At 67.5% G+C, this 115,343-nt stretch carries 96 protein-coding genes and 1 pseudogene (2 of these 97 running past the window's edge); 37 read left to right on the top strand and 60 right to left on the bottom strand.

Annotated elements, in window-relative coordinates:
- The 4 genes from LA521A_RS09305 to LA521A_RS09290 all read right to left on the bottom strand — a co-directional run.
- Positions 1-2,784, bottom strand: the 5' portion of a protein-coding gene (locus LA521A_RS09305; RefSeq protein WP_281778634.1) for a YadA-like family protein. Its footprint begins 378 nt before the window's first position; the window shows 2,784 of its 3,162 coding nt (coding positions 1-2,784); it begins with the start codon at positions 2,782-2,784; its stop codon lies off the left edge, out of view.
- A gap of 167 nt (positions 2,785-2,951) precedes the next feature.
- On the bottom strand, positions 2,952-3,980 hold the full coding sequence (locus tag LA521A_RS18940; protein WP_343226689.1) for an OmpA family protein: 1,029 nt from the start codon (positions 3,978-3,980) through the stop codon (positions 2,952-2,954).
- A gap of 11 nt (positions 3,981-3,991) precedes the next feature.
- Positions 3,992-16,567 (bottom strand): SdrD B-like domain-containing protein, encoded by a 12,576-nt coding sequence (locus tag LA521A_RS09295; RefSeq protein WP_281778633.1) that lies wholly within the window; start codon positions 16,565-16,567, stop codon positions 3,992-3,994.
- 618 nt (positions 16,568-17,185) lie between these two features.
- Positions 17,186-18,775 carry an arylsulfatase gene (locus tag LA521A_RS09290; protein WP_281778632.1) on the bottom strand — a complete coding sequence of 530 codons (1,590 nt, stop codon included), beginning with the start codon at positions 18,773-18,775 and terminating at the stop codon, positions 17,186-17,188.
- A gap of 245 nt (positions 18,776-19,020) precedes the next feature.
- Here LA521A_RS09290 and LA521A_RS09285 point away from each other — a divergent pair, with 245 nt between their 5' ends.
- From LA521A_RS09285 to LA521A_RS09260, 6 genes are all read left to right on the top strand, one after another.
- The gene (locus LA521A_RS09285; protein WP_281778631.1) at positions 19,021-19,461 is read left to right on the top strand and encodes a YidH family protein; all 441 of its coding nucleotides are present in this window, start codon (positions 19,021-19,023) and stop codon (positions 19,459-19,461) included.
- Between the two features lie 33 nt (positions 19,462-19,494).
- Positions 19,495-19,878, top strand: a complete 384-nt coding sequence (locus LA521A_RS09280; RefSeq protein WP_281778630.1) for a DUF1622 domain-containing protein — start codon at positions 19,495-19,497, stop codon at positions 19,876-19,878.
- Between the two features lie 230 nt (positions 19,879-20,108).
- On the top strand, positions 20,109-20,891 hold the full coding sequence (locus LA521A_RS09275; protein WP_281778629.1) for a bestrophin-like domain: 783 nt from the start codon (positions 20,109-20,111) through the stop codon (positions 20,889-20,891).
- Between the two features lie 28 nt (positions 20,892-20,919).
- Positions 20,920-21,573 carry a YidH family protein gene (locus tag LA521A_RS09270; protein ID WP_281778628.1) on the top strand — a complete coding sequence of 218 codons (654 nt, stop codon included), beginning with the start codon at positions 20,920-20,922 and terminating at the stop codon, positions 21,571-21,573.
- A gap of 29 nt (positions 21,574-21,602) precedes the next feature.
- Positions 21,603-22,598, top strand: coding sequence for a formylglycine-generating enzyme family protein (locus LA521A_RS09265; RefSeq protein WP_281778627.1), 996 nt, complete (start codon positions 21,603-21,605; stop codon positions 22,596-22,598).
- Between the two features lie 89 nt (positions 22,599-22,687).
- The gene (locus LA521A_RS09260) at positions 22,688-23,122 is read left to right on the top strand and encodes a hypothetical protein (protein WP_281778626.1); all 435 of its coding nucleotides are present in this window, start codon (positions 22,688-22,690) and stop codon (positions 23,120-23,122) included.
- A gap of 21 nt (positions 23,123-23,143) precedes the next feature.
- Here the strand turns inward: LA521A_RS09260 and LA521A_RS09255 are convergent, their stop codons facing one another.
- The 6 genes from LA521A_RS09255 to LA521A_RS09230 all read right to left on the bottom strand — a co-directional run bounded on the left by LA521A_RS09255 (position 23,144) and on the right by LA521A_RS09230 (position 32,384).
- Positions 23,144-23,413 (bottom strand): hypothetical protein, encoded by a 270-nt coding sequence (locus tag LA521A_RS09255; protein WP_281778625.1) that lies wholly within the window; start codon positions 23,411-23,413, stop codon positions 23,144-23,146.
- Between the two features lie 2,521 nt (positions 23,414-25,934).
- A complete protein-coding gene (locus LA521A_RS09250; RefSeq protein WP_281778624.1) occupies positions 25,935-26,858 on the bottom strand; it encodes a TniB family NTP-binding protein in 924 nt (307 codons plus the stop codon).
- 8 nt (positions 26,859-26,866) lie between these two features.
- A complete protein-coding gene (locus LA521A_RS09245) occupies positions 26,867-28,642 on the bottom strand; it encodes a TnsB C-terminal domain-containing protein (protein ID WP_281778623.1) in 1,776 nt (591 codons plus the stop codon).
- A 559-nt stretch (positions 28,643-29,201) separates the two neighbouring features.
- Entirely contained in the window at positions 29,202-30,080 is an 879-nt protein-coding gene (locus tag LA521A_RS09240) for a DUF2971 domain-containing protein (protein WP_281781995.1), read from the bottom strand.
- 798 nt (positions 30,081-30,878) lie between these two features.
- Positions 30,879-31,661: a hypothetical protein gene (locus LA521A_RS09235; protein WP_281781994.1), complete on the bottom strand. Its 783-nt coding sequence runs from the start codon at positions 31,659-31,661 to the stop codon at positions 30,879-30,881.
- A 165-nt stretch (positions 31,662-31,826) separates the two neighbouring features.
- Positions 31,827-32,384 carry a TetR/AcrR family transcriptional regulator gene (locus LA521A_RS09230; protein ID WP_281781993.1) on the bottom strand — a complete coding sequence of 186 codons (558 nt, stop codon included), beginning with the start codon at positions 32,382-32,384 and terminating at the stop codon, positions 31,827-31,829.
- Positions 32,385-32,550: 166 nt separating this feature from the next.
- On the opposite strand from LA521A_RS09230, the gene LA521A_RS09225 reads away from it, so the two are divergent.
- Positions 32,551-33,513 carry an alpha/beta fold hydrolase gene (locus LA521A_RS09225; RefSeq protein WP_281781992.1) on the top strand — a complete coding sequence of 321 codons (963 nt, stop codon included), beginning with the start codon at positions 32,551-32,553 and terminating at the stop codon, positions 33,511-33,513.
- A gap of 50 nt (positions 33,514-33,563) precedes the next feature.
- Positions 33,564-34,031, top strand: coding sequence for a nuclear transport factor 2 family protein (locus tag LA521A_RS09220; protein WP_281781991.1), 468 nt, complete (start codon positions 33,564-33,566; stop codon positions 34,029-34,031).
- Between the two features lie 129 nt (positions 34,032-34,160).
- Here the strand turns inward: LA521A_RS09220 and LA521A_RS09215 are convergent, their stop codons facing one another.
- Entirely contained in the window at positions 34,161-35,714 is a 1,554-nt protein-coding gene (locus LA521A_RS09215; protein WP_281781990.1) for a PAS domain-containing protein, read from the bottom strand.
- Between the two features lie 354 nt (positions 35,715-36,068).
- Here LA521A_RS09215 and LA521A_RS09210 point away from each other — a divergent pair, with 354 nt between their 5' ends.
- A complete protein-coding gene (locus LA521A_RS09210; protein ID WP_281781989.1) occupies positions 36,069-36,827 on the top strand; it encodes a TspO-related membrane protein in 759 nt (252 codons plus the stop codon).
- 26 nt (positions 36,828-36,853) lie between these two features.
- Here the strand turns inward: LA521A_RS09210 and LA521A_RS09205 are convergent, their stop codons facing one another.
- On the bottom strand, positions 36,854-38,431 hold the full coding sequence (locus LA521A_RS09205) for a sensor histidine kinase (protein WP_281781988.1): 1,578 nt from the start codon (positions 38,429-38,431) through the stop codon (positions 36,854-36,856).
- Between the two features lie 89 nt (positions 38,432-38,520).
- On the opposite strand from LA521A_RS09205, the gene LA521A_RS09200 reads away from it, so the two are divergent.
- On the top strand, positions 38,521-39,186 hold the full coding sequence (locus LA521A_RS09200; RefSeq protein WP_281782065.1) for a response regulator: 666 nt from the start codon (positions 38,521-38,523) through the stop codon (positions 39,184-39,186).
- Here LA521A_RS09200 and LA521A_RS09195 read toward each other — a convergent pair.
- Positions 39,183-39,965: a hypothetical protein gene (locus LA521A_RS09195; protein WP_281781987.1), complete on the bottom strand. Its 783-nt coding sequence runs from the start codon at positions 39,963-39,965 to the stop codon at positions 39,183-39,185. The genes LA521A_RS09200 and LA521A_RS09195 overlap by 4 nt on opposite strands.
- 240 nt (positions 39,966-40,205) lie before the next feature.
- Here LA521A_RS09195 and LA521A_RS09190 point away from each other — a divergent pair, with 240 nt between their 5' ends.
- From LA521A_RS09190 to LA521A_RS09145, 10 genes are all read left to right on the top strand, one after another.
- Complete coding sequence (locus LA521A_RS09190; RefSeq protein WP_281781986.1) at positions 40,206-41,156, top strand: acyl-CoA desaturase; 951 nt, start codon at positions 40,206-40,208, stop codon at positions 41,154-41,156.
- 1 nt (position 41,157) lies between these two features.
- The gene (locus LA521A_RS09185; protein ID WP_281781985.1) at positions 41,158-42,468 is read left to right on the top strand and encodes an NAD(P)/FAD-dependent oxidoreductase; all 1,311 of its coding nucleotides are present in this window, start codon (positions 41,158-41,160) and stop codon (positions 42,466-42,468) included.
- Positions 42,465-43,271: a DUF1365 domain-containing protein gene (locus LA521A_RS09180; protein WP_281781984.1), complete on the top strand. Its 807-nt coding sequence runs from the start codon at positions 42,465-42,467 to the stop codon at positions 43,269-43,271. The genes LA521A_RS09185 and LA521A_RS09180 overlap by 4 nt, the downstream gene beginning before the upstream one ends.
- Positions 43,268-44,539 (top strand): SAM-dependent methyltransferase, encoded by a 1,272-nt coding sequence (locus LA521A_RS09175; RefSeq protein ID WP_281781983.1) that lies wholly within the window; start codon positions 43,268-43,270, stop codon positions 44,537-44,539. Before LA521A_RS09180 ends, LA521A_RS09175 begins: the two co-directional genes overlap by 4 nt.
- Positions 44,539-45,072 (top strand): DUF2878 domain-containing protein, encoded by a 534-nt coding sequence (locus tag LA521A_RS09170; protein ID WP_281781982.1) that lies wholly within the window; start codon positions 44,539-44,541, stop codon positions 45,070-45,072. The genes LA521A_RS09175 and LA521A_RS09170 overlap by 1 nt, the downstream gene beginning before the upstream one ends.
- Positions 45,069-45,851 carry a DUF1295 domain-containing protein gene (locus tag LA521A_RS09165; protein WP_281781981.1) on the top strand — a complete coding sequence of 261 codons (783 nt, stop codon included), beginning with the start codon at positions 45,069-45,071 and terminating at the stop codon, positions 45,849-45,851. Before LA521A_RS09170 ends, LA521A_RS09165 begins: the two co-directional genes overlap by 4 nt.
- A gap of 8 nt (positions 45,852-45,859) precedes the next feature.
- Positions 45,860-46,918, top strand: a complete 1,059-nt coding sequence (locus tag LA521A_RS09160; RefSeq protein WP_281782064.1) for an SAM-dependent methyltransferase — start codon at positions 45,860-45,862, stop codon at positions 46,916-46,918.
- Between the two features lies 1 nt (position 46,919).
- On the top strand, positions 46,920-47,474 hold the full coding sequence (locus LA521A_RS09155) for a lipocalin family protein (RefSeq protein ID WP_425494581.1): 555 nt from the start codon (positions 46,920-46,922) through the stop codon (positions 47,472-47,474).
- Positions 47,475-47,500: 26 nt separating this feature from the next.
- Positions 47,501-48,325, top strand: coding sequence for a hypothetical protein (locus LA521A_RS09150; protein ID WP_281781980.1), 825 nt, complete (start codon positions 47,501-47,503; stop codon positions 48,323-48,325).
- A 384-nt stretch (positions 48,326-48,709) separates the two neighbouring features.
- Entirely contained in the window at positions 48,710-51,613 is a 2,904-nt protein-coding gene (locus LA521A_RS09145; RefSeq protein WP_281781979.1) for a sensor histidine kinase, read from the top strand.
- Positions 51,614-51,655: 42 nt separating this feature from the next.
- On the opposite strand, the gene LA521A_RS09140 is transcribed toward LA521A_RS09145, so the two are convergent.
- Positions 51,656-52,087 carry a DoxX family protein gene (locus LA521A_RS09140; RefSeq protein WP_281781978.1) on the bottom strand — a complete coding sequence of 144 codons (432 nt, stop codon included), beginning with the start codon at positions 52,085-52,087 and terminating at the stop codon, positions 51,656-51,658.
- Between the two features lie 26 nt (positions 52,088-52,113).
- Positions 52,114-52,644: a hypothetical protein gene (locus tag LA521A_RS09135; RefSeq protein WP_281781977.1), complete on the bottom strand. Its 531-nt coding sequence runs from the start codon at positions 52,642-52,644 to the stop codon at positions 52,114-52,116.
- Between the two features lie 218 nt (positions 52,645-52,862).
- Between LA521A_RS09135 and LA521A_RS09130 the strand changes: the two genes are divergently transcribed.
- Complete coding sequence (locus LA521A_RS09130) at positions 52,863-53,489, top strand: response regulator (RefSeq protein ID WP_281782062.1); 627 nt, start codon at positions 52,863-52,865, stop codon at positions 53,487-53,489.
- 6 nt (positions 53,490-53,495) lie between these two features.
- Here the strand turns inward: LA521A_RS09130 and LA521A_RS09125 are convergent, their stop codons facing one another.
- The 3 genes from LA521A_RS09125 to LA521A_RS09115 all read right to left on the bottom strand — a co-directional run bounded on the left by LA521A_RS09125 (position 53,496) and on the right by LA521A_RS09115 (position 56,456).
- A complete protein-coding gene (locus tag LA521A_RS09125; protein WP_281782061.1) occupies positions 53,496-55,355 on the bottom strand; it encodes an amidohydrolase in 1,860 nt (619 codons plus the stop codon).
- A gap of 98 nt (positions 55,356-55,453) precedes the next feature.
- On the bottom strand, positions 55,454-55,732 hold the full coding sequence (locus LA521A_RS09120) for a XapX domain-containing protein (protein WP_281781976.1): 279 nt from the start codon (positions 55,730-55,732) through the stop codon (positions 55,454-55,456).
- A gap of 67 nt (positions 55,733-55,799) precedes the next feature.
- The gene (locus LA521A_RS09115; protein WP_281781975.1) at positions 55,800-56,456 is read right to left on the bottom strand and encodes a hydrolase; all 657 of its coding nucleotides are present in this window, start codon (positions 56,454-56,456) and stop codon (positions 55,800-55,802) included.
- A 301-nt stretch (positions 56,457-56,757) separates the two neighbouring features.
- Here LA521A_RS09115 and LA521A_RS09110 point away from each other — a divergent pair, with 301 nt between their 5' ends.
- The 4 genes from LA521A_RS09110 to LA521A_RS09095 all read left to right on the top strand — a co-directional run bounded on the left by LA521A_RS09110 (position 56,758) and on the right by LA521A_RS09095 (position 60,401).
- Positions 56,758-57,762 carry an alpha/beta fold hydrolase gene (locus LA521A_RS09110; RefSeq protein ID WP_425494592.1) on the top strand — a complete coding sequence of 335 codons (1,005 nt, stop codon included), beginning with the start codon at positions 56,758-56,760 and terminating at the stop codon, positions 57,760-57,762.
- 50 nt (positions 57,763-57,812) lie between these two features.
- Positions 57,813-58,310 carry a hypothetical protein gene (locus LA521A_RS09105; protein WP_281781974.1) on the top strand — a complete coding sequence of 166 codons (498 nt, stop codon included), beginning with the start codon at positions 57,813-57,815 and terminating at the stop codon, positions 58,308-58,310.
- 66 nt (positions 58,311-58,376) lie between these two features.
- Positions 58,377-59,456, top strand: a complete 1,080-nt coding sequence (locus LA521A_RS09100; RefSeq protein ID WP_281781973.1) for an NHL repeat-containing protein — start codon at positions 58,377-58,379, stop codon at positions 59,454-59,456.
- Positions 59,457-59,492: 36 nt separating this feature from the next.
- Positions 59,493-60,401 (top strand): alpha/beta fold hydrolase, encoded by a 909-nt coding sequence (locus LA521A_RS09095; RefSeq protein WP_281781972.1) that lies wholly within the window; start codon positions 59,493-59,495, stop codon positions 60,399-60,401.
- 469 nt (positions 60,402-60,870) lie between these two features.
- Here LA521A_RS09095 and LA521A_RS09090 read toward each other — a convergent pair whose 3' ends face one another.
- From LA521A_RS09090 to LA521A_RS09075, 4 genes are read right to left on the bottom strand one after another with little or no spacing between them, the layout of a single operon-like run.
- The gene (locus LA521A_RS09090; RefSeq protein ID WP_281781971.1) at positions 60,871-61,647 is read right to left on the bottom strand and encodes an alpha/beta fold hydrolase; all 777 of its coding nucleotides are present in this window, start codon (positions 61,645-61,647) and stop codon (positions 60,871-60,873) included.
- A 52-nt stretch (positions 61,648-61,699) separates the two neighbouring features.
- Positions 61,700-62,530 carry an oxidoreductase gene (locus tag LA521A_RS09085; protein WP_281781970.1) on the bottom strand — a complete coding sequence of 277 codons (831 nt, stop codon included), beginning with the start codon at positions 62,528-62,530 and terminating at the stop codon, positions 61,700-61,702.
- A gap of 16 nt (positions 62,531-62,546) precedes the next feature.
- Positions 62,547-63,053, bottom strand: a complete 507-nt coding sequence (locus LA521A_RS09080) for a cytochrome P460 family protein (RefSeq protein WP_281781969.1) — start codon at positions 63,051-63,053, stop codon at positions 62,547-62,549.
- 18 nt (positions 63,054-63,071) lie between these two features.
- Positions 63,072-64,124 carry an alpha/beta hydrolase gene (locus LA521A_RS09075; RefSeq protein ID WP_281781968.1) on the bottom strand — a complete coding sequence of 351 codons (1,053 nt, stop codon included), beginning with the start codon at positions 64,122-64,124 and terminating at the stop codon, positions 63,072-63,074.
- 309 nt (positions 64,125-64,433) lie between these two features.
- Between LA521A_RS09075 and LA521A_RS09070 the strand changes: the two genes are divergently transcribed.
- The gene (locus tag LA521A_RS09070; protein WP_281781967.1) at positions 64,434-65,621 is read left to right on the top strand and encodes a low temperature requirement protein A; all 1,188 of its coding nucleotides are present in this window, start codon (positions 64,434-64,436) and stop codon (positions 65,619-65,621) included.
- 126 nt (positions 65,622-65,747) lie between these two features.
- On the opposite strand, the gene LA521A_RS09065 is transcribed toward LA521A_RS09070, so the two are convergent.
- The 3 genes from LA521A_RS09065 to LA521A_RS09055 all read right to left on the bottom strand — a co-directional run bounded on the left by LA521A_RS09065 (position 65,748) and on the right by LA521A_RS09055 (position 67,388).
- Positions 65,748-66,404, bottom strand: coding sequence for a DUF5625 family protein (locus LA521A_RS09065; protein WP_281781966.1), 657 nt, complete (start codon positions 66,402-66,404; stop codon positions 65,748-65,750).
- Between the two features lie 76 nt (positions 66,405-66,480).
- On the bottom strand, positions 66,481-66,900 hold the full coding sequence (locus tag LA521A_RS09060; RefSeq protein WP_281781965.1) for a hypothetical protein: 420 nt from the start codon (positions 66,898-66,900) through the stop codon (positions 66,481-66,483).
- 143 nt (positions 66,901-67,043) lie between these two features.
- Positions 67,044-67,388: a ribonuclease E inhibitor RraB gene (locus LA521A_RS09055; RefSeq protein WP_281781964.1), complete on the bottom strand. Its 345-nt coding sequence runs from the start codon at positions 67,386-67,388 to the stop codon at positions 67,044-67,046.
- A gap of 684 nt (positions 67,389-68,072) precedes the next feature.
- Here LA521A_RS09055 and LA521A_RS09050 point away from each other — a divergent pair.
- Positions 68,073-68,843: pseudogene (locus tag LA521A_RS09050) on the top strand (zinc-binding dehydrogenase); the annotation flags it as partial.
- A gap of 1,100 nt (positions 68,844-69,943) precedes the next feature.
- On the opposite strand, the gene LA521A_RS09045 reads toward LA521A_RS09050, so the two are convergent.
- Positions 69,944-70,273: a hypothetical protein gene (locus tag LA521A_RS09045; RefSeq protein ID WP_281781963.1), complete on the bottom strand. Its 330-nt coding sequence runs from the start codon at positions 70,271-70,273 to the stop codon at positions 69,944-69,946.
- A gap of 184 nt (positions 70,274-70,457) precedes the next feature.
- Here LA521A_RS09045 and LA521A_RS09040 point away from each other — a divergent pair, with 184 nt between their 5' ends.
- The gene (locus LA521A_RS09040; protein WP_281781962.1) at positions 70,458-70,922 is read left to right on the top strand and encodes a hypothetical protein; all 465 of its coding nucleotides are present in this window, start codon (positions 70,458-70,460) and stop codon (positions 70,920-70,922) included.
- 99 nt (positions 70,923-71,021) lie between these two features.
- Here the strand turns inward: LA521A_RS09040 and LA521A_RS09035 are convergent, their stop codons facing one another.
- From LA521A_RS09035 to LA521A_RS09025, 3 genes are all read right to left on the bottom strand, one after another.
- Positions 71,022-72,335: a PQQ-dependent sugar dehydrogenase gene (locus LA521A_RS09035; RefSeq protein WP_281781961.1), complete on the bottom strand. Its 1,314-nt coding sequence runs from the start codon at positions 72,333-72,335 to the stop codon at positions 71,022-71,024.
- On the bottom strand, positions 72,332-72,757 hold the full coding sequence (locus LA521A_RS09030) for a DUF2231 domain-containing protein (RefSeq protein WP_281781960.1): 426 nt from the start codon (positions 72,755-72,757) through the stop codon (positions 72,332-72,334). The genes LA521A_RS09035 and LA521A_RS09030 overlap by 4 nt, the downstream gene beginning before the upstream one ends.
- Before the next feature lie 113 nt (positions 72,758-72,870).
- Positions 72,871-76,281: an autotransporter outer membrane beta-barrel domain-containing protein gene (locus LA521A_RS09025; RefSeq protein WP_281781959.1), complete on the bottom strand. Its 3,411-nt coding sequence runs from the start codon at positions 76,279-76,281 to the stop codon at positions 72,871-72,873.
- Positions 76,282-76,692: 411 nt separating this feature from the next.
- On the opposite strand from LA521A_RS09025, the gene LA521A_RS09020 reads away from it, so the two are divergent.
- Entirely contained in the window at positions 76,693-77,349 is a 657-nt protein-coding gene (locus tag LA521A_RS09020) for an SEL1-like repeat protein (RefSeq protein ID WP_281781958.1), read from the top strand.
- Positions 77,350-77,406: 57 nt separating this feature from the next.
- Here LA521A_RS09020 and bla read toward each other — a convergent pair whose 3' ends face one another.
- Together bla and yczE are read right to left on the bottom strand one after the other, a co-directional pair.
- A complete protein-coding gene (bla, locus tag LA521A_RS09015) occupies positions 77,407-78,183 on the bottom strand; it encodes a subclass B1 metallo-beta-lactamase (protein ID WP_281781957.1) in 777 nt (258 codons plus the stop codon).
- 73 nt (positions 78,184-78,256) lie between these two features.
- On the bottom strand, positions 78,257-78,925 hold the full coding sequence (gene yczE, locus LA521A_RS09010; RefSeq protein ID WP_281781956.1) for a membrane protein YczE: 669 nt from the start codon (positions 78,923-78,925) through the stop codon (positions 78,257-78,259).
- A 61-nt stretch (positions 78,926-78,986) separates the two neighbouring features.
- Here yczE and yczR point away from each other — a divergent pair, with 61 nt between their 5' ends.
- From yczR to LA521A_RS08995, 3 genes are all read left to right on the top strand, one after another.
- Entirely contained in the window at positions 78,987-80,438 is a 1,452-nt protein-coding gene (gene yczR, locus LA521A_RS09005) for a MocR-like transcription factor YczR (RefSeq protein WP_281781955.1), read from the top strand.
- Positions 80,439-80,526: 88 nt separating this feature from the next.
- A complete protein-coding gene (locus LA521A_RS09000; protein WP_281781954.1) occupies positions 80,527-82,008 on the top strand; it encodes a DUF1254 domain-containing protein in 1,482 nt (493 codons plus the stop codon).
- 94 nt (positions 82,009-82,102) lie between these two features.
- On the top strand, positions 82,103-82,477 hold the full coding sequence (locus LA521A_RS08995; protein ID WP_281781953.1) for a VOC family protein: 375 nt from the start codon (positions 82,103-82,105) through the stop codon (positions 82,475-82,477).
- A gap of 33 nt (positions 82,478-82,510) precedes the next feature.
- Here LA521A_RS08995 and LA521A_RS08990 read toward each other — a convergent pair whose 3' ends face one another.
- The 21 genes from LA521A_RS08990 to nirK form a co-directional block, all read right to left on the bottom strand.
- Positions 82,511-84,382, bottom strand: coding sequence for a hybrid sensor histidine kinase/response regulator (locus tag LA521A_RS08990; RefSeq protein WP_281781952.1), 1,872 nt, complete (start codon positions 84,380-84,382; stop codon positions 82,511-82,513).
- Positions 84,382-85,239, bottom strand: a complete 858-nt coding sequence (locus tag LA521A_RS08985) for a sensor histidine kinase (protein WP_281781951.1) — start codon at positions 85,237-85,239, stop codon at positions 84,382-84,384. Before LA521A_RS08985 ends, LA521A_RS08990 begins: the two co-directional genes overlap by 1 nt.
- A 3-nt stretch (positions 85,240-85,242) precedes the next feature.
- Entirely contained in the window at positions 85,243-86,235 is a 993-nt protein-coding gene (locus LA521A_RS08980) for an ATP-binding protein (RefSeq protein ID WP_281781950.1), read from the bottom strand.
- Positions 86,226-86,624 (bottom strand): ATP-binding protein, encoded by a 399-nt coding sequence (locus tag LA521A_RS08975; protein WP_281781949.1) that lies wholly within the window; start codon positions 86,622-86,624, stop codon positions 86,226-86,228. The genes LA521A_RS08980 and LA521A_RS08975 overlap by 10 nt, the downstream gene beginning before the upstream one ends.
- 3 nt (positions 86,625-86,627) lie before the next feature.
- Positions 86,628-86,990: an STAS domain-containing protein gene (locus LA521A_RS08970; protein WP_281781948.1), complete on the bottom strand. Its 363-nt coding sequence runs from the start codon at positions 86,988-86,990 to the stop codon at positions 86,628-86,630.
- 1 nt (position 86,991) lies between these two features.
- Positions 86,992-87,846, bottom strand: a complete 855-nt coding sequence (locus LA521A_RS08965) for an STAS domain-containing protein (RefSeq protein WP_281781947.1) — start codon at positions 87,844-87,846, stop codon at positions 86,992-86,994.
- A 92-nt stretch (positions 87,847-87,938) separates the two neighbouring features.
- Positions 87,939-88,277: a DUF3325 domain-containing protein gene (locus tag LA521A_RS08960; protein ID WP_281781946.1), complete on the bottom strand. Its 339-nt coding sequence runs from the start codon at positions 88,275-88,277 to the stop codon at positions 87,939-87,941.
- On the bottom strand, positions 88,270-89,934 hold the full coding sequence (locus tag LA521A_RS08955) for a PepSY-associated TM helix domain-containing protein (protein ID WP_281781945.1): 1,665 nt from the start codon (positions 89,932-89,934) through the stop codon (positions 88,270-88,272). The genes LA521A_RS08960 and LA521A_RS08955 overlap by 8 nt, the downstream gene beginning before the upstream one ends.
- 12 nt (positions 89,935-89,946) lie before the next feature.
- Positions 89,947-90,261 carry an iron uptake protein gene (locus LA521A_RS08950; RefSeq protein ID WP_281781944.1) on the bottom strand — a complete coding sequence of 105 codons (315 nt, stop codon included), beginning with the start codon at positions 90,259-90,261 and terminating at the stop codon, positions 89,947-89,949.
- A gap of 43 nt (positions 90,262-90,304) precedes the next feature.
- Complete coding sequence (locus tag LA521A_RS08945; RefSeq protein WP_281781943.1) at positions 90,305-92,467, bottom strand: TonB-dependent siderophore receptor; 2,163 nt, start codon at positions 92,465-92,467, stop codon at positions 90,305-90,307.
- Between the two features lie 280 nt (positions 92,468-92,747).
- A complete protein-coding gene (locus tag LA521A_RS08940) occupies positions 92,748-94,151 on the bottom strand; it encodes a glycosyltransferase family 2 protein (RefSeq protein WP_281781942.1) in 1,404 nt (467 codons plus the stop codon).
- Positions 94,148-95,236, bottom strand: a complete 1,089-nt coding sequence (locus tag LA521A_RS08935) for a HEAT repeat domain-containing protein (RefSeq protein WP_281781941.1) — start codon at positions 95,234-95,236, stop codon at positions 94,148-94,150. The genes LA521A_RS08940 and LA521A_RS08935 overlap by 4 nt, the downstream gene beginning before the upstream one ends.
- A gap of 13 nt (positions 95,237-95,249) precedes the next feature.
- Positions 95,250-96,422 carry a YaiO family outer membrane beta-barrel protein gene (locus LA521A_RS08930; RefSeq protein WP_281781940.1) on the bottom strand — a complete coding sequence of 391 codons (1,173 nt, stop codon included), beginning with the start codon at positions 96,420-96,422 and terminating at the stop codon, positions 95,250-95,252.
- On the bottom strand, positions 96,419-96,802 hold the full coding sequence (locus LA521A_RS08925) for a response regulator transcription factor (RefSeq protein WP_281781939.1): 384 nt from the start codon (positions 96,800-96,802) through the stop codon (positions 96,419-96,421). Before LA521A_RS08925 ends, LA521A_RS08930 begins: the two co-directional genes overlap by 4 nt.
- Complete coding sequence (locus tag LA521A_RS08920; protein ID WP_281781938.1) at positions 96,799-99,606, bottom strand: CHASE3 domain-containing protein; 2,808 nt, start codon at positions 99,604-99,606, stop codon at positions 96,799-96,801. The genes LA521A_RS08925 and LA521A_RS08920 overlap by 4 nt, the downstream gene beginning before the upstream one ends.
- Before the next feature lie 126 nt (positions 99,607-99,732).
- A complete protein-coding gene (locus tag LA521A_RS08915) occupies positions 99,733-100,215 on the bottom strand; it encodes a pyridoxamine 5'-phosphate oxidase family protein (protein WP_281781937.1) in 483 nt (160 codons plus the stop codon).
- Positions 100,216-100,301: 86 nt separating this feature from the next.
- Positions 100,302-100,535, bottom strand: a complete 234-nt coding sequence (locus LA521A_RS08910; protein WP_115842263.1) for a hypothetical protein — start codon at positions 100,533-100,535, stop codon at positions 100,302-100,304.
- Positions 100,536-100,597: 62 nt separating this feature from the next.
- Positions 100,598-101,056 (bottom strand): azurin, encoded by a 459-nt coding sequence (gene azu / locus LA521A_RS08905; protein ID WP_281781936.1) that lies wholly within the window; start codon positions 101,054-101,056, stop codon positions 100,598-100,600.
- Between the two features lie 43 nt (positions 101,057-101,099).
- Complete coding sequence (locus LA521A_RS08900; RefSeq protein ID WP_281781935.1) at positions 101,100-101,699, bottom strand: SCO family protein; 600 nt, start codon at positions 101,697-101,699, stop codon at positions 101,100-101,102.
- Positions 101,696-102,484, bottom strand: a complete 789-nt coding sequence (locus tag LA521A_RS08895; RefSeq protein ID WP_281781934.1) for a formylglycine-generating enzyme family protein — start codon at positions 102,482-102,484, stop codon at positions 101,696-101,698. Before LA521A_RS08895 ends, LA521A_RS08900 begins: the two co-directional genes overlap by 4 nt.
- 37 nt (positions 102,485-102,521) lie before the next feature.
- Positions 102,522-103,586, bottom strand: a complete 1,065-nt coding sequence (gene nirK, locus LA521A_RS08890) for a copper-containing nitrite reductase (protein WP_281781933.1) — start codon at positions 103,584-103,586, stop codon at positions 102,522-102,524.
- Positions 103,587-103,813: 227 nt separating this feature from the next.
- Between nirK and LA521A_RS08885 the strand changes: the two genes are divergently transcribed.
- The 5 genes from LA521A_RS08885 (at position 103,814) to LA521A_RS08865 (ending at position 109,710) form a co-directional block, all read left to right on the top strand.
- Positions 103,814-105,898, top strand: a complete 2,085-nt coding sequence (locus LA521A_RS08885) for a TonB-dependent copper receptor (RefSeq protein WP_281781932.1) — start codon at positions 103,814-103,816, stop codon at positions 105,896-105,898.
- A 92-nt stretch (positions 105,899-105,990) separates the two neighbouring features.
- Positions 105,991-106,254, top strand: a complete 264-nt coding sequence (locus LA521A_RS08880) for a hypothetical protein (protein WP_115842257.1) — start codon at positions 105,991-105,993, stop codon at positions 106,252-106,254.
- Between the two features lie 16 nt (positions 106,255-106,270).
- Complete coding sequence (locus tag LA521A_RS08875) at positions 106,271-107,782, top strand: UbiD family decarboxylase (protein ID WP_281781931.1); 1,512 nt, start codon at positions 106,271-106,273, stop codon at positions 107,780-107,782.
- A 35-nt stretch (positions 107,783-107,817) separates the two neighbouring features.
- Complete coding sequence (ubiU, locus tag LA521A_RS08870; protein WP_281781930.1) at positions 107,818-108,816, top strand: ubiquinone anaerobic biosynthesis protein UbiU; 999 nt, start codon at positions 107,818-107,820, stop codon at positions 108,814-108,816.
- Positions 108,817-108,828: 12 nt separating this feature from the next.
- Positions 108,829-109,710: a U32 family peptidase gene (locus LA521A_RS08865; protein ID WP_281781929.1), complete on the top strand. Its 882-nt coding sequence runs from the start codon at positions 108,829-108,831 to the stop codon at positions 109,708-109,710.
- 6 nt (positions 109,711-109,716) lie between these two features.
- On the opposite strand, the gene LA521A_RS08860 is transcribed toward LA521A_RS08865, so the two are convergent.
- The 8 genes from LA521A_RS08860 to LA521A_RS08825 form a co-directional block, all read right to left on the bottom strand.
- Positions 109,717-111,150: an L-aspartate oxidase gene (locus LA521A_RS08860; protein ID WP_281781928.1), complete on the bottom strand. Its 1,434-nt coding sequence runs from the start codon at positions 111,148-111,150 to the stop codon at positions 109,717-109,719.
- On the bottom strand, positions 111,147-112,169 hold the full coding sequence (nadA, locus tag LA521A_RS08855) for a quinolinate synthase NadA (RefSeq protein ID WP_484504268.1): 1,023 nt from the start codon (positions 112,167-112,169) through the stop codon (positions 111,147-111,149). The genes LA521A_RS08860 and nadA overlap by 4 nt, the downstream gene beginning before the upstream one ends.
- Positions 112,166-112,987, bottom strand: a complete 822-nt coding sequence (gene ubiT / locus LA521A_RS08850; protein WP_281781927.1) for a ubiquinone anaerobic biosynthesis accessory factor UbiT — start codon at positions 112,985-112,987, stop codon at positions 112,166-112,168. The genes nadA and ubiT overlap by 4 nt, the downstream gene beginning before the upstream one ends.
- Before the next feature lie 67 nt (positions 112,988-113,054).
- Positions 113,055-114,314: a hypothetical protein gene (locus tag LA521A_RS08845; RefSeq protein WP_281781926.1), complete on the bottom strand. Its 1,260-nt coding sequence runs from the start codon at positions 114,312-114,314 to the stop codon at positions 113,055-113,057.
- Positions 114,311-114,568, bottom strand: coding sequence for a DUF2249 domain-containing protein (locus LA521A_RS08840; RefSeq protein ID WP_281781925.1), 258 nt, complete (start codon positions 114,566-114,568; stop codon positions 114,311-114,313). Before LA521A_RS08840 ends, LA521A_RS08845 begins: the two co-directional genes overlap by 4 nt.
- Before the next feature lie 3 nt (positions 114,569-114,571).
- A complete protein-coding gene (locus LA521A_RS08835) occupies positions 114,572-114,703 on the bottom strand; it encodes a hypothetical protein (protein ID WP_281781924.1) in 132 nt (43 codons plus the stop codon).
- A gap of 9 nt (positions 114,704-114,712) precedes the next feature.
- Complete coding sequence (locus tag LA521A_RS08830; RefSeq protein ID WP_281781923.1) at positions 114,713-115,108, bottom strand: SirB2 family protein; 396 nt, start codon at positions 115,106-115,108, stop codon at positions 114,713-114,715.
- A 10-nt stretch (positions 115,109-115,118) separates the two neighbouring features.
- Positions 115,119-115,343 carry the 3' end of an NnrS family protein gene (locus tag LA521A_RS08825; protein ID WP_281781922.1) on the bottom strand. It continues 1,005 nt past the right edge of the window, so only the last 225 of its 1,230 coding nucleotides appear in the window; its start codon lies off the right edge, out of view; the stop codon is at positions 115,119-115,121.

Raw genomic sequence — 115,343 nt, 5'->3', positions numbered from 1 at the left:
TGCGACCGCCGCCGCGTCGCCGTCCTGCACCTGCTGCACGTTGGCGGCGTCGGTGGAGGCGGTGCCGGCGGCGACATTGGTCACGCGGCGTTGCTGCGAAGCATTGCCCACCGACACGGTGTTGGCCTGGTCGGCGACGGCGCCCTGCCCCAGCGCGACCGAACCGCTGGCGCTGGCGTGGCTGTCGGCACCGACCGCGACGGCGTTGTCGGCCGCGGGATCGACGATGGCGTTGTTGCCCAGCGCGGTGCCGTTGGCGGCGCCGACATTGGCGCCGTGGCCGATGGCGGTGTCGTTGGCGTCGGTGGCGTTGGAGCCGGTACCGATGGCAAGCCCGTTGCCGGTACCCGTCGGCGCGCCGCCGGCGGACGGCGCCGGGTTGGCAGCGGTGGTTTCCAGCGTGGAGACGCGCGCGTTGAGGCCATTGAAGGCCGCATCGATGGCACTGAACGTCGAGCCGACGTTGCCGTAGCTGCCGCCCATGAAGGAGAAGCTCGGCGCGGAGATGCCCTGCGTGCTCACGGCCGCACCACCGCCCAGTGCGGTCGCGACCGTATCCAGCTGCGCGCCGATGGTGCCGCCGACGTTGGTGACGACAGCATCGAGCTGGCCCTTGTTCACCGCGTCGGTGCTTTCCACGCCGTCGGCGACGTTGACGATCCTGCGCTCGGCGCCGGCGCTGCCGACGGAGACGACGTTATCGCGGTCGGCGCTGGAGTTCATGCCGATGGCGACGCTGTTGAGGCCGTACACATTCGCGCCGCTGCCCAGGGCGAGCGCGCCGGCGGTATCGGCCACTGCGTAGCTGCCGAGGGCGACGGCGTCGTCGCCGCCGGCGTACGCGTTGTTGCCGCTGGCGATGCTGCCAGCGCCGATGGCGAAGGCGTTCGTGCCCGTTGCGATGGATGAGTCGCCCGCTGCGTACGCGTAGTTCCCGACTGCCGTCGCGGACGCGCCTGTAGCCTGGCTGTTCTCGCCGAGCGCGGCGCTGCTGTCGCTCAGCGCCTGTGCGCCGTTGCCGACGGCCGTGGCGCCAACGCCAGTGGCGAGGCTGGCATTACCCATCGACAACGCGGCATCCTCGCTCGCGTAGGCGCCAGTACCGAAGGCGATGGCGTTGCTGGTCTGGCCGCTCAAGCCTGGCGCGGTGCTGGCGTCCTTGCCGAATGCGATGTTGGCCGTGCCCGTGTAGCCGTCAGCCAGGGCGTTCTCGCCGATGGCAATGCTCTTGTGGAACGTCGCGACGGCATTCGTGCCCAGCGCGATGCTGTCCAAGCCGTACGCGACCGATTCGGAGCCGATTGCGACGGCTTCGGCGTTGTAGGCCACGCTTTGATTGCCGACGGCAACGCTGGCACGGCCCTGCGCGCTGGCGTTGAAGCCGACTGCGGTCGCGGCGCCGATGACCGTGGGGTCAATGGAATCGAATTGCGACGTGGGCTGGACCGAGTTGTATTCAGTGTCGCGATCGCCGGCGCGTGCCGCAGCGCCGAGGGCGGTGCTGTAGTTGCCCCACGCGTAGGCGCCGCCGCCGTAAGACGAGGCGCCCAGGCTGACGGCGTAAGCCTTGCCGTACGGGTTGAAAATAGCGCCAGGGCCGGTGACCGCCGGCGCGCCGAAGGCGGCCTGCCAGTCGAGCCAGCCACCGACGGCGGTCGCGCCCTGGCCGACTGCGGTCGCCGCGTAGCCGATCGCGGCGCCGCTGCGGCCGTTGACGTATGCGGAGTAGCCCACGGCCGTGCCCATGCCTCGGCCGACGATGGCGTTGGAGCCGATGACGGTGGAGTTCATGTCCTGCCAGATGACATCGTAGGGCGAGTAATAGATGTCACCCAAGGTCTGTGCACCGGCGCCGATGACGACGTTGTTGTTGCCCATCGACCGGGCGTTGTTGCCGATGGCGACCGAGTTGACCGCGGATTCCGCCGTGCTCAGGGTGAACAGGCCGTACGAAGGGCTCTGCCATTTGGTGACCTTGTTGCCGTCGACAGTCGCGCCGTTGCCCAGGGCGATCGAACCGGTGCCGTTGACCGCCGCGTTGTTGCCGATGGCGACCGAATTGGTCGTGGGCGCCTCGACGGTGGTGATGGCGCGCGTCGTGATGGTGTCGCCTGTGCTCTTGTCTTCGCTGAATATGACGGTGCCGTTGACCGAACGGGTCTTGGCGTTGGTGCCCATCGCGATCGAGTTGCTGCCGTTCGCGCTGGCGTTGGCGCCGACGGCGACGCTGTTGACGCTGCTGCCCGCAGGCGTGGTCGGCGTGGTCGGCCCGATCGTGCTCGCCCAGCCGCCGGTGCCGTTCTTGTTGACGTCCGTCGTTACCTGGTTCGATCCCGCATGCACCGCGCCGGCCTGGTTGCCGATGGCGACGCTGCCCGCGGTCTTGGTGACCGCGCGGACGCCAATGGCGGTGCTGTTGTCGCCCACGGCCTGCGCGGCGGCGCCCATGGCGGTGGAGTTCAGGCCGTTGGCCCAGGTGATCTCGTCCGGGTCGACGTTGCCGTCGCCGTTCAGGTCAATCCACGAGCCGACGGCGGTGGCGTTCTTGGCGTTCGCGGTGGTTTCGTCGCCGATGGCGGTCGAGCCGTCGCCCGCCGCCTTCGCGTCCGGGCCGCATGCCAGGGCTTCGCTGCCGGGCGCCGAACTGTCGATGGTCAGCGGCGTGCCGGTCGCGTTGTCGACCAGTTGGCAGTTCGTGCCGGCGTAGGCCGGAAGGGCGAGCGCGGACAGCAGAGCGGCGGTAAGAACGTGCCGCTGGAAGCGGCGCTGGTTCGCAGGTTGCATGGACGGACGGCTCCGGTTGGGTAAGCCGTCAACCTCGCCGAGCAATTCCCGTGCCGGGTGACATGCGCAGGACAGCGCCTGTCATCGGAGTGACAAATGTGACATCGCCGTGACAAGTCATTGATTCTGCGGTAGCCCCTGACTTGCGCGCCTGTTCAGCCCTACACTCACCCGCCGGGCGAGGCCGGCCCAAGCCCGGCCGGGGGCACTTGGATGCGCTGCACGTCGAACTTCACTTCCACGCGCCGGTTCGGCAGCAGGCACTCCTTGAGCCTGGCACCGGTGTAGCCATCGCAGGCCTGGACCTGCTCGGTATCGCCGCGCCACTCATACGTGATGACCTCCGCCGGGATGCCTTGCGCAATGATGTACTGCCGCACCGCCATCGCCCGACGTTCCGACAGGCGCTGGTTGTAGTCGCTGCCCGGTCGCGCGGTCAGGCGGTCCGCGTGGCCGACCAGCTGGACGCCGACGACCTTCAGCTTCTCCTCGCCCACGCGCCGGAAGGCGTCGTCCAGTGCCGTGCGCGACTCGGCCCGCACCCGGCCCATCGTGTCCTGGTCGAAGTCGAACAGCAGGTTGGCGGTCAGCGTCATGTTCTGCGGCACCGGCGTGCAGTTGCGGGCCAGCGCCTCGGCTTCGTTGGTCAGGTCCTCGGCCATCTGGATGTAAGGCTTGGCGTGGCGCCACTGCTGCTGGTTGAACTCGTTGCCGGCGTGGACCAGTTCGACCTCGCCGCAGGCCACGGCCTGCTGGGCGCACTCGAACCCCGGCGTGCCGTGGATCGCGCCCAGCCGCTTCCACAAATCCTCGCGCAGGCGGCGGGCATCGTTGACCAGCGGCGTGTCGTCGGACGGCGTGGCGCCCTGCTCCATCGCGCTCACCAATTGCGCCGACTGGTCCAGCGCGTCCTGCGGGAAGTCGCTGCGGTCGTTGCGGCTGTATTCGTGGAACGACACGTCGAGCCAGCACTGCGCCTTGGCGAGGTGGTAATCGCGCACCGGGCGGCCTGCGTCGTTGAGCGCCTGGATGCGGTCCTGCGTCGCCTGGTAGGTGGAGTGGTCGGCGTAGATCGCCTCGTCGGTGATGCGCTGCTTCTGTGGCGTGAGTTGTGAAGGCGCGCCCTGCTGCGCGAAGCCAGGCGTGGCGCAGGCCAGCAGGAGTCCGAGGGTCAGTCGCGTGCGGTGGGGTGTCATGTCCGGTGTCCTCACTTCTGCGCCGGCCTGCGGTAACGGTCGTCGTCGCGCAGGAACAGGTTTTCGTCGAACTTGAAGCGCAGTCGGATGAAGGCGCCTTCGTCCGTGTATTCGTAGCCGGTCAGGTCGGGGTCGCCCTCGAAGCCGACGAAGTTGTAGCCCACCGACAGCCACAGGTTCTGCCGCAGCAGGCGCCCGATCTCCACGCCGTACGCGTACTGGTTGGCGTCGTAGTCGCCCTGGAAGGTGGACGCGAGCACGCCGACGTCCCAGTTCTCGGTGATGTCGTACACCACGCGGCCGGACACCAGCACGCCACGGAAGCGGTCGTCCACGCGTCCGCCGTCGTTGTAGACGAAGCGGTCTTCCTGCCACTTCGCCGCGACGCGACCGGTCAGCCACCACGGCCGCGACGGATGCCAGTCGGCGTGCGCGGAGACGATGTGCGCGCGCGTGCGGATATCGGACCCGATGTTCTGCTCCGGCAGGCCCGCGATGCCGATGCCGCTGTTGTCTTCTTCCAGCTTGTACTCGTAGCGCGCCAGCGCGTTGACGCGGTTGCGGTCGGTGTCGCGATACGCGACGCCCAGCTGGAAGCGGTCCTGCAGCACGTCGCCACGCGCCTGGTAATCCGTCGCCAGCAGGTAGTTGCGCGCCAGCAGCGTCCAGTCGCGGCTGAGCTTGCGCGCCCACAGCAGCTGGAACAGCGTGGTGTTGAACTCCTCGTCGGTGACGGTGCCGTCCACGTCGCCGGAGACGCGGTACTCCACCCGCATCGCGCCGCGCCACAGCGGGTTGGCGCTGTAGTCCAGGCCGAAGGCGAGCGCGGTGGTGTCGCCGGTGTCGCCGTCGTAGATCTTCACGTGTTCGGCGGCGGTGCTCAGGCGCAGGCCCTCCTTGATGTCCCAGTCGTTGCGGATACCCGACGCCATCTGCACATCGCGCCCGCTGATCGCATCGCGCAGCCGGTATTCGCTGAACACCTGCGTGTCCTTCAGATACGTGCTGTCGATGCCGAACACGATCGCGTCGGCTTCGCGATCGGCCGTCGTGATGCCGAACGCGCTGGTCAGGCCGGTCTGCCTCTCGTAGCGGCCGTACAGGCGATTGCGTTCCATCAGCCGGTAATCGACGCCGAGCGCGACCCGGTTGCGGTCCTCGCCGTTGAAGTCCTGCTCGTACTCGCCGCCGACGACGAACTTGTCGTTGATCTTGTAGCCGGCACCGACGTGCACCGTGTCCGATTCCAGTTCCGTGCCGACCGGCAGGTCCGACGTCGGCACCGTGCCGTCGCTGCGTATCACCGGCAGGCCGGTCAACGGATCCAGCGGCTGCTGCCCGTACCCGAGCGCGCCACCCGCGCTGCCCGTGGCGAAGCCGCCGCTGAGGCCGCCCGTGCTGCCGAACGGCGGCGAGATCGACCACGGCGAATACGCGCCGATGGTTTCGCGGATCGCGCGCACGCCGAAGTCCAGTGTGAGCCGCTTGCTCGCACCGATGCGCACGCCCGCGCCGCCGGCGTTGCGGTCGCCGCCGTCGGGGTTGCGGTCTTCGCTGCGCAACGCTTCGACGTAGAGTTCGAAGCGCTCGTTGATCGTCCACGTCAGTTCGAGGTCGTACTCCCCTCGCCCGCCGTACAACGGCGAGGACGGGTTGTTGAACGCCGGGTCGCTGCGGCCGGCGAACAACGTTGCGTCGAAGTTCTTGCCGTCGTGGCCGAATTCCAGCCGATACGCATCGCCTTCCACCTCGCCGCTGAGGTTCTGCAGGCCCGGCGTCGCGTACTGGTTGATCGAGTTGGTGTTGACCTCGCTCTCCGTGCGCGCCGCTTCCACCACCAGCCAAGTGTTCTTGCCGAAACGGAAGCCCAGGTTCGCGCTGCCCATGCGGAACGGCGCGAACGGATTCTCGTCGTTCACATACGAAGCGCCGGCTTCGATCGACCTACTCAGCCGGAACTGCGCATCGATGCCGTAGACCCAGAACTTCTCCGTGCCCTGGTCGAGTTCGTAGGTGATGCGCAGCGAGATCGGGTTGAGTTCGCTGTCGAACGCCGGCAGGAACTGGTTGAGCAGGATGCGTCCGGAGAACGGCTCGAAGCTGTAGTCGACCAGCCGCCCCAGCGGCCGCACCGAGACGATGCGGCTGGGCTGGTTGCGGTCGCGCGTGATGACTTCGACGCGTTCGCTGCCTTCCAGCACTGCGTTGTTGCTCAGGCCATACGGGCCGCTGCCCTGGCTTGGGAATTCGTCGATCACCTGCCGCAGCGAGTCTTCCATCGCGAACACGTTGCCGCGCACGCGCTTGCCTTCGAAATGCCAGCCAAAGCCGGTGGCGGTGCGGTTGTAGTTGCCCAGGCTGCGCATGACGATCCTGCCGCTGGTTGCCACGCCGGTCTGCGAGGCCAGCGAATCGCCGGTCTGGAAATCTCCGTACAGCAGATAGCTGCGGTTCTTGTCGACGCGCACGTACAGGCGTTCGGCCGAACGTGCGTCGAAGCCGCGCAGCGAGGAATCGCCGTAGACGGGATAGAACTCTGCCGGCTGGATGTCGCGCAGCAGGCGGCCACGCACTTCCTTGTCGGAGTCGTAGGCGGCGGTGAGCAGGTACTCGCCCTTGATCGTGCCCTTGACGAAGAACGCCGCGCGCGCGGCGCCGTTGGCCTTGCCGTTGTTGAACTCGCGCTCCCAGCGGCGGATGTCGCGATCAAAGCCGTCGTCGCGACGCACCGGATCGAGCGAGCCGCCATTGCGGAAATTCACCACGCCTTCGATCAGGCCGGTGGCGAGCATCTCGCGCATTTCCGGCAGGAAGCTGACGGTGTTCTCCGCCGACACGCCGCCGGCGGTGATGCGCAGCAGCACGTCCTGCGGCACGTCGGGTGCCAGCAGGTCGAACTCGGCGCGGCCGTCCTTCACCGGCAGCTGGATGCCCGGCGTAACGCGGTCGGCGTCGAGCTTGCCGGGGCCGAGTTCGTCGGTGCGGCCACCCGGCAACTGCACGCGGCCACCGCTGTATTCGATGGTGGCGAAGCGGTCGCCGGCGAGCGGGCGCTCGTCTTGCCCGAGCAACTGCACGACCACATGCACCGGCGACTGGCCGTCGGCCGGGACGCCGTCGCGGTCCACATCCACGCGTACGACGTCCACGTCGGTGTTGACGCTGTAATCGACGTTGCCCGATTGCACGTCGAGGGCGTGCGGTGGTTCGTCGGTCGTCGATGGCGTCTGCGGATACAGCGCCGTTGGAGCGCCGAGCGCCGGTTCGAAGCGGTGGTCGGGCACGGCCGGCGCAGTCGTGTCGGCTGGCGCCGGTGCGATGTCGCTCGACGGCGCGGCGTCGGTCGTCGCCGGCGCCGTCGTCGCCCCAGTCGCCGCCGGAACCACGTTGTCGATGCCGCCACCGACGCCCACGCCCGGCGGACGCTGCGTGCCGCGTGGCGCGACGATGGTCGGATCCTGGCGCGCGGACATCGTCGCGCCCGACGGCGCACCCAGCGGCTGCGTCTGGAAGCTCAGCGGCGCGCCCTGCACTTCCGTCTGCGGTGCCGAGGTTTCGCCCTGCGTGCGGCGCGCCTTCACCTGCTCGAGCACTTCGTTCGAACCGCTGCCTTCGATGAAGTCGGCGCGATGCAGCTCGCCGTTCTTCAGGTCGATGAAGAGGCTGGTGGCATCGCCGAGGTTGCGGTTGCTGCTGGTCGTCAGGCGCGAGCCGAGCGGCAAGGTGCTCGCGTCGACTTTCAGCGTGTGGCTCTTCGGCGGCAGGCCGCAGTAGCTGTACTTGCCTTCGGAGTCGGACACCATCCAGGTGCCGTCCTCGAAGTAGAAGCGCACGCCCGGGATGCCCAGTTCCTCGTGGTCCTGGATGTGGTTGTTGTTGCCGTCCACGAAGATCTTGCCGAGCACGCAGCCTTCGTCGGTGAACACGCCGCCGGTGACGCGTACGCGGTACTGCGCGCGGTTGGACGGCACGGTGCCCGGCAACGGCTGTAGCGTGCCCGGATCGACGCAACCGCCCTCGATCGAGCAACCGAATGCCTGCGCGCGGTTGATGCCATCGCCCTGCATCGAGCCGATGCCGATGCGCACGCGATAGCTCAACTGGATCTGCTGGCCCGGGCGGATCGGGCCGACGTCGAACACCAGCCGCGGACCCGGCTTTCCGAGGGGATCGGCGATGCCGCGGCCGTCTGCGCGCGCCGTGCCGTCGATGTAGGTGAAACCCGGCGGCAGGTTGTCGATGACGTTCACGTCGTCGAGCGCTTCGCCCGCGGTCTGGTGGATGGTGATGGTGTAGAGCAGCGTGTCGCCGAGTTCGACGACCTGCCGGTCGCCGGTCTTGGTGATGACCAGGCCGGGCGCCACCGCCGGATCGAGCGGGATGTGGTTGTGCACGATGCTGGCCGTCGCCGAACCGGACGACAGCGCCAGGTAGTACGCCGTCCCCGCACCGACCGGCGCGGTCGGTGCCGCCGGCTGCGGCTGCACGTCGAACGTCGTGCCGACGGCGCCCGGCGGATTCAACGTGCCCGGTTGCGTGGGAATTACGGTCGAGGGGAAGGCGAAGCCACCCGGCGGCGTCACGCGCAATGTGTAGTCGCAACGCGGTGGCGCGGTCGGTGCGAACAGGAACTGATAGAAGCCATTGGCGCCCACCGTCATCGAGATCGCATTGCCCTCGATGCTGTAACCGCCGGCGCCGCCATTGAGGATCGACGTCGCCGGATCGAAGCTGGCGCACGTTCCGCTCGGCGCGAGCGTCACCACCGAACCCGGCACCGGATCGCGCGTGACCACGTCGTACACCACGCCACCCGGATCGACCGGCAGGCTCTGCTGCGGCAGTTCCGCGCCGGACTGCAGCACGACTTCCAGCTGCGTGATGCTCTGGTCCGTCACGCGGCACGTGCTGGCGGTGCCGCCGGCGATGGCGGCGTCCGCGTCGCACGGCGCCGGCGGGCCCGCGGCGGTTTCGCCGGTGACGGGGAAGCCCCACAACACGCCGGACGTCGGATGGCGGAAACGCAGGTAATGCCGCACGCCGGGGATGAGGTCCGGAATGCGGTACGTGCCGTCGGCGGCGGTGAGGACCTCGGCGACGAGGTTGCCGGTGGCCGCATCGACGAACTCGACGTGCCATCCGTCGAGGCGCACATCGCCGCCATCCAGGTGCGTGTCGTCGCTGCCGGCGTCGAACCAGACGGTGCCCGAGACGGCCGACGCGAGCTGGATGGGCGTAGCGACACGGCAGGCGTTGTGCGTGATCGCCGGATCGCACACCGGCAAGCCGGTGACATCGCCTTCGAACGCCGCGCGTTCGGCCGGCGACGGCACGTGTGCTTCGTCCTCGCCCCCGCCCTGCACCAGCACGGCGTTGTTCACCGGCGAATTGGCGAGGGCCGACGCATCCACGCGCGCCTGCACGAGGATCGCGTCGGCGCGCGTCTCGTCGCGCGCGATGGGCACGCTGCTGGTGCAACTCAGGCGCGATTCGCCGACGGCGCCGGTGCAGGCCCAGCCGTTGCCGGTCGGTGTCGCGGCCAGCGTCAGGCCCGGCGGCAGGCGGTCTTCGACCACGTAATCGCCCGCCGTGGTCTTCGGACCGGTGTTGCGCACGCGGATGCTGTACTTGGCGATGTTGTTGACGGTGAACTGCGCCGGCGCCGCGCTCTTGCTGACCTTCAGGTCGGGCGAATCGGCGATCTCGCCGAAGTTGGCGCCGATGGCGGCCGCGCCCGGCGTCAGCGTGATCTCGCTGATGGCCGACGGCAGCGTGCCGCGCGGCGTGGCCACGCCGTCGGGCACGCCATTGACGGTGCCCGGGGTGGTCACGCCGTCGGTCGTCAGCGGCGGCTGGTCGGGTTCGGTCACCGTATAGGTGCCCGGCCGCAGCGTGTCGAAGCGGTAATCGCCATTGGCGTCGGTAGCGGTGGTGCCGTTGACCACCAGTCGCATCGCAAGCGCGTTGAACAGCGCCGACATCGGCGCGTTGACCGCCTGGCCGAGGTCGTCGTTGCCATTGAGCACGACGATGACGTTCGGGATCCCCGCTTCGCCATCGTCGTAGGCGCCGTTGAGGTTCTCGTCGATGTAGACCTTGCCGGCGATGGACGCGCCCGGCGCCTCGCCGAAGTTGTAGTCGGTGGCGTTCTCGTTGAGTGTCATCACGATGCCGCTGATCTGCGACGGCACCGTGTTCGGCGCGGTCGCCGTTCCGCCGGAACTGCCGGGCACCGTGATGCCGTTCACCGTGCCGGCCGGCTGGTTGGGCTCGGTCACCGTGTAGGTGCCGGCCGGCAGCCCGGTGAACTCGTAACGGCCGTCGGCGTCGGTGGTATCGGTGAGGTTGAACGGCACGCCGGTCAGCGTCTGGCCGGACAGCTCGACCGTCACGTCGGCGATGCCGGTTTCGCCGGTGTCGATCACGCCATCGTTGTCGACATCCAGCCACACGCGGCCGGCGAGCGAACCGGTCGGGAACTCACCGAACAGGTTGTCGATGTGCGCCTGGCCCGACGGCAGCACGATGCCGCTGATGCGCGAGGGCACGGTGCCGGTCGCGGTGGGCGAGCCGCTGCGCACGCCCAGGATGTTGCCGGGGTCGGTGATGCCGTCGGACGTGGCGGGCGGTTGGTCGGGTTCGGTGAGCGCATACACGCCCGGCCGCAGGTTCTCGAACTGGAATCCGCCCAGCGGCCCGGTGGTGAGCGGCAGGCTTACGTTCTGTGCGAGGTCGTCGATGCCCGAGAGCACGACCGCGACGTTGGCGATGCCCACTTCCACACCGTCCTGCACGCCATTGCGGTTGCCGTCGATGTAGACGCGGCCGGTGATCGTGCCCGGCGGAATCTCGCCGAACAGATAGCCATCGACTTGCTGGCTCACGCCCAGCGCGATGCCCGACACGCGTGAGGGCACGGTAGCCGGATCGGTGGCCGTACCGCCGCCGGTGCCAGCAACGGTCGCACCGCTCAACGTGCCGGTCGGTTGCGCCGGTTCGACGACGGCATACGTGCCCGGCGGCAGGCTGGTGAACGCCCACGTGCCGTCCGGATTGGTGGTGACCGAACGCGCCACCGCGCCACCGCCGCTGACGACGCCGGCCAGGTCGATCTGCACGCCGCCGATGCCGTTCTCGCCGGTGTCGATCGCGCCGTTGTTGTTGTTGTCCAGCCAGACGCGGCCGGCGATTTCGCCGTCGGCGATCTCGCCGAACAGGTTCGTGATGGACGCGTTGCCCGCCCCCAGCGCGATGTTCGAGATCGCCGACGGTGTCGTCGTCACCGGCGTCGCCGTACCGGAGGGCGCGCCGTTGATCGTGCCCGGCGTCGTGATGCCGTTCGTGGTGCCTGGTGGCTGCGTGGGTTCGGTCAGCGTGTAGGTGCCGGGGCGCTGGTCGGCGAAGGCGAACGCGCCGTTCGCGTCCGTGGTGGCGTCGGTGTTCACGGCCGCGCCGGTGTCGGTGGTGCCGGTGAGCGTGACGGTCACGCTGGCGATGCCCACTTCGCCACCGTTGATGAGGCCGTCGTTGTTGAAGTCGTAGAACACGCTGCCGGCGATGGACGCGGGCTGGATCTCGCCGAAGTTGTAGCCGGTGCCGGGAACGCCCGCGGTGGTGACGATGCCACTGATCGAAGACGGCGTGGTCGCGCGATCCGTCGCCGTGCCGCCCACCGTGCCCACCACCGTGGTGCCGTTGAACGTGCCGGTGGGCTGCACGGTTTCGGTCACGGTGTAGGTGCCCGGCACCAGGCCGGTGAAGACATAGTTGCCGTCGGCGTCCGTGTTGACGTCCTGCAGCACCGGGATGCCGTTGTTGTTGATGCCCGTCAGCCGCATCGCGATGCCGGCGATGCCGGTTTCGCCGGAGTCGATGACGCCGTTGTCGTTGGTGTCGAGCCAGACGCGGCCGCTGATCGCCACGTCGGTCGGGTTCTCGCCGAAGTTGAAGTCAGTGCCCTGCCCGTTGCCGACCGCCAGGTCGATGTCGGAAATGCGGTCGGTGGTGAGCGGATCGCCAGCCACGCCGGTGCCGCGCGTGCATCCGCTCGTGCACGGCGCGCCGCTGACCAGGCCCGGGTTCACCGCCAGCGGCGCGTTGTTGAACGTCCCGGCCGGCAACGGCTCACGCAGCGTGTAGACCACGTTCGGATCAAGGTTGACGAAGGTGTACGCGCCGTTGGCATCGGTGGTCGCGGTCTGGAGCACGGCGCTGGTGATCGCATTCAGCAGCTCGACCGTCGCGCCGACGATGGGCGGGTCGGTGCCGACCGTGCGCGTGTTGTCGGAGTTCGCATCCGAATAGACGAAGCCGGACAGGCTGGCGTTGATGAGTTCAGGGAAGTTGTAGCGAATGCCGGCATCCTGCCGACCCACCGGGATCGTCGCGAAGCTGGAGTTGCCGTTGGCACCGCCGCGCGCGTACGTGCCGCCGAGCGAGGGCGCGTTGCCTCCCGTCGCGGGTGGATCGACCGGGCCGTTCACGTAACCGGTCGGTTGCGTCTGCGTGATCGCGTACCCACTGGCATCCGACGGCGACAGTTCACCGAACGTGAAGTTGCCGCTGCCGTCGGTGGTCGTGGTGAGGCTGATGGCGTTGCCGTAGACGTCGGTGCCCGCCAGCGCGAGCGTCACGCCGGGAACCCGCGGTTCGGCCGAAGCGTCCTGCGGCACGCCGCCGTTCGCGCCGGCGCGGTCGCGATCCTCGAACACGGTGCCGGTGATCGTCGAGGCGATCACGCCCAGCGGCACCGTCGCCGTGTCGTTGCCGTTGGTGTTGTCGACCTGCTGCGTGGACACGGTCGCGGTGTTGCTGCTCGTGCCGCCGGCGGGCACCGTGTCCCAGCGCGCCGGGACGATGATGCGCACGCGACCGCCATTGCCCGGCGCGAAGGTGACATCGCCGAGGTCGCACGTCACGGTGCTGCCGGCGAGCGAGCACGTGCCGGTGCCATTGGGCACATCGCCCACGCCGACCGACGGGCCGACCTTCTGCCAGGTGATGGTGCCGGTGACGATCACCCCTGCCGGCAGCGTATCGACGATGCGCGTGCCGGGCCCGTTCAGCGGATTCGTGCCACTGCGATCCAGGCTCAGGCTGGAGCCCGGGCCGTTGTTGACCGCTTCGATCACGTAGAAGAACGGCTCGCGTACGGTCACCGGATCGACCGTGGGCGGCAGCGCGACGGTCGGATTCGCGTCCGGCGCCTGGGTGACGGTCGTCTTCGACACCGCCATGTCCACGCGCGTGCGGATGCTGGTGTTCTCGTCTTCGCTGTTGTTGCCCGGCTGCGTGTCGGTTTCGTTTCCGGATGCCGTGGCCGAATCGTTCAACGTGTCGCCGGTCGCGCTGGGCGGCGTGAGGTACTCGAAGCTCAGGTAGATCGCGCTCTGGGCGTTCACGTTGATGACGCCGAGCTGGTCGCTGCCGGGGAAACCGGCGCCGGGCATGATGCACTCCAGCGTCATCGTCGCCGGGCCGGTAACGGGGTTGGAACCGGCGGTGATCGCGCAGCGGTTGGGATCGAACGGCCCGCCCGCCGTGGCCGACGCGCCGGCGTAACGCACCGTGGCGCCCGCCTGCGGGGAGATGGTGTCGGTGATGCGCACGCCCGTGGCCGCCGACGGCCCGCCATTGTTGATCACCGTGATCTGGTAGGAGACGAAGTTCTGGCTGGTGTCGTTGGGGTCGTAGCCCATCGGGTCGACGCCGCCGGTGAAGCCGACGTCGACCTTGTTGGTGATCAGGTCCACCTCGCCGGTGGCGAAGGTGAGCGCCGCGGTCTTCTGGTCGTCGGCATTCGTCGGATCGGTGTTGAACTGGTAGTTGCCGAACCCGTCCGCGCCGTTGCTCGGGTCGGGCGTGCCGTCGCCGTTGAAGTCGAAGAAGAAATCGCCGGTGTCGGGGAACGCGCGCGCCGGGTTGCTGGTGAGGTTGAAGATCGGCGTGAGCGTGATGGTCAGGCTGTTGCTCTGCCCGCTCGCCATGTCCAGCGGCGTGCAGGTGATGGTGAGCAGCCCTGCCCCCGCGCCTTCGGTGTGGTAGCGCGTGCCGCCCGGCGCGGCCACGGCGGTGACGTTCGCGCCCGGCACCGCCGTGCACGTGGTCGTTCCGCCGCCGTCGCGCACGGCCGTGTTCAGGACGAAGCCGGAGTCGTTCGGCGGCAGCGCGATGACATCGCGGAACACCACCGCGCTGGCCGTCGACGGACCCTGGTTGTGGTAGTCGATGCGATGCGTGCTGGGCACGCCCACCTGCCCCTGCGCGCCGGTGGTGATGGTCTTGGCGGTGGTCTGCACGTTGGCCACGCGCGGGATCCGCACGTAGTCGCCCGCGGAGTTGTTGCTGTCGTCGATCTCGCCGATCGCGCCGGGCACGGCCGGATCGACGCCGACCCCCGCGGTGTTGCACCAGGAACCGGCCGGCATCGCCGCCCCACCGCAAGTGCCCGCCGGACGCACGGCGCTGTCGAGCATCGGCCCGTTCACGGTGATGGGAATGGTCACGCTGGCGCCGCCCGCCAGCACCGTCGCATCGGAGCGGCACACTAGGCTGCCGTTGGCGTCGATGGTGCACGTCCAGCCCGCGGGTGCGACCGCACTGGCCGTGGTGACGCCGGGGATGAAGCCGGGGATCGGATCGTTCACCACCACGCCCGGCGTTCCATCCGGACCGGCGTTGGTGATGGTCAGCGTGTAGGTGAAGCTGGTGTAGGTCACCGGCAGCGTGTTGTCGGCCTCGCCCGCGCCGTTGGTCTGCTTGGTGATCGACAGATCCGCCGACTGCACCGTCGAGCCGCTTCCGTCGCCGGAGCAGTCGTTGCCCGGATTGCCGTCGACATTGACGCCGCCGCCGGTGATCGGCTCCAGCGTCCCGCCCGAACCGCCGGTGCACGCGGTGTTGGTCAACGTGCCGGGTTCGCGTGCGCGCGTGGTGATCGTGAGCGGCGGCGCGCTTTGTCCGGGCGCGAGCGGCAGCGCCGAGGCATCGAGCGTGCAGGTCACCGTCTGCGGCGTGCCCGGTCCGATGTAGACCGGCGGCGCGACCGTGCACGTCCACGGCGGCGTCGGCGATGCGCCGAGGAACTGCTCGCCCGGCGCGAGCACGTCGGTGACCTGCACCTGGCCCGTCGCCGAATCCGGGCCCTGGTTCGTGACGGTAATCGTGGACGTCATCTGGCTGTCGAGATCCGGCTCGGTGCCGTCCCACACGTTGACCAGCGGCGGTTGCTTGTCCTTCGTCAGTGCCAAGTCCGCGCCCGGTGTCAGCACGGTGAACGTCGCGCTGCCGCTGTCGTTGCTCGGCTCGGGATCGGGCGTGTCCGAATCGATGGTCGCGGTGTTGGTGACATCGCCGCTGCTGCCCGGGCCCGTTGTGGGCACCGTGGCGTCGATGGTGAAGGTCGTGCTGCTGCCGGCCGGCAGCGCGCCGGCGGTGTAGTCGCATCGCCGGTTCTGGTTTAGTGGACCGGTCACGCAGGTCCATCCGGCGGGTTGCGATCCGCCCGTGATGGTGAACCCGGGCGGCATGTTGTCCACCCAGAACACGCCCGTCGCGTCGTTCGGCCCGCGGTTTTCCACGACGATGGTGAAGGTCACCGTTTCACCCGCGACGGCGGGCGCTGGCGTGACCGACTTACCGATGGCCAGGTCCGCACCTGCGGTGATGCCGACGTCCACGCTGTCGCTATTGTTGCTGGTGTCCGGATCGGGCGTGGTGGGCGTGACGACCGCCGAGTTCACCAGATTGCCGCTGCTCGCCGTCGCCTCCGCCTGGAACGTGTAGGTCGCCGTCTGGCCCGCGGGCAAGGTGCCGGCGAAGGTGCCGTTGGGTCCGCTGAACGTCCAGCCGGTGCCGCTCGCGCTGCCGTCGATGTAGACCAGCCCCGCCGGCAAGGAGTCCTGTACGGAGAAGTTGGTCGAGGGGCTGGGCCCGTTGTTGGTCACCGCGATGGTGAAGGTGACGATGCCACCGGCGACGACGGGATTGGGTGTGGCGGACTTGTCGAGCGACAGGTCGGCCGAATCGATCAGCGTCGTGCTTTGCGACGCGGTGTTGTTGGTGGGGTTCGTGTCGGCCGCGAAGAACGGGTCGGTCGGCGGCAACTGATCCAGCGGCACCGTCGGATCGGGCAAAGGCGCCTGTCCCACGGCGGCATCGATTTCGACCAACCCCGGTTGCAAGCCGCCCGTATCGACCTGGATCTGAAACGTCACCGGTTGCCCGCCGATGAGGATGCCGTCGAGCGCGCCCATGTCGCATTCGATGCGCGTGGGCACCGTGGCATTGGCGGTGCAGAACGGCGGCAGCGACACCGCCGTCGTTCCCGGCGGTAGATCGAACAGGACGAAGGTTCCGGCCGCTGTATCGGCCGAAGCATTCTCGACCGTCACGCTGTAGGTGACGACGCCTCCTGCAGGCGTCGGATCCGAGCCCGTATCCGACAGGTCCGTAATGCCCAGGTCCACCGCGAGCACCGGTGCGCTGATCGCGCTGAGCAATGCCAGCAGGCTGCCACGCAGCCACGCGCGCCAGCGCGGGCCGATGCGATGAGCGTGCCTTGGTATACCCAGCGAGGCAAAGAGCACCCGGTCCTCCCGATACCCCTTACGGAACGGTCGCTGCGGCTACGCATGGAACCCGATGCGAACCGTCCAGGATGCGCGTCACCTAGTGACGTCGAATTCTTGGGAATGAAGCTGCTGGAGCTAACGTGGCCCGACAGAGTCGGGCCGTCTTCGCAGACGCCAATGACTCGCGAAGCAGGGTCGAAAGCAGCAAGGCACGATGCGTCTGGTTCTCTCGCGCTCGAAGATGGCCGACGCGCGTGGACGAACGACTTGATGGGTGTCTGTCGTGGAACGCGGATCGAGCGTTGAGGTCGACCACGCATCAGCGGGTACACAGGTCGACATCCCCATGACGATCCTCGTTGTGTCGACCTCAGCCGTGAGATGGATCCGGTGCGCACATGCGCGGCACCTGAACGGACTCCGAACAAGAGGTTAGTTTCAAAATCGTGAGTGAATCGTGAGGAATTCAGCCGCTGAATGCGCGGTACGCGCGGTTGCAGGCATCGACTAGCGTGTTCAGCGAGATGATTTGTCGGAATGACGCTTCCGGCCCTGATCCTCAGCCCCCGTCACGCATCGCCTGGCGCGCTGGCGAAGCGGGCGCCGCTGTAACGCGGCGCTCGCTTGCGGGGGTCAGTTGCTGCTTCCAGCCGGGGATTCCATCTTCCGCTGCGCTTCTTCCAGCGCCTTCTTCATGCTGAGCGTGTCGGCGCCCTGCGACGGCGGGAAGTCCATCAGGCTCTTCAGGTGCGCGGCGATGATGGGGCCCGCCGCGGTCGGCGCCCACAGTTTGCTCGCGAAGAACTTGCGGCCGATGTAGCCCCATTCGTGCGACTGCGGATCCATTTTCTCCATTGGATCCATCAGCAGGTTCATCACGTATGGCACGCTTGGGTAATACTTCGAATCCCACCAGCTGCCTTCGCGCTTCACGCCGATGTGCATCTTCCATCCATCCACGCGGATGGCCATCAGGTCGGTTTCGTCGTAGTAGAAGATCTCGCGACGGGCGCCCTTCTCGCTCTTGCCGGTCCACAGGTCGAGCTGGTTGTAGCCGTCCAGGTGCACCTTGTACTTGGTGCCGTTCATCTCGTGGCCCTTGAGCAGCTTGTCCTTGATGTCGGGCAGTCCTGCAGCCGCGGCCAGGGTGACGAACACGTCCTCGTGATTCTGGATCTGGTTGGAGACGCTTCCGGCCTTGATCTTCGCCGGCCACTTCACCAGGTGCGGCACGCGCACGCCGCCTTCCCAGGTCGTGCCCTTCTCGCCACGGAAGGGTGCGTAGCCGCCGTCGGGCCACAGCATCAGTTCGTTGCCGTTGTCGGTGCTGTAGACGACGATCGTGTTCTCCTCGATGCCGAGTTCGCGCAGCTTGTCGAGCAGTGCGCCGACGTGCTCGTCGTGTTCGAGCATCTTCGCGCGGACCACGTCCTCTTCGGCGCGGCCTTCGTCCACGGCCATCTGGATGTACTTCTGCGTGCAGTGCGAATGGATGTGGATGGCGGTGGTGTTGAACCAGCAGAAGAACGGCTTGTCGCCCTTGCCCGCACGATCGAGCCAGTCCAGCGTCTTGTCGAGCACTTCCTTGTCGAAGGTCAACATGCGCTTGCGCGTCAGCGGGCCGGTGTCCTCGATCTTCTGCTTGCCGACCCGGCCGAACTTCTCGTCCGTGGTCGCATCGTCCTTGTCCGAGGTCCACGCATGGAGCACGCCGCGCGGCCCGAACTTCTTCTTGTATTCGGGATTCTTCTGGCCGGGATAGTCGAGTTCTTCCGGCTCCTCCTCGGCATTGAGGTGGTAGAGGTTGCCGAACCATTCGTCGAAGCCGTGCATCGTCGGCAGGAACTCATTGCGATCGCCCAAATGGTTCTTGCCGAACTGCGCGGTCGCGTAACCGGCCGATTTCAGAACTTCGGCCAGCGTCGGATCGCTCGCCTGGATGCCGCGCGTGGAGCCTGGAATGCCGATGGTCGTCATGCCGGTGCGGATCGGCAGCTGTCCCATGATGAAAGCCGCGCGTCCGGCAGTGCAGCTGGGTTGGCCGTAGTGGTCAGTGAACAGCATGCCGTCGCGCGCGATGCTGTCGATGTTCGGTGTTCGCCCCATCATCCCGTGGGTATAGGCACCGACGTTCCATGTGCCGATGTCGTCGCCCCAGATCACCAGGATGTTCGGGCGGGATGAGTCGCCTTTGCCTTCTGACTTCTTCGCTGCAGCTGCCATTTCGGGCCTCCAGGCCACGGGGATAGCCAAATAGCGTCGAATTCGCCACGGCCGCGGCGAAGAGGCGTTGATGATCCATGCAGAAACGTCAAGTACGGGTGAAGCGCTGCTCGTGAAGAGAGCGTGACCTACAGATACGCGCCGACAGATTAAAAACCGCTCAGGCGCGCCGGCTCGGCGTCTAGATAGGAAGGCAGCTAAAACGGTGACCGGGAGAGCTTGGAATGTCGAGTCAGGATTCAGTCGTGCCCACACCAACGAGTACGTCTACCGAACTAGCATCGCGTCGCACCGGCATGGCGTTTCAGCGAACGCGCCTTGCTGCCGACCGCACCTTGATGGCGGTAATCCGAACCTCGCTTTCGCTAATCAGCTTCGGCTTCACAATTCACAAAGCGTTCGAGCGCCTGAAGGATATGCAGGTCATCGAGCATGCGGCATCGGCGCGGAACTTTGGTTTGTCGCTCGTTGTGATCGGGTTGCTGGTACTGATGATGGGTATCGTCTACCACATCTGGTTCATGCTGGCACTTCGCAAGCAACGCGGTGGACTGCGTACCTCCGGCCTCATCCATGGTGAAAGCCCTTTTCCGCCCTCCATGACGCTCGTCGCAGCGTTTCTGATTCTGGCGCTCGGTTTGCTAACGTCGATTAGCATGATCTACCACATTGGCCCATATACCTGAGCACTCCCACAACGCACTCCGGGGGAAAAGCACATGGAAGGCACACGCGAGGTCTTGCACTCAATAGCCGAATGGGCCGTGCTCCTGGTGGACGTCATGGCCGTTGCTGTCGCGGTGTTCGGCTCGATCGCGACATTCATCGCTGGAGCGAGATGGCTGCTATCGCCTACGTATGCCGCACGCGTCCCCATTCGCGCGATCTGGGTGTGGTACGCACGGTGGCTTGTGGCCGCGCTGACGTTCCTGCTCGCGGCCGATATCATCGAAACCACCATTGCGCCCAGCTACGAAGACCTCATTCGCCTAGGCGTCATCGCCCTCATCCGCACGTTCCTGAACTATTTCCTCGACAAGGACCTGCAGGAGTATCGCGGCAGCCTGGAAGACGCCACGACTGGACGACGCCATGAAGCCTGAGCGGGTTGTCCGCATTCTGACCTCATCGAAGCTGGCGGCCGTCTCGGTATTCTGCAGGTGCTCGAGAATGGGCACGCAGTTGTTGTCCGCCTTTGTTACGCATATGCCGTGCTTTTCAACGTGCGCGGGAGCAGCGTCTGCATGAGAGGCCGGCCGCGACAACACACCAGCCGGTTAGACGGCAAGTATATCGAGTTGGCCGACCTGCCTTAGGACACGGGAGAGCGCAAATGGGATTCGGTGCTGAACTTGAGAACTTGTCGTTATGGGTTCTGGCGCTCCTGCTCTTCGCCGGAATGCTCGTCGCGCGCGAGCTCGGTAAGTTTCTACGTGATCGGCGCAAGCTGCCGGATGCTGACACTGAGAACGACAGCGATGCGTTCGCGATGACGTCCGTCCTTGGCCTGCTGGCGTTGCTGATCGGGTTCACGTTCTCGATCGCATTATCCCGATATGAATCCCGGCGGGAGCTGGTCGTCAAGGAAGCCAATGCGATTGGTACGACGTGGCTCAGGATGCAGCTGCTCGACGCGCCGGAACGTGCCCGCATGGAGGATCTGCTACGCCGTTACGTGAATACCCGCGTCGCCTTCGGCGAGGCGTCCTCGCCGGCCGAGGAAATAGAGCAGTATCGCCGCTCGGAAGCCATGCAGAATGATCTATGGGCTGGCCTGATAGCCGCAATCGCACCCTTCCGTGACACTCCTCGCGCATCATTGCTAGTCACCACGACAAATGAATCCATCGACCTGGCCGCCGAGCGCTTCGCTACGCGACAGGCACACATACCGCCAAGGATTCTCCGGATGCTGGTTCTGTTCGCACTATTGGCTGCAGGCATGGTGGGCTACGAACGCGGCCACCAGCGTCGGGCAACAACGCTACTGTTCATCCTGCTAACACTGGCTGCAACGCTTGTGGTGGATTTGGACCGCCCCTCGACGGGCATGGTCAACGTACCCCAAGACCCGATGCTCGAGCTGCGCGCTTCGATGCAGCCGCAGGCCCACTAGCGCTTCCTAGACAGAGATGGAGTCCCGTATGCGCAACAGTCAGAGCAGCCAAGAGATCAAGCGACCGCAGCGCCTCCGGGAACAGCCGGTACCACCTCTCCCCGTGGTGGACAAGACTGATGCCGATGGCGCGTCAGTCGAGTACTCGCACTACAGGACTGGCCTGTCTCACCATCGCACGGAGCTTTCCGAGCACCGAACCTCCCTGTCTGAGTACCGAACCGATCTGTCGATGCGCCGCACGGACCTGTCAGAGGGCCGGACAGAAATGTCGATGCGACGAACGGGCATGTCTTATCAGCGCACACGCCTCAGTGCTGACCGTACGATGATGTCTATTATTCGTACGGCGTTATCGCTCATTGGGTTCGGTTTTACCATCTTCCAGTTCTTCGGCCATCTGCAGTCGTCTAATCTCATCGAGTCGACAAGCCATGCGCCTAGGAACTTCGGCACGGCGCTCGTTGCCATCGGCATCGTCCTGCTGACTTTGGGTATCGCCTATCACGTGCGCTTCATGCTAGGCCTACGCCATGGACGCTCTGAAATGAAGGCAAGCGCTCTGGTCCATGGCGAGAGCGCATTTCCGGTTTCCTTGCCCCTCGTGACGGCAGTGCTGCTGTTGCTGCTCGGACTACTCGCGATCGCAAGCATGGTTTTCGGCCTGGCCACACTTGGCTGAAGTGCTAATAACGCCCCATCAGGCCACCTATGAATGACATCGCCCGCCACGTTAAGCAAGGCAACATTATCATTTCAGATCGCGGAGACATGGTGTGGATCCCAGGCGGCGTGTTTCGCATGGGATCAAACCACCACTATCCCGAAGAAGCGCCGGCTCACAATGTCAGGGTGGACGGCTTCTGGATGGATCGCCACACGGTGACCAATGATGAGTTTGCGCGCTTCGTGGCCGACACCGGCTACGTGACTAGCGCAGAGCGCCCGGCAGATGCCGCGGATTATCCCGGCGCCGACCCGAGCATGCTCGCCCCCGCGTCCGTGGTCTTTGTGGCCCCGAATGGCCCCGTCGATCTTCGCGATCCCCTCCGGTGGTGGCAGTACCTCGCGGGTGCCAATTGGCGCCATCCCAGAGGACCAGAAAGCACACTCGAAGGCCTCGGCGATCATCCTGTCGTTCACGTTGCCTTCGAGGACGCGGCGGCGTACGCCCAGTGGGCAAAGAAGGATCTTCCCACCGAGGCTGAGTGGGAGTTCGCCGCACGTGGCGGACTCGATTGCGCAGAGTACGTTTGGGGAGACGAACTAACCCCCGGTGGGGAGTATCTCGCAAACACTTGGCAGGGCGACTTTCCCCATCAGAATCTTGTAAGCGACGGCCACCGCTGGACCGCGCCGGTCAGATCGTATCCGCCCAATGGCTATGGCCTTTACGAAATGGCCGGTAACGTTTGGGAATGGACAACAGATTGGTACGTTTCGCATAGCGAGATCCACCATTCCTGCTGCACTCGCGACAATCCGCGCGGCGCTAGCTTGCAGGAGAGCCACGATCCCCGAGATGCGTTGAGAATTCCTCGGCGCGTCATGAAGGGCGGCTCCCACCTTTGCGCTCCCAACTATTGTCGCCGGTACCGTCCCGCAGCACGTATGGCGCAACCAGTCGATACCTCAACCTGTCACCTCGGCTTTCGTTGCATTGTGCGCGCAGCGCCCCCTCCAAATCAAAGGCGGCACGGGTCGTAGGCGAGCTCAGTCACACCGAATCCATGTGTGTACGGGCGGGCAGAGGCGGCTTTATGAGACGAGCTATCCAAATCTTATTCCGGGTCGCGGTGACCACCTTTGGCATCGTGGCGCTTTGCTTCGGCATCTACGCAATGATCACCGAGCCGGGCGTCTGGAGACGCTTATGGGCAGACCTGATCGAGAGGCCGTCGGCTGCGATGTCGTTCCGATTCATTCTGCAACCGGTCATGGCCACAATTGCGGCCTGGAAAGACGGGGCGAAGGACGCGGCGACCGGTCGCTCCCCTTACTTCTGGACGGTCCTAACTGATCCGACTCGCCGTCGTGATCGACTAGCAGAGGGGATTCACGCAACAAGCAAGGTTCTCGCCATGGGTTTAGCCATGGACTTGGCCTACCAGGCATTCGTGCTGCACCACTTCTACCCCGTGGAAGCCATCATCGTAGCCTTCTTGCTTGCGTTTCTGCCCTACTTGCTCCTGCGAGGTCCGTTCGCGCGCGTAATGCGGGCACGCAAGTGACAGCCTTTAAGGAGCGGTCGCTCAGAAGGTGAATGCGTGTCCCACCTGTGGACCGTGCAACGTTAGGTCCAGTGCGGAGTCGCGCATCAGAAGCTCCACATCCAGGTAGCAGTAACCGAAGACCCAAAAGCCGGGACCGGCGTGGTACTGCACGTTCGCGCTCGCGCTCGAGCTGCCATCGGTGGCGCCTGTCGGGCCATCGCCGCGAAGCGTCAGGGCCCAGCGGTCGGAGAGCTTGATCGTGCTTGGCAGCAGATCGTTGAGCGGATGGAAGCGCGCCTTGGTGCTCACGTCGAAGTAGCGAAGCCCCCCGACAGGTCCGCCCCCTCGAAGCGCTCCTCGCCCAGCGGCAGCACTGCCGCCAGTTCGACGATGCCGGCGTCGAGGTCGCCTTCGGGGGCTGAGGACGCGGTCGAGAAGCTCCGTTCCGAAATGACCCATGCGACATGTGTGATGACCTTTGGCCAGCTGGCCGCATCGATTGCGCATGAGGTCAAACGTGGGCCTGTCGGTAAGCAAGACGATCGTAGACCGCCACGGGGGCAAGCTCTGGGCGCGCGACAACGATGGGCCGGGTTCACCTTTCGCCTTCTGGATTCCTTGCACGCCTACTTCCGACAAACCAGCCATCGACGCAGAGCATCAGGCAGAGAAGTGAGGGCAGTCGGTGCCGCAAGTTGGCCCGCCCCACCCCCGATAACCTCGCCTAATCGCTCGCGCTTTCCACAACGAGGATGAGCCCGCACCGCCCTAGCGCCGATAAGACCGCTCCTCGCCATTGGCCAGACTGAGGTCCAAACGATACCGGAACTCCTACAAGGCCTTGGGCGCTAACCGAGTCACACTGGGCAGTCTTACTTCGGCCTCACCTTGAACGGCACTCCCCTTTTGCGACAAGCCTTCATTGCAGACATCGAACCCGGTGGCACCCCTAGGGAGAAGATTGATTCCAACTGCTCGCGTAGATGCGGGTGGATTCGTGCGTGGATACGCTCCTCTGATAACCCGATACTGGTTGCCTCGGACGAAGTATGCTGCGGCAGCCGTCCGAGTCTGCTCCAGTCACGCCACTCTTCGCCGCAAAGTCTCTGCCGATCCGACGCTCCAAGGTATTTTGTGCATCGGGTAACGTCACGGCCCTCAGGGCGAGAAAGAATCCAACATCTTCGCACATCGCGCCGCGCCGGCGGCGCCCACCCCAGTGCCCGCGCGATTGCCTGTGTACGCAATTCCGAGCACGCGTCGCTCGGCAGTGGCGTGTTTGTCCAAACGGAGATTACGGCCTCCGCACAGACGCTTACCATGTAGCGATAGCTTCCAAGCATGGTGAGAAATCGGTGGGGGACCCCATTCATTGGTGGCTGCCCAAACTGGCGACAGAGCGAACCAACGATGTCCCAGTAAAGCGGGTAGAAGCTTGCCCAATCGTATCCGGCGGGCGCCCAGCCGCCTGACAGTGAGCAATCCAATGCTGCCTCTAGATGGATGGCGCGGCGATCGCTGAAGATGTTGAAGCCGAAGTAACTGGCCGCGTGTTTGGACCAGTTCGAGTGGCTTTCCCTGATGCCCACCGGCCCGGTTGGATCGGATCTAGTGAATAGGATCTCGCGAAGCCGAGGCACACGGCTGTTGCCAGGATCGTACAAACCACCATGTTCGGGGCACGATGTTCGCCACGCAGTTATCCATGAAGCCCGCCAATAGGCGGGCCGCCCTTCACTGAAGTCCTGCGTCCAGCATTCAGGGCAATACATCGTGCGGGACCCCGGCGGTATCGGCTCAACGCGAGGTGGCAAGGCCGCGATTCGCAGATCGTGCTCATGTCGAGCCAACTCAGGTGAAACGATGAGCCTGCCAAAATCTGGATCCGGGCCCTCGACCTTGGCAACGATCCCGTTGCGCCTGCACCATGTGCTCAGGCGTTCGCCTGGCATCATTTCTCCTACCAAGGGCCCGAGACCCTCCGGCACGTCGAGATGTATACGTCCGAATCGCGTCATCCCGCCACCAGCGCTCTATTTAGCCGCCAAGATGGCCATCGCCGATCAAACCAGTATTTGCCACATCTGGGTACGTCAACGGGCCACTCTCGTCCACGTAGCAAAGCGAGCCAACATCGGTTCGCCATCACCACGGCCGTCAACCTCTCAGCCGGAGACAGGTCGCCCAACCGCCCAGGCCTGTGCATCGGCCACCTTCGTCGATACTCCGGCAACGATGGACAACCGGGGGGAAGACTCCATGTGTGATACGCCGCTTCGCAAGGTGCCGTCATAACCTGCCAGTTCCTAGCAAATAGCATGACCAAGTCGTGGCGAATCAGTTCACCTGACGGCGAGATCTCTCCGCGAATCCAGCCATCCAGCCAACTAAGCAGACCTTTGAGGCTTCCATCGATTGTCGCTCCGCCATGATCGCCATAGCTCAGCCATACACTGTGCGCAGGGCAGACGAATCGCCGCGCATCAAAGAAGCTGATGAGCTGAGGCAGACTCGCCCCCGGAGCCTGCTCTGAACAGACTCTGCAGTGCATCGTCCGCAGTGTGGGGACAGTGCGCCACCGAAAGGGCACTCCAGCAATATCCCCCACACCAGCGGGAAAGCCAGACCACCGCGAGCCGTTCCAAAAGCGACCTCGTTCTGGCTCTATTTGTTCATCACCAACAACGCATTGCCAGATCTTGGGATTCAAGCCGCACACGGTGCGGGCACGCCTGAGCCAGCTAGTGGGTGCTTCGTCGCGAATTGGCCGCGGCCAAGCCGGAAGAGAATCCAATAGATTCATGCGTCTCCTCCGGTTGTCACGCTCCCGCTAAGCGGGAGAAGGCGATCTTCTGGCTGCCTTAATGGCATCAACATGACGACTTCGCCCCTCAACGAGGCCTCCGCCAGGTGGAAAAGGCGATTCAATCGCGTCTTCAATGAGGTCCAAAGTAAGATTAGGAAGATCTTCCTGAAAGGCTATGCGACACGCATCTCTTATAGGATCGAGTATTCCAGAAGTGGAGTTTCTTTCCCTTCTCAAGAAGCACCGAACGATAGCTGGACTCGAAAGCTTCGACGGATTCGGTAGAGGCAGCTGCAGCTCGACGGCATCGAGGAATGATCGGAGCCCCTCGGATTCCTGCCAATGTCGCAGCGTAGTCATATGGAATCTGTCCTTTAGCTGTTCGTCTGCTGCCAGCACGAGGCGGAGTCGGTCAGTCGTGGCGATCCCAACAGTGATACCTCTGTTGGTGACGCCCTTGATGAGCGCGAGGATCTTCTGCTGGGATAGGCGCGAGCCGTTGAGGATGTTTCCCATTTCGTCAAGTAGGAGTTGGCGAACACTCGCCGCTAGCAAGAGCTCGATCACATCTTCGGTAGAGTAGGAGCCGTTCTCATTCAAGCCGGGCATACAGGCCGTTGCGATGCGGCTTCGCATATGCCTAAGATCACCGTCTTCTGGCGCCTCGGCCAGCGCGACTTCGCGCTTCAACACACCAAATTGATCACGAACTGGTTCAAACTGACTCGCGTAGTGCGAAAGAAGTCGACTCTTTCCCGTCCCTGGCGGCGCCACCACATGCTGGTTACGCGGGCGATCAACGCCGTAGGCGTGGCGCCTGAGGTAGCTCAACCATTGCAAGGCCGCAACGCCCTCGGTCGTAGGAATATAGGCTTGCGTACTGACAAACGCGGACCGCTCTGAGACGCTCCCCAGTAGCATTGCCCTTGCGGGCGCAGTCAATTGCATTGCCCAAGTCATTTGACCAATACCAGTGAGGGGTCGAGTCTGGCGGCCGGCTTGGAGTAGTTTACTTTAGGCTGAGACGGAGGCTGCGCATCCGGCCGTGACGCGCGATTTCGTCGGGCGGCGCGAGACGTGCAAGCCGCCTCATCTTCGAGAGCCCTCTTGGCCATCACTGCATTCGCCACTTCATTTTGATGGTGCTCACGCTCAGGCGGCAGCTCCGTCCTCTTCTCTTTCCTCGCCTGCTTCAACTCCCTATACGAAAATGGCGGGATTGATCTATCTAAAAGTGGAATTTCCGAGTAGTCGCCATCGTGGTACAGCCAGATTCTCGAGAGGTCGTCCTGGCGGTAGTGCACTCTGAACTTTTCCGGCTTGTTGATAAGTGGCGTGAGAGCAGGGTCCCAGAAGAACAGCTTAAAGAGCGCAATTCCTTCTCGGCTAACTACTCGATATTTGAACGGAAGAAAGCCGAGCAGAAAGTCCCTTCTGTCCCCCATGATCGCGGGCAACTTGACACGCCCCTCCGCGTCGCGAAAGAAACTGGTCCAGACGCTCGCTGGCCTCTGATCGTCAAGCCCTCTGTGCTTGGCATTGAAGTATCGCTGAGCAATCTCGATCGCGAGCCACTTCTTCAGCTCGGACATGGTCATCTCGGCGCGGCCCTGCGAGTCGTACCCCTTTCGTTGAACAGTATTCGAGAAGGTCGTTCCGCGGAGAAGGTGGACTTTCCCCATCAGCGTCCCGATGTACCTCTCAATGTACGCGCCCCAATGAGGCTTCTTTACGGGCCTAACTATTGTCGCAATGCCGCGCCGTTCGCATTGGATTGAGATCCCCTTCGCTTGGAAGCTCCACGCATTGTCCCAGTGGAATTGTTCTGGCTTTCCGTAAACTGGGTAGTCAAACTCCAGTCCTAGCGACTGCAGAAATTCCCGCTTCGGGAAGCACGCGTGCTCGATGCACATCCCGACGGAAGTTTGATTTGGGACATCGAGCGACAGGTACCATCCCACTATCACTCGTGAGAAGACATCGATCGCGAGCGTGATCCATGGCCTTCCGATCTCCTGTCGCGTGTCCTCACTAACAACAATGACATCGACTATTGCATGGTCAATCTGCACGACCTCAAGTGGTCGACTTACATTCAATCCGGCGACGGAAGGCTTCTGCAAAGCTTCTGCGAGCTCGTTACCTTTTCGTCGTACCAACGCGTACATGGGATCCTTGCTTGCAATTCTCAGCTGAACTGCGCGACGCGTAGGCGATGGCAAATGCTCCTTTCGGCAGGCAGCGTCGATGGCTTCACAGAAGTCGCTTACGCGCGGACTCTCCCGCTGTAAGTAGACGGCCTCGTACGCCTCGTCGATGATCTTTTCGACCAGAGGGCTTAAGCGGCGACTGCCGATTGGCGGACCACGCTGTGCGTCTATCTGACCTTCAGGGGTTGGATCTGCTCTGAACCGCGCGTAGCGACGATCGACCGTCCGTAGAGACACACCAAACTCGCGGGCGATTTCCGCCTTCTTAGCGTCGGAGCCTGTCGCCATTGACAGCCGCTTTAGCGCATCGGTCCAGGCGACTGCCAAGTTCTCCTTTTCAGGATCTGCATCTGATGCGCAGCGAATGGTCCGCTTGGAGATATTCGCTACAAAAGGCTCTAGATCGTCCACCCCGACCCAGCTAGCGCCGACCGTCCCCAACGCTTCTACCTGGATCCGATCTGGCGCGCAGATCTCGACGATCCGCACAGCGCGACCGTCCCATACCGCGAGCTCTCCCACCCGCGGAACCAGTTCCCCGTGCGGGGATCGACCGCTAAGAGCTGCCCTCATAACTAAGGCCCCTCGTCGCCAACTGGATTATCAGTCCGGGGGCGTATTGCCCCGATGAAAAGGTGGAGATCAGAGGCCCAGTGCGCGGCTTTGGACGCAAGTTTCTGTCGTCAACCCACCTATGGGCCAAGTTTGTGTCGTTGCCAGCACCAAAACCGCCCTTGCAGCAAACGCTGATGCATAACCCATTGTTCTGTAACGGGTTTCGTACAGGCAATTTCCGGAAAAAACGACAGGATGTCTGACGCCCTGTTGCGGCTTTTCCCTACATCAGGCCAGCGTTGCTGGGCCGATATCGCGAGCATCCCCCTTGCACAGGAAGTGCCCGCATGAACCTCGACTTCGAGGACGAATGGGCGAGATGGCGGCTGCCAGGCCGCCATCTCGTTTCTGATGACGGTCAAAGTGGTGATCATCGATCTTGCGGAGTACAGGCATAAGGGCGTCGCCGCTTCTTGACATAGACATGGTGGCCGCGAATCCTCGCGGTCGCACGCATGTTCGGGCCTCAACGCTTATGCCATTCCCGATAAGGCACGCCAGAGTTCACAACTCCCGAAGTCAGCGAGCGCTTGCTAAGAAATTGCACCAGCGCTTGCATCGAGAGGTTCTGATGTTCGGATGGGCCCAGCAAAACTTCTGAAAAAAGCGGTCGCTCTTTGAGCAATTTGAGCTTAATAAAGGGCGACAGCATCGATGCACCTTCGCGGTAGCAAATGGGCGCTAGAACGTAATTGTCGTAATACGGTGAGATTAGGCGCCACTCACGCTCTTCTGAGAATGCAGGATCCTTCAGAATGCAGAGCGCCCGCAGAACTTCGCCTCGAAACTCCTCTAAAAAACCTGTGTACCTGGTGGGCTGAGGCAACGTTCGTAGATGATCGACGCGTTGGTAGAACGTCTCAAGCATCTTCTTGACAAGAGCATCTGCTAGATGCTCTTGCTTCTTGGGCGCGTAAAGACACTCAGCAAGAGAGCAGTCGTTTTCATTTGCGATATTCCGGATCGTTCGAGGTGAGAAGCCAAGGCTCACGCCTTTGCCATGCGGTGTATAGGCGCGCCATTGACTAAGCTGGCTGCGATGCACCGAGAACGAAAATATGAAGACGTTGTACTGCTGCTTCTCGAAAGTAATCAGCCAGTCCATGAAGGCAAGCAAAAACTCCTTTACCGTGGGCTCTGTGGCAAGCCCCTGCTCGATCAAGCTCATCACTATTCGTTGGAGCATGTAGGCAGCGTGCTTCACCTCTCGCGAATCATTGAGATAGTAGGCATGACTTGCGAAAAGGCACTCGTTTTCAGCAATGCCCAGGAGAGACCCAATTCCTGTGTAGTGATACAGGTTGCTTGGAGGCTCCTTGCTAAAGAACTCATCAACCGTTTTCACCGGCAAGCCTCCCGCACATTGGCATCGAGTTGCTGCAGTAACTCATACGTGCGCCGCATACCAACAGCCTCCAGCGTGCTCTCGCGCGCAGCCTTAGCAGCCTCACAGCGCGTCGGGCTCTTAGCGCCTTCGCGGTGGACGTAGTGCCCTGAGCCACTACGCGCACGGGTTGTACCGGCAAGGCTTGAGAGATAGCGAGAGTCCGCCTCACCCTTTTTACGCTGGTGATACCGGCGCCAAAGTTCATCATTCGTCGGCGGTGGCTCAGGCTTCGCTTCCCACGTTCGGGCCTGCGCGTAGCCAGCGGGACACGGGCCGCTGTAGTAATGCACCGCCCCGCCCTTCCCGATGCACTTATTAACGATCTGTGCCGAAGCGCTGCCGCACATCAACGCGGCAACCAGCAGAATTCCCTGTCGCATCGCTCCATCCGTCCCCCTCTGGACTGAGACGAGCGTATCAAAAATGCGGCTATCAGGAGGCGGGCTCGATGCACCTGGCACCGAGATCGCCATAACCGCTCACCTGCGCGCTGAGCGGTGCAGATGCCAAGCACCGTAGGTTGTCGCCGGCAGGACAATCGCGAGCGCGATGTAGCACTACGGATCTTCTTTCACGGCGGACGGCAATGAACGCTGTTAGCTAACAAATGCGACAACGGTTCTTCTCGATGACCTGGCACGTGCCCTACTCGTTCACGCATTCGCAGCCATCGTTGCCCATCGTCCGAACCCAACCAAACGAAGAAGGCACCGCAAGCGGTGCCTTCTGGTTCTACGCGATGGCAGAGGAGACGCGTTATCGGCCGTCGCCGTCCGCGTCACCGGGCAACGCGCGCTCCACGCCGTGCCATGCGTCGCGCGTGGCGTGCTTGGCCTTGTCCCAGCCCAGTCGCGAATTGCCTTTCACCTTGTCCCAACCCTGGCCCAGTTCGCTCTCCAGGCCTTCGTCCCACTGGCGGTCGGCATAGCGGCCGCGCGCCTGGGTGCCGTAGCGGTAAGCCGGGCGGTAATCGTCGAACTGCGCATCCGCATCGCGGTAGTCGACCTTATCAAACGCGTCCGCGTAGTAGCGGTCGCTGGCGGCATACGCCTTGTAGGTGCGATCGCTGCGATCCCACGCATCGCGCACCGCGTTTCGCGCATGATCCCACTCGAGCTTGGACTCGCCGCGCGCCTCGCCCCAGCCGGCACCCAGATCGCGATCGAGCTGATCGTCCCACGAACGGTCCGGCAGGTTGGCGCGCGAATCGACGCCGTAGCGGTAGGCCGGCGCGTAATCGTTGTCGTAGTCGAAGGCTGCGTCGTGGTAGGGACGCGAGGAGTGCGTTTCGCGCCAGTACTCGGCTTCGCCGGTGGGGTCGATGCGTTCGGCCACGCCCTTGCCCGCCGCGGCGCCGATCAACGTGCCGATGCCACCGCCGATCAACATGCCGAGCGGACCGCCGATGGCGCCGATCATCGCGCCTGCTGCCGCGCCGCCGACGCCACCGACGCCGACGCCGACGGGATGCGAGCCGGGGGCGCCGCTGATCGGATCACGGTTGAGGTCGCGATTCTCGCGCTTGTCGTTTTCGTTCACGTTGCAGCTCCTGATGCTGTGAGTGAGGGGCAAATCAAGCCTGCTTGTGCAGGTTTGGCCACCGTGCTCGACGCGACGTGAATCGCGCGTCGTCATCACTGCTGACGCTGCAGCGCTCGCTTTTTTGCTAGTGCGCCGTGAATTTTTAGTGGAGCAGCGTTTCGGTCAGCCCAGCAAATCCTTCGGAAGTTCCTTGAGCACACGTCGGAACGTTGCAGGATCGCCCAGGCCTCGCGAGACGATCAATGCACCCTGGATTCGCACGACCGCGTCTTCGGCGCGCCGTTGTGCCTCGCGTGCCGGGATGCCTTTCTCCCGCGCGAGCAGCGTGAGTCCGTTGATCAGCTGGTGGAATGCCGCGCTCAATCTGTCGTGGAAGAGAACCACGGCATCGCCGACCACGAAGTTGCCGAACAGGCAGGCCTCGGTGCCTCCGCCGTAGTAGTCGTCGAGCGCGGCGATCACCTGGCTCAAACGGCGCTCCGGCGTTCCACTGGAACCCAGCGGCGCCAGCACCGATTCCTGCACCCACTGATCGACCCGGTCGAGGACGGCGCGGGCCATGTCCTCCTTCCCCCCGGGGAAGTAGTGATAAAGGCTCGAGCGGCCCAGTCCCGTGGCGCTGGACAGCTGGCCGAGCGATGCCGCGTCGTATCCGAAGCGACGGAACGCACCTAACAGACGGTCGACGACCGCTTCCCGGCTGAGCAACGGAGCGGGCATTGCGCTCTCCACTGAATCGATTGGTCCAATGCTACCTGAGGGGTTCGGAAGGTCAAATCTTCCAACTCCAGCGGAACACTGCGTTTCTCCTGCCCGCTCCCACCGTGCTCACGGCCAGCGTATTGTACCGATCGTTCGATACAGAACGCCACGTTGGAGCTCTCCCATGTCATTGCTACGCGTCGCGGTGCTTGCCCTCGCACTGGCCACCGCCGTCCCGTCGATTTCCCATGCGGGCGAAGAACCCGCCCGCACCACGTCGAGCGCGACATACCCGGTTCACCATCGTCGTATCCAGGTCGAGGGAGTCGACTTGTTCTATCGCGAGGCCGGCCCCCGCGACGCCCCTACCCTGCTGCTGCTCCATGGCTTCCCGACGTCCAGCCAGATGTACCGCGACCTGATCCCGCTGCTTGCCGACCGGTTCCATGTGATCGCGCCGGACTATCCGGGTTTCGGGCAGAGCGCCGCCCCGTCGCCGTCGGAATTCGAATACAGCTTCGACAACTTCGCGAAGCTGATGGACCGCTTCACCAAGCAGCTTGGACTGGAGCGGTATGCGCTCTACGTCATGGACTACGGCGCGCCCGTCGGGTTCCGCCTGGCCAGCGCGCATCCCGAGCGCGTCGATGCACTCATCGTGCAGAACGGCAACGCCTATATCGAAGGTATCGGTGCGTTCTGGGATCCGATCAAGGCGCTGTGGAAGGACAACAGCGAAGCCAACCGCGACGTGATCCGCAAGGCTGCGCTCACGCTGGAAGGCACGCGCTGGCAGTACCTCGACGGCGTGCCCGATCCGACGCTGGTCAGCCCGGACGCCTACATGCTCGATCAGGCCTACCTGGATCGGCCGGGCAATAACGACATCCAGTTGGCGATGATCTACGACTACCGGAACAACCTGCCGAAGTATCCGCAATGGCAGGCCTATTTCCGCAAGCACCGGCCCCCGACGCTGGTGGTCTGGGGCAAGAACGACAAGATCTTCCTGGCCGCGGGTGCGCAGCCGTATCGCCGCGACAACCCCAACGCGCAAGTGCACCTCCTCGACACGGGGCACTTCGCGCTGGAGACCCATGCCCCGCAGATCGCCACGCTGATCCGCGAATTCCTGGAACGCCGTTGAGTCCGTTCGCGGCACGACAACCGTGCCGCGGACCTTTCGAGGAGACACCGATGACCCGCCCTCCCCTTCCGCCGTTCACGCCCGAAACCGCGCGACTCAAGGTACGGGCCGCCGAGGACGCCTGGAACACGCGCGATCCGCACCGTGTCGCGCTGGCCTACAGCGAGGATAGTGCGTGGCGCAACCGCGACCGGTTCCTTACCGGACGTGCCGCCATAGTCGACTTCCTCACCCGCAAATGGGCAACGGAGCACGAGTACCGGCTCATCAAGGAACTCTGGGCGTTCACCGACAACCGCATCGCCGTGCGCTTCGCCTACGAATGGCACGACGACGACGCACAGTGGTTTCGCGCGCATGGCAACGAGAACTGGTTGTTCGATTCACAGGGATTGATGGTCGAGCGTCACGCATCCATCAACGACGTGCGGATCGCAGCGAACGAGCGGAAGTTCCTGTGGGACCGCGATGGGGCGCGTCCTGCCGGGCATCCAGGTCTGAGCGACATCGGCCTGTAAGCGGCCAGATCGCTGCTGGCTACGCACGAGGCCGCTTGTTGTCGATGAACGCTGTCGACCAGCGTCGCTCACACACCCGCTCCGCGCGACCGCGGTGCAAGCAGATCGTGCAACGCCTCGACGCCCGCATCACGCCGTCTCGGGCGTTGGGTCGAGGCGGTTTGCGGGCCGGACGACACGCCCTGCTGCTACCGCGGCGCGAATGCGGGAAAGCAGCTCCGGCAGCCGGAACGGTTTGGCGATCAGGTCGAATTCCAGCGCGTCCGGGCCAAGCTCGCGCCCGGTGAATCCGCTCATCAGGAGGATGCGCGTCTGCGGGAACCGGTCGCGCACCCGCTGCGCCAGCGCGATCCCGTCCAGTTCGCCGGGCATGACGACGTCGCTGAGCAGCAGGTCGAACGCGGCGCCGCTTTCCAGCATGGCAAGCGCCTGCGCCGCGTCGTTCGCCGCGGTGACCTCGAAGCCTTCGAAGCGGAGCATCTCGCGCACGATGAGTGCCAGGTCCTCGCGATCGTCCACCAGCAGCACGTTGATGCTGCGCTGCGCGGGCTGCGGCTCGTCGGCGATTTCGACCGCTTCCGGCTCCGGACTGACTGCCGGCAGCAGGAGCGTCACGCGCGTGCCCTTGCCGGGCTGGCTGTCGAGCGTCAGCGTTCCGCCCGACTGCCGCGCGAACCCGTACGCGGTGGACAGCCCCAGGCCGACGCCACGCGTGCCCTTGGTGCTGAAGAACGGGTCGAGCGCGCGCTCCAGCGTGGCCGCGTCCATGCCGCGGCCGGTGTCGATCAGTTCGATGGTGAAGTACGCGCCGGCTTCGATGCGGAACGCCTGCGCCTGTTCGCCCTCGACATCGCACCGGCCCGTGCGGATGAGCAGCCTGCGCTCGGCCCGGTCGACCATCGCTTCCCTGGCATTGATCGCGATGTTGACCAGGCAGGTTTCGGCCAGCACGCGGTCGATGCAGCAGCTTCCGACGGTCGCTTCCAGGTCGAACTCGACCTGCACCGCCTCGCCCAGTGCGCGTCGCAGGATCTCGCGCAGCGAGTCGACGACCTCATTCACCTTCGCCACGGCGGTGGCGCCGGTCTTTCCACGCGCGAAGGTCTGCAACTGGCTGGTGAGTGCTTCCACGCGCGCGATCGCCGCGCGACCGTTGTCGATGGGCGTGGTCATCGGCAGCGCATCCTCGCCGCTTAGACCGGCATGGACTTCGAGCACGTCCAGCGTCGAGGTCATCACCTGCAGCAGGTTGTTGAACTCGTGCGCGATGCCGCCGGTGAGCACGCCCAGCGCCTCCAGGCGACGCACCTGCTGGAGCCGCTCCTCCAGGTGCCTGCGCTGCGTGACGTCGCGCTGGTAGCCCAGCAGGTATTCGGGACGACCGTCCGTGCCGAGGATCGGATGCACGTGCAGCTGGTTCCAGAACGCGCTGCCGTCCTTGCGGTAGTTCAGCAGTTCGATCACGACCGTCCTGCCCTGCCCGATCGCGTCGCGCAGTTCGGCGACGGATTCCGGCGCCGTGTCCGCGCCCTGCAGGAACCGGCAGTTGCGCCCCATGACCTCGTCCAGCCCGTAGCCTGTGAGATCCGCGAACGCCTGGTTTGCGTACAGGATCGGCTGGTCGCCCGAGACGGACGTGACGATGATGCCGATGCGGCTCTGCTCGACGATCTGCGTGAGCAAGCCGCGATCCGAAGTGACCGATTCCATCATGACTGGCTGCGTGCGTGGTGCCGACTGCGCTCCCCCTGGCGGCGCAGTTTCATCATGGGACGTGAATTCCGCGCGACGACGCGGGCGCGGTGCCGCCGCGCCGGTCGAGGGAGTCGTCCCGGCGCGGCAGCCGACCCGCAGGGATCGGGCCGGACGCCTCCGTGTGGCGTCACGGACACCATCGGCCGCTCGAGGCGTTCGATCCAGCGAAGTACCGGCATCCCGGCCTGCGTAGTTCTACTGAGGGCGCGTCAGTGCTGCGACGCAGGCGCGCGATGGCGGCGGTGGGTTTCCATCATCGCGACCTGGACGGGAGCACGGACCATGCGATACCTCGCCCTGCTGGCTGCACTGTCGATGCCGGCGATCGCCTTTCTCACGATGCGCGGCGCGTTCGGCCCCGACACGGGCGACGTGTCGGATCGTTACCCCACGTTGCTGGCTGCAGCGGGCTACGCGTTCTCGATCTGGGGACTGATCTTCCTGCTCGACGTGGCATACGGCGGTTGGCAGGTCGCGCGCAGGTCGCGACCGCGCCGCGATCCCGTGCTGCCGATGTCGACCGCGGGCTTCGTGCTGACCGCGGCGTGGATGCCGGTGTTCTCGATGGGCTGGTTCGTCGCCGCGTGGGCGATCATCTTCGCGGCGCTCGGGTGCCTGCTGTACTGCGCCATCGCGACGTCGCAATCGCGCCGCGCGTGGCCGGGGCAGATGGTGTTCGCGTGGCTGCCGCTGTCGCTGCACGCCGGGTGGCTGTCGCTGGCGGCGTTCCTCAACACGGCGCAGGTGATCGTCGCGCACGGCTGGCTGTCGACCGCCGTGCAGCTTCCGTGGAGCCTCGCGTTGCTGGGCGGCGCGGGGGCGCTGCTGATGCTGGCGAACATGGCGATGCGCGGCAACCTCGCGTACGTGGCGGCCGCGGTCTGGGGATTGGTGGCGGTATACGTGAAACAGTCGGCCTCGACGATGGACGGAGCGAACGTCACCGCCACCTGCGCGCTTGTGCTCGCGTCGGCGCTGGCCGCGCAGTACGCATGGCTGCGCTGGACCCGCGACGCGCCGGGGATCGGCGAGACGGCATGAGCATCTCGCGCGCCGGTGGTCGAGCGTCAGGCGTCGTCGCGCTGCGCGGCCTGCGAACCGACGCCGGCCACGCGCGCGATCACGCGCGTGCCGCCGTGCAGGCCGCTGACGAGGCGAAGCTCGCCGCCGATTTCGCGCGCGCGTTCGCGCATGCTCAGCAGGCCGAGCCCGCTCGGCGCATCGTGCCGTTGATCGTCCAGGCCGATGCCGTCGTCGCCGATTTCCAGCTGCACGTCGGCGCCCACGCGTTCCAGTCGCACCGTCACCTCGCTGGCGCGGGCGTGTTTCTCGACGTTGCGCAGCGATTCCTGCGCGATGCGGTACAGCGCGGTGGCGACCTCGAGCGGAAGCTCGGGCAGCTCGTCCAGTTCCGCATGCACGCGCAGGCTGCCGGGCTGCGCCTCGCACAACGAGCGCAACGCCATCGTCAGGCCGGTGTAGCGCAGCAGGCTGGGATGCAGCTCATGCGAGAGCCGGCGCACGTCCTCGGAAACATCGGTCACCGCGGACTGCAGTTCGCCCAGCAGCTCGCGTTCCGCGCCCTGCGCGTGCTGGCGCGCGATGCTCAGCCGGATCGCGATGGACGCGATGGACTGGTTGATGCCGTCGTGCAGATCGCGCGCGATGCGGCTGCGTTCGTCCTCCTGCGCGCGCATCAGCTGCACGGTCATCGTCTGCAGGCGCTGGTGGGCGTGCTGCAACGCCTGCGTGCGCGTGGCGCGCTGCTCGACGACCACGGTCATGTACAGCAACGCGACGGTGAGCGAGACCGTCCACAACTGCACCGCAATGGTCGTCGTGGCGAGGTCGTCGCGGATGAACGGCCCGACGCCGGCGACGCTGAAATGCATCGCGAGCAGGCCGACGGCCAGCATCGCGAGCGACGCGCCGACCGCGCGGAAGCTCACCATCGCCCAGACCAGGAACGGCACCGGCGCGACCACCAGCGCGGGCTGAAGGCGCTGCATCGGCAGGTGCCAGGTCCACAGCAGGCAGAGGATGACCAGCAGCCCCGCGCCGACGGCGATGCTCGTGCCGTTGGTTTCCAGCGGCACCGGGTTGCGCCGGCGCATCGCCGTCCACACCACGGCCGGCACCAGCATCAGGTTGCCCAGGCTCTGCGCGAGCGTGACGTTGGGCCAGTCGGACAGATACGGCTCCAGCACCGTGCCGCGGATCGCGATGGCAATCCACGCGGCGCTGAGCATCGGCAACGCCAGGCCGCCGAGCACCACGAACGCGGTGAGCAGGCGGAAGTCCTCCAGCGGCGATTGCAGCCGGCTGCGCAGCGACTCCAGCGCGATCGCCACCATCGGCGTGAGCAGCAGCGATCCCAGCATCGCGAAGGTGACGGCCAGCGGCGGTACGCCGAGCACGCCGAACGCCGCCGCCTCGCCCACGGCCGTGCCGAGCAGGCACGCCCACCAGTGACGGCGCGGCTGCAGCAGCAGCGCGCCGAGCAGCACGGCGCCGGGGAACCACACCATGTGACTGCGCGGGTTGGGCATCCACAGCAGCATCGAGGCCCACTGCGAGCACGCGACCGAGGCCGCGACGAGGCCGGCAACAGCGAGCGGATGGCCGGTCGCGCGTTGCGTGTTCATGGTGACCTCCTGCCACTGCGCTGCCCGTCGGGGGTGGAGTACCCTCGCCACGGAGCCACCCTCCTCCGCCGCCCGATTCCACGGTGACGATGATGCCCGAGATGCCCGCCGATCGACCACGCGTCGTGCTTGCCGACGACCACCGCCTGGTGGCCGAAGGCCTGCAACGCCTGCTGGAGGACGAATGCGAGCTGGTGGCCTGCGTCTCCAGCGGCACCGCGCTGCTCGAGGCCGTGCACCAGTACGCGCCCGACCTCGTCGTCACCGACCTGAGCATGCCCGACCGCAACGGCCTGAGCGTCATGCGCGAACTGCGCGCGGCCGGTGTGCAGGTGCCGTTCGTCTTCCTGACGATGCATGCCGAGCCCACGCTCGCCGAGCAGGCGCTGCGCGCCGGCGCGTCGGCCTACGTGCTCAAGAGCTCCGCCGGCGAGGAACTGCTGCGCGCGATCCACGTGGTGCGCAGCGGCCGCACCTACATCACGCCGACGTTGGGCGCGCGCGTGATCGCGGCGCCAGGACGCGGCCAGAAGCAGGAACTCACCGACAAGCAGATGCAGGTGCTGCAACTGGTGTCGGCGGGCCTGCGCTCCAAGCAGATCGCCGCCGAACTCGGCGTCTCGGTGCGCACCGTGGAGTCGCACAAGTACGCGATCATGCAGGCGCTCGACGTGCACAGCACGCTGGAGCTGGTGCGCAAGGCCGACGAATACGGCCTCACGCCCGGGCTCCACGCGAGCCGCCCCATCCCCTAGAAATCCCACCGCAGTGCCAGCGTCACCGGGACCGAGATCCGCCGCCCCGTGTCGTTGATGCGCGACAGCCCCAGCGGCCCGATCGCGCTGTCGTCGCCCTCCAGGTCGTCGACGTAGCGCACGCCGGTTTCGGCGATGAAACTCGCGCGTTCCGACAACGGGATGTTCACGCCGACGTCGAGGCCCGCGCTGAGCGCCCACTTCTTCTCGTAGAACGGCGCGTCGGGGATGAGGATGTTCGCGGCGGGGATCTCGAACGTCGCGTCGATGTCGTTCGTCTCCGTCCCGCCCAGACGCGCGGCCACGTACGGACGGGCGAAGCCGGGGTCCATGAAGAACCAGCGCACGCCCACTTCCGCGCTCCACGCCTGGTAGCTCGAGAACCGCCCATACACCGGCAGCGCGACGTCCAGCGCGGGCACGTAGGCCTCGCCGACCTGCACGCTTCCGGCCGACGCGTGCATCTCACGCAACTCGCCGAAGACTTCCATCCGCTCGCTCAGGCCCCACGCCATGCCGACCCCGTACGTGCTGGCCATGTCGTAGACGCGATCGTGCGCGCGTGAGCCGATGCGCAGCTGCGCGCCCACGCCGGACAGCGCGGGGTTCAGCGGGCCGAGGTCGGGGACGTCGACGGTCGCGCCGTCGTGCACGTCGCCGCTGACGGGGAAATCGCCGCCGCCGAGCAGGGTCAGCGAGAACCGTCCCGGCTCGGGGCCGGCGGCATGCGCCGACGTGCAGGCCAGCAGCGCGATCGCCGCGATCGTCATCGCTTTCATGGGGCACCTCCTTGGTGTGGGAAGGAAACGTCGTGGTGTCGCATGCGGCCGCGAATGCGTGCGGCGGCGCATCGAGGCGACGTTAGCGCCGGCAAACCGGCGTGCCTTCGGTACAACTACGCACCCGCACGCGGGGTGCGCCGGTAGTTCCCGCAAGGCCCCGCGTCCTACGCAAATCTACCGATGTGCCCGCTGCGCCCTGCGTGCCATAAAGCGTCCCGGATCCTTCGTGCCGAGCCGATGCCCACACCCCTTCCCCTGCCCTCGCGTCCCGACGCGCTCGCCTCGCTTCGCCGCTGGTTCGACGCCGGCGCGACGACGGCATCCGGTGACGCGCACGACGGCGATCGCCTCGACCTGCTGCGCGTCGTGCCCTTCGTCGCGATGCACCTGGCGTGCCTCGGCGTGTGGTGGGTGGGCGTTTCGACCACGGCCATCGTCGCGGCGATCGCGCTGTATGCAGTGCGCATGTTCGCGATCACCGGGTTCTACCACCGCTATTTCTCGCATCGCACGTTCCGTGCGTCGCGCGCCGTGCAGTTCGCCTTCGCGCTGATCGGCGCCTCCGGCGTGCAGCGCGGGCCGCTGTGGTGGGCGGCGCACCATCGGCATCACCATGCACACGCCGACTCCGCGCTCGATCTGCATTCGCCCGGCGTGCACGGCTTCTGGCGCAGCCATGTCGGCTGGTTCCTCACGCGGCGCGCGTTCGCCACCGATCTCTCGCGCGTGCCGGACCTGGCGCGCTATCCGGAACTGCGCTGGCTCGACCGCTACGACATCGCCGTGCCGTTCGCGCTGGCGCTGGCGCTGTACGGCCTCGGCACGTTCCTGCAATGGGCCACGCCGTCGCTGGGGACGAGCGGCATGCAGCTGGTGGTCTGGGGCTTCTTCATCTCGACCGTGGTGCTGTTCCACGTGACGGTGACGATCAACTCGCTCGCGCACCGTTTCGGCAGCCGCCGCTTCGACACACGCGACGACAGCCGCAACAACGCGCTGCTCGCACTGCTCACCTTCGGCGAAGGCTGGCACAACAACCACCACTTCTTTCCCGGCACGGCGCGGCAGGGCTTCCGCTGGTGGGAAATCGACCTGACCTGGTACGGGCTGAAGCTGATGTCCCACCTTGGCCTGGTGCGCGACCTCAAGCCCGTGCCCGAGTGGGTCTGGGCGCGGGCGAGGCACTGACATGCGCATCGCGATCATCGGCTCGGGCATTTCGGGACTCGGCGCGGCGTGGCTGCTCTCGCGCACGCACGAGGTGGTGCTGTTCGAAGCGAACGACACCCTCGGCGGCCACACCCACACGCATGAAGTGGACGTGGACGGCCGCACGCTCGCGGTCGACACCGGCTTCATCGTGCACAACCCGGCGCACTATCCGCTGCTCACGCGCCTGTTCGGCGAACTGGACGTGGCGACGCAGCCGACCACGATGAGCTTCTCGGTGCACAACGAACGCACCGGACTGGAATACAACGCCACCACGCTCGACGCGTTGTTCTGCCAGCGGCGCAATCTGTTCTCGCCGCGTTTCCTGCGCATGCTCGCCGACCTCACGCGTTTCTACCGCATCGCGCCGAGGCTGCTGGCCGAGTCCGGCCCCGGCCCGACACTGGGCGATTACCTGCACGCGAACCGCTTCGGCGATGCGTTCCGCGACGATCACCTGGTTCCCATGGCCTCCGCGCTGTGGTCCGCGCCGGCGGGGCAGATCCTGCAGTTCCCGGCGCGCCATCTGGTGCAGTTCATGGCGAACCACCAGATGCTGCAGGTCGCCGGGCGTTCGCAGTGGAAGGTCGTGCGCGGCGGCTCGTGGCGCTACGTGCAGGCGCTGCGCGAGCGGTGGTCGGCGACGGTGCGCCTGGCCACGCCGGTGCATGCCGTTCGACGACTCGAAAACGGCGTCGCGCTTTCGACCGCGCAGGGCGAAGAGGCGTTCGATCACGTCGTGCTGGCCTGCCACAGCGACCAGGCGCTGGCGCTTCTGACCGATGCCGACGAACGCGAACGCGAGGTGCTCGGCGCAATCGCGTACCAGCCCAACGAGGTCGTGCTCCATACCGACGAGCGCCTGCTGCCGCGCAACCGCAAGGCGTGGGCCGCGTGGAACGCGCACGTCGGCGCCGATCCGCAAAGCGCCTGCACGGTCAGCTACTGCATGAACCTGCTGCAGGGGTTGCCGGTGCGAACGCCGGTGATCGTCACCCTCAACCGCAGCGAGGCGATCGATCCCGCCCGCGTCCTCAAGCGCGTGCGGTACCAGCATCCGGTCTTCACGGCCGAAGCGGTCGCGGCCCAGGCGCGTCGGCACGAGATCCAGGGTCGTCGCGGCACGTGGTTCGCCGGCGCGTACTGGGGCTGGGGCTTCCACGAAGATGGCCTGCGCAGCGCGGTCGATGTCGCGCGCGGGCTCGGCGTCGAATGGCCGGACGCGGCTGCCGCGCCGCGCGCGACGGACGTTGTATTGCCCGGCCAACCCGCATGGGGGGCGGCATGAGCGACGGCGGCGACCGCATGCGTCCACGCAGCAGCGCACTGTACGAAGGCACGGTGCGCCATCGACGCCATGCGCCGCGGCGACATGCCTTCGATTACCGCATCGCGCAGTTGTTCCTCGACCTGGACGAGGTGGACACCGTGCTGGACGCACATCCGTTCTGGTCCACGCGCGGCCGCAATCTCGGCGAGTTCCGCCGCAGCGATTACCTCGGCCCGCCCGATCGTCCGCTCGCGCAGGCCGTGCGCGAACGCGTGGCGGCGGCCACCGGCGTCACGCCGATCGGCCCGATCCGCCTGCTCACGCACGCGCGCTACTTCGGCTATGCGTTCAACCCGGTGAGCTTCTACTACTGCTACGGCTCCGACCACCGCACACTGGAGCACGTGGTGGCCGAGATCACCAACACCCCCTGGGGCGAACGCCACGCCTACGTGCTGCCGGTCGCGCACGCGCAGCAGCGCGGACGTGCGCTCCACTGGCAGTTCGACAAGGTTTTCCATGTGTCGCCCTTCATGGCCATGCAGCGCCGCTACGCATGGACCTTCACGCCGCCCGGCGAGAGCCTGCGCGTGCACATGAACGTGCTCGATGGCGCGCATCGCGAGTTCGACGCCACGCTGGCGCTCGCGCGTCGACCGCTCGATGCCGCGGCGTTGTCGCGCGTGCTGTGGCGATATCCCGCCATGACGCTTCAGGTCATCGGCGCCATCCACTGGCAGGCGCTGAAGCTGTGGCTCAAGCGCACGCCCATGCACGACCACCCCGATCCCGACCATCCCGCAAAGGGCTCCGCCCCATGAGCGACACCGCGCAGCAGGTCCTTCCCCTTCCCGCCGCCGGCGCCTTCGACCGGCTCCTGCGCGATCGCGTGGTGTCGCAACTGGCGAGGCTGCGCACCGGCGCCCTCGCGCTGCAGGACCCGTGGGACTCGCTCACGCTCGGCGAGGACACCGGTCGGAGCCCGCCACCACGGCTGCGCGTCAACGATGCGCGCTTCTATCGGGCGGTCGCGCTCGGCGGCAGCGTCGGCGCGGCCGAGGCGTACATGGACGGTGCATGGCAGTGCGACGACCTCGTCGGCCTGGTGCGTCTGCTCGTCCGCAATCGCGACCTGCTGGACGATGTCGAGCGCGGTCCGGCGCGGATCGCCGGCGGGGTGCTGCGAGCGGCGCACGCGCTGCGGCGGAACACCGCGTCGGGCGCGCGTCGCAACATCGCCGCGCATTACGACCTGGGCAACACGTTCTTCCGCCTGTTCCTGTCGGAGGACCTGATGTACTCCTCCGCGCTGTTCGAACGCGACGACGACACGCTCGAAACCGCTTCCACGCGCAAGCTCGAGGCGATCTGCCGCAAGCTCCAGCTGCGCGAAGGCGATCGCGTGCTGGAGATCGGCACCGGCTGGGGCGGCTTCGCGCTGCACGCCGCGCGCGAACACGGTTGCCACGTCACCACCACCACGCTTTCGCGCGAGCAGTACGAACTGGCGCGCCAACGCGTCGCCGAGGCCGGCCTGCAGGAGCGCGTGACCGTCCTGCAGCGCGACTTCCGCGAGCTGGACGGCACCTACGACAAGCTGGTCTCGATCGAGATGGTCGAAGCGATCGGGCCGGAGAACCTGCGCCGCTATTTCGAATGCATCGGCGAACGGTTGTCGGCGAACGGGCTCGCGCTGATCCAGGCGATCACCATCGAGGACCACCGCTACGAACAGGCCGTGCGCTCGGTGGACTTCATCAAGCGGCACGTGTTCCCGGGCTCGTTCATTCCGTCGATCGCCGCCATGCTGTCGGCGAAGACCGCCGCCAGCGATCTCGCGTTGTTGCATCTGGAAGACATGGGGCTGTCGTATGCGCGCACGCTGCAGGCGTGGCGCGAACGCTTCCTGGACCGCCTGCCGCAGGTGCGTGCACTTGGCTTCGACGAACGCTTCATCCGCATGTGGGAGTTCTACCTCGCCTATTGCGAAGGCGGTTTCCGCGAGCGTTCGATCGGCGTCGCGCAGATGCTGTTCGCGCGCCCCGGCTACCGCCCGGACGCGGAGCGCGCGGGCACGCCGGAGGCCTGATGCGATCGTTCGCCAACTTCGCCGGATTCCAGCTTGCGTGGTGGGCCTCGGTGCTCGGCGCTGCGCGCGGTGCCGCGTGGATCGGCGTGCTGGCGTGCAGCGCATTCGTCGCACTGCAGTGGATCGGTTCGTCGCAACGCCGGCTGGATGCACGGCTCGTCGCGTGCGCGCTGCTGCTCGGCATCGTGCTCGATGGCGCGCTCGGGCAACTGGGCTGGATCGTGTACCGCGGCGGCGAAGGCGCGCCCGTGCCGGCGTGGATCGTCGCCCTGTGGGGCGCGTTCGCGATGACGCTGACGCATTCGCTCGGGTGGCTGCGTCCGGGCGCGGCGTTCCTTCTCGGCGCAATCGGGGGACCGCTGGCGTACCTCGGCGCCGCACGTTTGGGCGCGGTGGAGCTGGTTGATTCGACGCAGGCGACGATCGCGCTCGCGATCGGATGGGCCGTCGCGACCTGCGTGTTGACGCTCGTCGCGCGTCACGCGCGCGGGACGGCCCCGGTGCCGCCGCTGGCGATGGGCGGCTCCCGATGAACACCGGCGCGTCCCTGCTGCTCGTGTGGGTGCTCGCGGCGATCGCGCAGACGCTCGCGTGGCGATGGCAGCAACGCCGCCGCAATGCCGGGCTGGTCGACGTCGTCTGGGCCTGCGGTGTCGCCGGCGCGGCCGTGCTGCTGGCCGCGCTCGGCGACGGCGCGGCGATCCCGCGCGTGCTGCTCGCGATCCTTGGCGGGCTCTGGGGCCTGCGGCTGGCCTGGCATCTGTGGCGTCGCGTGCGCGGCGAACACGAGGACGGCCGCTACGCCGCGTTGCGCGAACGCTGGGGCGACGATCCGCTCCGATGGTTCGCGCTGTTCCAGGCGCAGGCGTTGCTGGTGGTGCTGTTCGCGTTGCCGTTCGCCGCGGTGGCGCGCAACCCGGTCGCGGGGCCGAACGGATTCTTCTTCGCCGCCGTGCTGATGTGGGCGATCTCCGTCGCGGGCGAAACGCTGGCCGACGCGCAGCTCGCGCGCTTCCGGTCGCGCCCGGAAAACCGCGGGCACACGATGCGCAGCGGCCTGTGGCGCTACAGCCGACACCCGAACTACTTCTTCGAGTGGCTGCACTGGTTCGCCTATGTCCTGCTGGCGGTGGGATCGCCCATCGCGTGGCTCGCCTGGGCCGGACCGCTGACGATGTACGTCTTCCTGCGCTGGCTCAGCGGCATTCCGCATACCGAACGCCAGGCCCTGCGCACGCGCGGCGACGACTACCGTCGTTACCAGCGCTCCACCTCCATGCTGTTTCCCTGGTTTCCGAAGGAGCCTCGATGAGCACCGTGATGCACGCCGTCCCCGACCTGCCCGCGCCCGGCCTGCTGGGCATGGCCGAGCGCGGTCTACTGCCCGACGCCGCGATCCGCTTCGGAATCCGCCGCCTGTGCGACCAACGCCTGCGCGACGAGCGCGACGGCGGCATCGAGGCGCAATCGCGGCGGATGACGCAGCGCCTGTCGATGCTGCGCCACAGCCCGGTCGCCGTTCACGCCGACGCGGCCAACCGCCAGCATTACGAACTGCCGCCCGCGTTCTTCCAGGCGTGCCTCGGCGCGCGCCTCAAGTATTCGTGCTGCTACTACCCCACGGGCCGCGAGACGCTCGACGAAGCCGAGGAGGCGATGCTCGAGCTTTACGCCGAACGTGCGCGCCTGGCCGACGGGCTCGACATCCTCGAACTGGGCTGCGGCTGGGGTTCGCTCACGCTGTGGATGGCGCAGCGCTACCGGCGCTCGCGCATCACCGCGGTGTCGAACTCGCACGGGCAGCGCGAGTACCTCCTCGCGCGGTGCCGCGAACTGGGCCTGACCAACGTCCGCGTGGTCACCTGCGATGCGAACCGGCTCGAACTGGATGGCGCGTCGTTCGATCGCTGCCTGTCGATCGAAATGTTCGAGCACATGCGCAACTACGACGTGCTGATGCGGCGCATCGCGCGATGGCTGCGCGCCGGCGGCAGCCTCTTCGTGCACATCTTCTGCCACCGCACCCTGCTCTACCCGTTCGAGGTCGACGGCAAGGACGACTGGATGGGCCGGCACTTCTTCACCGGCGGCCTGATGCCGGCGGCCGATACGCTGCTGCATTTCCAGCAGGCGTTGCGACTGGACGAACGCTGGATCCTCGGCGGCGAGCATTACGCGCGCACCGCGAACCACTGGCTTGCGAACCACGATGCGCGAGGCGATGCCGTCATGGCCCCGCTGCGCGACGCATACGGCGAGGCGGCGACGCTGTGGAACCAGCGCTGGCGCATGTTCTGGATGGCGTGCGCGGAGCTGTTCGGGTATCGCGGCGGCGAGGAATGGCAGGTCGCCCACTACCGGTTCGCGCGGGAGGACTGAGATGAAACGCATGACCGCTCTCGCCGCCGGGCTGCTCGCCCTGTGCGGTTGCGCGCACACCGCGCCGACGGTGCCGAAGGTGGCCAACGTGGACCTTCCGCGCTTCATGGGCGACTGGTACGTGATCGCGCACATCCCCTCGTTCCCCGAGCGCGACGCGTACAACGCCATCGAGTCCTACTCGCTGCGCGAAGACGGCCGCATCCAGACGCACTTCCGCTACCGGCGCGGCGGTTTCGATGCGCCGGTACGCACGATGCATCCCGTCGGCACGGTCCGCGTCGGCACGGGCAACGCCGTGTGGGGCATGCAGTTCGTCTGGCCGATCCAGGCCGAGTACGTCATCTCGTACCTCGATCCGGATTACACGCTGACGATCGTCGCGCGCAGCAAACGGGACTACGCCTGGATCATGGCGCGCACGCCCGTCATCCCGGAGGCCGCCTATGCCGACGCCGTGCAGCGCCTGCGCGACATGGGGTATCGCACGGACGAACTGCGCAAGGTGCCGCAGCGCTGGCCGGAAACCGCGAGCGATGCCAAGGCGACACCCTGATACGTACAACCGGCGGGCGAGCATCCATGAGCCCTACCCGTAACACGGTGCGCGGTCGCCTCCGTGTCACCGCGCGATCGGCCCGCACGCGCCTCGCCTGCGTGGTCGCCATGTCGGGCTGTTTCATTTGCGGTGCCGATGCGTCCAGCCTGGAACGCACGACCGGGCGTGCGACCGACCTTCGCACCGGCCGCCTGGTGTACGAGGAGCAGCACTGGATCCGCACCGCCGGAACCGAGCGCAGTCGCCTCGTCGTCTACCGTTGCCCGGACGGGCGCGCGTTCGCACGCAAGCGCATTATCGACACGGCGCTGCCGGGCGCACCCGCATTCGAGTTCGACGACGCGCGCGACGGTTACCGCGAAGGCGTGGAAGGCGCGTCGGGAACGCGTCGCGCGTACTGGCGCGCCTCGACCGCCGCACCCTTGCGCCAGCGCACGGTGGACGTCGATGCGGACACGGTGATCGACGCCGGCTTCGACGCCTGGGTACGCGAACGCTGGACCGTGCTGGCGAGCGGCACCGTCGCCCACGCGAAGTTCCTCATGCCCAGTCGCGGCTCGCCGCTGCCGATTCGCGTGCAGCGCGTGGACGCCTCGGAGGGCGACCTCGTGCGCTTACGGCTCAGCCTCGACCACTGGCTCGGCTTCGTCGCGCCGAACATGCAGGTCACCTACGACGCCACCACGAAGCGCCTTCGCACCTTCGAAGGACCCGGCACGATCCGGGGAGAGGACGGCTCGCCGATGCGGGTGCGCATCGAGTTCCCGCCCTCACCGCAACGCGCCGAAGCCGCGACGCTCGCCTACGAGCAGGCGCTGAAGGCGCCACTGGCCACGCGCTGCCAGTGAGCGTGCGTCGGGGCATCACACCTGCCCTGCGACACGATGACCGCCTCGCCCTCCATTCGACGTTCGAATCACGGGCGCATCGCCTGCCCGCATCGGGACGACTGTTCGTGTCATCTGAAACTGTTCGCGCGCCGTGCGCGCCGAATGCAGCCCGCGCCGCGCGACATGCACGCCATGACGGATGTCATACGTCGAAAGAATGAGTCGCTCCGCATGCCGAACAGGTAGCATTGCGATCCTGCGCGAGGGGGTTATCCGCGCACGCGATCAACCCACCAGATCGAACAGCCTACGGGGGCTGCTGTGGTGCGCCATCTTCTTGCAGTGCTTTCAGGTCTTGCGATCCTGCTCGGCCCGGCGCCATCGCGTGCGCTGGATCCGGCCGTGAGGCTGGATGAATTCAAACACAGCCGCTGGACCGCGGAAGACGGCGTGCCGCTGGGCATCTACGCCCTCGCCCAGACGCCGGACGGCTTCCTGTGGACCGGTAGCGACAGCGGCCTGCACCGCTTTGACGGCGTGCGTTTCGAGATGGTTCCGGCGCCCGCCAACGGCGCGCGCGTGGGCGATCCCGTCTCCGCCCTGATGGCCGCGCGCAACGGCGAGCTGTGGATCGGTTACCAGTCCGGCCGCATCGCCGTGCTGCGCGACGGCAAACTGATCGACCGCTCGACGCCCGCCAGCGACCGGTGGGTCCACTACTTCATGGAGGACCAGCGCGGCGCGGTGTGGACGGTGATCGGCAACACGAACCATCCGCTGATGCGCTACAGCGCGGGTCGCTGGGAAACCATCGGCGAGTCGTGGGGCCTGGAGCGTCCGTTCGCGTGGGGAATCGCCGAGAGCCGGGACGGACGCATCTGGGTTTCCGATCGGGCCAGGATGCTCGTGCTCGAGCCGGGCGAGCGCCGCTTCCGCGATTCGGGGATCGCGCGCGCGAAGGACGAGGACGAGGTGCTCGCGACCGACCGCTCCGGTCAGGTGTGGGAGTCCGGTCCCTTCGGCACGCGGCGCCTTCCGGCGTTGCCGCTCGCCGTCCGCGATACCGCGCCCTACCCCGCCATCGCGCCTCCGCCGGACGACTCGCTTCGCTACTACCTGTTCGATCGCCACGATGCGATCTGGGCCGTCACGTGGTCCGCCGGCCTGATGCGGATCGCCAGGCCCCACGACCTGTACCGCGGCAAGCAACCCGTGCACGAGTTCTTCAGCGCGAAGGACGGTCTTACCTCCGACCGCGCCCTGTCGGTGCTCGAAGACCGCGAAGGCAACATCTGGGTCGGAACCAGCGCCGGACTGGACCGCTTCACGCCGGCCAACATCCGCTCCACGGCGGGTGTCGCGCCCTACTCGTCGTACGGGTACATCCTGATGGCCGCGCGCGATGGCACCGTCTACGCGGCCGACTCGGACTCGCTGTATTCGATCTCCCCCCAGGGCACGACGACCCGTTTGCTGACGGACCTGAGGAATCCACAGGCCATCTGCGAGGACGCGACGGGAACCATCTGGTTCGCCACGAGCGATGCCTTCTATCGCGGCACGGGTGGCCGATTCGACGGGATACCCGTCGACAAGCGGCGCAATTTCCTCGACTGCGCGGCCACGCCCGACGGACGACTCTGGTTCAACCGCGCGCGCGGCGGCCTCACGCGTTACGAGAACGGCGAGTGGATCGAAAGCCTTCCCGACGGGCCGGACGGACCGCTCAAGGTCACCACGCTGATCTCCCACGGCGATGGCCTGCTCGCGCACGTACGTTCGCAGGGCCTGGTCTACATGGACCTTCCCGACACCAAGGTGCTGTGGAAGAAGGACGACATCCCCGGAAAGGAGATCACCCTGCTGCGGCCGGTCGGCGACGACGTGCTGGTGGGCACGACGGGCGGCATGGCCCGGCTGCGCAACGGCGCGATCACGCTGCTCCAGCGCAACGACCCGTGGCTGCAGGGCGTGGTCGGCATGGCCGACGACCGCCAGGGCCATACGTGGCTGCTGTCGCGTGCGGGCATCGCGCGCGTGTCGCGGGACGCGCTCCTGCGCAGCTTCGACGAGCCGGGCACGGCGCTGCCTGCGCAGCGCTTCGATTTCGACGACGGGCTGCGGGCGCCCGCGGTGACGGCGTATTCGAAGAACAGTGCGGCCGAAGGCGGCGACGGCGTGCTGCGCTTCCTCACCACCGATGCCATCGTGCAGGTGCAGCCCGATCGCCTCGTGCGCAACGGGTTGCCGCCGCCGGTGCGGATCACCGGCCTGGCGTTCGGTTCGCAGCGACTCCCCGATCCCGTGTCCGCGACGTTGCCGGCGGGCGCGTCGCGGATCGAGATCGACTACACCGCGTTGAGCCTGACGATCCCCAGCCGCGTCAGGTTCCGCTACCAGCTGGCCGGCGTGGACGAGGACTGGATCGACGCCGGAAACCGCCGCCAGGCGTTCTATACCAACCTCGCGCCGGGCGATTACACGTTCCGTGTCGTCGCGGCGAACAACGACGGCGTGTGGAACCCGCAGGGCGCGTCGGTGGATTTCACGGTGCCGCCGACCTTCCTCCAGTCGATGTGGTTCAAGGCGCTGGTCATCGCGGCGTTCGCGCTCGCGCTGTGGCTGCTCTACGTCCTGCGGCTGCGCTACGAAACCACGCGCCTGCGCGATCGCTTCGAGGCGCAGATCGCCGAACGCAACCGCATCGCGCGCGATCTGCACGACACCCTGCTGCAGGGCATGCAGGGCATGCTGCTGAGCTTCCAGGCGCTGGCGTCACGGCTGCCGCCCGATGCGCCGCTGCGCCAGCAGATGGAACGCGTGCTCGATCGCACGCAGGACACGATCCGCGAAGGGCGCGACCGCATCCACCTGCTGCGCGATCCGGAAGCGAGCACGATGGACCTGGCCGAATCCCTGGGCCGGCATGCGCAGGAACTCGCGGCTGAGCACCAGCTCCTGTGCGACATCACGGTGCCGCTGCCGCCGCGGCCGCTGCAGTCCATCGTCTACGAGGAACTCCGCCAGATCGGCCGTGAGGCGATCACCAACGCCTGCCTGCACTCGCGTGGCACGCGCGTGGACATCCACCTGGCCTACCGCGATACCGGCGTCGTCCTGACCGTCCGCGACGACGGTGTCGGCATTCCGGAAGAAAGGATGGGCGTGGAACGCCACTGGGGCCTGACCGGCATGCGCGAGCGCGCATCGCTGATCGGCGCCACGTTCACCATCAGCGGCCTTCCCGGCGGCGGCACCGAGGTGAAAGTCGGCATCGGCGCCAACGAGGCGTACCGCAAACGCTGAGAGGCCGCCACGCACGTTGGCGGCCTCCATCGGCGGGATCGCTCAGCGCCTGCCGTCCACGCTCAGGCTGCCCGGGCCGAACGCGGCCACCTGCAACAATCCGCCGGCGATGGCGAGGTTCTTCAGGAAGTGGATGAACTGGTTCTGGTCGTCGATCTGGTAATGGAAGGCCAGCGCCGTCACCAGCGAAAAGATGGCGAGCAGGATTGCGACGAGCCGGGTCTGGTAACCAACGATCAGCAGGATCGCGCCCAGGATCTCGACCAGCACCGCCACGCCGAACGAGAACTCCGGGAACGGCAAGCCGGCCGAGGCGATGTACCCCAGCGTGCCTTCGGCGTTGGAGAACTTGGAGATCCCGGAAATCAGGAACACCGCGCTGAGCAGCAGGCGGGCGCAGAGCGCGGCGGCTGCGGCCGAGGCGCCCTGCGTTGCCGTGCGGCGGTCGGATGCGAGGGTGTACGGAGTCGTCATGTCGAGTCCTCGATGGATAAGCGCCCCTACCAGCGGAGCATCGGAAGTGGATTGAGCGGATGGGTGAGCATCCGCTTGAGCGACAACTTCAACAGCAGGCGGTGGAAGCCCAGCGCCGGGAACATGTTCATGACGGACGAAACGACGCAGCGTTTCAGGCCGAACCGCACCCTGCCCTTCGACACGTCGATCCAGTCGGCGCGGCGGAACGTCTCCACGCTGGCGCGTTCGCGCCGATCGCATGGCGTCATCTTGTGGTGATGGTCGATCATCGCCGCGATCTCCTCCGACCACTCCATGCGCCCGATGTCGTGCAGGTGCGCGTTGGCCATCGCGATGGACGGTGCGAGGTAGTCGAACGTGCCCGCCGACCAGATGCCGAGGTCGTGGTAGGCCACGGCGATCGACAGCTTCTCCAGGTCGACGTCGCCGGTGCTCAGCAGGCAGTGGAAATTGAGCACCCGGTACGCATGGTTGCGGTACGCGTTGAACGCCGCGCCGAGCGGGTCGGCGTGGCGGTCGAGCAACGCGTCCAGGCTGGGAACATTGACGAGCATTGTTGCCACTCCCGGTCTGGCCGCGAGCGGAAAGGGTGAAGCCCGGACGCTGCGTGGGCATCCACCATCCTTGCCTTCGCGACCTCCCCCATCCGGGGGAATGACGAACCGCAAGCGCTCCCTTCAAATGCGCTCGCGCCGGCCGCGCGCCCGGATGTACCCTCCCCGTCAACGAGCGGAACCACGACCGCTTCCGTCCCCCGAAGAGCGTGAGTGCCATGCCGATCCGCGTGCTGACCATCGACGACCACCCCGTGCTGCGCGAAGGCATCGCGGCGATGCTGTCGAACGAGGCGGACATCGACGTGGTGGGCGGCGCGTCCACCGCAGAAGCGGGGCTGGAGGCGTTCCGCCGCCTGCTTCCCGACGTCACCCTGATGGACCTGCAGATGCCCGGCATGGGCGGCCTCGCAGGCGTGCGCACGTTGCGGGGCGAATACACGTCGGCGCGCGTGGTCATCCTGACGACGTTCCGCGGCGATGCGAACGCGCGCGATTCGATGGCGGCCGGCGCGGCGGGCTACCTGCTCAAGAGCGCGCTGCGCGACGAGCTGCTCGACTGCATCCGCAAGGTGCATGCGGGCGGACGCTACGTCTCGCCGGAAGTCTGCGCCGACGTCGCGACCTACCTGGGCAACGAGCTGCTGACCCCGCGCGAACTGCGCATCCTCCAGCTGCTGTTCGAGGGCAAGGAGAACAAGCGGATCGCGACCGACCTGGGCATCTCCATCGAGACGGTCAAGTCGCACGTGTCGCGCATCTTCGAAAAGCTCGGCTGCCACAACCGCACCGAGGCGATCCGCATCGGCATCCGGCGCGGCATCCTGGGGCAGATGGCGCAGTAAGCCCGACTAGACGGCCCAGCATGCGCAGCCGAGCGCGCCCCAGAATCCCTTGAGGTCCCCGGCCGGAACATTGGCGCCCCACGCCTTCGCATGCTGGTGCCCGTGGACGTTGCACGCAAGGGCGCATCCGCAGCCGGCTGCCTGCACGGGCGTGTCGGGCACCGCGGCGACGGCCGACTTCGCGTCACGACCGAACGTACGCACGGGCGACCAGTCCGGCATGGCGGGAGGCATCGGCGGATCGTGCGGCGCGAATTCATCGGCGGCGTACACGATGCGACCGCCCACGACGGTCAACACCGAACTGGTATCCACGATGTCCTCCTCCGCGCAGGCGAAGTAGTCGCGATCGGGCACCACGAGGTCGGCCAGCTGGCCTTCGGCGATCCGCCCCTTGCGCCCTTCCTCGTTCGAGAACCACGCGACGCGTTCGGTCCACATGCGCAGCGCCGACTCGCGATCCAGGCGGTTCTCCGCCGGATACAGCGACAGGCCGCCGACGGTGCGCCCGGTCACCAGCCACGACAGGCAGACCCACGGGTTGTACGACGCGACGCGCGTGGCGTCCGTGCCCGCCGACACCCGCGCGCCGGAAGCGAGGATCTTGGCGACGGGCGGTGTCGCCTCGGCGGCGGCCTTGCCGTAACGCGCGACGAAGTGCTCGCCCTGGTAGGCCATGCGGTGCTGCACGGCGATGCCTCCGCCCAGCGCGGCGACGCGATCGATCGAGCGGTCGGAAATGGTTTCGGCGTGGTCGAAGAACCAGTGCAAGCCGTCGAGCGGGATCTCGCGATGCACCTTCTCGAACACGTCGAGCGCGCGGCTGATCGTCTCGTCGTACGTGGCATGCATGCGCCACGGCCAGCGGTTCTGCGCGAGGATGCGCACGACGCCTTCCAGGTCCTCCTCCATGTTCGCCGGCATGTCCGGGCGCGGCTGGCGGAAGTCCTCGAAGTCGGCGGCGGAGAACACCAGCATCTCGCCGGCCCCGTTGTGGCGGAAGTAGTCGTCGCCCTGCCGGTACGTCGACGTGCGCGTCCAGTTGAGGAAATCCTCTTTTTCCTCCCGCGGCTTCTGCGTGAACAGGTTGTACGCGAGCCGCACGGTGAGCTGGCCTTCGGCGGCCAGGCGGCGGACCACCTCGTAGTCGTCCGGATAGTTCTGGAAGCCGCCGCCGGCGTCGATGACGCTGGTGACGCCGAGCCGGTTGAGTTCGCGCATGAAATGGCGCGTGGAGTTGAGCTGGTAGTCGAACGGCAGCTTCGGCCCCTTGGCGAGCGTCGCGTACAGGATGCTGGCGTTGGGTCGCGCGAGCAGCAGCCCGGTCGGGTTGCCGTTGGCATCGCGCGCGATCTCGCCGCCGGGCGGCTGTGGCGTGTCGCGCGTATACCCCACCGCGCGCAGCGCCGCGGCGTTGAGCAGCGCACGATCGTAAAGATGCAGGATGAACACCGGCGTGTCGGGCGCGACGGCGTTGAGTTCCTCCAGCGTGGGCAGGCGTTTCTCGGCGAACTGCTGGTCGCTGAAACCGCCCACCACGCGCACCCACTGCGGCGACGGCGTGATCGCCACCTGGCGTTGCAGCATCGCCATCGCGTCGGCGAGGCTGCGCACGCCATCCCAGCGCAGCTCCATGTTGTAGTTCAGGCCGCCGCGGATCACGTGCGTGTGGTTGTCGCACAGGCCCGGAAGCACGACGCGCCCGCGCAGGTCGATGACCTTGGTCGAAGGCCCGGCCAGTGCGAGCACCTCGCGGTCGTCGCCGACGCGCAGGAAGCGGCCGTCGCGGATCGCCACGGCGCAAGCGCGCGGGCGCGAGGGGTCCAGCGTGGTGATGCGGGCGCCGTGCAGGATCAGGTCGGGCATGGTCGGGGCTCCCATCGCGGGCAGGACGGCGGCGGACGTGGCGCCCACCGCCGCGCCGAGGAAAGCGCGGCGGCCGGCGTCCACTACGGGTCCGGTGGTCATGAGCGCGCGTCCGGATCGTCCTGTGCGGCGCGCTGGCGTTGGCACTGCGGCAACTGCGAGAACATGTGCGGCTTGACCTGCTCGTCCATCCACGCGGTCACCTGCGCGTCGCGGTGCAGGTAGTGCCGGACCAGCGGCGGGATCTGTTCGCCCAGCAGGATGCCGAGCAGGCCCACCAGCGCGATCACCGGCGGCGCGGGTGACCGGACGTTGAGCAACGCGTACACGATGCCGACGAGCAGGCCGGCACCGAGCGAGAGCAGATACGGCTTCATGGTGCGTCTCCGAATGGGGAGCGCGACGGTGCGGCCCGGGGGGAGGGGGATGGCCGCACGGCCGCGCTCAGTGCCCGCCTTCCTGCGCGCCGAACATGGCCTTCGCGTACTGGATGCCGATGCCGTAGCCGCCCGCGAGTTCGCGCGCGATGCCGGTCGTCAGCCCATAGGTTTCGCCGCGCGCCCAGTCGCGCTGCAGTTCGAGCATGTATTGCAGGGCGGTCATCGGCACCGCGCCGGCCTGCACCATGCGCGTGACGGCACGCTCGTGCGCCTCGTCGGACACATCGCCGCAGGCGTCGGTGACGACGTACGCCGTGAAGCCCTGTTCGATCGCCGACAGCACCGGACCGACGATGCACACGCTCGTCCACAGTCCGGCGAACACGAGGCGGTCCTTGCCGAGTTCGTTGATGCGCTGGACGACGGGGCCGTCTTCCCAGGCGTTCATCGTGGTGCGGTCGTAGATGGAGGCCTGCGCGAACGTATCGCCGATCTCCGGGAACAACGGCCCCGAGAAGCTCTTCTCGGCTACGGTGGTGACGATGGTCGCGACGCCGAAGCCGACCGCGGCGCGCGATAGCAACGCGGCGTTCGTGCGCAGCGATCCGACATCGATCGAGCGCACCGCGAACGCCATCTGCGATTGGTGGTCGATCATGACCAGCGTGTGGTCTGTCGGGGTGAGCAGGGTCGAACTCGGACCGGGGGAAGCCTTGGGCATGGGATGCGCTCCGACGGGGACGGCACGCGGGTTCGCGTGGTCCACGCAGACTGGGCGCGCGCCGTCGCGGCGAAAACCGCCAGCGGTAGGAACGGCGACTCCCCAGAACGGGGGATGCCGCGGCGATGCCCCGCCCTGGCGGTCTTACCTCCCCCGAACAGGGGGGTCGGGGTCACCCCTCATGCGTGTAGGTCGCGACGGGCGCGGCTTCCTATCGTGTGCAGGCCGAGCGCACGTCCGCATCGTTCCGCCGGCCTTCCTCCATGGCGCGCCCATGCCGCCAACCGATCCGGCCATGACCATGCCCAACGACCCACGCGCCAACCCCATCGACGAAGGCCGCCGCGCCGTGCTGATCGGCGGCACCGCGCTGGCCGCCGCTTCGCTGCTCCCCCTCGTCGGCTGCTCGTCCTCCGAGCCGCCGCCGCCGACGCAGGCAGCCGCCACCCCCACCCCCACCGATGCAGGAATCGCAAAAGCCATGAGCACCTTCACCACCAAAGACGGCGTCGAGATCTACTACAAGGACTGGGGTACCGGCCCGGCGGTCGTCTTCAGCCACGGCTGGCCGCTGAACGCCGACAGCTGGGAATCGCAGATGTTCCATCTCGCGTCCAACGGCTTTCGCTGCATCGCGCACGATCGCCGCGGGCACGGGCGCTCCAGCCAGCCCTGGGACGGCAACGACATGGACCACTACGCCGACGACCTGGCGCAGCTGCTCGACAAGCTCGACGTGAAGGACGCAATGCTGGTGGGCTTCTCCACCGGCGGCGGCGAGGTCGCGCGCTACATCGGCCGCCACGGCACCAAACGCGTCAAGAAGGCCGCGCTGGTGTCGGCCGTGCCGCCGCTGATGGTGAAGACCGACGCCAACCCCGGCGGCCTGCCGCTGTCGGTGTTCGACGGCATCCGCCAGGGGCTGCTGGCCAATCGCTCGCAGCTGTTCCTCGACATCCCGTCGGGCCCATTCTTCGGGTACAACCGCCCCGGCGCGAAGCCGTCGGCGGGCGTGATCAACGCCTGGTGGATGCAGGGCATGCTCGGCGGGCACAAGAACACCTACGACAGCATCAAGGCGTTCTCCGAGACGGACTTCACCGAAGACCTCAAGCGCTTCGACGTGCCCACGCTGATCATCCACGGCGACGACGACCAGATCGTGCCGATCGACGCCGCCGCGCGCGCCTCGGCCAAGCTGGTCAGGAACAGCACGCTGATCGTCTACGAAGGTGCGCCGCACGGCATCACCGACACGCACAAGGACCGCCTCAACGCGGACCTGTTGACCTTCGCGAAGGCCTGACGCGTCGCCCACCCCGAACTTCCGCCTGTGCGAACGCTGGAGTGCACGCCATGCTCGACCTCTCGCAGTTCGGAATGTTCCACACCGCCATCGCACTGGTGGCGGTGTGCTTCGGCATCCGGGCCCTGCTGCGGCATGGCGAAATCGGGACACGCACGCGTTCGGGCGCGCTGTACGTGTGGCTGACGGCGGCAACCGCCTTCACCGGGCTTTTCATCTTCCGACACGGCGGCTTCGGCGTTCCGCACGTGCTGGCCGTCGTCACGCTGGTGGTGCTCGCGATCGCGGCGGTGGCCGAGCGATCCGCCGGATCGCTCTTCGCGCGTCATGTAACGGTGCTCGGCAACTCGCTGACGCTGTTCTTCCACCTGATTCCGGGGTTGACGGAGACCGGCACGCGCATTCCCATCGGCAACCCGGCGTTCACGGGGCCGGAGGATCCGGTGTTGAAGGCGATCGTCGGCATCGGATTCCTCGTGTACCTCGCGGGCGCAACGGTGCAGGCGATGCGCATACGGCGTGGCTTCCGGACGGCCGCCGCGGCGTGATCCGCGCGGCGAGCGGCGCACTTCCCTTCCGCGGTTCATTGCTCGCGTTCGAGCGAAGGTGTTGAGATGAACAAGACCCTTGCCGTGATCGCCCTGTCGCTGGCCTGCCCGTTCGCCGTCGCACAGTCGACCGACTCGTACGTGCGCATCGATACGCGTCCCTTCGCGACGCTGCCGGAGGATTTCCGTCATCCGGAAAGCCTCGCGACGGACCCGGCATCGGGCGAGATCTACGTGGGTTCGTTCGACAGTCGCGAACCCGCTTCGGCGCGGCGGAACCAGATCGTCCGCCTGTCGCCCAGCGGAAAGCTGCTGGCCCGCGCGGACCTGGGGCAGACGCCGATCACCGGCCTCGCCCACGCCGGTGGTGCGATCTACTTCCTGAACTTCGGTGCGTCGAAACTGCAGCGTCTTCCCGCGAAGTTCGCGACCGGCCAGTTGCCCGAGGATGTCGCGAGCTTCGGCGCGCTGACGCCACCGGCGCCCGGCGATCGACTCGTCGCCAATCCCGATGGCAGCCAGGACCGGATCGCCTACGGCTCGGCGGGCTTCCCCGCCATCAACGGGCTCGCCTTCGACACCGAAGGCAACGCGTATGTGTCGGACTCGTTCCAGGGCGCGATCTACCGGATCGCCAACGCGACCGCATGCCGACCGTGCAAGGTCGACGTGCTGGTGCGCGATCCCCTGCTGGCGACGACCGGCGCGTTGCCGTTCGGTGCCAACGGCATCGCGATCGATGAATCGGCCGCGCTGCTGTACGTGAACAACGCCGGCGACGGCCGCGTGCTGCGGATGCCGCTGGCCGGCGGAAAGCCCGAAGTGCTCGCCGAAGGCGTCTACGGCGCGGACGGCCTGCTTCTGCACGACGGCCTGCTGTGGGCCGCGTCCAACCAGGTCGACAACGTGGTCGCGCTGGACGCCAACGGCCTGGTCCGTGCGCGCGCGGGCCACTTCGATGGCATCGGTGCCGATGGCGCTCCGCTGGGCCTGCTCTTCCCCGCCGCGACCGCCGTGCAGGGCAAGCGGATGATCGTGGCGAACCTGGCGCTTCCACTCACGCCGCGCGAAGGCGACGAATGGGAGGAGAAGGTCACGCGCTGGAACCTCGCGCAGTTCGACATCCCGTCGATCGACACGCCCTGACTCCATCGCGCGCGAGCGCATCTTCGAGGTGACTCCATGCGTACGACTTTGCTTCTCCCGCTGCTGCTCGCCGGCACGTTGCTGGCCCCCGACGCCATCGCCGCCGGCGGCTCGTCGACGGCGGAAACGCACACCGTGCAGGTGGGCGCCGATCGCATCGCCTACCGCAAGCTCGGCAGCGGCGCGCCGATCGTGCTGGTGAACCGCTTCCGCGGCACGCTCGACACCTGGGATCCGAAGTTCGTGGATGCACTGGCGAAACAGCGGACGGTCATCCTGTTCGAACTGCCCGGCGTCGGGTATTCGCAGGGCACGCAGCCCGAGACGATGGAACAGGGCGTCGCCTCACTCGACGGCTTCGCCGACGCGCTGGGGCTGAAGAGGTTCGATCTGCTCGGCTGGTCGTGGGGCGGTTTGCTCGCGCAGGCGTATCTGATCGACCGGCCCGCACGCGTGGACCGCGTCGTACTGCTGGCGACGAACCCCCCGGGGAAGAACGACATCCCGTTGCAGCCGGCGTTCCTGGAGCACGCGCTCAAGCCCGTCAATGATCTTGCCGACGAGGAAGTCCTGTTCTTCGAACCCGACTCCGCGCTCAGCCGCGACCGCGCGCGCGAATCGCGCGAGCGCATCCGCGAGCGGCCCGACGTGGATGCCCGCATTCCCTCGCAGCCGGCGCAGTTTGAGCGCTATTTCAAGGCCGCCGGCGCCTTCCACGAAGACGCCGGCGGACGCAGGGAAAAGCTGACGAAGGTCGAGCTGCCGATCCTGGTCGTCGCCGGCGACCACGACACCAGCACGGCGGGCCAGAACTGGTTTCCGCTGATCGGCAAGATGCGCGACGCCACGTTCGTCTTCTACTCCCGCACCGGGCATGCGCCGCACCATCAGTATCCCGACGATGTCGCCGAACTGGTGACGCAATTCCTGCAGCGACCGCGGTAGTCGCGGTCGCTGTCGCAGGCTGTCACGGCATCGGCCCACCGTCAGCTCCAAACCGTCATCCCGGCGAAGGCCGGGACCCAGGCTGTCACGGCATCCGCCCACTCACCGTCAGCTTCAAACCGTCATCCCGGCGAAGGCCGGGACCCAGGCTGTCACGGCATCCGCCTACTCACCGTCATTCCAGCGAAAGCTGGAACCCATATTCGCTTTTCGGCGGACTCCGCATCCATTGCGATGCCCCGGGTGCGCTTCGCTTACCCGGGCTACAACAGCAAAACCGGCATCCAAGCGAAACGGACCGTCATTCCCGTCAAAAAAACCGTCATTCCGGCGAAAGGCACCGTCATCCGGCGAAGGCCGGGATCCAGGCTGTCACGGCATCCGCCCGCCACCACCGCACCGATCCCGCAAAAAAAGCCCCGGGCGCAAGGCCCGGGGCAACGGTGGGAAGCGAAGTTCGGGGGGAGGGTTACTTCGCTTCCGCAGCGCGCTCGATCTGCCGGGCCACCACGTCCGGGTGCGACACCATCACCACGTGCGAGGCACCGGGGACGACTTCGGTGTTGCGCGACTTCGCGCGTTCGGCCATGAACGCCAGCGCCTTCGGCGGGATGTTCAGGTCCTTGTCGCCGTAGACGAACCACGACGGGATGCTCGTCCAGGTCGGAGCGCCCGACTTCTCGTTGAGCGCGGCTTCGGTGATGGGACGCTGCGTGGCGGCCATCAGCGCGGCCTCGGCCTTCGGCACGTCGGCCGCGAACTGGTGGTGGAACTTGTCTTGCTGGATGTACAGGTCGTTGCCGCCGGAGGCGAGCTTCACCGGCGGCGCGATGGCCGGACCGAGCGTGCTGCCCGGGAACTTGCCCGACAGCCCGGCCGCGGTTTCGCCTGCCTCCGGCGCGAACGCGGCGACGTAGACCAGCGCCTTCACGTTCGATTTGTCGCGCGCGGCTTCGGTGATGACGCTGCCGCCGTACGAGTGGCCGACCAGCACCACCGGCTGGCCGAGGCTCGAGACGAGATCGCCGACGTACGCGCCATCGCTGGCGACGCTGCGCAGCGGGTTGGCGACGGCGACGACCGGGTAGCCGTCCTGTTCGAGGATGCGGATGACGCCGTTCCAGCTGGACGCATCGGCGAAGGCGCCGTGCACCAGCACGACGGTGGGCTTGGCGGTCTGGGCGGACGCGTCGGCGGCGGTCAGCGACGCAGCGCCAAGTGCCATCGCAAGCAGCAGGTGTTTCATGGAGTTTTCCTTCTCGAGGGGTGAGTCGTGGGGTGGGTCGTGGTGTGCGGCGTCAGGCGGGAAAGTCGGTCGACACGCTGAGCTCGCGCCAACGCGCCAGCTCGTCCAGGCGCGCGCGGTCGACGCGTTCGATCGCGGCCACCGCGTCGCTGCCCAGCGCCAGCCGCAACGGCGGCGCCTCCAGCGCGGCGACGTCGAGGATCGCGCGCGCCGCACGCGCCGGATCGCCCGGCTGGCGTCCGTCGTACTCGCGCTGCATGCGGGCCGCCTTGCCGACGACGGCGTCGTATTCGGGCCCGCCTTCGGCGAGCGAGGTCGAGGCGCCCGCGAAATCGGTGCGGAACCCGCCCGGTTCGATGATCGTCACGCGTACGCCGACCAGCGCCATCTCCTGCGCGAGCACTTCCGAAAACCCTTCCACGCCCCACTTCGCGGCCGAGTACGGCGCGCGACCGGGTGCGCCGACGCGGCCGCCGACGGACGAGAACTGGATGATGTGGCCGCTGCGTTGCCCGCGCATGACCGGTATCGCCGCCTTGGTCATGATGATCGTGCCGAACAGGTTGGTCTCGATCTGGCGGCGGAAGTCCTCGAGCGTGGTGTCCTCGACCGAGTTCACGTTGCCGTAGCCGGCGTTGTTCACCAGCACGTCGAGTCCGCCGAATGCCTCCACCGCGACCTGCACCGCGTGCCCGGCCGCCGCCGGATCGGTGACGTCGAGCGCCACCGCGCGTACGCGGTCGCCATGGCGTTGGACCAGGTCCTGCAGCTGCGACGGATCGCGTGCGGTGGCGATCACGCGATGCCCGGCGTCGAGCGCGGCGCGCGTCAGGGCGCGACCCAGGCCGCGCGAGCTTCCGGTGATGAGCCATCGTTGCGTCATGTCGTCGTCTCCTCGCCTACGGGGCGATGCGGGTGAACACGAAATCGCGATCCGCGACGCGCGCCCGGTGGCATGCGAAACAGGTGCGGTGCTGCGCTTCATCCGTCGGCACGCCGCCGATGAAGCGGCCGAAACCCCAGCCGCCGCTGGCGGCGTACTTCTTCGAATCCTTCACCATCACCTGCACGCTGGTGGCCGCGCCGGGGATCGTCGCCGAGGCGAAATCGGGCGACTGCACTTCCTTCCAGGCCAGCTTCACCAGCACGCTGCCATCTGGGAACGGCAACGTGCCCTTGCGATACGCGCGCACCGCGATCGCGTTGCCGAGCACCACGCGCAACTCGTCGAACGGCGCGGCTTCGCGCGCGGAGGCGATGAACTGCCAGCGGCGGTAGCCGTCGGGCACGGTGACGCCATAGACCGGGGACGCGGGCTTGCCGGCTTTCGCGTCGTCGGCGGCCGTGAGGGCGATCAGGCCCAGCACGAGCAGCGCGATCGGGAGCACCACCCAGCGGATCTTCATGGCAAGGGTCTCCGTCGCTCAGAGGCGATCCGCATCGACGATCGCCTGCGCGAACGCGTGCGGATCTTCCTGCGGCAGGTTGTGGCCGATGCCGCCGGTGATCAGGCGGTGCTCGTACTTGCCGGTGAAGCGCTTCGCGTACGCGTCCGGCTGCGGATGCGGCGCGCCGTTGGCGTCGCCTTCCATGGTGATGCTTGGCACGCCGATCGACGGGAACTGCGCGAGGCGGCTTTCCAGCGCGTCGTACTTCGCCTCGCCGTGCGCCAGGCCCAGGCGCCAGCGGTAGTTGTGGACGACGATGTCGACGTGGTCGTCGTTCACGAACGACGCCGCGCTGCGGTCGAAGGTCGCATCGTCGAACGCCCACTTCGGCGAGGCGAGTTTCCAGATGAGTCTGGCGAAGTCGTGCCGGTTCCTGTCGTAGCCCGCACGACCGCGCTCGGTCGCGAAGTAGAACTGGTACCACCATTGCAGCTCCGCCTCCGGCGGAAGCGGCACTTCGCCTGCTGCCTGGCTGCCGATGAGGTAGCCGCTGACGGACACCAGCGCCTTGACGCGTTGGGGCCACAACGCGGCGACGATGTCGGCCGAGCGTGCGCCCCAGTCGAAACCGCCGATCACCGCGCTGCGCAGGCGCAGTGCGTCCATGAACTGCACGACGTCTTCGGCGAGCGCGGTGGGCTGCCCGTTGCGCAGCGTGTCGGACGAAACGAAACGCGTGCCGCCATAGCCGCGCAGGAACGGCACGATCACGCGATAGCCAAGGTTCGCCAGCAACGGCGCGACTTCGACATAGCTGTGGATGTCGTAGGGCCAGCCGTGCAGCAGGATCACCGGCGGGCCCTTCGCCGGCCCGGCTTCGGCGTATTCCACGTCCAGCAGGCCGGCGCGGATGCGCTTCAGCGGCGCGAACGAAGTCGCCAGTGCGCGGCGCGGCGTAACGGCAGGCGCTGCCGTGGCGGCGCGCGCGTTGCGCAGCGTGGCGAGTGGCGCCATCGCCACGCCCAGTGCGGCGGTCGTCAGCATCCTGCGGCGGAGCGGATCGAACGATCGGGTTTCGTGCTGGTCCATGGTGATCTCCGTGTCTGTGGATGCCCAGGCCGCCGGACTTCGCGTGCCCCGGCGCGACGCGGCGCCGTGTGTGTGCAGCCTGGAGGGGCCGTGTATCCGGGATGTGTCCGGAATCGCCGCCCTTCGTATCGGAATGTCGGGGCGGCCGACCGACGGGTCGCAGCGCGATCGGCCGGTCGTCGCCATGTAACCAGCGCGTGCGGCCGGAGGCGATAACACGTAGGTATGACTCCATACCCATGTATGAGGCGGGCGGCGGCACGCGGCGCGCGTAATCTAGCGGCACGGAACCTGCTATCGCCCGAGTCCATGACCGACCTGCGCCCTTCCCTGCTGCGCCAGCGCGCCACTGCCGACAGCAGTCGCGTGGCGATGGTCGAACTGTTCTTCGACCTGGTGTTCGTCTTCGCCGTCACCCAGCTCTCGCACACGCTGCTGGAACACCTCACCGTGCGCGGCGCGCTGCAGACGCTGCTGCTGTTCCTGGCGGTGTGGTGGCTGTGGATCTTCACCTCGTGGGTCACCAACTGGCTCGACCCGGATCGCCCGCCGGTGCGGGTCATGCTGTTCGCGCTGATGCTCGGCGGCCTGCTGTTGTCCTCGTCCATCCCGCAGGCGTTCGCCGATCGCGGAGTGCTGTTCGGCGTGGTGTTCGCGACGATGCAGGTGGGCCGCACCGTCTTCGTCGCGGTCGTCACGCGCGGCCGGCATCGCGTGCTCCACGAGAACTTCGTGCGCATCGCGCTCTGGCTGGCGGCGTCTGGCGTGTGCTGGGTGATGGGCGGGCTCGCCGACGGTCCGGCGCGCGTGGCCTGGTGGGTCGCGGCCGTCGCGATCGAATACCTCGCGCCGGCGCTGTATTTCTACGTGCCGCGCCTGGGCCGGTCGAACACGACCGACTGGGACGTCGACGGCCACCACCTCGCCGAGCGCTGCGCGCTGTTCGTGATCATCGCGCTGGGCGAGTCGATCCTGGTGACCGGCGCGACGTTCGCCGGGCAGGCGTGGAGCGCGCCGACCTTCATGGCCTTCGGCGTGGCGTTCCTCGGCAGCGTGGCGATGTGGTGGATCTATTTCGACACCGGCGCCGAGCGCGCGAGCCATCGCATATCGCATTCCGACGACCCCGGTCGACAGGCGCGGCTGGCCTACACGTACCTGCACCTGCTCATTGTCGCGGGGATCATCGTGTGCGCCGTGGCCGACGAACTGACGCTCGCGCATCCCGACCATTTTCGCGGAAGCGGCAAGGCGGAGATCGTCGCGATGATCGGCGGCCCGATGCTCTACCTGCTCGGCGTGGCGTTGTTCAAATGGGTCTGCAACGACCGTCGCACCCCGCCGCTGTCGCACTGCGCGGGCGTCGCCCTGCTCGGCGCGCTGTTCCCGTTCGCGTTCGCCCACCTGCTCTCGCCGCTCGCGATCGGCGCGGCCACGACGCTGGTGCTGGTGATCGTCGCGACGTGGGAAACCATCGCGCTGCGTCGCGGGCGGTAGTCAGTCGTTTCGCCGCTGCGCGGGAGGAGGCAGTCGCGTCGGCAACGTAGCTGGCCGGCACCATCGCGTTGCGCGAATGCCCGCTTCGACCTGCAAAGCCGCGCAATCGACGGGGCATCCTTACCGTTACTCGCGACGCCTGTGCCCCGAACGCTTCCAGAGAAACACGATGATCAGCACCCCGATGGCGGGCCACACCAGCAGCACGCTCGCGATCGGTCCCCAGAAAAGCAGGGTCGACGTCCATCCCGCGGAAATCTTTCCGCCCGGCAGGCCTAGCCTCACCCGACCCGTGATGCCCTGAAGCTCGATTACGTTGCGCAGCACGCGTACCGACAGCCGGTAGCGGCCCGGGGGCACGTCCACGAAGGCGATGTGGCGTGTCGCCACGCCGCCTCCCCACTGCGATGCATTGCGTGTGTCGACGGTGCCGCCGGCGATGACCTGACCGGAGCGACTATCCGCGAGCGCCCACTCGATCGGTATCGACGCCCCGTCCACACGTGGATACTGACGGCCGCCAAGTGCCTCACGGTTCATCGCCCTGCCCTGCGCGTCCTTGTTGGGCAAGTCCAGCGAAAGTCGGTAACGCTGTTGCACATGGATCCGCGCGTCGGTTTCGAGCGAGCCTGCCGGGCTGATGGACAGGGGGCGATCGGCAATCGGCCGCTGTAACCATTCGAGCGTCGGCCACAGGACGAGCTGGCTGGCGACGAGGAGCAGCAGGACGACCAGGGTGCGCGCGCCGGGGCGGCGGGCGCGCGTCGGGGATTGACGGTTCAAGGTAATCCAATTCCCTCGCTGCGGCTATTGGGTCTTGCCATGTCCGCTCGCGCAAGGAGCGGTCCTTCATGCGACGTCAGGTGCCGGTCGGGCGCCAACGAAGTTGCGTCTGGTAGCGCCGCACGAGCTGCTGTATTTCGGGGTCGTTGCAGCCTTTCTGCTTGGCAGCCTGGGTCGACACCCGCGCAAGCGCAGCTTCCCGGCCGCCAAGGAAGCGGTTGATCTCGTCGTCCGATTTGCGCGGGCTCGCCGCCTTTATGCGTGCTCGCACATGCGCGCTGACCAACGCGAAGTTCGCGGCATGCGATTTCCTGGATGACGCATCGGCAGGCTCGCACACCGTAGCCGCGGCGTTCGAAATCACGAACTGATCCCAGACTTGGAAGATGTACGGAACCGCCTTTCCTGCGGCAAGGCCTTTATCTGGCTGCGCCGCTCCCAGACTGGGCGAGACAAGAACCGCTACCAGCGCACACCACACGATCTGCTGTCGCACGAATCCTCCTTGAGCCTGACCCTGCATCGGGCCGGAGCGACGTCCACTTCCGGTCGGGGTCGGACATTTGCATCGTGGAACCGGGCGAGAGCCCAACGTCCTCTATGGGCCACAAGCGACACCTGATGACGTCGCGACTGCGGTCACTTTCGCGTCTGAACGACGCACCCCCACCCGTCGTAGTCCAGTCCGAACAACGCGCATACGCATGCCATGAATCCTGATACGGACCGGAGCCCATGCTGCTCGATGCGCATATGAACAATCAGCAGAACGCTCGGCGCATCATCCAAGCCTTGGGCGGTTGCGATCCCGTACTGATAGTCGTTGATGAAACTGGCAACCTTGGTTGCCTTCTCAGCGGACGGGGCGCGAAGTAGGAATTCTACGTCGCGCGCGATGTGAAACCGATCTCCCTGCGCATCAAGTCTCCTGAGCAGGTCCGTGTCCGCTACGGCAGTTTCCATCAATGTGTCGATAACGGCCATCGCTGAGCCCGTCCTGATTTGACCCGCCACCCGCGTGCCCCCTTTTGGGTCGAAAGCGGATATTAGCGCCGGCCCAGCGACTCGCCCCGCCTCCCCGTCCGCTATCGGCGACCAGCGGACGCTGGTCCGGGTTCCTAAAGTTGCCTTGCCCTGCTGTGAGAACGCCAAAGCCCTTCGGACACAAGGGCCGAGCGCAGGCCACAAGCCGATGGGGCTTCCTCCTTGCGCGCGCGTAGCCCTTGCCAGAAATATTGCAGCGACAAGATTCATGGCGCTGACGAGCAGGAACACCATGTCCTTCGCGTCGAAACGCGGCCGGACGAGCGCACAAGCCCCTTGAACGTCCGCTTGGACCGTGGGTAGGCAACAGCACTGGACACGCGACGAGGACTCGGGGCACTTCGCTTACCCGGGCTGTTGGCTAAGCCCCCCCCGACCGAAAACTGGGCTGAAGCCGCATAGACCTTTACAGCCAGACCGCCTTCAAAGCAAAAGATCATCCGAAACCCTTCCTTGGCCATTTCTTCGGGCAGAAACCCGTCCATGGAATCATCTTCGGGGCGCAGATAGCCCATGAACGACAACCGGCAATCTTCCTTCCGCGGCATGCCCTCATCGAGGCCTCTGAGACTAAGGGACTGCAGTGACGCAAATCGAATGCAAACCAGGCCCTTGTCCTTCGTTGGCTTCTTGGATTCGCATGCCACGTATATCCGCGTGCCGCATGCGGACATCGGTTGTTTCGAAGTGCCCGAATCGGTCGACGACGACGATGCGTTGTTCCTGTCCGATGCAGGTCCGACCGGTTTCATGGGCGCGGACTTCTGCGACATCTCGCCGGGCGACACGGTCGCGGTGTGGGGATGCGGCGGCGTCGGCCTGATGGCGCAGTTGAGCGCACGCATCCTCGGCGCCGAACGCGTAATCGGCATCGACCGCTTGCCCGAACGCCTGGCGCTGGCGCGCGACGTGGTGGGCTCGGAGATCGTCGACTACAGCGCGGTCGACAGCGTTCCGGATGTACTGCGCGAAATGACGGGCGGTCGCGGCCCCGACGCGTGTATCGACGCCGTCGGCATGGAGGCGCACGGTGAAGGGCTGCTGCATGCGATGGATCGGGCGAAGCAGGCACTGCACATCGCCACCGATCGTGGCCAGGCGCTGCGTGAGGCGATACAGGCCTGCCGCAAAGGCGGCGTGCTATCGATCCTTGGGGTGTACGGGTTGATGGACAAGTTTCCCGTCGGCGTGATCATGAACAAGGGACTCACCGTGCGGACTGCGCAGCAGCACGGTCAAAGGTACGTGCCGCGCCTGCTCGAACTCGCTGCCAGTGGCGAATTGGCGACGCGCTTCCTGATGACGCACCGCATGCCCCTGGAAGAAGCCGTGCGCGGCTACGAGATGTTCAAGAAGAAGGAAGACGGCTGCGTGCGCGCGGCTTTCGTGCCGTGATGCGCAAGCAGGCGGCCCGCCGCGTTGGCGTGCGTCGACGTGGCGTTGAGGCGCGATGCGATCCTTTACGTTCGCGCCGTCGTCTTTGACGCCAAATGCGTGGACGGTGCGCACGGCGAACATTGCCTTGGGGCGTTGCTTGTGCCTTGGGCCCGACACGTCCGCTTCGGGTCGAAAGCGGACGTTAGCGCCGCTTTCGGGCTGCGCGGCCGGATGTCCGCTATCGACCAGAAGCGGGACATAACTGATCGCCCCTTCGTGCAAGCAGGGTTCCTGACCCAACCCCCGCCAGCACGCCCACGGCGGACACAACCATCCCGAAGAGGTTGTAGAGCAGCATCTCTCCGGCCGTCATGCCTCCCATCGCATCAACTATTGCGAGAAGCATGGAAGCCACGGCAATCCAGACGACAGCAAGGACCGTCAACGCGGGCCACCAGAATCGTTCTCGCGCGACGTAGGCGCCAACCAACCCCGACACGTAAGTGACCATGCCAATCCGTGCCGCTGGGGGCAGGATCGCATCGAGTCCGAACGCGCCGGACGCCTCGCCTCCGACGAGAAGCACGCCCACCATTGCACCTACACCCCACCACGTTCTCGCCTTCACGGATTCCGCCCTTCCATGTCCGCTTTGGGTCGAAAGCGGACATTAGCACCGCCGAGCCCGCTTCGATCGGCCGAACGCCTGCTATCGGCCAGCGCCGACGACTTTCAGCATCAGTCGCCGAGACGAGCTACTAATGAAGTCCTTGCCAGCTCTAGCTGTGCTGCGTAGTCCGACGAGAAAGGCGCCGCAAGCTGCCTTTGCAAAGCCGTTTCTAGTGCCCAGAGAGCGTTTCGCTCTGGTATGTCGATGCTTTCCGTAAGCCGGCCCGAGGCAAGCAATTCGAACAGCACCAAGGCTTCGTCGTCTTCTAGGGCTACTTGTGTTGGCATTCCCATCCCCGCTAGAGCCTGTGGCCGCGCCCGACTCAGCCGAGGGACTGATGTCCCCTTCGGGTCGGACACGGACATTAGCACCGCCGGCCAGTGCCCACCCGGATCAGGTCCGCTATCGGCCAGAAGCGGACATGCGCGGCCACGCCCCATGATCCCGTTCACGGCTTGCGGCTAATCAGCTCGATGATCCTCGCATGCCCCACATGGTTCGGGCCTTCCCAGATCGACCAGGATCCGAACTGCAGCAATGCGTCCAGATCCTCAAGTCGCGTTATCAGGCGAACCCTTGCCAGGGCCGTTTGTCCGGGATCGATGTGGCCAGTGTCGAAGACGATTCCTCCGAGAAAGAACTCGCCCGTCAGGGGATGCTTGTGGTTAGGTCGATAATCGGACCGTCGTTGCGTAACGGTAGCGAGCAACGCCATCTCGACAACCACCTCAGCAAATCCGTCCACCATCGAATGTCCGCTAAGGCCGAAAGCCGACATTAGCACCTGCGACCGCGCCCCGGTCCGGCAGTTGCCGACTGACGACCAGAACAGGACGTGGAAGCTGCCCGTTCGATGAGCCGTGCTTCCGTTCCTCGATACGACTTCCAATGCAAAGCTCCCGATACTTGATGGGTGTAGGTTCCCATCGCGACATTGATGTCGCCCACAGACAGGTGATTGCATGGAGCACGTGCGCCTGAAGTTTGCTTTCGTGTTTGTTGTCCTCCTGCTTTCCTTCGGGATCGATAGCGCAGTCGCAGCAGAGCGATTCACTTCCGCACAGACCGCGACCGCGGTGGTCACCGGAGGATCGCGCGATGGTCTACAGGTAAACCAGTGGCTTCGACAGCTGGATGCGCCGAGTGCGCCCGGAGTCGCCGCTTACTTTGCCGCAGGAGACCGGATCACCATCACCCGGACGTCGGTAAGCGAATCCAGCGGGGCGATGAGCGCGCCGTCGATCAACAAGCCCGCGGTGCCGCTTCCGACGGGTGGAAGCCCCGGTGAGACGATCACGATTGAACATACCGGCGGTGGCTGGCTGCAATCGTGGACGTATCAATGGTCCGACACCTCCGCTGGGGAGGCGTGGGGGCTGATGAGTTACAGGGTCGAGAAGGTAAAAGCAGGACCTGCGTCGAACTGACGGAGCGAGGGCCCTGCCACATCGCCCCGCTCCTTCCTGCACGATCTCCAAGCCTGAGCGTCGGCTACACGGGTTCCCAAAGCGCGGGCGACTCTCGCCTCAGCGCGTTGCGTTCGCCGCGCGCGTCACGCGCCAGATGGTGTTCGACAGGTCGTCCGCGACGATGAGTGCGCCACGCGGGTCGACGCTCACGCCGACCGGACGGCCTCGGGTTTTCCCGTCGTCGCCACGAAATCCCGCAACGAAGTCGACCGGATCGCCTGCGGGCCGACCATCGCGAAACGGAACGAACACGACCTTGTAGCCGACCGGCGGACTGCGGTTCCAGCTTCCGTGCTCGCCGACGAATACGCCATCGGCGAACTTTGCGCCCATCGCGGGCGACGAGAAGGCAAGGCCGAGCGCTGCCACGTGCGAGCCGAGACTGTAGTCGGGCACGATCGCCGCGGCCACCTTCTGCGGATCCTGCGGCATCACGCGCGGATCCACGTTCTTTCCCCAGTAGCTGTACGGCCAGCCATAGAAGCCGCCCTCGCGTACGGAGGTCAGGTAATCGGGCACCAGGTTCGGGCCCAGTTCGTCGCGCTCGTTCACGACGGCCCACAGTCGCCCGGTGCCCGGTTGGATCGCCAGCGCGGTGGGATTGCGCAGTCCGGTGGCGTAAGGCTTGTGCATGCCGGTGGCGGGGTCGATCTGCCAGACCTGCGCCCGGTCGACTTCCGCCGTCATGCCGCGTTCGGTGATGTTGCTGTTGGAGCCGATGCCGACGTAGAGGTATCGCCCGTCCGCATCGGCGGCGAGTGATTTCGTCCAGTGGTGGTTGATCGCCGCGGGCAGCGCCGTGACCACGGTGGGCGCGGCGGCGGCGCGGGTCTGGCCATCGCGATAGTCAAAGCGCACCAGCGCGTCCTGGTTGGCGACGTACAGCGCCTGCCCGACGAGCGCCAGGCCGTATGGGGCATTCAATTTGTCGGCGAAGACAGTTTTGAATTCGTACGTGCCATCGCCGTCGGCATCGCGCAGGAGCGTCAGCCGGTTGCCGCCGGCCACCGCGGTGGTGCCCTTGGCCTTGATCCTGCTGGCGACGACATCCTTCGGCTTGAGCTTGGGCGCGCTGCCGCCACGACCTTCGGCGACGAGGATGTCGCCGTTGGGCAACACCAGTGTCTGGCGCGGGATGCCCAGCCCCGTCGCGATCGCACTGATGGCATAACCCGGCGGGACGGTCGGGCGCTTGTCGCCCCACGGCGCAGGTTCTGCGATGGTCATGTTGGGCAGCATCCCGCGCTCCTGGTCGGGGAGCTTGGGGTTCGCGCCAAACTGCGCCAGGTCCGGTGCGTCGCCGCCGCTGCAACCTGCCAGCGACCAGGCCACCGCGATCGCGAGCGCACATCGCATTCCGGTCCGCGTCATGACATGGCTCCTGCGCGAAGGTGCGTGAAGCCAACCAACGCGGACGCGCACGCCAGCAGCGCGACGATGACCGACAGGATGAGCCCGGTGGGCATCACGGCCCAGGCATCGCGCGCATGCACGAGCGCGTTGATGAAACCCAGCACCCACGTCGCCAGCAGAAGCATCGCCAAGGTCAGCGACGCGCCTCGCGCGCCTGCGCGGGCGATGTCCACCAGCGCGCACAGCAACGCCACGGCACCGAACACGAGGCCGCCGGCCGTCAGCCAGGACGCGAAATTGCTCCACTCGATCTGATGGCTCGACCAGTAGGCGAAATCGCACAGCCAGGCGCCGAGGAACAAGGGCACCATCGCGGCCAGGGCAAACGCGTGAAAACGCCCGACTGGCCGCGGATGCATGCGGATGTGGCCCACCACCATGTCGCGCTCCCAAGGGCTTCGGCCCGCTTTCTGCTGCACTGCGTTGTATGCCGTCAGCCGTTAGGGGCGTGTATTCGCACGCGGATTCACCACCGCGGACGAAAGCCCGTCCGCTACCAGTTCGCACGGAACCCGAGGTTCGCCTCCCACGATCGACGATCGTCGTCGAAGCCCTGCTGGTAACCGAGGTTCGCGTAGACGAAGCGGTTGCGGTCCATGTCGCCGGTGAAGCCGGCCTCGATCTCCCACCAGCCGCCGCCCATGTCGCTGTGGAACGGGATGTAGCCGTTGCGCGAGGAGAACTCGGTCGTCGCGTCGCCCTGGAAATCCCACCACGCGCTCAGGCGCAGCCAACCGGTGCGGTCGAGTTCGCGCGCCGGTTCCGGCGTGCGCGACCAGTCCTTCGACAGCCGCAGACTCAAGCGGCCGATCAGCGACTCGGTGTCTTCGAAGCGCACGTTGGCGGCGAGGTCGGAGGAATCATCCAGATCTAGCCAGCCGTAGATCAGTTGTCCCTGCGGCTCGAGCGTCCAGTCCTCGCGCGGGCGGAACGGCCACCCGCCCTCGATCGACGCGGCCAGTCCCCAACCGTCGGTTTCCAGCTTGAGGTCGTGGCCCGCGCTGTTGGCCCGCGCGTCGTACCAGGTCGCCTGCAGCACGGCGTCGACGTACGCCTCGCGTTCGCTGTAGCGCGTCCAGTAGCCGCCCAGCGTGTAGCCGTCGATGCGGATGTCGCCGGCGAAGTTCCGGAACACGTGCTCCACCTGCGTCTCGGCCAGGCCGATGGCCCCGTACACGCCGGCGTGCGTGCGGTGGCCGTCGTCGTCCTCGTGGCGGCGCAGGTCCATGCCCAACTGCACCGCGGCGAACTGGTAGTCGTAACCGGGCCCGCGATCGTAGATGCCCTGCCCTTCGGGATCCTTCTCGCCGTCGATGTACATCAGCCGCCCCCAGAAGCCGTCGATACGATCGGCTTCGTCGAGGTCGGCACGCCCGCGCAGTTGCTCCTGTTCGCCCACGCGCTCGTGCAGCGTGTCCAGCAACGACTTGCCGTACTGGAGCGCGGTGGGCGCGAGCGCGCCATACAGCGAGACCTCGGCGCGGTACGCCGGAATCGGCGGCGGCAACGGCGGCGGTGGCGGCAACGGCGGTTCGGGCGCCGGTTCCGGGGGATCGGGAATCGGCGGCGGATCCGGCGGGGGATCCGGCGTCGGTGGCGGCGGTGCCGGCGGATCGGGCTCCGGATCCGGCGGCGGATCGGGGTCCGGTGCGGGACAAGGCGGGGTCGGCGCGCCGGGATCGCTGCAGTCCAGCGACGAGCGCAGGTACCAGTTGTCCGGCGAATCCGCATCGACGCTGCCACGTTCCAGCGTGTACTCGTATGGCCCGGCGATCACGCGCGACGCCAGCGCGAACAGGTTCGTCGCGGTGGTCGCGCCTTCGACCGCCTGCACCAGCAGGATGCCGTTGCCGGCGGTGAGGTCGCCGGGGCCGCCGGCATTGGCCACTTCCAGCAAACCCTGCCCCGTGCCGCTGCCGCCGTTGTAGAGCACCAGCAGGTCGGACGGCGAGTTGTCGGTGCCGAGGTAGGTGTTCATCGCGAGCGTGCCGCCGGCAGCGACGTACTCGCGCGTCCACAGTTCCTTGAAATCGCCGTCCTGGGGCGCGGTGAACGCGATGCGGCCGGCGTTGGTAAGACGCGCGGTCAGCAGCGAGTCCTTCGTCATCGTCCACAAGCTCGTCGCGTCCACGCCGGCGTTGGTGAGGTAGTACGCACCCCCCGTCCACTGCGAGGCGTTGGCCAGTTGCAGATTGGAGACGCTGCGCGTGTCGCCACCGGCATCGCCCTGCAGTTGCGCGTCATCGGCGAACACCTGCAGCACGGTGGCCTGTGCCGGCGCGCGCGTGGCCGAGGTGAGCGCGTACATCATCCACGTCGGGCTGGTGACGGTCGCACCGCTGTCGACGAAGACATCCGCCGGCCCGGTGCCGGCGATCGCCGCGTCTTCGCTGCTCAGGCTGCCGCCGCTCAGGTCGATGCGATTGATCGTGCCCGTGGTGTAGTTCGCCGAATACAGGCCCAGCGTATCGGCGCCGGTCGCGACGACCGTGCTGTCGGTGAGGTCGATGGAGCCCGCGCCGGTAAAGGTATAGACCTGCAGCGCCGAGCCGCCTCCTCCGTTGGTGGTCAGTCGCGACGAACGGCCGGTGATGATGCCGTTGGAACCGGCGAACAACGCCGAGGAATTCGCGCCGCTGGTGGTGATGGTGTTGTTCGTCAAATCGATCGTGCCGGGCCCGCCGGCGTTGATGCTCGTCCACGCGCCGTAGCCCGCCGGCGACGTGACGTCGATGGTGGTGCCGGTGCTGACGATGCGCCCGCCATCGGTTTTCAGTCCCGCCATCGGCGTGCCGCCGGTGACGCCGAAGATGCTCCCGCTCGGACCGTTGACGGTGGCCAGGGACGCCGTCTGCAAGGTGTAGTACGTCGGGTTGAACGCGGAGTGGATCTGCAGGTTGCTCGCGCCGGTCAGCGTGATCGTGCTGCCCGCGCGTGCCCACGCGCCGGCGGCCGCGCCGGGGCCGGTGATCTTCAGCGTGTCCAGGCTGATGCTGCCGTTGTTGAACGCCGCAACGCCGGTGCCGCCCGCCTGGCCGGACACCGGCGCGGCGGCGAAGTTGAGGGTCAGCCCGCTACCGATCGTGCCGGCGGCCACCGTGGTGTTGTCCACGGTGACGCCGACGCTGTTGGTCGCGTTCATCGCGAACTGCGTGTTCGCGACCGTCTGCACCTGCCCGCCGTCGTGCACGTAGATGCCCAGCGAACCGCGGCCGTTCATCGCGATCGGTAGCGTCGTGGCCGCCGTCTGCTGCACCAGGCTGCCTGCGCCGGATGCGCCGAGCGCCACGGCATTGAAGCCACCGGTCGTGATGCGATTGCCCGAGCCCAGCGTGACCTGCCCGCCCGAGTCGGCGATGACGCCGTGGCCGTTCGAGATCGTCGTCGTTGCGGTGGCGGTGTTTTCGATCGTCGTGGATGTGGCGCTGATGCGCGCACCGGTAAGGGCGACGAGCCCGGCGCCCACGCCCGTGGTGCCCAGTTGCCCGGCCGTCAGCGTGATCGACGACGCAGCGCCGTTGGCGATCACCGCATGGCCGCCGACGGTGAAGACGTTCACCCCGTTCGGCACCGAGACCGTGCCGCCGTTGGCGAACAACCCGTTGCCGTTGACCGCACGGAACACCGTCGCGCCCGGCGAGGGTCCCGCCTGCATGTCGATCAGCAGCGATCCGCCGGTCACATTGACGGCGTGCGTCCCGCCGCTAGCCGTCACGGTGGTGCCGCCGACGACGCGCGGCGTGCCGGTGGTGACATTCAACGGCGCCGTGACCGCGCCGGGGCCGATGTCCTGCGCGATGGCAGCGCATGGCGCGAGGCATTGCGCGATCAGCAGCGAGCGGATGATGCGCGACAGTCGCGATGCGCGCGGCAGAACGCGTGCGTCCCTGCGGTGGCCTTCCATTGCCCACTCCGGTCGTCCGGGTACCGGGAGCCAATGAAAAGCTCAGGTTCGTGGCGCCAATGTGAAAAGCGCCCGTTCATCGAAGTGCGGGCGAGGACGAGTCGAACAGGTAAGACTCCCAAGCGAGCGCGCGTACGAACCACGTAGCGGCCGCGTAACGCCGCGTCCCTGCAGCCATTCAGCCGGATTTGCAGCATGCCCGGGAAGGCGGTAGCGTCGGCGCGGACCTGTCGCTTACGTGGTGGTTGCCGGAGCACAGGACCGGGGAGAACGACACCATTCATCGTGCACAGGGAGATGGCAGTGATGATCCATGGAAACGTGCTGGTTCTGGCGATGTTGCTTGTGGTGGGTGCGGCGGGTGCACACAGTGGTCAACGACAGGATCTTCGTCTCAGCGACAAGAACCTGATGGAACTCGACGCCGTGGTCATGGCGTCGAAGGACAAGCCGAACGAACTCCAGCGCGTGTTCGGCCTGAAGTCCTACTTGCGAGGCGATGGCGACGACGCGGTCGCGCATTTCACGACGGCCGCGCGCTATGCGGACAAGTACTCGCAGCACTATCTGAGCCTGATGTACTGGCACGGCGCCGGCGTGCCGGAGGATCGCGCGCAGGCGTACGTCTGGGCCGACCTCGCGGCCGAACGCGGCAACCGGACGTTGCTCCTGATCCGCGAGAAGATGTGGTCGCTGATGACCTCGCAGGAGCAGCAGAGGGCGCTCGCGCTGGGCGAGGACTTCTACACGCGTTTCGGCGACGAGATCGCCAAACCGCGCGTTGAAGGCCTGATGCGGGCGTTCGCGCGCGACATGACCGGAAGTCGCCTGGGTTACCGCAACCAGATGATCGAAATCGCGGGCAAACCGCTCAACGGCATCTTTCTCCCCGACATCGGCACCAACACCGGCGCGTACATGATCGCCGACGCCGTCACGCCGGAGCAGCTCTACGGTCGAACCGGCGGCGTCAACTTCGACGCCTACTGGAAGGAGCAGGACGCCCTGCTCGACGGTATCGGATCGACTGCCGTGGGCCCGGTGTCGCCGGTGAAGAAGGCCAAGTAGTCCGCGGACGGTGGCATCCGGGATTGCATGTCCGGATGCCACTGCTGCGTTGGCGGCTCACGGCCCCGTTTCAGGCATTTTTTCGAGCAGCGCCAGCGTGTGATCCAGCAATTCGGGCCCGCCTGCGTCCCCGTGCCCGGGAATGACGAGCTTCGCCGTTGCGTATCGAGCGCGCGCCTGGCGGATGGCCTTGGGCCACTCCGTCAGGTTTGCGTCTGCGATGCTCCCGAGTGAGTTCGAAGCCGCCGCGCGCACGGCGCATCCGCCGAACAGCACGCGTTGGGAGGGAACCCACGCCATGAGGTTGTCCGGTGCGTGGCCCGGCCCGGGATGGAAGAGTTCGACGGGGCCGAATCGAACGGTGGCTCCTGGCGTGTCCAGTTCGCCCAGTGTGTGGTCGGGAACCGGCATGCCCTCCGCGATGGCCCGTCGCTGAGTCAGCGGCATCGCGTAGACCTCGATGCCTCGCGCTTCGAGGACGTCAGCGCCCGCAAGACGATCACCGTGCGCATGGGACACCACGGCGCGGCGCACCGGAAGCTGGATCTTCGCTTCTATCCGGTCGAGCAACGCAAGCGTGGCCAGCTCGCCCCATGCCGTGTCCACGAGAACAAGGCCGTCGCCCTCACGGACGATGAGTCCATTGGCGGGGTAACGCGTGCCATCGGGATAGGTGTAGTACGAGGTGTGGACCCACACGCCCTCGCCCACTTCGCGGATCTCGACGTCGGCGGGTCGTTCGATGGCGACCGCAGCTTGCGCCGCGTTCGTGGCCTGCAGGGCGGGCGCAACAGCCATCAGTAGCGCGAACATCGCGCCACGAAAAAGAGACATGCAAGCTCCTGGGGTTGCATTGAAGAAGGCGCATAACGCCTGAAGATGCCGAGCCCGACGCGGCGGCCAACGCCTACTTCATCGAATCGCCCGGCGCGTCCAGTCGCAGCACCAGATAGCGCATGAAGAACTGCGTGACAGGCCCCACGCATAGCGCGAACACGAGCGTGCCGATGCCCACGGTGCCGCCCAGCACGACACCCATCGCGAGCACCACGATCTCGATGCAGGTGCGCACGCGCTGGATCGAACGCCCGGTGCGACGCGCGAAGCCGGTCATCAGGCCATCGCGCGGCCCGGGACCCAGTTGCGCACCGACGTAAAGCGCAGTGGCCATCCCGCAGGCCACCACGCCGCCGATCAGGTACGCCCAACGCAGGGGCAACGCCTCGGGCGCTTCCAGCAACCGGAGATTGAGGTCGGTAAACGGCCCGAGCAGCAGCGTGTTGGCGATGGTTCCCAGGCCGGGCATCTGCCGCAGCGGGATCCAGAGCAGCAACACCGCCACGGCGACCAGCACCATCACCGCGCCGAGTGAAATCTCCAGATGCCGGGCCGCACCCTCATGGAAGACGACCCACGGCGAACCACCAAGCGCGCTCTGCATCAGCAGCGCGTTGGACACCCCGTACAGCCACAGGCCACCCAGCAGGCGCACGAGACGTTCGGTCAGGCGGCCGGCGCGCAGTTGGGCGAGCGGGCCGAGGTTGGCCACGCCGAAGGGCGAGGTGTTCGGATTCATGGGCGCCAGTATCTGCACGATTGGCACTACTCCCTAGATCCAGTTGCGCCATAGTGGCCTCATGAACCGCTCGCTCACGCCAGAACACCTGGCCACCCTGATCGTCCAGTTCCCGCGCAAGCCGGCGTACCGCGGGCTTCGGCAGGCGCTGCAGGAACTCATCGGAGACGGCCGCATTCCGCTGGGCACGCGCCTGCCCAGCGAGCGCGCCGTGTCGCAGGCGCTCGCGGTTTCGCGCAATACGGTGACGCGCGCTTACGCCGATCTGGTCGCCGCGGGATTCGCGACCGCGCGCCAGGGTGCGGGCACGTTCGCCGCCGTTCCCGAAGAGCATCGGCGCGCGCACGAACATGCGCTGCGCTCGGTCGCAAGCGGCCATGCGCCCGACGGCGCCATCGACCTCAACTGCGCCTCGACGTCCGCCATTGCCGGCATCGCCCCGGCGTACGAACGCGCGCTCGAACGGCTTCCCAGCTACCTCGGAAGCGACGGCCATCGCCCCACCGGACTGCCGACCCTGCGCGACCTGATCGCCCGGATGTACGCGCGGCGTGGCCTGCCGACCGATCCCGAACAGATCATGGTCACCTCCGGCGCACTCGCGGCTACGGCCGTCGTCGCGCGGGCACTGTCGCGATTCGGCGACCGGGTGATGATCGAATCGCCGGTCTACCCCAACGCGATCGAAGCGCTGCGCCTGGGTGGCGCGCGCCTGGTCGCATCGCCGATGGGCGACGTGCTCGGCGAGGAAGGCTGGGACCTGGGCGGCATCGAAGCCACGCTCCGGCAAACGCGGCCGCACCTGGCCCATCTGATCCCCGACTTCCAGAATCCCACCGGCCTGCTGATGCGCGACGACCAGCGCGAACGCTACGCCGCCGCACTGCATGCGACGCGCACGATCCCGATCGTGGACGAATCGCTGCAGGCCATCGCGTTGACGGACGCCGGCATGCCCCTGCCCTTCGCCGCGCACGCACCCGGCGCCATCACCATCGGCAGCGTCTCGAAGCTGCTATGGAGCGGATTGCGCGTCGGATGGATCCGTGCGCCGCACGATCTGGTCGATCGGCTCATCCAGGCCAGGTTGCAGCTCGACCTCGGCACGGCGCTCTTCGACCAGTTGGTGGTGACCGAATTGCTGGACGACGGCGAGGTCATCGCCCTGCGTCGCGAACAACTCCGCCGACGCCGCGACGCCCTCGCCCACGCCATCGCCGAACGACTCCCGGATTGGCGTTTCCGCCTGCCCGACGGAGGCATGACGCTGTGGCTGCAGTTGCCGCACGGCAGCGCCACGCAGCTCGCGGCGAACCTGGAGGCCGTCGGCGTCCACGTCCCGCCCGGACCGATGTTCAGCGTGGAAGGCGGCAACGACCAGTGGCTGCGCATCCCCTACGTGCGACCGGAAGACGAGTTGATCGAGGCCGTGAAGCGCATCGCGGACCTCTGGTCGACGATGCCGTTCCGGACGCCACGCGCCGCGCAGGGCTCGCGCGGGGTGATTCTCTAGGTTGTTGGCGTTGCAACGTTGAGTAGACACGGCGTTCACTGACCCTGCACGCATCCTGTACGCACCGACCTCAGCCACGGAGTGCAGCATGCGTGCGATCGGAGTGTGCAACGTAGCCGCGATGATGATTGCGGTCGGCATGGTCGGCGGATGCCAGCGCCCGGCTGAGCAGCCCGCGGCGAATCCCGCACCGGACACGACCGCGGCCGCACCGGCGGCAACGCCCGGTGACGCCGGCGACGTGATGACGCGCGCGATCGAACGTCGGGCGACGGAAGCGGCGATCTGGGGCATGTCGGCCGTCAACTACGACCTGATGTTGCAGCAGATGCTGACGCAGACACCGGGCAAGGTGAACCAGGTGATCTTCTGGGGCCGCCCGCTGGACTGGCACAACCAGACCCTCACCCCGAACCCGGACACGATCTACTTCATGTCCTTCCTCAACACGAAGGACGTCGGACCCATCGTGATCGAGGTACCGCCCGCGGGACCGGAGGGATCGCTCAACGCGAACATCGTCAACCTGTGGCAGGCGCCGCTGGAGGACGCGGGGTTGTTGGGCGTCGACAAGGGACAGGGCGTCAAATTCGTGATGCTGCCGCCCGGTTTCCAAGGTGACGTGCCCGCCGGCTACACACCGCTGCGACCGGGAACGTTCGGTACCTATGCGCTGTTCCGCTCGAACCTGAAGAGCCATTCCGACGCGGACGTGGCCGCCTCCATCGCATACGGCAGGAAGGTACGCGTGTATCCCCTGTCGCAGGCCGCCAGCCCGCCCGAGACGGTCTTCACCGACGTCAAGGACGTGGTGTTCGATTCGACCATCAAGTACGACGCGAGCTTCTACGAACACCTCGACCGGATCGTCCAGGCGGAGCCGTGGTTCGACCGCGATCGCGCGATGATCGACATGCTCAGGACGCTGGGCATCGAGAAAGGAAAGCCCTTCGCGCCCGATGCACGGACCACGCAAGCGCTTGATGCCGGCATCCGCGAGGCGCAGCGCTACCTCGCCGCGCAATATGACGCGGGCATGCCCGTCTTCTACGACGGCACGCACTGGATGTACCCCACGCATCCGGACCTGGTGAAGGCCGCGCAGGCCGAGTTCAACGAGGCGGACCACTATCCGGTCGATCATCGCGGGCTCACGTACACCTACGGCTACATCGGGATCAAGCGACTGGGCAGCGGCCAGTTCTACCTGATCGCGACGAAGGACAAGGATGGCCGCGAACTGGACGGCGGCAAGACCTACCGCCTGCATGTGCCGGCGAATGCACCCGTCGAGCAGTACTGGTCGGTCACTGCATACGACCGCCAGACGCACGCGCTGATTCGCAACATGGATCGCGCCAGCCGCGCGTCCAACGCGAGCGAGGTGCAGAAGAACGACGACGGTTCGGTCGATCTCTACTTCGGGCCGAAAGCGCCCGCCGGCAAGGAGTCCAACTGGGTGCCGACCGATCCGCAGCGCGGATTCGAACTCATGTTCCGCGCCTACGGCCCGACGAAGGCGTTCTTCGACAAGCAGTGGCGACTTTCGGATCTCGAAGTGGTGACGTGAGCGACCGCGGGCAACCGTTCGAGGTTGCTTGCCCGCCTCCGGCGCGAACGACGATCATCGCGACGATCACCCACTATTCGGCCGGGACGTCCGCATGAAACCGATCACCACGCAGCTCGTCGCCTTCGCGCATGTCGCCGACGTCGAGCGAAGCATCCGCTTCTATGCGGACCTGGGGTTCACCGTCGGCAACAGCGTCGCCGGCGAAGGCGGCGACGGCCGCATCTGGGCGTGGCTGGAAAGCGGCAGCGCCCACCTCATGGTGGGGCGCGCCGACGGGCCGGTGGATGCCGGCCTGCAGGCGGTGCTGTTCTACCTGTATTGCGACGACGTCGAGCAGGCGCGTGCCGCGCTCGATGCGCTGGGGCATCGGCCCGGTCCGATCAAACGGCCGTTCTACATGCCAGCCGGCGAGTTCCGCCTGCTCGATCCCGACGGCTACGTGCTGATGATCGCGCAGAGCCGATAGCCGCGGCGATCGGCATCGCCGACCGCCACCGCATCAGCGGCTGATCAGGCTCGCGATCTGCCCGAGCAGCCCGGTCATGTCCACGGGCTTGGACACGTGCGCGTCGAAGCCGACGGCGTGGACGCTCGCGACGTCCAGGTCGCGCGCGTAGGCGGTGACGGCCAGCGCGGGCGTGCGCTGGTTGGGGCCGGCCTGGGCGCGGATGCGGCGCATCAGTTCGATGCCGTCCATGCCCGGCAGCCCGACATCGGACACGATCAGGTCGAAGGTTTCCGCGGCCAGCAGCACCTGCGCGAGTTCCGCCGAACCGGCTTCGCGCACCTTGGCGCCGTGTTCTTCCAGCGTCAGTTTCATCAGGCGGCGCGCTTCGGTGTCGTCTTCCACCAGCAGCACGCGCTGCGAGGCCATGACGCCCAGATCGCTCGCCGGCATGCGGCCGGGCTCGGCGAGGGGCAGCCGCACCGTGAACGCCGCACCGCGACCCGGCCCGGGACTTTCGCCACTCACTTCGCCACCGTGCAGCATCACGATGTCGCGCACGATCGCCAAACCCAGGCCAAGGCCGCCGGACTTGGTCGTGCGTGCGCTCGAAGCCTGCCGGAACCGTTCGAACAGCGAGGTCGCATCCTCGGGCTCGAACCCGATGCCGGTGTCCGACACCGTGAGCCGCAGGCCGTCCGCATCGCCGTGCAACTGCACGGCCACGCGGCTGCCGGGTTCGGAAAACTTGATCGCGTTGCTCAGCAGGTTCCACACGACCTGGTGCAGTCGCGCCGGGTCGCCGAGCATCGGCGCCTCCGGGGACAGTTCGACGTCGAACGTGATCTGCCGGCCCTGCGCGAGCTCGTCGGCGGAGGCGAGCGCATCGCGCACGACCGCGCTGAAGTCCATGGGCGTACGCACGATGTCGAGCTTGCCGGCGCTGGCACGCGACGCATCCAGCAGGTCGCCGAGCAGGCGCGCCTGCAGCTGCGCGCTGCGCTCGATGGTGGCCAGGCCCTGCTCCAGCAGCGGCAGCGCGTCGGGGCGGCGCAGCATCGCCGACCACATGGAAATGGTGTTCAGCGGATTGCGCAGTTCGTGCGACACCAGCGCGAGGAACGCGTCCTTCGCCTGGTAGGCGGACTCGGCTTCCGAACGCGCGGAACGCTCGCGCGAGAGCAACCGCTCGCGTTCGGTGGCGAAGTTGTGTTCCAGCGTGCGATCGGACAGCACGACCACCAGGCCGTCGTCCTCCACGCGCGCCACGCGCCATTCGACGAAGCGCGGCGAAGGGGTTTCGTCGTCGAGCATCGTCGTGCCCGACAGCACGTGTTCGCCGCCGACCACGCGGATGAAGGCATCGCGCAGGAACAGCGGCAGCGCCTGCGGCGCATCGGCCAGTCCGGGCAGGTAGGCGCGGAATCCGTCGTTGCTGCGCATCAGCCGGCCGGCGAGGTCGAACACGCCGATCGGCACCGGCGCGCTGTCGATCACCGATTCCAGCTGCAGCCGCAGGCCCTGCTGCGCGCGTTCGGCCTTGCGTGCGCGCACCAGCGCGTTGATGGTCGCCACCAGCACGTCGGCGCCGACCGGATGGGTCAGGTACGCGTCGGCGCCGGCATCCAGGCCGCTGACCTTGTCGGCGTCCTGCATGTGCTGCGCGCTCAGGTGCAGCACGGGCACCGACAGCGTCGCGGGGTCTTCGCGCAGCTTGCGGCAGACCTCGAAGCCGTCCATGTCGGGCAGGTTGACGTCGAGCACCACGGCGTCGCACGCGGCGGCGAGCTGCAGCGCTTCCTCGCCGGTCGTTGCCTCGATCACCTTCAGGCCGTGCGCGGTCAGCATGCGGCGCGTGGCGTAGCGCGTGGCATTGGTGTCGTCCACCAGCAGGACGGGACGCTCGAGCGCGGTGGCGATGACCATCAACTTGCGACCTCCTGCGTCGCTTCAGGCGGACGTTGGATGGGCAGGATCACCGAGAACGTCGACCCCTCCCCCACCTTGCTGCGCACCTCGACCCGGCCGCCTAGCAGCTCCGCGAAGCGCCGGCACACCGAAAGCCCCAGCCCGGTGCCGCGCCATGCCGGGGTCCGCAGCGAGCGCACCTGGGTGAACTCGTCGAACAGGTGCGGCAGGTCGCTTTCGGCGATGCCGATGCCGGTGTCCGTCACCGACAGGCGCACGTGATTTTCGGGCTCGGGCCGTGCCGAAATCGTGACGGCCCCCTGCTGGGTGAACTTGAGCGCGTTGGAAATGAAGTTGCGCAGGATCTGCGCGACCTTCTGGTTGTCGGAGAACAGCGGCGGCACGCCGACGGGTTCCTCGAACACGACGTCCACCGCGTCGGAGGTCATGATCGGCTTGAACATGCCGCGCAGCGCGGCGAACAGGTCGATCAGCTCGAACCAGTCGGAGGAAATGGTGATCTTGCCGGCCTCGACCTTCGCCAGGTCCAGCAGGTCGTCGACCATCTCGCTCATTTCCTGCGAGGACGCCTGGATGAAGGCGACCTGCTTTTCCTGTTCTTCCGACAGCGGGCCGTCGTAACGCTCCAGCAGCAGCCGCGCCATGCTCTGGATCGAGACCAGCGGCGTGCGGAATTCGTGGCTCATGTACGACAGGAAGCGGCTCTTCAGCTCCGAGACCTGGCGCAGCTCCTCGGCCTTGTCGTCGAGCTCGGCGTACAGGGCCAGCACGCCCTGGTTGGTCTCGGCCAGTTCCTCGCGCAGCAGCTCGATCTCACGCTGCGCGGCTTGAAGATCCTGTTCGGGGCCGGTCATCGGTCAACTCCGGATGGCTACGATGGTGGCGTCGTCCCGGCCACGATAGCAATCGCGGAACAGGACGCCGCACACCACCTGCGGGTGGCGCGTGCGCAGGCCGGGGTAGCGCTCCAGCGACCAGCGCGTGGACAGCCCGTCGGTGTGCAGGATCGACAGGCTGCGCTCGCCGCCGGGCACGCGCGTCTCGCGCACGGACGGGAACGCCCCGCCGACGGTGCCGTTCTGGCTGACCAGCGTCTGCACGTCGTCGCGGCGGTCGATCACGCATTGCAGGTTGCCGACCGAGGCGAAGTCGAACGAGGCGTCGGTGTCGTTGCGACGCAGGACCGCGGCCGCGCTGCCGCGCGTGCTGCGGCTGGCCTCGTGGGCGCGCGCGAGCAACTGTGCGGGCGAGCCGCGCAGCTCGCGCAGCCCGACGGTCGCCGCCGAGGCCGCATGCGCCAGCGGGCCGTGCCCGAGGCCATCGGCCATCACCAGCGACCAGCCGGCGACGTCGGCCACCAGCGTCCACTGATCGCCGCTGAGGAGTTCGCCGCGAAGCGGGATCGCGAGCGAGCCGTATTCCACCGGCGTCGCGGCCTTGCCCACGCGGGCGAAGATCACGCTGCCGGCCGCGTCGGAGTACGCATCGAACAGCGACGCCAGCCGCCGCAGCGCGCCCAGGCCGGAGCCGGAGGTCTGCGAGGTGGAGAAGCCGTCGGCGAAACAGCGCTGCAGGTCCATGCCGGGGCCGTGGTCGACGGAGACCACGTCGATCGCCCGGTCGCCCTTCCCCTGCGCCGGCGTTGCACGGACGAACAGCCGCCCGCGGCGCGCGTGCTTGTGCAGGTTGGTGGCCAGTTCGACCGCGGCGAGGCTCGCCTTCGCCGCGAGGTCTTCCGCGATGCCCGCCTCCTCGCACACCAGCGCGACCTGGCGTCGCGCGGCGCCGACCTGGGTCGCATCGTCCACCTCGGTGTGACGCCACGAACCGCTGTCGCGGATCACTTCCATCGGGTGATGGTGACGCGGGTACCCGCGCCGGGCGCACTGTCGATGGCGAAGTCCTGCACGAGGCGCTTCGCGCCCGACAGTCCCAGGCCCAGGCCGTTGCCGGAGGTCCAGCGATCGGTCATCGCCAGCTCCAGGTCCGGGATGCCCGGCCCTTCGTCGGCGAAGGTCAGCGTGAGCACGCGACGGGCGCCGTCGGCGCCTGCCGACCAGCGCATCTCGCCACCGCCGCCGTAGATCAGCGTGTTGCGCGCGAGTTCGCTGGCGGCCGTGACCATCTTGGTCTGGTCCACCAGCGAGAAGCCCTGCTCCACGCACCACTTACGCACCGCCTGCCGCGCGGACACGATGTCCTGTTCGCTGCGCAGGGGCATCACGCCCGTGTCGGCCATGGCTCAGTCCTCGAGCCGGGAACGCGCGAGCAGCGCCATTCCCTTCTCGACGTTCAGCGCGGTGCGCACGCCTGGCATGGCCACGCCCAGCTCCACCAGCGTGATCGCCACCGCCGGGCGCATGCCGACTACGACGGTCTCGGCATCGAGCACCTTGGACATCGACGAGGTATCGGCGATGAGGCGGCCGATGAAGGAGTCGACCATCTCCAGCGCGGAGATGTCGATCAGCACGCCCTTCGCGCCGACGCGCTGGATCTGCGTGGTCAGGTCGTTCTGCAGCTGCATCGCGACCTGGTCGTGCAGGTCCACCTGGATCGTGACGAGCAGGACGTCCCCCATGCGGAGGATGGGGATCCTGTCCATGTCAGTTCGTGCTCCCGGCCGCGTCGCTGGTGCGCACGCCCGTGCGCTTGAGCGCCAGCGCCAGCGCATCGGCCAGGTTCGCCTTGGTGGTCACTTCGCCCAGATCCACGCCCAGGTGGACGATGGTCTGCGCGATCTGCGGGCGCACGCCGCTGATGATGCAGTCCGCGCCCATCAGGCGGATCGCCGTGACGGTCTTGATCAGGTGCTGCGCGACAAGCGTGTCGACCGTCGGCACGCCGGTGATGTCGATGATCGCGATGGCCGCTTCGGTCTCGGCGATGCGCGTGAGCAGCGTCTCCATCATGATCTGCGTGCGGTTGCTGTCGAGCGTGCCGATGATCGGCAGCGCGAGCACGTCCTTCCACAGCTTCACCACGGGCGTGGAAAGTTCCAGCAGTTCGTGCTGCTGGCGCTCGATCACGGCTTCGCGCATGCGCTGGAACGCGCCGACGGCGCGCAGGCCCAGGCGGTCGACCAGCTCGGTGGCCTGCCACGACAACGCCGCCAGCTGGCCGGCGTCATTGGAGAAGCGTTCCTGGATGCGCTGGAACAGCGGGCGCTTGAGGGAGAAGACGAACGTCGCCGTCTCTTCGGAACTGAAACCCTGCTCGACGCGGTCGCGTGCGAACTCGTCGAAGAAGCGGTCCAGCACGGCGAAGTCGACCGACTCGATCGTTCCGTCGCGCGATGCGCCCAGCGCCTGGACGAGCAGCTCGCTCATCTCGTCGGCGCGCTTCATCAGTTCGCCTTGGGTGACGCGTCCTGCCAGATTGCCCGAACTGCGTTGCAGTTCCTGCACCCAGCCCGCCCGGATCGCCGCCTTGTCGGCGACGAAAAGCTCATGCAGATCCATGGATGGCATGCCCCTGAGAAAAGATCCCGGACGATACCACAGCGCATGCACGCGCCATTTACGGGATCCGGCCGGGCTTCGTCACGCCGCGCTCACGCGCGATGTCGGCTGCGTACCCATGGGGCGAGCGCCCGCAGCCACGTAGGCCGGGACGACAACGCGAACGCGACGACGAGCGCCGAAGCCGCCAGCGTCATCACCCACACCAGCGACGCCATCGACGCGTGATCCACCGCCAGGCACAGCAGCAATGCGGCGAACAGGCTCGACGCGCCGAGGCATCGCAATACGCGCGCGGTGCGCGACGACAGCGCCTCGCCCCACGCCTGCTGCGCGTGCACCGGCATCGACAGCGCAAGCCATCCCATGCCGGCGATGCCCGCGACGAACGCGGCCAGCAAGAGGCCGGCCGACAGCGTGGCCTCAGACATGGGCGGCCTCCGGTTCGACGCGCGGCTGCGTCGCGGCGGCACGACTGGAAAGCCTGCTTGCGGCGACGACCGCGACCGTGGCGCCGAAGAGCAGGAACAGATCCACGCCCGCGACCGGCCAGTAGCCCGCCGGCAACGTCTTCAGCAGGTGGTCGCCGGTGGTGATCCAGTTCAACGCGACGGCGGCCACGGCTAGTACGGCGATCGCCCAGCATTGCTCGCGCCAGGCAGGATTCGCCCGGCCCTGCGCGACCGGCGCGCTGCGCAGCCCGGCGTGCACCAGCGCGAGCGCCCAGGTTCCCCAGAACGCATAGCGTTCGAAATCGCCGCGACCGGGAAGCGCTTCGGGCAGCAGGCGGTTCGCCACGAGGATGCCCAGCGCCGCCAGCACCATGCCGGTGACGGTGGTCACGGCGAGCGCGTCGACGATGCGCGCGCCCTGGCTGCCCTGCTGCGCGTGTTGGCGCTTGCGTTTCTCGACGAAGAACACGAAGCCGGTGGCGATGCACACCGCACCGGCGAGCCCGCCGAGCACGTACAACCAGCGCAGCAGCCAGTGGCGGAAATGCTGCAGGTGCAGGCCCGTCAGAAACTCGTTCGTGCGGCCGAGCGCGGTCGCCGGCGGATCCTCGCGGATCAGTTCGCCCGTCGATGCCTTGAAGTGGATGCCGTCGCCGACCAGCGCGATGCGATCGGTGCCGGCGCGATACACGCTGACGTAGCCGTTCGCATCCCCGACGTGCTGCAGCACGAGGAAGCCGACATCGCCCGCCTTGTCCTTCGCCTTCCAGCGGCGCTGCGCCTGCGCGACCATCTCATCGACCGAGGCCAGGCCCGCCGCGACGCCGGCGCGTTCGTGCGGCAGCCCGGTTTCCATCGCCTCGACCTTTGCGTGCATCTCGTGCAGGTCGTGCAACTGCGTGTGGCCGACCGGGAAGTAGTACGTGCCGGCGAAGATCACCAGGCCGGTGAACGCGAAGAAGAAATGGAACGGCAGCGCCACCACGCCGGTGAGGTTGTGCAGGTCGAGCACGCTGCGCAGGCGCGCCTTGTCGGGGCGGAAGGTGAAGAACTCGCGGAAGATCCTGCGGTGCATCACCACGCCGCTGACCAGCGCGGCCAGCATCACCAGCGCGGAGAATCCGACGATCCACAAGCCCAGGTTCTTCCAGTCCAGCGTCAGGCTGTAATGCATCGGATAGAAGAACTCGCTGCCGAGCTTGAGCTGGTCGTTCGGCAGCACGCGGCCATCGCGCGGATCGATCGTGGCGTAGGCCCAGATCGCCTCTTCCGGATCCTTCGCGCCCGGCACTTGGAAGCCGCTGTACAGCGCCAGCACCGGATCGCGATGCGTCGTGTAGGCGCTCCAGCTCATCACCGTGTCGAAGCGCTTCGGCATCGGCCCGTCCACGCGCGGACGCATGGCGTCCACGGCGTCGGGCGTGGGCTGCATGCGTTCGAACGCGGGGCGGATGACGTTCTCGAACGACGGCATCGGCTGCGGGTGCAAGCGCGTGGCGGGAATCGACCAGCGGTCGATCTCGCGATCGAACACCGACAAGGCGCCGAAGAAGAACGCCGCCATCAGCACGAAGCCGAGCACCAGGCCGAACCAGGTGTGCAGCCACGCCATCGATTGCCGGAAACTGTTGAGCATGGCGATTCCTCCTCAGACCAGCGCCGACTGCACGAGCGAAGCCGCGCCGGTCATCAGCGCGCCGCCGGCGAGCAGCACCGACCACACCACCGCGAGCCGCCGCGCCGCGATCGCCCACAAAAACACCGCCAGGTACGCGAGCAGGCCCGCCACGGCGCCGGCGAACTCGGCGTCGTGGAAGTCCAGTTCGAGCGCGAACAGCACCGCGGTGGTCAGCGCCACCACGCCCCAGGCGAAGGCGTAACCGCCGAGCACGGCGGCGGCGACGCGCGATGCGACACGCAGCCGCGGCGCGGTGATGAATGACGATGCGGTGGTCGTGGACATGGCGGGGTGACCTCGTTGCCTGGCGGGTCCGTCGGGCTGGCGGTCAGAACCGCCAGTTCAGGCTCAGCATGTAGTTCGCCGGCGCGCCGTAGAAGCCGCTGTAGCGAAGCGTGTTGATGTACTTCTCGTCGGTGAGGTTGTTGACGTTCAGGCGCAGCGTCGCGTTGGGCACGAAGTCCCACGCCACGAAGCCGTTGAGCACGGCGTAGCTGCCCTGGCGCACGGTGAAGCCGTTGCTTTCCACGTTCGAGATCTCGCTCTGCCAGCGGCCGCCCAGGCCGTACGACAGCGCCGTGTAGCCCGGCAGGCGCGCCATCACCATCAGGTTGGCGGTGCGGCGCGGCACCCAGTTGTAGGTGTCGTCGCCGTCCTGGCCGGTGAGCTTCAGCGCCGTGGCGCCGAAGACGAGGTCCACGGTCTCCGACACCTTGCCGGTGACCTCGAACTCCACGCCTTTGGATTCGACGTCGACGCCCGTGTAGTAGTACTGGCCGTTCTGGTTGTAGCCGGCGCCGGTGGCGAGGTTGTCCTGCCTGGCCTGGAACACGGCGAACGTCGTCAGCAGGCGCTTGTCGAGCCAGTCGGCCTTGACGCCCAGTTCGTAGTTCGTGCCCTTGGTGGGATCGAGGTAACGGCCGTCGGCGTCGGACTGGCTCTGCGGATGGTAGATGTCCGAATAGCTCACGTAGCCGAGCACGTGTTCGTTGAAGTCGTAGGTCAGGCCGGCGTAGGGACTGGTGTGGCTTTCGGTCTGGTCGAACACGACGCCGTAGTTCACGCCCTCGCGGTGGTACTCGGCGAAATTGAAACCAAGCACCGCCTTGAAGCGATCGGTCAGTGCCAGTCGCGTCGCGCCGAACGCGCGCTTGAGGCGCTGGTCGAGCACGCTGTAGACCGAGCGGTCGCCCCACACCGGCTCGGGGACCACGTCCCCGCCCCACGGGAAGGCCGGCATCGGGATGTAGCCGAACATGCCGTTGTCGTAGATGTCGGCGTCGAACTCGCGGTTCTCCGCCTCGCTCTTCGCCCAGCCGATGCCGAGCACCGCCTCGTGTTCGCGGCCCCACATCGGGAAGCGGCCGTTGAGCGTTGCGGTGCCCAGGTGCGAGGTCATTTCGTCGTCGCCGCGCCAGGCGTACCCGTACAGGCCGAGGTTCGTGCCGGGCTCCAGGCCCGTGGCGGCGTAATCGGTCGCGTAGAACAGCTTGTCGGCGTTCTCGGTGTTGCGGTAGTCGTACGACAGCTTGAGCTGCCAGTCCGGGCCGAACTGGTGCGCGTACTCGACGAACGCGTTCTGGTGGGTGGTGTCCCAGAAGGTCCAGTCCTGCGTGGTCGATGCGCTGCGCGGCCATTGCGCCTGGGTGCCGTCGCTGTACATGAAGGCGAGCGCGCCCCACATGTTGCCGTCGGTCTGGGCCTTCTGCCACGAGTAGCCGAAGGTCAGCGTGCCGTTGTCGCCGATCTGGCCGTCGACCACGCCGTAAAGGAAATCGCGCTCGTCCTGCTTGTCGCGCAGCCAGGAATCGCCTTCCTGGTGCGCGCCGACGAAACGCCCCGCCCAGCGGCCGTCGGCGGTGAACGGCGTGGAGTAATCGACCTCCGCGCGCACCGTATCCCACGAGCCGTAGCTCACGCCGAGCGAGCCCTGCGCATCGTTGGTCGGACGCTTGCGCACGTAGTTGATCGTGCCGGCCGCGTTGCCCACGCCGGTGAGCAGGCCGTTCGCGCCGCGGATGACTTCCAGCTTCTCGTAGCCGGCCATGTCCATGGCGCCGGTCACGATGCCCCAGTCGTTGGGCAGGCCGACGCCGTCCACCTGCGTGTTCTCGATGTCGAAACCGCGCGAGGTGAACGTGGTGCGGTTGGTTTCCCACTCGTCCACCTGGATGCCGGTGGCCATGCGCAGCGCGTCGTTGAGGCTGGTGGTGCCGAAGGCCTGCATCTGCGTGCTGTCGATGATGCTGATCGACTGCGGGGTGTCCTTGATGGTCAGGTCTAGGTTGGTCGCGCCGTTGCTGACGCGCTCGGCGCGCTGGGCGACGACGAGGACCGCGTCGAGGTCGGTCGCGCTGGCGTCGTCGGCCGCGAACGCGCCGCCGCTGCTGCCCAGCAGCGCGAGGAACACCGCGAGTCCGAGGCGGTTGGGCGAGACGAACGGGCGGCGGGAATCGAAACGGGTCGTGCGAACGGAGCCGATGGCGTGCATGTGGGGTGTCTGGATGCGGACGGAATGAGCGGGTTTCGCCTGCTCCGTCGCGCTGCGTGCGGCCCGGAAAGCGGGCCTGCGCGCAAGTCCGGGAAGGCCCCTGCCTGTTCATAATTAAATGCGAATAATTCTCATTTTGCAAGAAGGCGTGTGCACTCCTGTCCGACGCATGCGCATTTCGGCAACGCTCCGCCCTCGCCGCGATGCACGGCATCGCGATCGGCCATCCCGGATCAGCAGTCATCCGATGCGTGCGGATGATCCGCACGTCAGGCGCGCGCTACATCTGCCCCCACTGCCCGCTGCGCTTCATCGCGCCCCACTGGTGCTTGCGGCGCGACATCCATTGCCACATGCCCCGGCATCGCCACAGCGTGTTGAGCTGCCGGTAACCGAAGTTCTCCAGCACCGCCATCGCGAACAGCGACAGCATGTCGCGGCTGCGGTTGTAGACGCGGAACGACAGCGTCTCCAGCAGCAATCCGTTGACCGACAGCAGGATCCCCATCCCGAGCGCGACGGCGATGAACACGGTGAACGCCACCGGCGACACCCAGCCCATCGCGAAGCCCACGATCATGAAGACGTAGCCGCTCAGTTCGATCAGCGGCCCGACCCACTCGAACAGCGCCATGAACGGCCACGCGAGCCAGCCCGCCGCGCCGGCGCGCAAGCCGAAGCGCCATGGCGGATGGAACATCAGGCTTTCGGCGAGCCCGCGCTGCCAGCGCGAACGCTGGCGGCCGAGCGTCCCGAGGTCTTCCGGCGCTTCGGTCCAGCAGATCGGATCGGGCAGGTACCGGATGCGGTACGCGATGCGCTTGCGCCTATGCCAGCGATGCAGTCGCACGACCAGCTCCATGTCCTCGCCGACCGTGTCGGTGCGGTACCCGCCGACGGCTTCCACGCGCGCGCGGTCGAACAGGCCGAACGCGCCGGAGATGATCAGCACGCCATTGAGCGGCGACCAGCCCAGTCGCCCGAACAGGAACGCGCGCAGGTATTCGATGATCTGCATGCGCACCAGCAGGCTGCGCGGCAGGCCGGATTTCACCAGGAACCCGCCGCGCACTTCCGACCCGTTGGCGATGCGCACGGTGCCGCCCGCGGCGACGGTGCGCTCGTCCTCGATGAAGGGCTGCACGATGCGCAGCAGGCTGTCGCGCTGCAGGATCGAATCGGCATCGACCGCGCAGAACAGCGCGTTGCGCGCGACGTTGATGCCGACGTTGAGCGCGTCGGCCTTGCCGCCGTTCTCCTTGTCGATCACGCGCAGGTTGCCGTAGCGCAGCGAGCGGTACACGCCGCGGATCGGCTTGTGCGGGACCGCGCGTCGCACGACTTCCGGGTGCGGCACCAGCTCGAATTCCTCGATGAGCACCTCCAGCGTGCGGTCCTTCGAGCCGTCGTTGATGACCACCACTTCGAAGTCCGGGTACTGCAGTTGCAGCATCGAACGCACCGAGGTGCGGATGGTCGCCTCCTCGTTGTAGCCGGGCACGAGCAGCGAGATCGCCGGCTCGATGCCGAGGTACGGCGCGTCCGTGCCGTACTCCGCGCGCTGGCGCATGTAGCTGCGCAGGCTGAGCATCGACAGCACGTTGAGCGCCAGGTACCCGCCGTTGAGCAGCACGAAGTAACCGATGAAGAACAGCTGCACCCCAAAGAGGATGTCCGCGGTCACGCGCGCCCTCCCCGCATGCCGCGCTCGGCGCGTGCGCGTTCCAGCGCTTCGCGCCCGTAGCGGTCGTCCACGCGCGGCAGCAGCGACAGCAGCGCGGCATCGTCCATGCGCGGCAGCGCGGCGAGCGTGTCCGCCGCCTGCCGGCGCACCCACCAGCTGCGATCCGACAGCGCAGCGAGCAGCACGTCCACGTCGGAAAGATCGGCCGACGTGCGAAGCGCCTGCGCTGCTGCAAGGCGCACGGCGGGATCTTCGTCGTGCAGCGAGCGGACGATCAGCGGCTTGTCGCGCGGGTCGCCGAGTTCGCCCAATGCCTTCAGCGCCGACTGGCGATTGCGCGCGTCGGTGTCGCGCAGCGCACGCTCCCGGGCCCATGGCGCGGCGCGCGCGGGATCGGCGAACGCGAGCAGCGGCGCGAGCCGGCTCAATGCACCGGCGTCGGCGCGTTCGAGCGATTGAAGCAGCGTGTCGGTGACCGCGTCGCGCCCGGCCTGCCGGCACAGCGCGACCAGACGCTGGCCGCCCCAGTGCTCGCCTTCCAGCGCGATGGGCAGCACCGTGCGCGTGCCGCGCGCGGGATCCATCGCGATCAACGCCTGCGCCGCGGCGAAGGCGACGAACGGATTACGGCCGCGTGCCAGCGGTTCGACCGCGTCCCAGTGCGCGGGATCGCCGAGATGGCGCAGCGTTTCCAGTGCGACGAGGCGATTGCGCACGCCGGGGAACCGCAGCAGGCGCAGCGCGTAACCGTCGAGCGCGTTGCCGAGCAGCAGGCGGTTCAGGCGCGCGGTCGATTCGCCGCGCAGCTTGCGCTGCAGCTTGTTCCACAGCATCAGCCACCACAGGCGCCTGCGTCCGTGCGGCGGCGGAAGGTCGCAGGGCGCATCGGTGTCCAGGCTCGCGCGCGCCATGTGCGGGCGCCATTGGTGATCGAACGCCTCGCGCTCCCGCCGCTGGCGCGTGGCGAGCGTCGACAGCACCAGCACCTGCAGCAGCACGAGCACGGTCACCGCCGCCAGCAGCGAGGCGATCAGGCTGGCCAGTCGCAACAGCGGATCGACGGGTAGCCAGCCGGTCCACTCCATCCGCCTTCCCTCCTTAGAAGCGCCGTTCCAGGCCGATGCCGATGCCGCGCCGCGTGTACAGGTCGCCCTGGTCGATCACGCCCACGTTCCACAGCCACGACCAGCGCTGCGCGAACACGTGGCGGCCGAACAGCAGCGCGCCGCTCACGTCGCTGGCGACGACGCCGGACTCGACGATCGCGGCTTCCCGGCCGAAGACGAGCTGCACGCCGACCTCGCTGCCGTCGCCGTACGCGCGCGCGAGGCGCACGTCGTGGCCGGGCGAATGCGTGTCGCGCAGGCGCGTGAGGTTGAACGTGTACGCCGCGCGCCAGGCGCTCCAGTAGCGCTCCACGCTCACCGCGAGCCGGTCCACGCGCGTGTCGGGGTAATCGCTGGTGCGAAGGCTCGCGCTGCCGATCCAGCCGTGCGTGAAGGTGTGCTGCACGCGCAGGTCAGCGTAGTAGCGCGGGAGGAAATCGGCATCCGGCACGACGCCGACTTCGGGCTGCAGCAGCCAGGTCTCGCCCATCGGCACCAGCAGGCCTGCTTCGATCCCGGCATCGTCCAGCGCGAAACGGCGGTCGCCGGTGAGCGCCGCATAGCCGCCCAACGCGCCGCGCTGCGTGCGCGATGCGTCGAGTCGCACGCCGGTCCAATCGTCGTACGCACCATCCAGCCAGTCGTGGCGCGCGGAGAACGACACGGTGCGCCGCCGCTCGACCGTCTGCACGACGGCCGGCCGCGGCGCGTCGGTCGGCGATGGCATCAGCGGATCGGGCGCCGCCGCCGGCGCCTGCGCGGCGCGTGCCTGCGCCAGCGCGGTGCCGATGTCGGCGTAAGTGGGAGCCAGTCGCTGCGCGCGCGTCAGCACGTCGATGGCCTCGGCCTGACGCCCCGCCCAGGTGAGCGCCTGTCCGTACCCGAGCAGAAAGTCGGCGTTGTCGGGTTCGCGCGCGAGCAGGCGTTCGTACAGCGGCAACGCGCGCGCCGGCTCGCCGTTCCATGCATGCGTGCGCGCGAGCAGGAACGTGGCATCCGCATCGTCGGGTGCGATCTGCAGGCGTTGTTCGAGCACGCGCGTGGCGGCGGCGTAATCGCGGACGTCGACCAGTGCCTGCGCCTGCGCCACCGTCTGCGCGTGCGCTGCGCCGGCGGTCGCCGCCAACACCAGCATCGAAAGGCGCACCGCCGTGCGCAGCGTCACAACGACCGCCTCAACAGGCGACGGATGCGGGCCAGCAGTTCCTCGGGCTGGAAGGGCTTGGTGACGTAGTCGTCGGCGCCGATCTCCAGCGCCCGCACGATGTCGGCCTCGCGCGCCTTGGCCGTCAGCATCAGCACCGGGACCGAGGTCCACTGCGCCTGCGCGCGCAGGCGTTCGACCAATTCCAGGCCGTCGCGGAACGGCAGCATGAAGTCCATCAGCACCAGGTCGGGCACCGCGCCGGTCTGGATGCGCTCCAGCCCGGCCCGACCGTCCGCGAGGTGTTCGACCGTGAATCCGTTGCGTTCGAGCAGGTAGCGGACGATCAGGGCGATGTCTTCCTCGTCCTCGATCATCAGCACGTGTGCGGAGGGGCTCATCCGGTCTCCTCTTGCTGCGCGTCGCCGGCCGGCCAGTGACGCAGGGTCTCCAGGATCAGGGTCGCAAGGTCGCGGGCATGGTGGCGTGATTTGACCAGCCTGCGCAGTACGGCCCGGCTCTCGGCCAGGCCCCCGTCCTGTGCGGAAAAAATGATCACCGGCGTGGGCGGGCGTGCCTGTGCGAGTTCGGCCAGCAGCTCCGAACCGTCGCCGTCGGGCAGCATCAGGTCGAGGATCACCAGATCGTGCCGGCGCTGGCCCAACTGCTCGCGCGCCTGCGCCAGCGAGCCGGCGGCGTGCAGGTCCACGCCGTGGCCGTCGAGCAGGTTGCGCAGCAGCTCGCGGACGTCCTCGTCGTCCTCCACGTGCAGCACGTCGAAGCGCCGCGACGGATCGCGCAGCGTCGATCGCACCGTATCGGCCACCAGCTCCGGATCCAGCGGCTTGCCGAGCCAGTCGACCACGCCGACCGCACCGCCGCGCAGGCCGTCGCTGTCGACCGACGGCGGCCGGATCCCCAGCAGCAGCACCGGGAGCGAGCGGAATCGCGGCTGCGATCGCAGTTCGCGCAGCACGCCGCGCGCCGAGGTGCCGGCCGAGGCGAGGTCGATCGCCAGCGCCTTCGCATTCGGCGATTCGAGCAGGCCCCGCGCCTGCGCGATGTCGGTCGCGATGAGCGTGCGGTAGCCGCGCTCGCCGAGCACGCGGCCGAGTTCGTCCGCCATCGCCGCCTCGTCCTGCAGCAGCACGACGTAGGGCGTCAGATCGTCGGCGACCTCGTCGTGCGCGGCATCGTTCAGGCGCATCGCCTCGGGCAGCCAGACGAAGAAGCGCGTGCCCTCGCCCGTCACGGTGTCGAAGCCGATGCGTCCGGCCATCTTCTCCACCAGCGACTGGGTGATCGCCAGGCCGAGGCCGGAGCCGCCGCGACGGCGCACGTCGGACGCGTCGGCCTGCGCGAAGCGCTCGAACACGCGTGGGCGGAAACTCTCCGGGATGCCCTCGCCGTGGTCCTGCACGTCCACCTGCAGCCCGCCCTCGCGCCGCGTGACCGACACCTCGACCGTGCCGCCGGCATGCGAATGCTTGATCGCGTTCGACAGCAGGTTCGCCATCACCTGCGCGAAGCGGTCCACGTCGACCTCCACCACGCCGTCGTCGCCGGGACGGAACTCGACGGCGACTTCGAACTCGCGCGCGTAGGCCGCGATCTGGTCCACCGACTGCGCCACCAGCGCACGCAGCGGCAGCCGGTGCGACTGCAGGGGCAGCCCGCCCCACTGCAGTTTCTCGATGTCGAGGATGTCGTTGATCAGCCGCACGAGGCGCTCGGTGTTCTTGTGCGCGATCTCCAGCAGCGGCCGCAGCGAATCCGGCAGCTCGGTACCCGCCCCGCCGACGACCAGCCCGAGCGCGCCGCGGATCGAGGTCAGCGGCGTGCGCAGTTCGTGGCTGATGGTCGAGATGAACTCGTCCTTCATGCGTTCCATGCGCTGCTGCGCGGACACGTCGACCACCACGGTGAGCACCTGGCGCTGGCCGTCGGAACGCACCAGCGGGCGCTTGAGCACCTGCATCCAGCGCTCGCGATCGCGCGCATCCACGATGCGCACGCGGTCCGCGCGCCATTCGTCCTCGCCCTGCAGCAACGCGTCGTCGGCATGCAGCAGCGGCTCGATGATGCGGTGGCCCGCGAGGTCCGAGGGCCGGCGCCCCTCGACCTGCGAGGGCGTGAGGTCCATGGTCGCTGCGAACGCGATGTTGCACAGCGTGAAGCGGCCGCCCGCGCTGCGCACGCAGACCAGGCTTTCGTCGGCGTCGACGATCGCGCGCAGGAAATCGTGCTGGTCGCGCAGCGCACGCTCCTGGACGATGAACTCGGTGACTTCGCGCACGATCGCCAGGTGGCCGTCGTCGATCGCCACCAGCCGCGCTTCGAAGATCTGGCCGCTGGCTTCCTGCGCGGTGAGCGTGCGCACGGCCGTGTCGCTGCGCACGTCGGGCAGCGCATTGCGGATGGCGATGAGCAGCGCCGGCGGCAGCGTCGCGCCGTAGTCGCTGGACAGCAGGCGCGGGTTGCCCTGCGCGTCGAACTGCCAGAGCAGGTCGGGGATGGCTTCCAGGATCGCGCGTTGCCGCGACTCGCCCGCGCGCGCGAGCCGCAGCGCCTGCCGACGCTGGGTGACGCTGCGATGCACCGACACCAGCGCCGCGACCAGCAGCGCAAGCGCGACCGCCGTGCCCCACATGGTCCATTGCCGGAACGCCGCGACGCGGCGCTCGACGGCCCGGCCTTCCAGGTAGAGGCGTTCGCGCTCGGCGGCTTCCAGCTCGCCCAGCAGCGCACGGACGCGATCCATCGCCTCCTTGCCGCCGGCCTGCGCGACGCTCTGCGTTGCCGCTTCCAGGCCGTCGTGGCGTCGCAGTTCAACGTTGACCTCGGCCAGCCGCACGCGTTCGTCGATCGCGCGGTCGGCGCGCGCCCACCACGCGCTGTTGCGCTGGTTGCCGATGAGTTGCCGCAGCCGCGAGCGTTCGAGCGCCAGCCGGCGGGTGCCTTCGCGATACGGCTCCAGGAACGATTCCGTGCCGGTGATCACATAACCGCGCATGCCGGTCTCGACGTCCTGCAACGCCGACAGCGTGTCCTGCAGCACAGTGAGCACTTCAGCGCTGCGCGCGAAGGCCTGGTTGGATCGCAGCAGGTCTTCCTGCGTGCGCCGCGCCTGCGCCAGCAGCAGCAGGATCACCAGCAGCGCGAGCCCGAAACCGATGTTGTGTACGCGAATCCTTGGCTTTCCCACGCCCGGGTTTCCTGGATCGCCGGCGCACGTTCGCCCGGCGCTGCGATCCTGCCATGAATGCGATACCGCGCCGGTGAAGGCGCACCGCACCACGCATGCTGGGCGATGCGATGCGCCGCCTGCCGGTTAGAGGTCGACCTTGGCGACCTTGTCGGCGTAGTCCTTCTTGGGGTCGCGGCCCATCAGGATCTTCAGGCCGGCCACGAGGCTGTGCTCGTTCAACCAGATCTCCGCTTCGTCGGGGACGAAGCGCAGCAGGATGAGCTTCGGGTCGTCCTTGCCGTCCGGGTACCACGCGGCGATGAAGGGATTCCACAGGCGGTCGATCACTTCGCGGTCGAGCACCGTCTGCACGGTTCCGCTCAGCGTGGCGAACAGGTCGTGCCCCTTCGACGAGAACGCGCCGAACGCGGCCGTCGGCGCGGCGGCCTGCTGCGCGAGGACGTTGTCGGTGGCGGTGAAGAACCACACGACGCCGGGCGTCTGCTTGTCCAGCAGTGCGGTCATCGGCCGCGAATGCCCCGCGGTGTCGCCGACCAGGCCCAGCATGATCGTGCGGTCCGATTCCAGGTGATCCCACAGTTTCGCTTCGAACTGGCGCTCATCCATCGTGCGGTCTCCGAGTCGGGTTGCGTGATCCCCACGCTAACCAAGCCGCGGTGCCGAACCGGTGAATGCGCGCCGCGAGGCCGCGTCTACCCGCTGCAGCCGCCGCAGCACACCGACGGCAGGCGCTGGATGTCGTGCGCGGTCAGCTCGCACCCCGCGCCGCGCAGCGTCGTCAGCAAGGTCACGATGTCGAAGGCGCCCGCCACGCGCAGCGCGTCGCCATCGGTGTCGACCAGCGCGGCCGGGTCCACGTCGCGGAGGGCTTCATCGATCCGCTGCAGATCGGCATGGCCCAGATCGACGGTCACGTTGAATTCCATGCGGTACTCCTGCGTTGCATGAAGAAAGGGGCCGCCCGGCGTGCAGGCGGCCCCGGGACGCGTTACCTGGTGACGACCAGCTTGCCCTTCATGAGCATCGAATGGCCGGGGAAGCTGCAGAAGAAGGTGTAGTCGCCGCCGGCGGTGAGCTTCTTGCCGGGGAAGGTGACCTTGGTTTTCTGTCCACCGCCGACCAGCGTGGTGGCGGCGATCACGCGCGCATCGGCCTTGTTGACGTAGTTGCCGGCGACGCCCGCCTTGATGCCCTCGCGCGCCACCGCGTCCATGTCCTTGGTCGCGGCGATGACGACGTTGTGGCCCATCGCGGCGGCCGGCATCTTCCCGGTGTGGGTCAGCTCGACGGTGATGGTCGGGCACGCGGCGGACACCGTGGCTTCCTTCAGGTCGAACTTCATCGCGTCGTCGCCCTTGAGCGCGACGGTGCAGTTTCCGGCGGCCTGGGCGAAGCCGGCGGCGCCGAGCAGGCCGGCGATGAGGAGCGAACGGGTGAGGATCTTCATGGTGACTCCTGAGTGGAACGTGTGGTTGGAAAGACGGGAAGGTTCAACGCGCGGCACCCGTCGCGCCGGACAGGTGCTCGCGCACCGCCGCGACGAACCGCGCATCGGGTTGCAGGCCGGTCACCTCGCTGCGCGCGACGATGCGGCCGTCGCGGTCGAGCAGGATCAGGACGCTGGTGTGGTTGAAGGTGCCGTCGGGCTGCGCGCGATAGCGGATGTTCAGCGCCGCGGCGAGCGTGCGGACGTCGGCGTCGTCGGGGCGCAGCAGGCGCCAGTGGCCAGCATCGAGGCGATGCGCCTGCGCCACTTCCTGCAACGCCGCGGGCGTGTCGCGCGCCGGGTCGATGCTGATGACGGCGAATTCGAGCGCGTCGCGTTGCGCCGGTTCCAGCCGGGCCTGCAGCGCCTTGCCGCTGGCGATGATCAGCGGACACATCAGGTGGCAGTTGGCGTAGAACATCGACACGATGGTCGGCCGTCCACGCAGGGCGTTCCATTCGAGCGGACGTCCCTGCTGGTCCACGGCATGCGCCTGGACCTGGTAGACCGAGTCGCCGGGAAGCGGCGCGTCGTTCGCCATCGCGGGCAGGCTCATGGCGAGCATCAGCGCGACGACGTGGAGCGGTTTGATCAGTCGTTTCATGGTGAACTCCGTGCACAACGGAAGCCCAGGTTGCCGAGCGTGCTGCGCGGTTCCATCGCCGACAGCAGCGCGACCCGCTTGAGGATGGCGTAGTCGTCGCGATTGGCGAACGACAGGCCGGTGGCACCGCAGAACTGCAGGCGATCGCCGTCGTCCGAGCCGCGCTTGTCGGCATCGCCCAGCAGCGTCGCGTAGTCGCCGACCCATTCCCACGCCGCGCCGTGCAGGCCGTGCACGCCGTAGGCGTTGGCGATGGCGCCGGGGCGTGCGTCCATCGCGCGCGGCGTGCCGTCGTCGAAGGTGCGTGCGCGCCAGGCGGAATCGCTGCGTGCATCGCGTCGGGTGGCGTCGGCGGCGGCCACGTATTCCCACTCGCTCCAGTCGGGCAGTCGCGCGTGGATCGACTTGCAATACGCATCGGCGGCGAACCAGCTGACGTGCGTGACAGGCGCGTTCGCGTCGACGGCATCGCCGGCGCGGTCGGCATCGGCCCAGTTCGCGAGGTACGCCGAATCGGCGAGCAGCATCGGCGCGTTGCCGCGCTTCCACTGCGGGTGCGCCTGCACGAACCGTTCGAACTCGCGCACCGTGACCGCACGCGTCGAGAGTTCGAATGTCGCGATCCGCCGCGCTCCGTCGTCGCCTTCGTAGCGCACGGTGGAGCGGATTTCGCCGGCGGGTATGGCGACGAATGCGACCGGTTCCGCCGCTGGCGCTGCTGGCGCGGGAGCCGCCAGCAGCGCGCCTTCGAGCAGGGCAGCCGCGATGATGGACGTGGCGAACATGGCGACTGCCCTCCTCCCGACCGGACCGCGTCCGGCCTCAGTGACCGGCCTTCGCCGGCGCCGCGTATTCGGCTTCGGACTGCTGGCCGCTGTAGATCGACGGGTTCTTCTCGCCGTCCACCTTGAGGATGCCCAGCGTGCCCTTGTGGAACGTGCGGAAGATGCTGTGGTCCACCAGCACGAAGTTGCCCGGCACGTCGGCCTTGAACTCGACGATCGCCGAACCGCCGGCGGGCACGAGCGTGGTCTGCACGTTCTCCTGGTACTTCGAACCGCCCTCGGTGTAGACCTTGTCGAAGATCTCGCCGATCACGTGGAAGCTGGACACCAGGTTCGGGCCGCCATTGCCGACGTACATGCGGATGGTCTCGCCCGCCTTCGCCGTCAACGCGTTGTCGCCGGTCAGCGCGCCTTCCGAACCGTTGAACACCACGTAGGTCGGATGCTCGTCGATGGCCTTTTCCAGGCTGAAGGGCTGCAGGCCCGGATCGCCGTGCTTGCCTTCGGTGTAGAAGTCGCCCTGCATCACGTAGAACTCCTTGTCCACCTTCGGCAGGCCCTCGGGCGGCTCGACCAGGATCAGGCCGTACATGCCGTTGGCGATATGCATGCCCACCGGCGGCATCGCGCAGTGGTAGACGTACAGGCCGGGATTGAGCGCCTTGAAGGTGAACTTCGTCTTGTGGCCCGGCAGCGTGAACGTCGCCTCGGCGCCGCCGCCCTGCCCGCTCACCGCATGCAGGTCGATGTTGTGCGGCATGTGCGAGTCGTGCGCGTTCTTGAGCGTGAACTCCACCGTGTCGCCCTGGCGCACGCGGATGAAGCTGCCCGGCACGCTGCCGCCGAAGGTCCAGAAGTTGTAGGTCACGCCATCGGCCAGGCGCATGTCCTTCTCGATGACTTCCAGGTCCACGACGACCTTCGCCGGCTTGTTGCGGTTGGTCGGCGGCGGCACCAGCGGCGGTGCGGTCAGCACGGCCTGGATGGTGTCGAGCTGCGGGGCGTCGTTGTGGTTGGCGGCCAGCGCCGCCGGTGCGCCGATGCCGAGCGCGCATACCAGTGCGTAATGCAGCACCTTCCCCTTTTGCGTTGCACGAATCATGGGTTGCTTGCCTTGCGAATGGCCTTTCGGCCGTTGCGTGCACATTGCGCTACGCCACCGCACGGTCGCCTTGATGTAAGTCAAGCCGCACTTGTCCCTGTTCATCGGCTTTCGCGCCATTTGATCCGGATCATTTTTGAAGCCTTGCCGCGCGCGGAGACTTCGCTGCAACAGGCGACCCGGCGCGGGTCGCCGGCGAATTCCCCGAAACGATCCCGGTGACTCCCATGACCCGCCTTCCCGCGTTCCGCCCTCGCGATCGCATCCCCGCCGCACGCCCGCTGTGCGTCGCCCTGTCGCTGCTGATCGCGGGCACCTGCGCGGCGGCCGACGGCGCGGCGCACCACGACGGCGTGGTCACGCTCGACACGCTGGTCGTGACCGACGTGACGCCCACGCTCGCGATGACCTTCGTCACCGACACCAAGCTGCCGCGCCAGCCGGTGCCCGCGAGCGACGGCGCCGACTACCTCAAGACGGTGCCGGGGTTCTCGCTGATCCGCAGCGGCGGCACCAATGGCGACCCCGTGCTTCGCGGCATGTTCGGTTCGCGCCTGAACCTGATGACCGACGGCGGCCACATGCAGGGCGCGTGCCCGGCCCGCATGGACAACTCGCTGTCGTACGTGTCGCCGGAAACCTACGACCGCCTGGAAGTCGTCAAGGGGCCGCAGACCGTGCTGTGGGGCCCGGGCGCCTCGGCCGGCACGGTGCGGTTCGAACGCGACATCCCCTTCTTCGATGCGCCCGGCATGCAGCTCAATGCGAGTGCCACCTTCGGCAGCTTCGGACGCGACGACCAGGTGGTCGATACCGCGTTCGGCAACGCCAGCGCGTATGCGCGCGTCACCGCGAACCGCTCGCAGTCCGACGACTACGACGACGGCGACGGCAACGTCGTGCCGTCGGCATGGAAGAAGTGGAACGCCGACGTCGCCTTCGGCTGGACGCCCGATGCCGATTCGCTGGTCGAAGCGAGCGCCGGCCGCGGCGACGGCGAGGCGCGCTACGCCGGCCGCGGCATGGACGGCTCGCAGTTCGAACGCACTAGTTACGGCCTGCGCGCGGAACGGCGCAATTTCGACGGCGCCTTCGACAAGGTCGAAGCGCGGCTGTACTACAACGACGTCGACCACGTCATGGACAACTACACGCTGCGCGCGCCCGACGCCGGCAGCAGCATGCCGATGCCGATGGCGAGCAACGTCGCGCAGCGCACGCAGGGCGGGCGCCTCGCGTTCGCGTGGAGCACCGACGGGTGGAACCTCGACGCCGGCCTGGACGCGCGCGACAACCGCCATCGCAAGCGCAACGCGATGGGCCGCGATGCGTACCTCGCGCAGCCGTGGACGACCGACGCGCGTTCGGACAACCTCGGCGTGTTCGCCGAACTGGGCTGGAACCTCGCGCCGCGGCAGCGGCTCGTCGGCGGGCTTCGCATCGATCGTGCGTCCGTGCAGGACGAACGCGCCACGACCGGCAGCATGATGCCGCGGCCGAATCCGACGCAGGGCACGACGCGCCGCGAGACGTTGCCCTCGGGCCTGGTGCGCTGGGAAATCCAGCCGGAAGGTTCGGCGACGATGTGGCACCTCGGCCTCGGCCACGTCCAGCGCATGCCCGACTACTGGGAGCTGTTCTCCCCGACGCTGGGGCCTGCCGGTTCGGTCAACGCCTTCGCCGGCATCGAACCCGAGCGCACCACGCAACTGGACATCGGCATGCATTACCGCGAAGGCCGCTGGGACGCGTGGGCGTCGCTGTACGCCGGACGCATCCAGGACTACATCCTGTTCGAGTATTCCGAAGGGATGATGGGCGCGACCACGCGCGCCACCAATGTCGATGCGCGCACGCACGGCGGCGAAGTCGGCGTCGAGTTCCGCCCGACCGGCGAATGGAAGCTCGGCGGCAGCCTCGCTTATGCGTGGGGCGACATCGACCACGTCGGCGCGATGCCGCAGACGCCGCCGCTGGAAGCGCGCCTCAACGCGGCCTACGACAACAAGCGCTGGTCGGTCGGCGCCCTGCTCCGCGTGGCGGCCTCGCAGGATCGCGTGAGCCCCGGTTACGGCAACGTCGTCGGCCAGGACCTCGCGCCAACGCCGGGCTTCGCGGTGTTCTCGCTCAACGGCGGCTACCGCTTCACGCAGACGCTGCAGCTCGCCGCCGGCATCGACAACGTGTTCGACCGCACCTACGCCGAGCACCTCAACCTCGCCGGCAACAGCGCCTTCGGCTACCCCGCCGATCCGGTGCGCATCAACGAGCCCGGCCGCAGCGCGTGGGTGAAGCTCAACTACAGGTTCTGAGCGCGCCAAGTGCATCGCCCTTGACTTCGGTCAAGGGCAGGCACGCGGGTCGGGCCCTAGCCTGAGCACCCGACCTGCAGAGAACCCCGACGATGATCGCCGTGCACAACCCGCAACCGCTCACCGAGCGCGAAGGGCAACTCACCCGCGCACTGCGCGAATTCGACCCCGATGCCGAAGTCCGCATCGGGGACGACGGCGGGCAACTGAGCGTATCGACCATCCTGGACGAGCTGGAAGTCATCGCGATCCTCGGCGGCCTGGGCGTGGATGCGGCGCCAAGGCGCGCGTCGCTGGACGATCGCGACGATCCGCATTCCAGCGGCGGATGCTGCGGCGGTTGCGGTTGCGGCTGATCGCCGCGGCACGCCGATGAGTTTCCACGACCTGCGCCAGTTCCTGGAGCGCCTGCGCGCACGCGGGCAACTGCTCGAGATCGATGCGCCCATCGACCCGGAACTGGAAAGCACCGCGCTGAGCCTGCGTGCCCTGCGCGCGCAGGGCCCGGCGCTGCTGATGCACAACGCCACCGGCTCGACGCACGCGCTGCTGGGCAACCTGTTCGGGCACCGCTCGCGCATCGAACTGGCGATGGGCGACCGTCCGGTCGCGTCGCTGCGCGAACTCGGTGAACTGCTGGCGGCGATCAAGGAACCGCGCTGGCCGTCGAGCCTGCGCGGCGCGCTCGCCACCTGGCCGGAACTGGCCCAGCTCGCGCACGTGGCGCCGAAACGCGAGCACGATGCGCCCTTCAACGAAGAAGTGCTCGAAGGCGCCGACATCGACCTGCGGCGGCTGCCCATCCAGCGCTGCTGGCCGGAGGACGTGGATCGCCTGATCACCTTCGGCCTGGTGATCACGCGCGGCACGCGGCAGGAGCGTCAGAACGTCGCGATCTACCGGCAGCAGCCGATCGCGCGGAACCGCGTGATCATGCGCTGGCTCGCGCACCGCGGCGGCGCGCAGGATCATGCGAGCTGGCAGGCGATGCATCCGGATCGCCCCTTCCCGGTGCTGGTGGCGATCGGCGCCGACCCCGCGACGATGCTCGCCGCGGTCGCGCCGGTGCCGGACACGCTCTCCGAATACGAATTCGCCGGCCTGCTGCGCGGCGCACGCACGCGCCTGTGGCACAGCGACCTGACCGGGCTCGACGCGCCCGCCGGTGCGGAAATCCTGCTGGAAGGCTTCATCCACCCCGGCGACACCGCGCTGGAAGGCCCCTTCGGCGACCACACCGGCTACTACAACGTGCAGGCGCCGTTCCCCGTGCTGACGGTCGAACGCATGCGGCTGCGGCGCAACGCGATCTACCACGGCAGCTACATGGGGCGCGCGCCGTTCGACGAACCCTCGGTGCTGTCGATGGCGCTGAACGACATCTTTGTGCCGATCCTGCGGCGCGTGTTCCCGGAGATCGTCGACTTCTACCTGCCGCCGGAAGCCTGCTCGTACCGCGTCGCGGTGGTCAGCATCCGCAAGCAGTACGCGGGCCACGCGCGGCGCGTGATGCTCGGCGTGTGGTCGTACCTGCGCCAGTTCACGTACACCAAGTTCGTGATCGTGACCGACGAGGACATCGACGTGCGCGACTGGGGCGCGGTGATCTGGGCGATCTCCACGCGCGTGGACCCGGCGCGCGACAGCGTGCTGATCGAGAACACGCCCATCGACTACCTGGATTTCGCCAGCCCGAGTTCGGGCCTGGGTTCCAAACTCGGGCTGGACGCCACGCGCAAGTGGGCCGGCGAAAGCGATCGCGAATGGGGCCGGCCGATCACGCTGGATCCGCGCGTGGAGCGCCGCGTCGATGCGATCTGGGAGCGGATCGGCCGCGCGCGCAGCGACGAGGGCGATTACGGGGGCGATGCGGCGCTGTCGTGACGCGCCGCTTCCCTCTTCCCGCTACTGGAGTTCACATGCAACTCGTCTGCCCCGCCGGCAACCTGCCGGCGTTATGCGCGGCCATCGATGCCGGCGCCGACGCGGTCTATCTCGGCTTCCGCGACCAGACCAACGCCCGCGCATTCCCCGGCCTGAACTTCAGCGACGCGGAAATCCGCCAGGGCATCGCGTATGCGCGGGCACGCGGGCGCAGCGTCTACGTCGCCCTGAACACCTACCCCGACAGCGCACGCCTGTCGCACTGGCATCGCGCGGTGGACACCGCGGCGGAGCTGGGCGTGGACGCGATCATCGCCGCCGAAATGGCGGTGCTCGACTACGCATGCCGCAACCATCCTGCGCTGCCCCGGCACCTGTCCGTGCAGGGCTCGGCGACGACCGCGCCGGCGCTGCGCTATGCGCACGAACGCTTCGGCATCGCGCGCGCGGTGCTGCCGCGCGTGCTGTCCGTGCAGCAGGTCGAACGCCTCTGCCAAACCGCGCCGGTCCCGCTGGAAGTGTTCGCGTTCGGCAGCCTGTGCATCATGGTCGAAGGCCGCTGCCAGCTGTCCAGTTACGTTACCGGCGCCTCGCCGAACCGCCACGGCGTATGTTCGCCGGCGAAGTTCGTGCGATGGGAAGAGCACGCCGGCGGCACGCGCAGCGTGCGGCTCAACGACGTGCTGATCGACCGCTTCGAACCGGAGGAACCGGCCGCGTACCCGACCGTCTGCAAGGGCCGCTACGGCGTCGGCGGCGAGGTCTTCCACGCGCTGGAAGAACCCACCAGCCTCAACACGCTCGAACTCATCCCGCGCCTCGCGCAGGCCGGCGTCGCGGCGCTGAAGATCGAAGGCCGCCAGCGCGGCGCGGCGTACGTCGACGCCGTCACGCGCACCTGGCGCGCGGCGCTGGATCGCCATCGCGACGCGCCGGCCGAGTGGACGCCACAGGCGCAGTGGCAATCCACGTTGTCCTCCCACGCCGAAGGTCACCAGACCACGCTCGGCCCCTACCACCGCGCGTGGCACTGAGGTGCGATCGACATGCAACTGACGTTGGGCCCACTGCAGTATTTCTGGCCGCGCGAACGCACGCTGGCCTTCTATCGCGAAGCCGCGCATTGGCCGCTGCACACGATCTACCTGGGCGAAACCGTCTGCAGCAAGCGGCGCGAGCTGCGCACACGCGACTGGATCGCGCTCGCGGAGGAACTCGCCGCGGCCGATCGCGGCGTCGTGCTGTCGTCGCTGGCGTTGATCGAGGCCGAGTCGGAACTCGGCGCGCTGCAACGACTGGTCGATCACGGCCGTTTCTGGATCGAAGCGAACGACCTGTCCGCCGTGCAGCTGTGCCGCGAACGCGGCGTGCCCTTCGTCGCCGGGCCGAGCCTCAACGTCTACAACCACGCGGCGCTGGCGATGCTGATGCGCGACGGCCTGCGTCGCTGGGTGCCGGGCGTCGAACAGGGGCGCGTGCTCATCGACGAACTGCTGTGCGCGCTCGATGCCGAGGGCGTGGCGCGACCGCAGGTGGAAGTCGTCGCGTGGGGCCGCCTGCCGTTGTCGTACTCGGCGCGCTGCTTCACCGCGCGTGCGCTGGACGTGGGCAAGGACCAGTGCGGCTTCCGCTGCATCGAACATCCCGACGGCCTGCCGCTGTCCACGCGCGAAGGCCGCCCGTTCCTGCGCATCAACGGCATCCAGGTGCAGGGCGAGGAAGTCACCGACCTCAGCCCGGAACTGCCCGCCTTGCGCGATCTGCGCGTGGATCTGCTGCGGCTGTATCCGCAGGCCGACGGCATGCAGGCGGTGATCGGACATTTCGTCGAAGCGCTCGCCGCGCAAACGCCGGTCGCGCCGATCGGGCAGCGTAACGGCTACTGGCATGGCGATCCGGGAATGAGCGGCGTGGCCGCGCGCGCCTGACCCGCGTCAGGCGTCCGCGCGCCAGTGCGCGCCGAGGCTCGCCGGCCGCAGCAGCGCGGCATGCAGCACCGCGTGCGCCACGCGCGCATGCCAGCCCGACGCCGCCATCGCCTTCATCTCGCGCGCGGCGGCGGACAACGCCGCGCGCGTGCGCACGGGGCCCGCGGCGTCCCAGAGGCGGCGTCGCAATGCGGCGAGCGCGCCGTCTTCCAGGCCGTCGCCCAGTTCCACGGTGCGGAACGCATCGCGCGACGTGCGGCTCGGCGCCAGCCGCAGGTGCGCGCCGAGCCACCGCCCGCACACGACGGCCTCCAGCAGCGAATTGCTTGCGAGCCGGTTCGCGCCGTGCAGCCCGTTGCAGGCGACTTCGCCGACGGCATGGAGATTCGGCAGCGACGTGCGCCCGAGCGGATCGGTCGCGACGCCGCCCATGTGGAAATGCGCGGCGGCGGTGATCGGGATCGGCTGCGTGTGCGGGTCCACGCCGCGCGCGCGGCAGGTCTCGACGACGGTCGGGAACGCCCGTTCCCAGCCGCTGCGAAGCCCCGTCGCATCGACCCACACCGGCCCGTCGCGGCGCGCATCCCACACGCGGCGCGACACCACGTCGCGCGGTGCCAGGTCGCCGAGCGGGTGATGGCCGCGCATCAGCGAACGACTGCGGTGATCGAGCAAGCTTGCGCCCGCGCCACGCAGCGCTTCGGTGATCAGCGGCAGCCGCGCGCCGTCGCCATCGGCATCGCCGTCGAACGCGGTGGGATGGAACTGCACGAATTCCAGGTCGCGCGTGCGCGCGCCGGCCGCCATCGCGAGCGCCAGGCCGGAACCGCTGGTCGTGTCGGCATTCGTAGTGCGCTGGAACAGCGCGCCGAGCCCGCCGGTCGCGAGCACGACCGCACCCGCTTCGATCGTCTCCACGCGCCCATCGGCGCTGCGCACCTGCACGCCGGCGACGTTGCGCCCGCGCAGCAGCAGCCCGTCGACCTGCACGCCGGTACGCCATTCCACGTGCCCGGCGCGCGCGGCGCGGCCCTGCAGTGCGGCGACGACACGCTCGCCGGTGCGATCGCCGCCGGCATGCACGATGCGGTGCGCGCCGTGCCCGCCTTCGCGCCCGAGCTGCAGCCCGTGATCGTCGCGATCGAACGCCACGCCCATGATCTGCAGCCACGCGACGGCATCCGGCGCGGCACCGACGACGGACCACGCGAGGGCTTCGTCGTTGTGGAATGCGCCGGCCTGCAAGGTGTCGGCGACGTGCGCACGCACGCTGTCGCCCGCCGCCAGCGCGGCGGCGATGCCGCCCTGCGCGAGCCGGCTGCTGCCCGCCTCGCCGGGGTCGAGCAGGACCACCTCGCGCGGCGCCGCCGACAGCGCGACGCTCAGGCCCGCGACGCCAGCGCCGACCACGACGACGGGCGGCGTCGCGGGCCGCGTCACACGCGTTCCGCCCGGCCGATGTCGAGCATGCGTTGCAGCGCCCGGCGTGCACGGGCGGCCACGTCGGGCGGCACCGTCACCTCGTGTCGCAGTTCCTTCAGGCACGCGTGGATGCTCGGCAGCGTGATGCGCTTCATGTGCGGGCACAGATTGCACGGCTTGATGAACTCGACGTCGGGAAAGCGCACGCGCAGGTTGTCGGCCATCGAGCATTCGGTGATCAGCGCCACGCGCTGCGGCCGGGCCTTCTCCAGCCATGCGCCCATCGCCGTAGTGGAACCGACAAAATCGGCTTCCGCCTGCACGTCCGGCGGGCATTCGGGATGCGCGACGAGCGCCGCGTCGAAGCGTTCGCGCGCGTGCCGCGCCTGCTGCACGGTGAAGGTCTCGTGCACTTCGCAGCGGCCGTCCCACAGCACCAGCTCGACGTCGTCCACCTGCGAGGCGACGTGCGCGCCGAGGAAGCGGTCCGGCAGGAAGATCACCTTGTCCGCGCCTATCGCGCGCACCACCTGCACGGCGTTGGCCGAGGTGCAGCACGCGTCGGATTCGGCCTTCACGGCGGCGGACGTGTTGACGTAGGTGACCACCGGCGCGCCCGGATGCCGCGCACGCAGCGCACGCACGTCGTCGGCGGTGATCGACGCCGCGAGCGAGCAGCCGGCTTCCAGGTCGGGAATCAGCACGGTGCGATGCGGCGCGAGGATCTTCGCCGTTTCGGCCATGAAATGGACGCCGCACAGCACGATGGTGTCGGCGTCGCAGGTCGCCGCGGCCTGCGCGAGCGCCAGCGAATCGCCGGTGACGTCGGCCACGCCGTGGAAGATTTCCGGCGACTGGTAGCTGTGCGCCATGATCACCGCGCCGCGCGATTTCTTCAGGTGCGCGATCGCGTCGACCCACGGCAGGTGCATCGTCACCTCGATGCACGGCATCAGCGGCGCGAGGGTTTCGACCAGCGCCGCATGGCGCGTTTCGAGGTCCGGATGCCAGTACGGCATCGCGTCGGACGCGTTCACGATGCGGCGCCTGTCGCGAGGTGCGCCGCACGGGCGTCGCGCAGCGTGCGCGCGACGCGATGCAACGGGATGCGGACCGCGAGCGGCAGCGTGTCCCAAGGCAGGCGGTCGAGCAGGTTGCGCACGGTCAGGCCGAGTTCCACGTCGCCGGTGAGCTTCAACCGGCGCTGGAAGAACAACGTGTCCGCGTCCTCCTGCCGGCTGCTGAGCAGCAGCAGGTCGGTCGCGGTGCCGTGCACGATGGATTCGGCGGGCCCGCTCGTCCGATGCAGCCGACCGTCGCGCAGTTCGAGGACCCAGCGCAGATGCAGGTCGGTCACCTCGATGCCGAGTCGCCGATGCGCGACGACGGAGAGATCGTCGGCATCGAGCGAATCGGCCAGGGCCCTGGACAGCACGCGTACGGCGATCGCGTCGCGCACGGACGCCGGCACCAGCGACAGCGGCAGCCGCCAGTAGCGCGGCGGCGGGAGCAGCCGCAGCGGCGAACGCGGCGCGCGTTCGGGTTGTGTCGTCGCGCCCTCATTGGCCTGCTGCTGGCAGGCGTCGCCGACCAGCGTTTGCATCAGGTGATCCGCCGACGCGAGCGGAAGATTGAGCCGGCCGGCGAGCCTACGCGCGCGTTCGTGCACCTGCGCTTCGCGCACGATGTCGCGAACCGGGACGTTGAGCGCGCGCTTGGCCGGCGCCACCGCGGCCACCAGTCGCCGGCGCGCGGCGAGGAGCACGATCATCGCGTCGTCGACGCGGTCGATGCCGATGCGTGCGCCGTGCAGCGCGAAACGCGCTACGTGCGGCGCCGAGGCGATGCGGATCATGTGGCCCCTTCCCGTGTGATCGACGGCAGATGCTAGGGACGCACGCCTCCCGCGCCATTGACGCAGGTCAAGCCGGCGCGCTTCCCGGCGTCTTTCGCTCGCGTCGCACGCGCAGTCCGCAACGCACCAGCGCCATCGCCGTGGCGAACCATGCCGATGCGTACGCGAATCCGGCGGCGGCGTGCCCCTCATGCAGGGTCATCGCCAGCAATACGGCCACGGCCGACACCACGTGCGCGGCGAACACGACGCGCTTGTCGCCCTCGGGCATCAACCTGCCGACGCCGGGAACCTGGCGTCCGCGCGGCACCATGCCGCGCAGGTGGATCCAGGCGAGGAAGCCGACGATCTCCAGCATCATGCCGACGACGACGAACGGGAACCCGATCGCCAGCGCGAGCGTCCCGACGAGCATCGCGCGATCGATGTCCGGAGGAAGCGGCAAGGTCAGGCAGGCGGCCGCAGCGAGCAGCGCCGACATGCCTAGCGTCCAGAACCGCGCGAGCGTCGGATTGCGCCGCAGCCGCGCCCGCGCCTGCAACCACAGCGATGCGCCGGCGAGCGCGCCGGTCGTGATCGTGATGGTCCCGATGAGCACGTCGCCAAAGCCGCGGGCGCGCTGCCACGCGCCGGCGATCAGGCCCAGTGCGATCGCGCACGACCACGCCGGCAACCACCATGGCGCCGGGCTGCGCGTGCCCTGCAACATCGGCAGCGTGACCGCGCCTATCGCCGCGATCAGCACGAGGACCGCGCCGACGGTACCGACCGACGCGTGCACATCGACGAGTGCGGCGAGATCGAACGGCAAGCGCCCGGCGAGCGTGAGCAGCGCGACCACGCCAAGCATCGCCGTGACCGCGAGCGCGCACATCGACATGCCGATGCCGCCGCGCAGCCAGCGCGCACCCGCGCCGCGCCACAACGCAAGGCACGCCATCCCGGCAAACCCGACCAGCGGAACGCCGAGCAGCGCGGCTGCCAGCGGCAACAGCGCGGTCGCCATCGTCGTCATGGCGAAGGCGAACACCGCCAGGCCCACGTTGAAGCACGCGTGCAGCACGGGCACCGCGGGCGCCGAGCTCAGGCGGCTGCGCGCCGCGACCGGCAGGAATTGCGTGAGCGCGCCGAGCATCGCGTTGCCGATCACGCCGAGCACCAGCAGATGCACGAGCACGACCGTCGCGGGCGTCCAGCGCGACGCCAGGCCCGTGTCGCCATGCCACGCGATCCAGCCGCCGGCGACGATGCCCCACAGGACGGAGGCGATCAGAAAACGCAGCGGCACGTTCGCGGGCGGGGCCTCGGAGATGGCCAGTCCGCTCACGTGCCGCCGCAACCCCTGCCCTGTTCGTCGTACGCCGCGCGGGCGATGCGCACGCGGAAACCGTCATCGATCGCCACGACCTGCGTGTCGAAACCGTCCGCCTGCAGGATCGCCAGCAATGGCGACGGATACAGCGGCGTCAGTGCGTCGAGGTAGTCGCCGGGCGCCAGCGTCTCGACGGCCGCGAGGATGCGTTCCATCGGTCCCGGCGGCGCCAGGTGGCGCAGGTCCAGCGTGGCGGTCGCCTCGCGCATGCATCAATCCGGCAATGTGTCGTCGGTGTCGGGATGCGTGGCCGGCTCAAGCGATACGCCGGCGGCTTCCAGCGATTCGGCGACTAGTGCGAATCCCTCGGACGCCGGATCGAAATGTTCGAGCGTGTTGCCCATGGCGGTTTCTCATGTCCACAAATACAGCGCGCCCAGCGGATGGTGCGCACGCGCGATCGCATAGATCTGCGCGTACGTCAGCAACGCCAGGACGAACATCGCGACGCGCATACCGGTGCGCCGCGACCGCATCGCGAGGATGCCGAGCACGACGTAGGCGACCACCAGCGCCACCTTCACCAGCAGCCAGCCGTTGGCGAACAACGCGCCCGGCAGGATGGTCAGCAGCATCATCGCGGCGGTGAGCAGCACGGTGTCGATGGTGTAGCTGAGGTAGCGCACCGGCGCGGCCATCGGCCAGCGCATGCCCGCCAGCGCGGAGGCGCCGCGCAGGAAGAACAGCGCGCCGCTGCACGCGATCGCCGCGATGTGCACCAGCTTGATCTGCGGATAGAACTCGATCATCGCAGCGTCCTCAGCCCGGCTTGCCGTCGGCGCGCGGCGCCAGGTAGATGCGGCCCAGCCGCGCAACCCACGGGACGAAGGCCACGAGCCAGCCGATCGCCGCCGCGACGTGCCATGCGTAGGCATCCGGCGCGAGTTCGGCGACGACGCGCATCGCCGCCACCCCCTGCACCGCGACGAAGGCGAACCACGCCACCGGCGGCATCACCAGCGGCCGGCCCGAGTGCCCCTGCGT

Source organism: Lysobacter auxotrophicus (genome assembly GCF_027924565.1).
Taxonomy (GTDB): domain Bacteria; phylum Pseudomonadota; class Gammaproteobacteria; order Xanthomonadales; family Xanthomonadaceae; genus Lysobacter_J; species Lysobacter_J auxotrophicus.
Note: the sequence above shows the minus strand (reverse complement) of the source record. Positions and strands in the feature narration are given on the sequence as shown.

Bases quoted from the DNA above. Each gene is read 5' to 3' on its own strand.
- LA521A_RS18940 (WP_343226689.1), bottom strand. From the start codon at position 3,980: ATGACACCCCACCGCACGCGACTGACCCTCGGACTCCTGCTGGCCTGC.
- LA521A_RS09290 (WP_281778632.1), bottom strand. From the start codon at position 18,775: ATGGCAGCTGCAGCGAAGAAGTCAGAAGGCAAAGGCGACTCATCCCGC.
- LA521A_RS09280 (WP_281778630.1), top strand. From the start codon at position 19,495: ATGGAAGGCACACGCGAGGTCTTGCACTCAATAGCCGAATGGGCCGTG.
- LA521A_RS09275 (WP_281778629.1), top strand. From the start codon at position 20,109: ATGGGATTCGGTGCTGAACTTGAGAACTTGTCGTTATGGGTTCTGGCG.
- LA521A_RS09270 (WP_281778628.1), top strand. From the start codon at position 20,920: ATGCGCAACAGTCAGAGCAGCCAAGAGATCAAGCGACCGCAGCGCCTC.
- LA521A_RS09265 (WP_281778627.1), top strand. From the start codon at position 21,603: ATGAATGACATCGCCCGCCACGTTAAGCAAGGCAACATTATCATTTCA.
- LA521A_RS09250 (WP_281778624.1), bottom strand. From the start codon at position 26,858: ATGCAATTGACTGCGCCCGCAAGGGCAATGCTACTGGGGAGCGTCTCA.
- LA521A_RS09230 (WP_281781993.1), bottom strand. From the start codon at position 32,384: ATGCCCGCTCCGTTGCTCAGCCGGGAAGCGGTCGTCGACCGTCTGTTA.
- LA521A_RS09225 (WP_281781992.1), top strand. From the start codon at position 32,551: ATGTCATTGCTACGCGTCGCGGTGCTTGCCCTCGCACTGGCCACCGCC.
- LA521A_RS09220 (WP_281781991.1), top strand. From the start codon at position 33,564: ATGACCCGCCCTCCCCTTCCGCCGTTCACGCCCGAAACCGCGCGACTC.
- LA521A_RS09210 (WP_281781989.1), top strand. From the start codon at position 36,069: ATGCGATACCTCGCCCTGCTGGCTGCACTGTCGATGCCGGCGATCGCC.
- LA521A_RS09205 (WP_281781988.1), bottom strand. From the start codon at position 38,431: ATGAACACGCAACGCGCGACCGGCCATCCGCTCGCTGTTGCCGGCCTC.
- LA521A_RS09200 (WP_281782065.1), top strand. From the start codon at position 38,521: ATGATGCCCGAGATGCCCGCCGATCGACCACGCGTCGTGCTTGCCGAC.
- LA521A_RS09195 (WP_281781987.1), bottom strand. From the start codon at position 39,965: ATGAAAGCGATGACGATCGCGGCGATCGCGCTGCTGGCCTGCACGTCG.
- LA521A_RS09190 (WP_281781986.1), top strand. From the start codon at position 40,206: ATGCCCACACCCCTTCCCCTGCCCTCGCGTCCCGACGCGCTCGCCTCG.
- LA521A_RS09185 (WP_281781985.1), top strand. From the start codon at position 41,158: ATGCGCATCGCGATCATCGGCTCGGGCATTTCGGGACTCGGCGCGGCG.
- LA521A_RS09180 (WP_281781984.1), top strand. From the start codon at position 42,465: ATGAGCGACGGCGGCGACCGCATGCGTCCACGCAGCAGCGCACTGTAC.
- LA521A_RS09175 (WP_281781983.1), top strand. From the start codon at position 43,268: ATGAGCGACACCGCGCAGCAGGTCCTTCCCCTTCCCGCCGCCGGCGCC.
- LA521A_RS09170 (WP_281781982.1), top strand. From the start codon at position 44,539: ATGCGATCGTTCGCCAACTTCGCCGGATTCCAGCTTGCGTGGTGGGCC.
- LA521A_RS09165 (WP_281781981.1), top strand. From the start codon at position 45,069: ATGAACACCGGCGCGTCCCTGCTGCTCGTGTGGGTGCTCGCGGCGATC.
- LA521A_RS09160 (WP_281782064.1), top strand. From the start codon at position 45,860: ATGCACGCCGTCCCCGACCTGCCCGCGCCCGGCCTGCTGGGCATGGCC.
- LA521A_RS09155 (WP_425494581.1), top strand. From the start codon at position 46,920: ATGAAACGCATGACCGCTCTCGCCGCCGGGCTGCTCGCCCTGTGCGGT.
- LA521A_RS09150 (WP_281781980.1), top strand. From the start codon at position 47,501: ATGAGCCCTACCCGTAACACGGTGCGCGGTCGCCTCCGTGTCACCGCG.
- LA521A_RS09140 (WP_281781978.1), bottom strand. From the start codon at position 52,087: ATGACGACTCCGTACACCCTCGCATCCGACCGCCGCACGGCAACGCAG.
- LA521A_RS09135 (WP_281781977.1), bottom strand. From the start codon at position 52,644: ATGCTCGTCAATGTTCCCAGCCTGGACGCGTTGCTCGACCGCCACGCC.
- LA521A_RS09130 (WP_281782062.1), top strand. From the start codon at position 52,863: ATGCCGATCCGCGTGCTGACCATCGACGACCACCCCGTGCTGCGCGAA.
- LA521A_RS09125 (WP_281782061.1), bottom strand. From the start codon at position 55,355: ATGCCCGACCTGATCCTGCACGGCGCCCGCATCACCACGCTGGACCCC.
- LA521A_RS09120 (WP_281781976.1), bottom strand. From the start codon at position 55,732: ATGAAGCCGTATCTGCTCTCGCTCGGTGCCGGCCTGCTCGTCGGCATC.
- LA521A_RS09115 (WP_281781975.1), bottom strand. From the start codon at position 56,456: ATGCCCAAGGCTTCCCCCGGTCCGAGTTCGACCCTGCTCACCCCGACA.
- LA521A_RS09110 (WP_425494592.1), top strand. From the start codon at position 56,758: ATGCCCAACGACCCACGCGCCAACCCCATCGACGAAGGCCGCCGCGCC.
- LA521A_RS09105 (WP_281781974.1), top strand. From the start codon at position 57,813: ATGCTCGACCTCTCGCAGTTCGGAATGTTCCACACCGCCATCGCACTG.
- LA521A_RS09100 (WP_281781973.1), top strand. From the start codon at position 58,377: ATGAACAAGACCCTTGCCGTGATCGCCCTGTCGCTGGCCTGCCCGTTC.
- LA521A_RS09095 (WP_281781972.1), top strand. From the start codon at position 59,493: ATGCGTACGACTTTGCTTCTCCCGCTGCTGCTCGCCGGCACGTTGCTG.
- LA521A_RS09090 (WP_281781971.1), bottom strand. From the start codon at position 61,647: ATGAAACACCTGCTGCTTGCGATGGCACTTGGCGCTGCGTCGCTGACC.
- LA521A_RS09085 (WP_281781970.1), bottom strand. From the start codon at position 62,530: ATGACGCAACGATGGCTCATCACCGGAAGCTCGCGCGGCCTGGGTCGC.
- LA521A_RS09080 (WP_281781969.1), bottom strand. From the start codon at position 63,053: ATGAAGATCCGCTGGGTGGTGCTCCCGATCGCGCTGCTCGTGCTGGGC.
- LA521A_RS09075 (WP_281781968.1), bottom strand. From the start codon at position 64,124: ATGGACCAGCACGAAACCCGATCGTTCGATCCGCTCCGCCGCAGGATG.
- LA521A_RS09070 (WP_281781967.1), top strand. From the start codon at position 64,434: ATGACCGACCTGCGCCCTTCCCTGCTGCGCCAGCGCGCCACTGCCGAC.
- LA521A_RS09055 (WP_281781964.1), bottom strand. From the start codon at position 67,388: ATGGCCGTTATCGACACATTGATGGAAACTGCCGTAGCGGACACGGAC.
- LA521A_RS09045 (WP_281781963.1), bottom strand. From the start codon at position 70,273: ATGTCGGCTTTCGGCCTTAGCGGACATTCGATGGTGGACGGATTTGCT.
- LA521A_RS09040 (WP_281781962.1), top strand. From the start codon at position 70,458: ATGGAGCACGTGCGCCTGAAGTTTGCTTTCGTGTTTGTTGTCCTCCTG.
- LA521A_RS09035 (WP_281781961.1), bottom strand. From the start codon at position 72,335: ATGACGCGGACCGGAATGCGATGTGCGCTCGCGATCGCGGTGGCCTGG.
- LA521A_RS09030 (WP_281781960.1), bottom strand. From the start codon at position 72,757: ATGGTGGTGGGCCACATCCGCATGCATCCGCGGCCAGTCGGGCGTTTT.
- LA521A_RS09025 (WP_281781959.1), bottom strand. From the start codon at position 76,281: ATGGAAGGCCACCGCAGGGACGCACGCGTTCTGCCGCGCGCATCGCGA.
- LA521A_RS09020 (WP_281781958.1), top strand. From the start codon at position 76,693: ATGGAACTCGACGCCGTGGTCATGGCGTCGAAGGACAAGCCGAACGAA.
- bla (WP_281781957.1), bottom strand. From the start codon at position 78,183: ATGTCTCTTTTTCGTGGCGCGATGTTCGCGCTACTGATGGCTGTTGCG.
- yczE (WP_281781956.1), bottom strand. From the start codon at position 78,925: ATGAATCCGAACACCTCGCCCTTCGGCGTGGCCAACCTCGGCCCGCTC.
- yczR (WP_281781955.1), top strand. From the start codon at position 78,987: ATGAACCGCTCGCTCACGCCAGAACACCTGGCCACCCTGATCGTCCAG.
- LA521A_RS09000 (WP_281781954.1), top strand. From the start codon at position 80,527: ATGCGTGCGATCGGAGTGTGCAACGTAGCCGCGATGATGATTGCGGTC.
- LA521A_RS08995 (WP_281781953.1), top strand. From the start codon at position 82,103: ATGAAACCGATCACCACGCAGCTCGTCGCCTTCGCGCATGTCGCCGAC.
- LA521A_RS08990 (WP_281781952.1), bottom strand. From the start codon at position 84,382: ATGGTCATCGCCACCGCGCTCGAGCGTCCCGTCCTGCTGGTGGACGAC.
- LA521A_RS08985 (WP_281781951.1), bottom strand. From the start codon at position 85,239: ATGACCGGCCCCGAACAGGATCTTCAAGCCGCGCAGCGTGAGATCGAG.
- LA521A_RS08980 (WP_281781950.1), bottom strand. From the start codon at position 86,235: ATGGAAGTGATCCGCGACAGCGGTTCGTGGCGTCACACCGAGGTGGAC.
- LA521A_RS08975 (WP_281781949.1), bottom strand. From the start codon at position 86,624: ATGGCCGACACGGGCGTGATGCCCCTGCGCAGCGAACAGGACATCGTG.
- LA521A_RS08970 (WP_281781948.1), bottom strand. From the start codon at position 86,990: ATGGACAGGATCCCCATCCTCCGCATGGGGGACGTCCTGCTCGTCACG.
- LA521A_RS08965 (WP_281781947.1), bottom strand. From the start codon at position 87,846: ATGGATCTGCATGAGCTTTTCGTCGCCGACAAGGCGGCGATCCGGGCG.
- LA521A_RS08960 (WP_281781946.1), bottom strand. From the start codon at position 88,277: ATGTCTGAGGCCACGCTGTCGGCCGGCCTCTTGCTGGCCGCGTTCGTC.
- LA521A_RS08955 (WP_281781945.1), bottom strand. From the start codon at position 89,934: ATGCTCAACAGTTTCCGGCAATCGATGGCGTGGCTGCACACCTGGTTC.
- LA521A_RS08950 (WP_281781944.1), bottom strand. From the start codon at position 90,261: ATGTCCACGACCACCGCATCGTCATTCATCACCGCGCCGCGGCTGCGT.
- LA521A_RS08945 (WP_281781943.1), bottom strand. From the start codon at position 92,467: ATGCACGCCATCGGCTCCGTTCGCACGACCCGTTTCGATTCCCGCCGC.
- LA521A_RS08935 (WP_281781941.1), bottom strand. From the start codon at position 95,236: ATGGAGTGGACCGGCTGGCTACCCGTCGATCCGCTGTTGCGACTGGCC.
- LA521A_RS08925 (WP_281781939.1), bottom strand. From the start codon at position 96,802: ATGAGCCCCTCCGCACACGTGCTGATGATCGAGGACGAGGAAGACATC.
- LA521A_RS08915 (WP_281781937.1), bottom strand. From the start codon at position 100,215: ATGGATGAGCGCCAGTTCGAAGCGAAACTGTGGGATCACCTGGAATCG.
- LA521A_RS08910 (WP_115842263.1), bottom strand. From the start codon at position 100,535: ATGGAATTCAACGTGACCGTCGATCTGGGCCATGCCGATCTGCAGCGG.
- azu (WP_281781936.1), bottom strand. From the start codon at position 101,056: ATGAAGATCCTCACCCGTTCGCTCCTCATCGCCGGCCTGCTCGGCGCC.
- LA521A_RS08900 (WP_281781935.1), bottom strand. From the start codon at position 101,699: ATGAAACGACTGATCAAACCGCTCCACGTCGTCGCGCTGATGCTCGCC.
- LA521A_RS08895 (WP_281781934.1), bottom strand. From the start codon at position 102,484: ATGTTCGCCACGTCCATCATCGCGGCTGCCCTGCTCGAAGGCGCGCTG.
- nirK (WP_281781933.1), bottom strand. From the start codon at position 103,586: ATGATTCGTGCAACGCAAAAGGGGAAGGTGCTGCATTACGCACTGGTA.
- LA521A_RS08885 (WP_281781932.1), top strand. From the start codon at position 103,814: ATGACCCGCCTTCCCGCGTTCCGCCCTCGCGATCGCATCCCCGCCGCA.
- LA521A_RS08880 (WP_115842257.1), top strand. From the start codon at position 105,991: ATGATCGCCGTGCACAACCCGCAACCGCTCACCGAGCGCGAAGGGCAA.
- LA521A_RS08875 (WP_281781931.1), top strand. From the start codon at position 106,271: ATGAGTTTCCACGACCTGCGCCAGTTCCTGGAGCGCCTGCGCGCACGC.
- ubiU (WP_281781930.1), top strand. From the start codon at position 107,818: ATGCAACTCGTCTGCCCCGCCGGCAACCTGCCGGCGTTATGCGCGGCC.
- LA521A_RS08865 (WP_281781929.1), top strand. From the start codon at position 108,829: ATGCAACTGACGTTGGGCCCACTGCAGTATTTCTGGCCGCGCGAACGC.
- ubiT (WP_281781927.1), bottom strand. From the start codon at position 112,987: ATGATCCGCATCGCCTCGGCGCCGCACGTAGCGCGTTTCGCGCTGCAC.
- LA521A_RS08840 (WP_281781925.1), bottom strand. From the start codon at position 114,568: ATGCGCGAGGCGACCGCCACGCTGGACCTGCGCCACCTGGCGCCGCCG.
- LA521A_RS08835 (WP_281781924.1), bottom strand. From the start codon at position 114,703: ATGGGCAACACGCTCGAACATTTCGATCCGGCGTCCGAGGGATTCGCA.
- LA521A_RS08830 (WP_281781923.1), bottom strand. From the start codon at position 115,108: ATGATCGAGTTCTATCCGCAGATCAAGCTGGTGCACATCGCGGCGATC.